The organism is Arthrobacter sp. 05T410 (assembly GCF_056396505.1).
Map to the genome: position 1 here is coordinate 284,945 of NZ_JBFTLP010000004.1, position 82,961 is coordinate 367,905.

Consider the following 82,961-nt stretch of genomic DNA (forward strand, 5'->3'; position numbering starts at 1 on the left):
CTTTCAGAATATTTCGGCCCACGCCTCGCGGACGAGGAATCGTGGGCCGATGCGCGAACTTGAAATGAGTTAAGCGCTCAAAGCTGGAACCGTGTGACCAGTGAAGTAACGCGAATGGGTCTTTTTCACGGTGTCTAGAGAATCGCTGTTGAGTGAGACGATTTCCCAATCTGTACTCGGCCGCGCCTGCTCAAGCTTCAGCCGTTCCAGAAGGGCTTCGCGGTGCCCGTTCGATCCGGGAAACTCCATAACCACGCGATCGCCGGTTATCCGGTTGTACTCGATTACGTATCCAGGCATGTGTTCACCCCTTTCTCTTAACTCGCATCTTATCAAAACGATCCTTGATCTCACCGAGCATCTGTTGAACCACAGCCTCCATGGAGTCCATCTGGGCCTCGATCGTCTCTAGCTCGACCGGCGTCGACAGGTCGCTCTCTCTTAGTCGCTGAGTCATCCGTCGGATCCTGTTGCGGCCTTCCTCCAGATCGCGGATCTCTACTGTAGATACTTCTTGGAGGGATTCAACGAGACGACGTCCTGCACGGTCTCCGGGCAGTTCACCATACCGGATTTCACGGCCGAGAACATCCGCCGCTGCCTCATAGGTGTTGGCCCATTGGCCCTGTAGATGTGTCCTGATTTGGACTTCCACGCGAGCGGGGAGCCGCAGCCACAAATGTACGGCGCGATAGCCGCTGTGAGCGTTGTTACGGAGGTCTCGCTCACAGCCTTCTCTATCATGCTCGAAAGCGCCTGCAATCGCGTGGGCCACTGCGTCCTGTTCATCAAGTGTCATCTCGGCCTCGAAACGCACGCCGGCTATGTCCTGGACACTTGGAAGAGGCGTCGCCCTGTCACGCTGGAGCTTTTGACGGAGCGTGTCTATCGTCTTCGGACGCGATGTCACCTCCGGCACTCGGTCCTCAAGAAGGGAACTCCAGTCCAACGCAGCGATTCTCGCTTGTGTCTCCGCTGCCACATCGTTGAAGTAGAACATGACCTCGTTGTACCCCGGTAAAGAGTCTGGCACCGTCTCTCCGTCCCGGATGCGGATTCCAAGCTTCTTGAGCTGGTTCGTGGACCAGGGTAGCGGTGGCATTCAGCGATCATATCGCCCGACTCCTGGCGAGCCGCAGCCTACGCGATGGAACGCCGGGCGGTGGGTCCAGCAGTCATCCAGCTGATCCTGCGATTCTTTAGGGGAGCCCCAACGTCGGCGGTTCGCAGCAAGTTCGCATCCAGCTCGAACCGTGGAAACGTGCGCGTTGCTTGGTCAGCAGCACGATGCCGGACGCGAGAGTTCCCGCCGCCTGATCCGTGACGGCAACAAAGTCGCCACACAAACTCTAAGCTTCGCCGTGGCCGCCTTCCGCCGCCAGTTTCCTATGGCGACCGTCGACGGCGGCTCGGGGGCAATGAGAAAACCGGGAGTTGCGGTGAGGCCCGGGCGCCCCCTTTGGGGGCCGCCGCAACATGTCGGGCGGCAACGGCTACACGCGCTGCCCGGCGGCCGTCTCAGCCGGTCATCAGTCATCGAGACTAGTGTTCAGGGAGCCACTGGCTATTTCCAGATGGCCGCCGATTTGGATCCTGCCAAACGCTACAAAGCGCTACTACTTGGGCCTTGCCTATGAACGGCAATCGCTGATTGAGGATGCCGGCATTCCGCACCGTACAACGGATGGCAAAGCTGGCGGGGATTGAGGGGCAGATCAGTCCGCACATTCTGCGGCACACGTTAGCCACTATCGCGCTGGACGCTGGCTCCACCCTGCATGACCTCCAGGACAGTATGGGACATGCTGACCCCTGCACTAACGCCGGTATGACAGTACACGGCACAAGCCTGCAAAGGCCGCAGGATACGTCGTGGCACGGGCCTAGGTCTGATGGCCACCGGTCACACTCGGGACACCACACGGTAGGGCGCTGTGGGTCGGGCGGAGACGTCTGAGAAGTCGGTTATGATCTTCCGGGCAACCAACCAAAATCCGCACACAATGGGGGAATTAATGACTACTGGCAACACCAGTCCGCCGCCGCCGTACCCTCCCTACAATCAACCGCCGATGCCACAGGGGCAGCCCCCGAAGAAGGGGATAGGCATGGGCGGCAAGATCGTCCTGGGGGTTACCGGCGCCCTTGTGCTGGTGGTTATCGCAGTCATGATCGTTCCATCGCAGAACGCTGATGCCTGCAAGCTTTACGAGTCGGCGGTACACGAGCTTGAGGATGCTGTAAAGATGCAGAAGGAAGGCGCCATCAGCCAGGCGGACGTACGTGCAACCTTCAGCGAGCTGCCGTCCAACATCGGCTTTGCCGCCGCCAAAGCGCATGGGGACGTGCTCGTTGAGATGAAGGATTCTTTGGAGTACGCCACCGCCTACGAGGCTAGCCAAACTCAGGACAACGGCACGGCGTACTTCATGCAGCAGAACCAGGTTGTTGAAGCATGCAGTGCCGACCGGGCTCCCATCCACTTGGAATAGCACCTGACATATGGAACTAACGGCGCGGCCAGTAGGCGACGCCAGACAGGGGCGGGCTTAGGCCCGTCCTTTGTCGTGTGCACCCTTTTTATGGAAGAGGCCCAAATTAACCGCCGGCTTCGGGATGCCGAGTCAGAGGCTGTCAGCTACGGACGCGGCCTGAAGGAGAGCTTCCCGCACTCGCAGGGTTGGTGGAGGTTCCGGATGTGGTCTTCCTGGTCAGCGAGCTCGTCGCAGGCGGCATGTAGCCGGTCGGTGGCAGTTTCAGTCATGGTGGTTCCTCCGTGGTTTCTGCCCATGAGTTTACCGGCGGGCAGTCGAACGAAGTTGTCCGCACGCATCGGATGGCTCGGCATACGCGCAAACTCTGGTCCTGATGTGACACGCATGACCTCCGTGACGGCAAGAACGGATTTGCCGCCGGCACGCTCGAGTCCTTCTCGATCGCCAACGACGGCACCATCATGGGCTCGTTCAGCAACGGCACCAAGCAGCCCGTCGGGCAGGTCGCGACGGCCAAATTCACCAACCCGGGCGGCCTGGAAAAGGCCGGCAACTCCGAATACCGGGTCTCCGCTAACTCGGGCGCCGCGGTCCTCGGCACCGCAGGCTCCGGCGGCTACCGCTCCATTTCGGCCGGGTCCCTGGAAATGTCCAACGTGGACTTGTCCCAGGAGTTCACCAACCTGATCGTCGCCCAGCGCGGCTTCCAGGCCAACGCCCGCATCATCACCACCTCCGACCAGATGCTGCAAGAGCTGGTGGACTTGAAACGCTAGGCGCCCGCATATTGCCGGAACCTTAGGTGTCTCCTAATTCCGGCGAAGAGGCCCCGATCCGCAGCAGCGGACCGGGGCCTCCTTGGTCTGCGGAGGGAGTCAGTCCCAAACCTCCACGACCGTCTCTCCGTCTGACGCGACATGCCGGCCGTCATGGCCTTCGTCGAGAGCGCAGTAGGCGGTGAAGATCCCGCTGCCGTCGAGCTTCTCACCGCTGCAGTCACCGACGTTGCTAGCGTCCAGAGGAAACGGCTCACCCACAGCAATCGGGTTGCCCGGACCTCGCGGCGCCTCCCGGTCCGGCCAGAAGAGGGCGATGGCCGGGCCGCCCTCTGGCCCGGACAGCCGGTAGGTTCCCCCTTGCACCGCTAGTGGAAGCTCGGTGGAGTCGAGGTCTCTGTGTTGCCCGTGCAGTGGGCCGCCGAGTAGTTGGCTGATCTTCATAGGTGGAGACTACCCTTCCCCGTCGACCGCCTCACTCATATGGTTGGGCTTATCCGCACCCGTGCCACTACCGCGGAAGAGGCCACTGCACTCATAGCTCATGAATTTGAGGGACATGAAACGCTACATCCTTACCGCTCTGGCGGTCACACTCATCGCGGGGCTCTGCGCGTGCGGGAGCGGGGCTCCGGAAGCCGGATCCGCGAGGGAGGTATCGTCCGAGACGATCCCCGCTACCCCGACCGACACTGCCACTGCTAGTCCGACGCCAAGTCCAACACCCACCCGAACGCACGCGTCCCGGCCGGTTCCGGAAGTGACCGGGAAGACGTTCGCCGAGGCATACAAGATTCTTATGGATGCGGAATTCTACGGCTACCCCTACGATATGGACGGCTTGAAATCGATCTCCACGACCCCTGATAAGTCCCTCGTCGTCGTCTCCACCAGCCCGACCGCCGGCACCGTCACGAGCACCATGGACATCCAGATCAACCTCGGCCTCACCGGGGCGGCGGGAACTGCCGTGATGAACGGCGCGGACCCGGCTAAAAACGGCACCCGCTACCAGATCGATTGTGCCCCCAACCTGGGCTTCGACGAGTCAGTCACATTCCACTCACTCAAAGAGGTGTGGGCCAGCAAAAGCTATGCCGGACCAGACCACTGCATAGTCAACTACAACGGCGAACATTCCTTGGAGAAGCCGGCAATACTGCCCAGTGAGCAAAAGATCGTGGACATCGTGGCAGCAAACGGCAGCGGGGTATTCGACCCGCCGATGGAGACGTTCGATCACGTGCTGGGACTGTGCATCAAGCTGGATGCGGATTACACCGACGGGTCCTGGGACCGGGTGGATACGCAGAAGGCGGAGGCCAAGGCCGCCCTCGCGCTCTGCCCTGACACCCCGCACGCGGCCATCCTGCGGGACGTCCAGACCCTCATTACCGTCGGCCCAGGGGCGTACGAGGTCGGGAAATTCATGGAGCCGGGCACCTACCGGACCAAGCCCGGAGCGAAGGACTGCTATTGGGCGCGGACCACCGGTGGCGGGGACATCATCGCCAACAACTTCATCGGCTACGCCCCTGCCGGGGTTACCGTCACCGTCCACGCCGGAGAAGGCTTCGAATCCCAGCGCTGCGGGTACTGGACGAAAATCGGCTGACCGGCACCACCCCGAGGCCCCGGCCCGTCACCCAGTCGGTCCGGGGCTTTTTGATGCCCTCCAAACGGCGTCCTCGACGGAGGCGGACTCGGCGATCTGTTCGCGGATGAGCCGGCCCAGGAATTCGGACCCGAAGGTTCCGGGGTCGGACTCGTTATGCAGGGCGGTGATCTTGGTCCCGTCCCAGGCAGCGTCGGCGACAGCACCTTCGGTGAGGTTCCCGGCCGGCAGCGAGGCGCTGCATTCGACGCGGACCTCCTCCCAGTCCTGGTTGTCCAGGTCCGCCTCGTAGCGGTCCCGGATGAAGTCCTCGATCTGGGCGCCGTGGCGTTCCAGGTAGGTGTCGAGGCTGCCGTCGGAGGCGGAGAGGTCGCTCGCACCCATCATGTCCCGGAGGTTCAGGGTCTTGCCCGCGGTCACGGTGTACCCGGAGCCGTCGTCGATATGGGAGCGGCGAACGTCGATGCTCTCGATGACGTCGCCGTCGGCGAGCTCGTTGAAGTTCTCGTCCTCGCCCGGGGCGATGAGGACAGGGCGGGCGGCCGGTTCGACGAGGGTGACGCCGGTGGCTTCTGGAAAGGTGTGGGCTGCGAATTCTCCGCCGGACGGGACGCCGGGCGACACGCGGTTCTGGTTGCTCATGCCCTCCTGTGTGCGGCTGGTGTCCTTGGGTGTCATCGACGTGCCGTCCCGGCGGGTGCGGGGACCGCGGCTGGGGCGACGAGGCCCTCGGCGCACATTTCCACGGCGATCCGTTCATCCGCGGTGAGCGGGCGGATTGCGCGTTCGAACAGTTCGACCCCGGCGGCCCAGTCAGACCACTGCCCATCACTGGTGAAGGCCTGGCCGTTGCGGACCAGCGCCGAGACCAGAATGGCGGCGATGACGGTGTCGTAAGGGCGGCGGCCGGTCTTGCAGAAGTTGTCCAGGCCGGTGTCGTCGGTGCCGTTCGTGCCGGGGAGGTGGAACGTCTCGTAGTCCTCGTCGAGGGCCTCGGAGCCGTTGAGCCAGATCCCGTCCTCGACCGTGAGCTCCGGGGAACCGGTCCCGTCGGGTCCGTGGATGGCGATCCCGGATGCGTCAATGATGGAGCAGGCGTCGGAGATGACGGCGGGGGTGGCGGTGGAGTTTTCCAGGCGGTGCGTGTAGCCCATGGCAGGTCCTTTTACTCGGCGGTTCCGGGGTGCTCCCCGTACCCCTCATGTGTACGGACGTGGCCCTGAAAGTGCCCGACAGACAGAAAGCGGGCCGGATAACCGACCCGCTTTCCGGAGCGACGCAGGACCCACCATGGCAGGGAGTCGAAAGGAATAAACCCCCCGGCGGCGACCTTCGCTTCAGCACCGGGCCCGAATGGACCTTGCTAACAAAACCCGGTGAGATGACGTTGACGTCATGCTCTCGGACCCCATGTGTGCGGACCCCGGGGGAACTCTCACCGCTAGACTCCGTGCCATGGAAAATTCACAAGACAGCCGCGGCAAGTCTCAGCAGCGACAGGCTGATGCCCAGGCCACCGTGCCCTTCCCTGAGCCCGCCCTTGGCCCGGAATGGCGCAAGTTCATGGAGAAGCGTGGGTTCGTAGCCTGGGCCGTTGGAGAGGGGCATCCCGGGTATTTTCGGGCCCTCCGCGAGAGGGGTCTGTTCACTGACGAGGACGCGCGCAAAGAGCAGAAGATGCTCGCCAAAGAACAGAAGTATCTGACTACCGACGTAGCCCCTGACGGCGAGGGCGGCGTGTCCGTCTCAATTGAGCTGAACGTGCCGAAACATAAGGAAGCCATGATCAATGCCGCGATCAAGTCCCTTGGGGACCGCAGCGGGGACGACGTGGACTCGATCAGCGCGGACCTGGATGCGGCCATCAAAGAGCGGGGCTATCAGGTTGACGCCCCTATCGTCGCCGACATGGCGGCGTTGTTGGCAGCCGGTGAAGATGTGGTCGTCGGAGTTGATTCAGGCCCCGAGCGCTCCGAGCGCGCCTGGTAGCAGGGCAGAAAGAAGCCGGGGCCGGATGATCCGACCCCGGCTTCCCGGTGGCGCAGGCCGCTCCCTGGGGCGAAATGGGAAGCCCCGGGTGCGGCCTTCGCTCCGCAAACCGCCGTAGGCAGCGGCTGCGGTGGCGTTGACGCCGGCTCTTGGGACTGGCCCTAGCTGAACGCCATCTTTTTGAGGTTGAAGCCCATCTCCTCCAGGGCCGGGTAGACGGCGTCGCGCCAGTTCCGCCAGTCGGTGATGCGGGGGATGTCCAGGGCGCCGGTGCCGGGGGCGTTGTACGGCTGGCCGTAGTAGATCTGCTTCCACGCGGGCACGGCAGCGCCGGTCACGGTCGGCTTGTCATCGAGCAGCAAGTGACCGAAGACGAGGGTCTTGTCGTGCGTGAGGATGGTCTTGGCCGCCATCTCGGGCCCGAAGTGCCGGGCGATGGAGGCGAGCTTCTCGGACGTGCAGGTCGGGTGCGTCAGGTACGGCTTGGAGCAGAACCAGTTGTCCAGGCCTTCGGCGGCCATCTCGGCCATGGGCCTCGACGGCGTACGGCAGCGGCTCCAGGTTCAGGTACAGGCCTTCGGCGTTCATGGCCGCGTCCAAGGTCTCCCGGTCGTGCGGGTTGTCAAACATGTAGTCGTAGTGGGTGCGCTCCTCCATGGGCACGATCCGGTAGCCGGGGTCGATTTCGAGGAGCTTGTCGTCCAAGGCGCCGCTCCAGTCGAAGGCGTTACCGTCAGCGTCCCAGAGGATGATCGGGGCGTCGGTGAGCGGGCGCGGCAAAGTCAGGGTTCTCATGGAGCTCATGTGTGCGGCTGCACCGTTCGTCGTCTTCATGTCCGGACATTAACGCCGGGCACCGACACTCCGGCGCGGTCGGCTTGCCGCCCACGGGCCGTTCACGACGCAAAAGACCGGGCCGGCCGAAGCCGACCCGGTCCCGGGCATCGGAGATCAGGCGTTCTGCAAGGCCGGGTAGTTCTGGTCGGCCGTGATCGCGTGCAGCGCGGCGGTGTCAGCAAGGGTCGCCCAGGCCTGGCGGTTCTCGTCGTGGCCGGTCTCCAGGAGCTCGTCCTCGTCGTTGTAGTCGGCGGTGTTGATCAGGACCTCGTAGGGGTGGTCCGGGTTCAGGATGTAGCCGGGGTCCGTGTAGGACTTCATCTCGGTGTGGACGGCGAAGCGGATGAGCTCGACGTACCGGTCCCGGTCCGCCTGCGGCAGGCGCGGGAACGCGGCCTCAAGGTTCCGGATCGCGTCGGTGCGGGTCTGGGGTGCCTCGCCGTCGGCCCAGTAGTCCGGGTAGGAGTCCCGGAGCAGGTCCGTGGTGCGGGACGCGCGGATGATTTCGCGGACCGGCGCCTTGGGCAGGGCGAGGAGTGCGCGGGTCAGGTCATGGCCGCGGGCGGCCTCGAAGGCGGAGTCGAAGTCGGGGACCTGGGCTGCGGGCAGGACGACATCGGCAGGGGCGTGGGCGGTGGCGGCGAACTGGCCTCCGGCGGGATTGCCGGGCTGGACACGGGCGGGGAGAGCGGTGGCGGTCATGGGTGGTGCTCCTTTCCTGTACTCCCCATGTGTGCGGCAGGAACAGGCTCCGGCGACAACGTGAATACGGCCCCGCTGCTAGAGGACTTCGACCCTTCCCGCCAAAGTGCAACGGGCCGACGATGACGGCTGGGGCGGAGCACAAATTCGATGCCTGAAGAGGCGGCGTTCTCGGCACGGACCCTAGGAGCAGTCATGAACACCACTGACCACACCCCTCGAACATCCAGGGTCCGCAGAATCCGTCAGCTGGCCGCATCCGTGACGGTCATCTTGCTGGCGGCGGTCGGGCTCGCGTCACCTGCCCAAGCCATCTATCGGGGAAGCACGTCCAATCCTGGGTCGTACGCCTCCACCGTGCTCCTGATCGTCACCTTCCCCACCCGGCAGCTGCCATGCACAGGAAGCCTGATCGCATCCAACGTCGTGATCACCGCTGCCCATTGCGTCCGGGACAAACAGGGAAAGGCACCGCTCTACATCCACGCAATGTTCAATTACGGAATCAGTGCTGACACGTACACCATCCAGGCATCAAGCTCGAGCTCCGCACCCGGGTACAACGCGGCGACCTACACCGGAGACGACATCGCCGTGGTCAGGCTGAAGACCAACGCCCATTCACCCGTCATGCCGATCTCGAGGACTGATCCTGGCCTGGGAGCACAGATCGTCATCGCCGGATACGGATGCCAGGGGGACCCGTACACCGGAGGGTTTCCCTGCGACGTGACGCAGCTGAGGCATATGACATCCGTCGTGGTCCGTACGGGGATCTGCCCGTCGGCCACACGACCTTGGAGGCTTTGTGACCACTCGTATCCGAGTGCGACCGATAATGGGGACAGCGGGGCGCCAGTCACTGTCGTCCGGAACGGTGTGCGGACTCTCGTTGGGGTGCATAACGGGCTTGAGGCACGGGGGACGACCCCGAGCAGCCTCTACAACATGTACTTCACTTCGGCGGCCCAGAACCTGGCCTGGATCAGGTCGGTCACAGGTATTCGCTGAGCCTCGGTGTGGTCGGCCGGCGGGTGGGGAGCACTACCGGGCGTTCCGCACACATGGGGCGAATGACCGACCCTGTGATGCCTCTTCCCTCCGCCGACGAGCTAGCCGCCGCCACCGGCAAGTTTCCGGAGCGGGCCGCCGCCTGGCTGGCGCGGCTGGCCGAGGTGGAGGCTCATTTCGCAGCTCATGGTCGCCTTCCGGCGGCCCATATTGGCCGAAAGGCTGAGAAGAGTCTTTACGAATGGCTCAAGTACCAGCGACTGTCGCCTGCGCCGGAGCCGATGAAGCACATCCTTGACGTCCGGGTTCCCGACTGGGACAAGCGACGTCGGAATACCTATGGCACGTTCGAGTCCCGGGTCCAGGACCTCAAGATCCATCGCGACGCCTACGGGTCGTGGCCGTCGTCCAGGTCTCGGGACGAACAGGTCGTGAAGCTGTGGCATTGGCTGAGGTCCCAGAGGATCCTGTGGCGCGCCGGCGGCATGGCCCCGCACCGGAAGCCCTGCTCGATGAGCAAGTGCCCGGCTGGGACGAAACCGTCCAAGAGACCTGGGAGAGAACCGTCCAGGAGATCGCGACGTTCCGGTCCCGCCGCGGCCGGTTGCCCGCCTATTCCAGTCCTGAGGACTCGGAGCGCCGGCATTCCCGATGGCTCGCTGACTTTCGTCAGGGCGGCAACCTGACACCGGAGCGTGAGGCGTATCTGGAAAAACATCTTCCCGGCTGGCGCGCTGACGGCCGCTTCCTTGAGGCGCGCACCCGGAGGGCAGCCGCATGAGGCTTCCCGACGCCGACGAGCTGGCCGCCGCCACCGGGAAAACCCCGCAGCGCTCCGCTGCCTGGCTGGCGCGCCTGGACGAGGTGGAAAACCATGTGGCAACCCGCGGCCGCCTTCCGCGGGCCCACCGGGGCGGAAGGGCTGAGGGGAGGCTCTACGGCTGGCTCCAGTATCAGCGCACGAAGCCTTTACCGGGAGCCTGCCGGGCTGTCCTGGACGCGAGGATCCCGCGCTGGGACGGGAACATGCACGGTCCTTTCGAATCGAGGGTTCAGGACCTGAAGGTCTACCGCGATGCCTACGGGGTGTGGCACTCATCCCGTTCACGCGACGGCGCCGTTCTCGCGCTCAGCAAATGGCTGGAACGCCACAGGCACCAGATGCGCAACGGCGAAATGGTCCCCCACCGGAAGGCGCTGCTCGATGAGCAAGTGCCCGGCTGGGATGAAACCGTCCAGCAGACCTGGGAGCGGACCGCCAGAGAGATCGCCACGTTTCGCACGCACCGCGGCAGGATGCCCTCCGGCGCCGCCGCAGAGCACTCGGAGCGCCGTCTCTCCCGCTGGATCGATGACATGCGCCGCGGCCGCGGACTCTCCCCGGAACGGAAAGCGTTCCTGGACGAGGTGCTGCCCGGATGGCACATCACACGCCAGACCTCCGGCCTGAAGCAGTACGCGGAGGCTGCGGCGATACAGTGAGGGGTGCCAAACGGCACCACCGCCTGAAGGAGATTCCCCTGTGACCGTTGCCCGGCCGAACCTGGCCCAGCTGATCCTCGACCGCAAAATGGGGCGCAGCTTCGACAAGCTCGCCGAGGACTGCGGCGGCCAGCCCGCCGGCCGGCGGCTGCAGCAGATGGCCAACGGTGCCCGGCCGATGAAGAACTTCCCGGACCCGGACACGATCCGCGCCATGGCGGTCGGGCTGGGCGTCAGCGAAGCGGAAATCATCCTGGCCAGCGCCCGGTCACTCGGGTTCGGGGTGGACAGCACCGGTTCCGGTGAGCTCACCATCGCCGGGGCAGGGGCCCTGCCGTCGGATGCGAAGAAGGCCATCATGGATGTGGCGCGGGCGCTCATGAACGCCCACGCCACCTCGGAGAACCCTGGGATCTAGCGCCCGAGCGCGGTCGCGACCACCAGCTCGTGCAGGCCGGACTGGCCCATGGCGACCAGGGTGCCGCCGACACCGAACATTGCGTACGCCCCGATCGGGATGAGCAGCAGCCATTCGCGCATGGATCCGGCGTGGCCCAGGACCGGGATGGTCATGTAGCCGTTGGAGTGCCAGCAGGCGTTGAGGAACGGAATGTTCTTGAACGCTTTCGGCGGCTTGATCGCGAACGGCCAGGCCAGGTTGCAGCCCTCGGTGGTCATCATGTCCCCGAGAATGTGGACGATCACGCCCAGGCCCATCGCGACCGGGAACCAGCCCTGTTCCTGGGGTGCGAAGAAGGTGATGAAGACACCCATCGCGAGCCCGACCGCCCAGGGGGATTTCCGCATCGAGTCCGGGATGATCTTTAAGGCTTTCGCGGCGAACGCGACCAGCAGGACGGAGAGGATGCCGGCGCCGGGGTAGATGGTGCCGAAATGGTCGACGTGCATGGTCCAGAGCCCGGCGAGCCAGGCGATGAACACGAACGCGGCGATTCCCACGATGGAGTGGGTGCCGTGCCGGTGGCCGCCGGCGAGCTTGCCGATCCCGGCGCACATCACGTTGGAGAGCGGCGGCAGCGAATGGGCGATGGTTGCGTTGTGGTGGTCGGCGTCCGGGACCATCGCGGCCCCGGCAACGACGAGGGCTCCGGTCACGACGCCGATCGGGCTGACGTCCCACAGGCCCAGGCCGAGATCCATGGCGTGCGGCAGGAACGGTGCCTTCGCGGCGATGGCGGTCAGGTCCACGTGGATGTTGGTGGTCAGGGCAACCCAGGCGGCGGCGCCGCAGGCTGCGTGGTGGGCTCCCATCATGGCGGGCGTCCTTTCGTCGGGGAAGTCTTCTGGACCGAATGTGTGCGGCTGCGTGAAGAAGATTCCCCGGCGCCTCGGCGGTGCCGGTCCGTCCCAGAGCATGCGTAGAGACGCGCCGGACGGGACCACTGCGGTCGAAGGGGTTCGGGCCGTTACTCTGAGCCCATGTTGAACAGAGCAGTAGCGCCGCTGGTCCTTGTCGGAGCTCTCCTTGTAGGGGCGCTGTCCGGCTGTGCGGGTCCCGGCGCAGCTGCCGGCATGTCGGTGGCGGACAAGAAGGCGCTGGATGATCCGCTGTTCGTTGCCGAACTGGTGGTCGCCGCCATCTGTCCTCCGACCACGACGAAGTTCGATGATGAGGCCTCCCAGTGTGCAGCCGTCCTGAACCGGACCACCGTCAACATCGCCAAAGTTCACACCCTGGTCCGGGAGCACGGCATCGAGGACGCTGTACTTGACGACGCCGCGATGAAGGTCGGAGCTTTTGCCGCAGTCTGCGATCCTTACGGCCCCGGGGTGGAACTTCGTGGATGCTTGAACGCGGCCGAGGCGGTCAAGACCAGCGGGCAGACCTACGTTCAGACACTTCGCGCCAAGCTCGACGCCGTCAAATAGCTCCTCCTGGCGGCGGGTGAACCCGGGCCGTTCGCGGCCTTACCGGAGGCGGGTCTGGATGTCCCGGATCTCGGCGGCGAGCTTGAGCGCCTGGTCCCGGATTTCGTGAAGATCGTGGATTCCGGCCGACTCGATCGCGTCCCGGATCGGGGTGAGGTGACGGCGGGTCAGCAGCCGCGGCGCCGGCCTGTCAACGGACGCGAACCGGTCACGCCGGAGCGGCAGCTCGGACGGGTAGCGTGCCGCTGGCAGCGAGACGCTCGGGGCGGCGTGCCCGAAGGTGGAGAAGCGGCCGGTCCGGGTGCGGGGCTGAAGGAGGCTCATACCCTTCTGTGTGCGGCGCAGTGCGCAGTGGCCACGTCGTCCTCGTCGTCCTCGTCGTCTGCGGTCCGCCTGCTCTGAGCCTGTTGGTCGGAAGTTCTCATCGCAGTATTTGTGCTCGTCCCGTGGCCCGGCAGTGGATTGCGGCCACGGTGGCCAGCTGGGGCAGCTCAATGTAGCTATTTTGATGCATTAAACGGGCTAATGAGTTACACTAGCTACATGAATAGTAGTGATGCAATGCAGCGGCTCGGGGCTAACCTGAAAAGCCGCCGGATCATTCTTGGCCTGTCGCAGGACCTCGTGGCTGAACGGGCGGACGTGTCACGTTCGACGCTCATGCGCCTGGAAGCCGGTGAAGGTGGAAAGGTCGAGCACCTGATGACCGTGGCGTCTGTGCTTGGCGTCGCAGAAGACCTGATCAGCTCTGTCGACCCGCTGAATACCGACCTCGGCAGGGCCCGTGCGCATCTGCTCAACCGCCAGCGCGCCCCGAGGCAGGGCTGATGGCCGGCCGTAACATCCGGCGGGTGGAAGTCCTCGTCAACGAGACTGTGGCCGGCGTGATGGATATTGAAACAGACGGACTTTCCCCGCGCGAGCACGTCTCGTTCACCTACGCCGACAGTTGGATGTCTGCCGCGGAAGCCTTCGAGATCTCTCCTGAGCTTCCGCTGCGGCGTGGCCCCCAGAACCCCACCCAAGGCCGGGAGCTGTTCGGGTCCTTCCAGGATGCCGCCCCGGATGACTGGGGCAAGAAGCTCCTGTTCGAAGAATTGCGCCAGCAGGCCCGCGCCCAGGGCGCCGGCCGCATCCCGCCCACTGGAGAAGCCGGCTACCTGCTGATGGTCAACGATGAGACCAGGCAGGGCGCGCTCCGCTTCAGGGAGAACGGCCGGTTCCTGTCCTCATGGGGCCGCGGCGCCGGGATCCGTGACCTCGCGGCATTGGCGGAGGAAGCCAGGATTTTCGCCGAGACCGGCGAAGTCAAGGAAGAGAACTCCCTGCTCATGGGCGCAGGGTCCTCCCCAGGCGGTGCCCAGCCGAAGGCTTGGGTGCGGGACGACGACGGATCGATGCTGCTGGCAAAATTCCCGAAGACCTCAGACATCGGCAATGTGCAGCTGTGGGAAATGGTGGCCATCAGGCTTCAGCAACGGGCAGGCATCAGGGTTGCCGAATCCCGGCTGATGCCCTTGACGGAATTCTCCCAAATCTTCCTCACACGACGGTTCGACCGTGAGGGGGACCGGCGCATCCCGTACATGAGCGTACGGACAGCCCTGCAGCTGGATACATACTCACATCCCGACTACGTGAAGATCGCTGCGGAAGTCGCCCACATCTCTTCAGATCCCGTTCGTGACGCCAACGAGCTGTTCAGCCGGGCCGCCCTCATTGCCATGGTCAACAACACCGATGACCACATGCGTAACCACGGGCTCCTGCGGACCAGCAAGGGCTGGCGCCTGTCACCGTCATTCGACGTAAACCCGGCGCCGGGAGGAACCTCGGAAACGCCGCTGACCCCGAACGGGGGACTCTTCGACAGGGATGTCCGGGAGCTTCTGGATTTCACGGATGCCTTCCGACTGACCAGGGACGCGGCCGTTGACCGGCTGCAGCAGGTCGCCGCTGCGGTATCCCACTGGCAGGATGAAGCCCTCAGCCTCGGAGCGGAACCTGACTCCCTTGACTACATGGCTAAGGCCTTCGAAGGTGAGAACGCCCGGCGGGTCACATCACTTGCTCCTGCCCAGGCAGTGATCGACATGGCAGGAACGTCGGCCGCGCGGCCCAGCCATTCCCACGGCGACGTGTGGGTGGCAGAGCACATGCGCGGCGGGAAGCGCGTCCGGGGCCACTTCCGCCGCCGGCGCTGATCCACCCCTTTGACACTAATCCCTACAGCGGTGGGGAATGGTGTCAACAGACATGGACGGGGCGTGCACTAATGCTTTCTCGTCGAAGCTTTAGCGCACGCCGGGCCTAGTAGCTCCGGCGGGCCGGCAGCTAGAAGTTGACGGTGACCGTGGGCTTCTCCAGCCAGATGTCGGAGCGGGCCTGGTAGTCGAAACGGTCCTTGCCGGTGCGGGTCGGCAGGGACAAGTACGCCTGGGTGCCGTCGGAGCGGCCGGCGTCGGGGATGCCCGAGATTGTCCAGACCTGCACGCCTTCGGGGTAGACCGGGGGCGGTGCCCAGCCGAGGGCTGTCAGGGCTTCAATGATGAAGCGAGCCGGTGATTGCCCGGGGCCCGACCCGTCGGGCAGGGCGAGGATCGCCTTAGTCGGCATCTTGTCGAGGTTCTTGACGGCTGCGGAGTGGTCCCTGATGGCCTGATCGATTGCCGACTTGGCCGCTTCCGCGGGGGTGTCTTTCGGTTCCCCGGGCCAGACCGCTTCGGGGATCGTGGTGGGGTCCATGACGGTGACGCCCTGTTCCCATACCCAGACCTCGGACCAGTATTGGCCGCCGGCGAGCATGCAGTCACCGGCGTTGGCGCGGACGTCGCCGTCGACGCGGAGGATGGACATGGACTTGCCTTCGTCCACCTCGTTGCCGCCCTCATCGTGCTCGAGGTACCTGACACGGGCGAGCGTGCCGACCGGGAGGGCTTCCCACTCGGCTTCGGTAGTGATGGTGCGTGGAATAGTCATGGGACTCATGTGTGCGGAAACGGCTGTCCCCCTGCCCGGAGCGACCGGACAGGGGAACAGGGGGTGACACTGCGGGGGTGGGCCTAGCCGAATGGGTCCTCGTCGGCAGGGAGGTTGAACCGGCGCCGGCGCGGCTTCGGTGCCGGTTCCGTGAACGGGTCGACCAGGGCGGTGCCGGCGGCTGCCGGGACCAGAGCCGGTTCCGGCGCACCCTCATCCCACGCGCCGGCGGCGGGTGCCGGGGTGTCCCAGCTGACCGCTGCCGGGACGGCTGCTGCGACGTCGGACCAGTCCTCGAACTCCTGCGCCGCGGCCGGTTCCGGGGTCCAGTCCGACCAGTCATCGGCCGGTGTCTCTTCCACCGGTGTTTCTTCGGCCGGCTCCTCGGGTCCCGTGGCGGGGGCGGAAGCCCGGCGGCGAGGAAGTCTTCGATCGCGTCCACGTCCGCTTCGGTGATGCCGGTGTCCGAATCGGTCAGCACGAGGAGGGCCTCGATGCCGGCGGCTTCGAACGCCTCCATCGCGATGTCCCGGTGGGTGACGCCGAGCAGGTCATCCTCGGTCAACAGCTCATCATCCATCCAGACGATCCGCTTCAGGTGCGGCCGGTCCGCGAGCCAGGCCAGGGCGGCGTCGATCTTCCACAGCCCGGTGTTCTCGGTGTCGGAGTTGAGCACGTCGATGGCCCGCGGGAACAGGTCACCAAGGTAGTCGGGGGCATCCTCGAACCAGCCAGTCAGCCACGCCTGGTCCAGCGGCAGCGCCGCAAGGCGTTCGATGAGGCGCTTGTTGTACGCCTGCGTGCCGTGGAACGGGACGATGATCTTCTCCAGCGAGTCGTTGTGCTGGAACGGGCAGAGGGTTCCGTCGACGTCGTAGAACAGGGCCGCGTCCTGGATCTCCTCGGTGAACCGGGAGACGGCGGCCGGGGCCTCGTCTTCGTCCAGAGTGAATTCGAGATCGCCCAGGTCCAGGGACAGCTCGCCGAGGTCCACAACCTTCTCGGCCGCCGGCGCGAACTCCGCCATGCCCTGCTGGTTCGGGATCTTCGGCATGAACGGTGCCAGATCCAGCTTCTCGGACTCGGCCAGCATCGCGGGTCCGTGTGCTGCGAGCTGCTGGGCCAGGACGACCTGTTCGGCCGGGTCGTACCAGGCCTGGATGGCCATGGCGGCGCCGGCGGTGGTTTCGAACAGGCCGCGGCCCGGCGGGATGGCATCTCCGAGGTCGGGGGCATCCTGCGGTGTGCGCAACGCGGACTGCTTGTCACCGTAGGTCGCCTTGCCCATGAGCAGGCGGGAGAGGTTGACCTTGAGGTCGCCGGCGCCCGGGATGGTGTCGAGCATCTTCGCGGACAGCTTCTGAGTGGCCAGGAACAGGGTCAGGCCGACGAAGCGGGCCTCGCGGGCGACCTTGCCGGTGTAGACACCGATCTGGGTGCGGGCCGCGTTCGTGGCGATGATCATTTCCCGCTCGGAATCCATCTCCGGATCATCCGAGGCCGGCGGGACCGGGTCCTGTCCCATCAGGGAGGTGAACTCGTCCAGGACCAGCACCATGTGCCTGGGCCGGACGTCCTCGGGCAGGTCGCGGTAGTTGCCGACCCCGGCCGCGGCGACGAGGCCCTTGCGGCGCATGACTTCGGCGTAGATGCCCTTCATCATGGCGGCCGCCTCGAACACGGTGGAGGTGAACGCCTTGGCGTACGGTTCGGCGAACTTGAAGTCGGCGCCGGCCTTGGTCGGGTCCGAGATGTAGAGGTCGTAGCCGCGCATCAGGGCACCGAACATCAGTGACTGCATCAGCACGGACTTGCCGCCGCCGGACGCGCCGGCAATGAGCAGGTGCGGGTCGACGCGGAAGTTGTACTCGACCGGCTCACCCTCCACGCCGGTGGCGAAAGGGATGAACTTGGTGTCCTGGATGAATTTCCAGTCGTAGCCGGCGGTCTCCGGCATCGGGTTGACCTCGCAGGAGAGCAGCTGGATCTTGTTGGACTTGTTCTTGACCCGGCGCGGCTCCACGAACGTGTTCTGGGAGTTGGACTCCAGCTTGGTCCGGACCCCGGTGAACGAGCTGAACTCGAGACCCGGCGGCAGGTCGAAGTCGAGGATGGAGACCTGCTCGTTCCGGGGCATGTGCCCGACGTCGGTCAGGGTCGGCATGAGCCCGCCGATGCCGGAAAGCCCGGAGTCCAGGAAGACCTGGTTCCAGTTCAGCGCCGCCAGGTAGCGTTCGTGGCGGGGTTCGGCGAGCTTCACCCGGGAGGGCTTGGCGCCGACGATGATGGAGCAGCCGTCCGGTGCCTCGGCGACGCGCAGCCATTCGGAACCCCAGTGCTGGCGGATCCGGTTGGCGGCGGTGCGCACGTCGGCGAGGGTGACGCCGCCGTACAGGCGCAGGTCGATCCACCAGATGTGGTGCCGGGACTCGGGCTTGGTCAGGCAGGAGACCGAGACGACCTCGGGACGGTCCGGCATCTTGCAGGCGAGGAACGCCTGGTTGACGAGCCCGGCGAGCACCCATTTGGGAGCCTCGGACGCCGTGTGGATTCCGGCGCGCCGGTCGGCCGGCACCGGGGCGAGGACGTCGGGCTTGGCCGGGACCGGGTCCTTGGACCAATACACGGTGAAGGCCTGCGGGTGGCGGTCCCCGGGGCGGCCGCCGGCGCCCATGTAGCCGGTCATGGCGACGAACGGTGCGGCGTTCAGGACGGTGGGCAGCTTGTTCTCGAACTTGAAGAAGTCGTGGGGGTCATGCCCTGGCGGGTGACGAAGGACAGCGACTCGATGACGGCGCCGCCTTTGAGGCGTGCAGAACCGGCGGTCGGGACCTGGGGGACCGGCGGGTTGGTGGAGTGTGCCGGTGCCGCTTCGGCCCAGCGGCCGTTCCAGGTGTCCTCGGTGATGAGGCGCTCCATCTCAGCGGTGTTGAGCCCGCAGGACGGATCCCATTGCGTGTTCGGGTCGGTGAGCGCCCCGACGTACGCGGCTCCGGCGTCGTTCATGGCGCGGTGGTCGACGAGGACGTGGGAGTTGAACGCGGCAGAGAGTGCGCTGCGGCCGTCGTTGCGGAGGTAGGACGCGGGCGGTCCCTCGGGGGCGTGCCAGGTCATCGCCCAGGCGGCGCGGCCGGCGGCGGGAGCCGGTGCGGGCTCTTCGCCTTCAGCCGGTTCCGGTGCGGGGCCGGCCGGGACGGTCAGCAGGTGGACGTCATCAAGGATGGGGCGGGCGCAGCCGGTCGATTCGGACATCCACGCCAGGGCGCAGCGGGCCAGCTGGAAGACGACCTCTTTCGGGGTCTCCGGGTCCGAGACGTCTGGCATCTGGTCGGAAGGCCAGTTGACGAAGTCGAACCGGAGCGGGTGCTTGGTGCCGGGCATGGGCTGGTTGTTGGAGTCCAGGTTGGGGGTGTCCAGGACGGCGAACTTCGCGCCGGTGCCCAGGGTCGGGCCGATCTTCGGGCCCATCGACCAGTAACCCATGGCGCCCATCGAGCCGGGGGCATCGAAGGTGTCGATGGTGGCGGGACCGACTTCCTGCCGGTCCACCAGCCGCGGTGCCGGATCCTGCTTGAGCATTTCCCACCGGCCGCGCCATTCTTCGCGGGCGGCGACGACGACGCGCCAGTGCTCGAGCGCCTCGGTGATCCACGGCTTCGCGAGCAGCACGAGCGGGCCGCCGGTCAGCATCAGCGCCCAGACGGCCGGTTCGGGGATCGGTTCCAGGTGTGCGGCCTTGGTGGCCAGCGGCAGCGCGACGGTCACGACAGTGCCGACGACGCCGGCGAGGACGATGCCGCCGATGGTCAGGCCGATGACCTTGGCGAGGTTCTTCTGCGCCAGGGAGATGAGCGCATCGAAGGTCGCGCCGGGGTTCTCGTCGTCGGCGACCTCGGTGCGGCGGCGGGACGCGGTGTACTGGGCGACGGCGATGAACGCTGCGGCCGCGTCGATCCACTGCCCGTACCCGGCGGTGTACTTCACGTCCGTGACCGGGATCAGGTAGGCGGCGGCGCCGGCCCACACGGCAGCGAGCCAGGACAGCTGGGGCTTGAGCCCGGGCAGCCAGTCCATGCTCGGGATCAGCAGCTTGTACTTCAGGTCAGCCCAGAGCCGGTACTTGTTCATCTCGGCCTGCTCGCCCGGGTGCGCGGCGGTCGGGTAGCCGCGGGAGTCCTTCTTCCCGGTGAGCATCGCCGGCGGGTACATCCAGGCTGAGACGACGAGGCCGGCCCAGATCGCGGCGATCCCGGGGAAGCCTTGGTAGATCGCGTACCCGGCCGCGGCGAGAGCGCCGAGCATGACCATGCCCGTCACTGGTTTCGCCGGTCCCTGGTTCCTACGTGCTGCAGCCATGGTGGCCTTTCACTTCCGAAGTGGTGTCGTGCTTTCTATGCGCCGGGCGTCCCGACGGCAGGGCGGTTCAGGCGAACGGGTCCGGCCCGGCCGGGGCGAAACGCCGTCCGGTGGAACCGAAGCCCTGGTCGTAGCTGGCCGGCCGTACCGGGGCGGCCTTCTTCACGCACAGCTCCATGAGCTTGCGGGTGATGACCGGGTCCGCCGGGGTCCGGCCGATGAAGCGTTTGACGAAGCCGAGGAGCGCGTCGCCGTGCAGCAGCTTCGCGCCCGGAACCTTCAGCAGCCAGAAGACCGGGGCCGCCGCCTGCTGCGAGGACCAGGTGGCCAGATGCGGGTCGGTCACCAGGGCGTCGGTGCCGCGCAGGTAGGTGACGATCGCCTGGCGGACGTAGGCCTGGTCTTTGGCGGTGTGGTCGACGCGGTCGCCGCCGCGGCGGTTGACCCCGAACAGGGTCCAGTAGAAGCCGGGCTTCCAGACCTTCGTGTCGATGATCAGCACGCGGTTGCCGGAGACGACGATGTGGTCAATGTTGGACTTGAACCCGGGGATCGGGATCCGCAGGTCGTGGAGGACGGCGGCCTTCAAGGCGAACCCGTCCAGGATGGCCGCGGTCTTCAGTTCGCCGGTGGCGCCGATCTTCGCGACCGCCTCGTTGGCGGCGAAGGAGGAGTCGTTTGCCAGGCCGGTGGCGGCCCGTCCGTAGATGCCGTTCATGGTCACTGCCAGACGCTGGAGACGACGCCCCAGAGGACGAGGGCGATGAGGATGACGGCGAGGACTTTGCCGCCATCACCGTTCATCCAGTCCTGGATTTCCCTGTTGTTCCGGGCCCGGTCATCGGCCATCCGGTCGCGCAATCGTTGTTCGCTCATGCCCCTGAACATGCGTAGACCCGGCCCCCACGGGTGCGTGTCTACGCGTTGACCGGCGCCGCCGGACCGCGTACAAAGAGGTGACGACGCGGAGCTCCGGGAGGGCCAGTGGGAATACGTGCTGAGGCAGAGAAGATCATCGCCGACGAGAAGCGGGTCAGGGCCGAGAAGCAAGAGCAGAAGGTCGCCGCCGCCAKGGAGCATCTGCCCGCCGCGATGAAGCAGTGGAGCGTCGGGATGGGGCTCGCTGACGTGCCCGAATGCACCAACGTCCGCGGCAACTACGACAGTTACGACGACACCCCGAAGACCCGGGTCACCTTCGACTTCGTAGAAGACGGGTTGGCCTTCCGGGGTGCGCTTTTGGTATTTGACGCCGGCGAGTCCCGGTTCACCGTGACGATCGACCACAGCCAGGTCTCCATCCGGACGCTTCCTGATCTGGTGCAGGCGCTCAAAGACAAAGAGGCCTACCGGAACAGCTGACCCGTCAGCCTTCGATCCGGAGCCGGGGCGGGAGTTTGGCGCGGCCGCCGTTGCCGACGGCGCCGCCGAGCGGGCGGCCTTTGACCGTCTCGGGCCGGACCGGTGCCGGGTGCGGGACGCCGGTGCGCGCCCGTCCCATCGGGGAGCCGATCAGGTGGGTGTGTTCTCCCTGGCGCATCCAGTGCGGGGACGCGGCGAGCAGCGGGACGTTGTCGACCACGGCCATCGGGTCGAAGTTTTCCCACGGGGTGAAGTCGTAGTCGGAGAGCAGGTCGCGCTGGACCCACCGGTCCGGGCCGGTGCAGGCGCCGAGGGCGAAGTCGGCGGTCAGGTTCAGGAACTCTTTGGAGAGCCGGTGCTCGGCCGGAAAGTATTCCTCCCAGTGCGCAATCCCGATCCGCGCGGCCGGGGAGTCCGGGCCGGTGCCAGGGAAGTCCCGGAGCACCTGGGACATGCGCTTGTAGATTTCCTGCCGCGGGTCCGCGGAGGTGTGCCGGGACCGGTCCGGGTGCGGGGCGGCGATGAACAGCACCGTCAGCCCGGAGGTCTCCAGCGGGCGGTCGTTGTTCAGCTGCGCCCAGCGCCGGATCTTGTTCTCGAACCCGGTGGAGGCGGAGGCGGTCAGTTCGAAGGCGATCCGCAGCCCGTCCTCGCGGACGATGACGCCGTCGGCGCGGCGGTTGTCCGGGTTCTTCACCGTCTTGCCCAGGCCGGTGCCGGCGAGCAGGTCCACGGTCGCGAACTTCTCGCCGAGGACGGCGCCGAGCGGAAGGTACTCGGCGGCGCGCAGCGCGAGCTCGGTGGCCAGGATGTTGTGCCGGTCGTACTGGCCGCCGGAAGACCACGCCATCCCGCCGGTGACCGAGGCCCACTCCGGCCATGTCAGGGTCGGTGCGATCAGCTTGTCGAACGCGTCCGAGTTCGCCGGCCGGTACACGGTGTTGCGGGCGATCCCGAACCGGGACATCGGGTGGGAGTAGGTGCCCAGGTCCAGGAGACCGAGGGAGAACGAGGACGCGAGTGTGGAGTAGGTCGGGTCCAGGAACAGCGAGGACCCGGTGAACGCGGCGACCTGTTCGGCGGACGCGGTCCGCCAGGAGTCCAGCACACCCCACGCCGCGAGCCGTTCGGCCCGGCCGCGCGCGGTGGTGAGCAGGCGCGACGCCTCGGCCTCGTCCGGCAGGAGCTTCTTGTTGACGGCGCCGATCTGTTCGCTGCGCCGCCGGGCCATCGCGTTGGTGAACCAGACCGCCTGGGATCCGGGTTCCCACAGCTGGCCCCAGTACGGGTCCTGCCGGTTCGGGGTGGTGACGTCTTTGTTGGTGCACGCGGACGGGACGGCCGAGGCGTGCGCGGAATCGGTGACGGTGCGCCGGGCGGCTACCATGCGGGTCCTCCTGAGGCGGCCGGGGCGTAGCCCTGGGCAGCCGGGTAGTTGGCCATGTCGGCCTCGAAGTTGGGAAGTTTGACGATGAACGCCGGCTGGCGGCGCTGTTCGACCTCGGACCGGACGACGACCTGGAACGGCTCGATGTGCTGGATGTCTTCGGTGGACCAGTCCCCGCCGACGTTCGCGGCAACCTCGGCGGCGGTGGTCACGTCGTTCTGCGCGAAGCTGACCAGCGTCGAGTAGGTGAGGAAGTTGTTCCGCAGCGACGGGGCGAGCTGCTCGGGCCGCTGGGTGGCCAGGATGGCGCGGATGCCGTAGGACCGGCCCTGGTCGCGGATCCAGCCGACGATCTCCGGGGAGGTGCCGGCGAGCAGGGAGAGCTCGTCGGCGAAGACGGACACGGACCGGCCGGCCTCGAGCCAGCCGGAGCAGTAACGCATCAGCGCGTTCTGCAGCGAGAACATCAGCATCGAGGACAGCTGCTGCTTCTGCGATTCGTCCAGGATGACGCCGGTCGCGGAGGACCCGGTGTTGATCACGATGGAGCGGTGGCCGTTCAGGACCTGTTCCCAGGTGACCTTGCGCCGGCCCGGGGTCCACCAGTCTTCCAGGACCAGGAGCTGTTCGAACTTGTTCCGCGGCGCCTCCAGGAAGGTCCGGCGGACCGACTCCGTCTTGTCTTCGAACAGGGAGGAGATGGCGGAGTAGCCGAGCTCGTAATCACTGTTCGGGGTGCCGCGCTCCCGCAGCTTCACCGCCAGGTTCCGCAGCCCGTGCGCGAGGGTGACGGCGGTCTTGTCCGAATGGCCGGCGAGCAGGTGGAAGGCGTAGAAGATCGGAGACTTCCCGTGCGGGAGGACGAGCTCGTCGCGGTCATCGATCGAGTCCAGGACGGCGGCGTCGATCGCCTGCGCGGCAGTCAGGACGGCGACGATGGTCGGCAGCGACCGGTCACCGATGGCGGATTCGCCGAACGTGTACTTCATCGCGTTGGTGAAGAAGTTCGCCTTCGCGGCGTTGTCGCCCGGGACGGCGAACAGGTCGATCGCCGGGGTGGACGGGTCGGCGGCGTCGATGACGAGGATCTGGTCCCCGAGCGCGTGCGCCCACTCGACGTACTTGGCGGCGCCATCGCCCTTGGACTCGAACGCGATCAGCGTGTTGTGCGCGCCGGGGTAGCCGGCCCGGCCGGAGGGCCGGACGCGCTCCAGGCAGTGCCAGCCGAACAGCGACCGGACCAGCAGCGACTTACCCGAACCCGGCCGGCCGACGATCGCGACGCCGAACAGCATCGCGGCGGCGGAGAGGTGGGCGGAGCCGTCATCGGTCATGCCCAGCAGCGGCCCGATCTGCTGCAGCATCGCCGGCGGGGTGGACCGGGCCCTGGTGGTGGCGACGCCGGAGATCGCACCGGCGTGCGGGGAGACCGTGCCGACGACGACGGAGGGGCCGACCAGGAACGCGCGGCCGTGCAGCGGGTATTCGCCGTCGTGGGCGCGGACCAGGCGCTCGTACGGGACCCGGTTGCCCTGGGAATCCTTGGAGTGGCCGCGCACGATCTGTTCCTTCCGCGGCCGGGCCGGGGCGAGCAGCCGGGACGCCGGCGCCGGGAAGCGGCCGGTGTCGAGCCGGTCCCGCAGCCGGGAGTCGGGGGAGGGCAGGCGGCCGGAGAGCCCGGCGAGGAATGCCAGGCCGAAGACGGCGGCCGCGGCGAAGAACAAGCCGGTGAACGCTCCGGCGTGCGGGAGCAGCGCGGCGACGTCGGCAGGCAGGTGCGGCAGTCCGAGCGCGGCGGCCAGGGACAGGGCGGCCCCGGCGCCACCGGCGTAGAACGCGGCGTTCCGGGGGCGGGCGAAGCGGACGGTGGTGTCCAGGTCGAAGCCGGGCAGGCCGGCGGTCACCTGGGAGAGCAGCGCGCGGACTTCGTCCCTGGTGGCAGCGCCGGCGGTGATGGAGACGACCATCGCGGTCGGGGACATTGAATGGTGCGTCGGCATCGCGGTCCCGAGCCGGTGCGCGAGCCAGGTCGTGTAGCGGCGGCGTTCCTTGTTGGCGGGCCGGCGCATCGTGACGGACACCCAGGTCCCGTCGGCCATCGCGTTCCCGAGCAGCCGCGGCAGCTCGGTCGGGTCGATGCCGGCCTGGGTTTCGCGCAGTGCGACGGAGGGGCGGAACTCGAGCGTGCCGATCTCTTCGGTGTCGCCCAGCCCGGCGGGCAGTTCGGCCGGTTCGGCGCGGGCTCCGACGGTGTGGGCCAGGTGGATTTCGGCCTTCTGTCCGGCGGCGTTGGCCGGCAGGATCAGGTATCCGTTCAGCCCGTGGCGTCCCGGCGGGTGAGCAGCGTCGCGGCTCCGGTGTTGGCGACGGCGGACGCGAACGTTCCGGCGCGCTGGGTGTAGGTTGTGGGGTTTGTTTCGATCCCGCCGGCACGGGCAAGGCGGTAAGTCAGCTGGTCCATACCTCTGAACATGCGCAGATTTCCGGGTGGCGGCCCCACAGACCCCAGATGGGCGATTCGGGGAATCGGCCAGCCCGGAAGAGGCTGGGAAATCGCCCCTTAACACCGGAAACCCGGTTTTGGGCCCCGCGCCCTCTTCTCCCCTCTCCACACGGTGGGATTAGGGCAGTCATTTTGCCGGCCTCAACATCTCTAGCCGGTCCATCCGTACTGTATGCGGCCGGATTCCAAAACGAGCAGCACCGCAGGAAGTTGTTACCAATGTGATTGGTGTGGCTCTGGTGTCGCCTGCGGCGGGCCTTCACTGCCTGCCGGCGGCCTTCCCGTGGGTGGAGACGCCGCTTGTTGGGCGTCGGTGGGGGTGCGCCTGCGGCGGGCCGTTACTGCCGTCGGCGGTCCCTGCGTGTGGCTCACCAGTGCCGGGGCTGCTTTTCCCTGCCGGGGGCGGTCTGCGGGTGGCCGGGTGGTCCTGCTGGTTTCCGGGGGTGCGTGGTTGGGGGAGGCGCTGCGCGCCGGTGAAGCTGCGGCTTCTTCATGAGGGTTGGTGCTGTCCAGGGCAGGCGCTGCGCGCCGGGAAACACCGAGCCAGCTCGACGTCTTGGCACAACGGATGCTGAGCATAATGCTCACCGAAAAGCCACCGGACCGTGCACCTGCACGCCACCTGAACCATGAAGCTCCCTGCGGCGCAGCCGCTAGTTTGCGAACAGCCAGCAGAACGCCCCAGCGACCAGTTAGCTTCCCCAGGGCGAAGCCCTGCCAGCCCACCGAGACGCCAGCGAGCCGACCCACATCACGCCACCGAGACGTTCCCCGCCCGCCGCCGGCGCCACTGCCAGAGACACAAGACACCGCCGGTGAGAACCCCGCATCCCGCGGCGCAGCCGCGAGTCAACGGAACGAGTGAACGACCAGCCAGCGGAAAGAGGGACGGGACGTATCGGGGACGCGCAGCGTCCCAGGGAACACGAGACGCCACCGACACGCACAGCGGACCGGTGACGCAGTGAGCGCAGCGAACCAGGAGAAGGGTCGCGGCCGGGGAAAAGCACCCCGGCCGGCCACGCAGGCGTCCGCGCGCGCAGCGCGCTGCAGCTGCGCAGCGGGTGCCCGCGGCGCAGCCGCGAGGAAACATGAAGCTTGTCGGCACGGAGGAAACATTCAGCCCCTCGTCACGGGAAGCAAACCGGGAAGCGAAGGGGCGAGGGGCGAAGCCCCGAGTCCTCTTAATATGCCCACACCCGGTCCAGCCGCAACCAAACTCGACCGGCACAACGGCTATCGCCGGCACACCGCACCGCCTGCGGCGGCGCGAGGGACGGGCGCTTTTGATCGGCCAGGGGTGGGCGCTATCGCGCGGCCGGGGCGGGACCGGCCGAGGGGATCAGGTGACCTTCACCGGGATGAGGTCGTAGGTGTTGTCGCAGCCGCCGCGCGGCGGCGTGTGCTCGATCCCGTAGAGGTGATCGGTGATGGACTTGTCCGGCCTGGTGGCGACGACGCGGATCCGGGAGATCGGGACCGGAGCGTTGGCGGGCTGGACGAACGGGGGCTTCTGCGGAACCATCCACCGGCCGGAGCTGTCGCGGGTGACCGGCACCGGGTCGCAGCGGTCGTCGGTTCCGAAGCAGGCGGAGACGGCGAGGGCGCCGGAGACACCCGACAGGTCGAGCTGCACGGCGTCCAGGTTGACGAAGCCGACGGCCGGGCAGACTGTCGGGGCCGGGGTGCAGCCGACGAGAATCAGCGGCAGGATCATCAGCAGCGAAGCCAGGGACCGGTTCTTCATGGCGTCAGCGTAACGCCGCCAGGGCCAATCGAGGGCACCATTCAGCGCCAGAAGTTCTGCTTCGGGATGCTCGCCAGGTCGCCGCGCTCGGAGGCATCAACCGCGGTCGGCAGGCTGGCGCCGGCAGGGATGTCAGTGACCGCGTGGTGCAGGCGCAGCGCCTTGATGGCGAGGCGGGAGACGGCGAGGCCGAGGAGGAACCCGGCGATGAGGGCAACGTAGTCCAGCGGCGTCATCAGAGTCCGGCACCGGAGAAGAAGGAGGAGGCCGGAGCCCAGAGCAGCGGGGTCACACCGAGAGCCATCAGGATGCCGCCGGCGGTCACGCCCAGGCCGGCCATGACGGTGTCACCCACGGGGACACGGTCATCTCTGAACGTGCTCAGCGAGGTGAGGGCGATGGACGCGAGGGTGAACATGAAGCCGGCGGCGATCAGCGCGTACGAGAAGCTGGTGGGATGGGTGAGGAAGTACATGCACCTCATGTGTGCGGACCGGGGCGCCGCCGTCACCGTTACGGCGTGACGCCGCCCACTCCGGTCGTCAAGCCGCCGGGGACGGTGCCTCCGGACCTGCCGAGGTAGCCGAGAAGGTCGGTCGCGTCGGACAAGGCGGCGGGGTCATAGGTGTTGGTCTCCGTCTCGGAGTGTTCCATGGCCCCCATGTTTGAGGCAGGAGCGCGAAACCTCTCCGGGACACACAACGCCCCGCACAGCGGGGAAGAATCCGTTATGCGCCGGCGCTGGGTAATATCACTGAGGCCGGTCAATCCTGCGGCCATCACTTGCACCTCAGGGGGAATCCATGACCATGCCCGAAATGCCGAACCACGCGCCGGCGCAGGCGCTGCCAGCCGCGGACCGGAAGCCAGCCAACAGGACACTCCTGATCGCGGGCGCCAGCTTCCTCCTCGGCGCCATCCTCGGAATCGCCGGCACGGCCATCACCACCAGCGTCATCAACGACGCCAACACCAAGACCAAGGCCAGCGCCGAGGCCGCCGCCCAGGCCGCGGCCTCGAAGATCCGCCCGCTCAAGGAAGCAGCCGGCGGGTGCGACATCATCGGTGAGCCCGGCACGAAGCTCGGGGACGGCGACCGCAGTCTGTCCCTCGACGGGCAGGGCGAAAAGGACTATTCGGGCCTGCCCATGCAGAAGATCGACTGCGTCCTCAACAACATCCATGTTCCCGACTTCATCCGCGCCGAGATGGGCAAGACGCGGGCACTGGACGGCACCCAGCGCGAATCGTGGGACAATTTCAGCGTCTCCTGGACCTACCACCCTGACGACGGGCTCAATATCGGCCTCGTCGAAAAATAGGCGCCAGCCTGTGGTGAAGCCGCCCAGTATTCTTTAGCGTTCATTTCGGAGCGTCGAACCCCGGTTGAGTCCCTCTCAAGGTCTACCGCAGGGGAGGAGGGACAGAACTGATCTCGGTTAGTGCCGTCAAGGCCTCGTACAAAGTCGGATCGGTCGAGTCGGCAGCCGGGGAAAGTCATGTCAAGCGATTCGGAGTAGAACTGCAGGTGCTTTTCCGTCATCGGGTCCTGTTCTCAGGTGCTTGACGGCGCAATACGCTGGGCTCACCATTGTGCGCTGGCCGCGTCTTTGAAGGCGGCGATGACCCGGGCAGGCTCGTCAAGGTGATCGACAGGGCGGCCCTCGTCCGAGAACCATGTCGTCGGAGACGCCATCCAAAAGACGATGTCCCTGCCGTTCCAGTCGTACTCATCCGCGATCTTCTTCAAGTCCTTCATAAGCGGGCGAACTCTCATCGACCCGACACCGCTGGATGACGGCTCAAACAGAAATCCAGGGTACAACTCTTGGCCCCGGTACTGCAGAGCGAAATCATGCGCGTCCGACGAGTTCTTAGGACCGGCGACATCCCGGACTTCAGTCTCTGTCAGAAACCCGAACTCACGTCCGACATGCTTGACCGCGTTGATCGTCGCCTGCACCGGACAAGCTGGGGTGAGACGTCGGCCTCGACGCTTTCAAGGGCGCGGAATAGGGCGGCGACGGTTTCCCGTGAATAATCAGGCCCAACTTCATCGTGGTCGGTCTCGTCAGAGGGGCCCGCAGGTGGAACCATCGTCGTTTCCTCCTCGTCCGCCAAACGTTTCATCGATACGCGACTCTGGCTCAAGCCTAGCGGGGCGTGAAACGTGATGCCCTTCGCCCTCGCCGGGTCCCCTGAAGGTGAAGTAGTGCCCGCCGGTCATCGCGACCCCGATGCACCCGATGCCGACGAAGACGAGCTTGAGCAGGTCGTCCCGGTGTGTGGCTACCATGTAGGTCGGCAGGGCAATGAGGCCGACGATGAGGATGATCCGCAGGGCGAGTACGTCGCGGGCGTGCCGTAAGACCGGCGCCGGCGTATTGTCGCCGGCAGGCGCTTGTCCCGTAGAGCCTGCGTCTTCAGCCTCCGTTGCTGCTGGCTGCCCAGGTGCAGTTTGACCAGGGCACGGGCGGCCGCCAGTTTTTCCGGGTGCGCTGCCGGCATAGGCGTGACGAGTTGGTTGGCATTGCCGGCCAAGAACTGGTGAGCCGACGGTCGATGGCGGCCGCCGTTTCGTCTAGGCCATGCCGTGCGGCGCCTTCGGCGGCTTCTTCCACGCCCACCGCAGCCGGGGCAGTTTCCTCGGGCGTGTAGCCTTCGGAGCGGGTTCTGTAGCGTGGCGTTCCGTCGCCGAGTCGGTATTCGTTAGTCGGCAGACTCTGCTGGCCCGGAAACCATTATGCGGTGCGGAAGCCCGCATGTCGGTCACGCATTTGTCTGTTGCGAGCGGATCATGCAATCACCCGCAGTTCATCAGGGGCTGGAAACCGGACATCCGGACTGGTGTATTCGGCGTAGCCCCCGGCACCCAGGGCCGGGCCGGCATAGGCGTTGACCAGCTCGGGGACGCCGGTGACGTCCGCGAACAGGTCGCGGACCCAGGCCGGGGCGGCCAGGATGCTGAAGTTCGGGTTGGCCACATCGTTGCGGTACTGGCGGGACAGGCGCTTCTTCTTCCCGTTGCCGAGCAGGTCCACGCGGAGCACCGTGAAAGGTGCGTCCTCCTCCGTGGCGCTGATCCTGATGATGGCAAGGTCGGCGGTGAACGGGCGGTCCTTGGCCATATCGCGGACCTTGTGGGTCGGCGCCAGGGTGACGGTCCATTCGCGGAACCGGCCGGTCGAAACTTCGGTGGCCAGGGCGGCGGGGCTAGAGGTCTTCGTCAGCAAAGTCGTCATCGAAGTCGTCCTCCTCATCAGGCAGGGTGGGGCCGGCGGTCAGCGACAAGGCTGCCCAGGCCGGGTGGTCGGAGAGGTCCGAGACGTGGACCTCGACGTCTTCGCCGCTGAGCCGGGACAGGGCCCGGGCATCGGCAAGTCGGTCAGCGACAACGTCCTGGTGTTCCCGCAGGATCTTCATGAACGCCGCTTCGGCACCCGCGTCGGCCGGCTTGCCGGCGTTGTTGACGGTGAAGACCACGCGCTCACCGAACTCGTCGAACCCGGCGGTCAAGGACACGTCCAGGCAGTTGCTGAAGGATGACGCCACCCTCTCGAGGATAGACACCACCCCTTCGGCGGTGACGACGGGGGCATTGCTCATGGGTTAAATCTTTCAGTTCGTCGGTCGCTGTGCCGCTCATGTGTGCGGCGGGCGCGTCGTAACTCACCAGATGAAGCAGCGGCCGGTGCTAATGTGGCGTCGTCGCGAGCCGCGACCCAGACCTTCCGTGGGGGAAACATGACCGACCCGAACACTCCGCCTCAGTACGGCCAGCAGGCGCCGCCGCCCTATGCGCAGCATCGGCCGCAGCCGTACGGACCCGGACCGTACCAGCCCGGCCCCGGGCAGGGGCAGCCCCCGCACTATGGGCCACCTCCGGGCCAGTGGCCGCCACAGCCCCCTGCGAAGACGCCGAGGGGCCCCTTCGGACCTTCCTTCTGGATCACGGCCAGCATTCTTGTTCTCATCCTGCTGACGCTGACCGGCCAAGGTCAGGGCGAGGGAATCCTGGTCGTCACCGGGCTCACGGCCCTCCTGACAGCCCTTTATGCGATCGTCTTCCGGCGGCCGTCCTGGGCGGGACTTCCCACGCAGAGGGTTGCCGGCTGGGTGGCGATCGCGGGTCTGTGCTGCGCTTTGCTCGGCACCATGGCATTTGGCGCCAGCGGCTCACGATCAGCCTCGGCCCAGCCGGCTCCGGTTTCAGCTCCGGTTCCGACCACCAGCGCCCAGCTGGAAGCCGAGGCGGCCGCGAAGCTGAAGGCCCGCGAGGACGCTGTCGCCAAACGGGAAGCGGAAGTCGCGGTCAAGGAAACTCCGGTGAAAACCTTCGGGGAAGGGACATGGACCGTCGGGACAGACCTCGAGCCCGGGACGTATCGGACTACCCAGGCCGTTGTCGGCGATTGCTCCTGGAAGATCACCCGGACAGGCAGCAACGGCAAGGATTCCATCGCCTACGACTACTTCGTCAAGGGCGGGTTCCCACAAGTGACTCTCGCCGAGGGGCAGACTTTCAACACAGACGGCTGCGGGGACTGGGCCAAGCGGTAGCGCCGAAAGGGGGCCGGCCGCACACAGACAGGCATGACCAAAACATCTGCCCCGATTCCACCGCGCCAGCCCCGGGGTATTCCTGCCGGCGGCGAGTACGCCGCCTACGCCCATGCCGAAGGTGACCTCACGCTGCGTCCGGCCGGGGCAGTCATCCCGGATCTGATCGAGCTTACACCGGAAACCCGCGAGGTGCTGGATTCCCTCCGGGCCGCCGGCGGCCGCCCGCTCATCGTTGGCGGCGCCGTCCGCGACGGGCTACTGTCCCGTGCCGGGAACGGGACCGTGGACTCCATGGACGTCGACATCGAGGTGTACGGGCTCTCCAAGAAGGAGGTCTGGAAGGCGCTGCCCGGTGACGTGCAGGAGTTCGGCCAGAGCTTCGGGGTCTTCAACACCACCCTGAACGGCCAGGACTTCGATGTCACCCTGCCGCGGGGGGATTCCAAGACCGGCGACGGGCACCGCGGCTTCGTCGTCCAAACCGACCCGGAGATGAGCTTCGAGGACGCCTTCGGCCGGCGCGACTTCACCATGAACGCGATGGGCCGGGACAACGCCACCGGCGAGCTCATCGACCCGTTCGGAGGCCGTGCCGACCTCGAGGCCGGCATCCTGCGCCACCCGAGCGACCACTTCGCAGAGGACCCTTTGCGCGTTCTTCGAGGCGTCCAATTCGCCGGGCGTTTCGGCATGGAATTCGCCCCGGAGACGGCGGAGCTGTGCCGGGAGATGGCGCCGACGTTCCACCAGCTGCACAAGGACGGGGTGTGGAAGCAGTTCCGCAAGCTCACCGTCGAGGGCACCCACATCTCCAAGGCCCTGCAGGCGCTGCACGCCGCCGGCTGGGAAGACCACTTCCCGGGCTTGGCCGCGACCCGTGGCGTCCCGCAAGACCTGATCTGGCACCCGGAAGGCCGGGGACCAGGCGGCCGCCATCGCGCGCCGCGACGGGCTCGATGAGGAAGAGACCTCCATCCTGGTCCCGGCTGCCATCACCCATGACTTCGGCAAGGCCCACTCCACCGTGATCAAGAACGGTCGGATCACCTCCGGCGGTCACGCCGAGACCGGCGTCGAACCGGCACGGGACTTCCTGGAGCGGATCGGCGCGCCCGGGCGGTACGTGGAGAAGATCCTGCCGCTGATCGACCGGCACATGCGCCACACGCCCGGCGGGGACGTGGAGATCAGTGATTCCGCCGTCCGGGGCCTGATGCGCCGCCTGGACCACGCCAACGGCGGCCCGACCCTGCAGACCCGGCGCGGCTGGTCGAAGCCGACAAGGCCGGCAGGGGTGAGGGGGCGCGCCGGGGCCGGGATTACCTGCCGGACTGGCTGGCCGTAGCCGACCGGCTCGGCAGCGAAGGGGCCGTCACCACGACCCTGCTAAAGGCCCGTACCTGGCCGACGCCGGGATCCCGCGCGGTCCGCTGTGGTCGCACATCGTCACGATGAGCGAGGAAGCCCGGGATGACGGGGCGTTCACCGATGAGGCCGGCGTGAAGGTCTGGCTGGCGGAGAACCAGGTGGCCCTTGTGGCCGAAGCAACCCGCCGGCACGCCGAAGCCCAGGCGAAATGGCTCAAAGACCGGGAGGAGAAGGCCGCCGCTCAGAAGGCCCGGCAGAAAGCCGAGAAGGCAGCGGCGCTGGCGCTGCGTGCCGCCACCTGTCCATTAGGGCCTTTACGCAGCGAGAGACTGGCCGGCCGCGTGGGCTGACCAGTCTCTCGGGATTGCTTAGAGCGGCTGGATGTTCTCCGCCTGGGGTCCCTTGGGACCCTGAGTGATGTCGAACTGAACCTTCTGGTTCTCGTCCAGGGACTTGTAACCGCTGGAGGCGATTGCCGAATAGTGTGCGAACACGTCAGCGCTTCCGTCGTCGGGGGCGATGAATCCGAAGCCCTTTTCGGCGTTGAACCACTTGACCGTACCTGTAGCCATGCTCATTTCCTTCACGGGTCGCTGGTCGGTTCCGCTATTCGGATTGCCGTCCCCGCCACTCACAAGGTTGAGCCTATGTGCGGGTTCTAACTGCGGGCAATAGATTGCGCCAGAAGTGGAAGATTGGGACGGAACCAAAGGCACAACGCCGTCGTTAATGAACCAGTGCGCCGGGGACAGCCGGCGCGGTAATGGCGGTCCCGTAGGGCCGCGGTGGCGACACGCTACCGATCCGTGGGGAACATTGGCCAAACCAGCAGAAGGCACTGTGTTCAGCTTTGCCGCGCCCATTGTGGGAAACGAGGACCCGAGAGAGGTCTGGGAGCCGGGCCGGATGATCACCAACGGATTCCACGGGCCATGGCCGCCGGAGATCTACGCGGACCCGGTCATCGAACCGGCCCCGCTGCCCTTCGACCGCGATTCGTGGCCGGACCTGTACTAGCCTGACGCGGGCCCGCCGTCGGGGAAGAACCCGGCGCCGTCACGAGGGTCAGAGTCCCTAGAGATCTTCCTTGGCGAGGGCCTTCGTCTGAGCCGGCGTCGGCCGCCCAAGGCGCTCATCGAGCGTTACGCGCAGCCTGGCCGCGGCAACCTGGACACGGTGCTGGGATGGCGTCGTTGGGCCGGAAACCTTCACGGAGACGTGCCGAGGAGCATGGTCGTTCTTCGGTTCCGATGTGCTGGTGCTCATCGCTTGTCCTCCTCGTGCTCGCCGGGGTCCGTGCCTTCATTGTCGCCCATGTTCTCATCAGAGTCCACGGGACCGAACCAGGGCTGTCCCTCGTGGTGGCGGAGGTATTCGCCCAGTTCCTGCATGTCTTCGCCAGTGATCGATGTTCCCACCTCCAGCTCCATGATCGTGTCGTCAGGTGTATGAAAATAAACCCGGGTCTTCAGAGGCTGCGGAATTCCGGGGTCCACTGCAGCTTCGACCTCCGCAGAGCCGTTGACAGTTTTCCAGGCGATGTCGAAGAGTTCCAACTCCTCTTTTCGGGCCAGCTCGCTGTGGGCCAGGACGTCCAGGGTGGCCAGGCCCAGCGTTTTGGTGTCTTCATCATCGGACAGGGCCTGTTCCAGTGCCCATTGGGCGCGCCGCCACCACTCGGCCCGGCTATCGGCGGCCGTCTTCTGGTCGAGTGCGTTCCGGTCAGCTTCCCGCTTCTGTTCGAGTGCAGCGGCGTCGGACCTAGTGCGCTGCTTGAGGATCCGCCAGTTGATCAGCGCTGCGATCAGGGCGGCCACGAGCACAGCGACAGGGCTGAACAAGGCTACGTTCTGCCACCACTCCAGGGGTACGGGGGCAAGCCGGGCCGGTGTTGGCGGCATGGGTCCAGCCTAGGCCGCGGCCCGTACAGGGGCAGGCACCGAGACAGGCGTGGCGTGCTCCCGGTGTTCGCGTGCGATTGCGGCGGCGACCTGGCGCAGATGGAGCGCGGCGGACACCTCGGCAGCCGTGAAAGGGAACAAGGCCGCGAGCTCCTCAGCCGTGTAGCCGGTGTTCCCTGCCGTGCCGCCCCGGTTCAGCAGGTGGGCGAGGTCCCAGACGCTCGGCGCCCAGCAGACCGTGTCGAAATCGAAGAGGACGGCACCGTCGCCAGTGTTGATGACGTTCCAAGTGTGCGCGTCCTCATGGACGGCCGCCCAGGTCGTCGCACGAGCTGCGGATGGCTGCCGAGAAGGAGCTCGCCGAGGCCCGGCAGCGGATCCACCGCGAATACGCCGCCACCGTCTGGGTGGTCCGGGTCGCGCGCCCCGCGGCGACGCCGCCAACAGCTACGAATCCGGGGTGAAAGCGGCCCTGGACGTGGTGCGCCGCCCCGGAATCCCTTACGCTGACACCGGAGCCGACGATTTGGGGGAATAGGCGCAAATGAGTGAGCCCGTAGAAACGAAGCGGATTCCGCTGTGGAAGCTTGAAGAAACGGCCGACAACCCGGCCCCGCCCTGGCCTGCGGACTGGCACGCCTCCCCGCCGCCTCCCGGCCTGTACGCCAACCAGATCACCTCCTCTGACGTGTGGGACTTCCGTCCGCGCCGACTCCGTGGCCGCTCCGCCTTTTCAAGGCCGTCGCCGTTCTGGCCGCCGGCGTGCTTCTGTGCGGTGTCCTGCTGTACTTTCACGGTGACCTGAAGCCGTCGGCGTTGCTGGGCGGCCCGGCAGAACCCGCCGCCGCCGACGACGCACCCGCCGAGACCGACGGCCTGATTTATCACAGCGTCCCGGACCCCACTATGCCCAAGACACCGGTGCAGGCTCATCCGGCGGCTCCTGCGGTGACCAAACCTCGCGCTGCCACGGATCACCCGACCCCGGGCCGCGAAGAGTCCTCTTCGCCGCTGGGACGTCCCGCGACGGTGACCGCCAAGTCCGACTCCTACGCTTTCCTGCTCACCGGCAAGGACAAGCAGCCGGCCGCCTATGACCCATGCCGGCCCATCCACTACGTCACCCGCGCCGCCAACCAGCCCGCCGCCGGACCGCAGCTGATCAAGGAAGCCATCGCCGCGGTCTCCCGCGCGACCGGGCTGGTCTTCATCGACGACGGTGCCACCACGGAGGCTCCGGCGCCGCAGCACAAGTCCTACCAGCCCGCGCGGTACGGGGACCGGTGGGCGCCGGTGCTCATCGCCTGGGAGACCACCGCCGAGGAGCCCAGCTTCACCAACTACGCCACGAGAACCAACGTCATGGGCATGGCCGGCAGCGAAGCGGTCAGCCGTGAGGGGTCCGAGGTCACCTACGTCAGCGGCCAGCTGGAGCTGAACGGGCCCGCCATGCAGTCTTTGATCGTCCGGGAGGGTCGGGCGCAGGCCCGCGCAACCATCGAACACGAACTCGCCCACATCGTGGGCCTGGACCACGTCCAGAACCCGAGCCAGCTGATGAACCCGACAGGTGTTCCAGGGGTGTCCACCTACCAGGCCGGGGACCTCAACGGCCTGGCCGTCCTCGGCCAGGGAGAATGCCGGCCCGGGCTCTGACCGGGGGTGCCGCCGTACACATAAAGGGCCATGAAGATCCTGATCACCTTCCGCGAAAGCGGCGCACCGCTATTGAGGGCTACCCCGACGGCCTCCCAGTGGACGGCGACGCCCTGCGCGCGGCCCGCTGCGTGAACGCGCGCAAACTAATCGCGGCCTACGCGGCCCTCCAGGACGCCGCCCCGAAATGCTGCAGGTCGGTCAGGTGGGTGCGGACGAGGGCGTCGATGGCATGGAACCGGGTGGTGCCGTGCTGCTTGATGCCGGTGCCGATGCGGTCCGGGGCCCATTCGCGGACGGCGCTGTTGGGCTTGAGCGCGCCCGTGACGGAGCCGATGCGTTCCCCGTCGAGGTAGACGTCGGCGGTCAGCAGCGACGCGGCACCCTCACCGGCCTTCTGGTCCGGTCCGAGTTCGGCGGTGCGGGTGCGGAACCAGGCGGGCCTGTTCAGCTTGTCGGGGGTCACGGGCTTCAGCTTGATGTCAGTCATGGATCTCCAATCGGGGCGGTTCAGCCCCTCATGTGTGCGGAGAACTCGGCAGACCTCACCGCCGGTTACAGCAGCAGCCGGCCCTTGGCCCAGCCCCTCACAGCGAGCAGGTCCAGATCCGTGGCGACCGGCCCGTCGCGGAAGTACCGTGCGTACACCGCGTCCGGGTCGAAGGAGGCGAAGGCCAGCTCGTCGATGACCTGTTCGAACGCGTCATGGATCCTGGCGTCATCCGGTGTGGAGCCGAGCTCGTCGGCCAGCGCCTGGATCAGATCCTCGCGGGTGTGGCGGATAACTTCGTCGGGATGTTGAGGCATCGCTGAACCTCCGGTCATGGGTGCAGCGAAGATGCTGTGGCTACAGAATAGCGATGTGCCCTACCAAGGCAAGGCCCTCGCCGTGGTGCCGGCCTCAATGTGCTCGACGGGGTAGAAATCGATGCGGTTCTTGTCCTCGCGGGCGTAGATGACTATGTTGTCGGCGGCGGTCCCGGTGCCGATCAGTGATTCGATCTCGGCGCGGGCTTCGGCCAGGCTTGCGTGGGTGACCCATTCGGTGTTCCGGTCACCCAGACGGGCCCGGGTGAGGTAGTCGGGGGAGACCTCGTCGCGGGGCGGGCGGTCCGGCTGCGGGGCCGCAGCATCGATGAGGACCCAGACTTCCCGGTCCTCATCCAGGATGATCGTCTCGTAGGCACCAGTGCGCATTTCCCAGAGCGCCGCGGTGGTGTCTTCTTCTTCACAGCCTGGTTCGACCCAGGTGTTGGGGCCGGTCTTCTCGTGGATGGACTTCAGGCAGTACGCGCCGGAGGCGAGGGAGTCGGTGGCGACGGCTTCGAGCTCCGCTTCGGAGCGGACAGTGCGGAACGGTTGCATGGCGTCTCCTACCAGGGCATCTGGGTCTTGGGCGTCCCCTTCGGGACCGCGAACAGGGTTTCAAACTTTCCCGTGGCCGGGTTGAGCTCCTCGAGCACCATGTCCTCGTGGGCGACGCCGTTGTACATCGCGTGGGTGACCGCGGCCTTCGCATAGCCCAGCGAGGTATGGGCCTTCCGGAGCGGCCGGCGGCCCGGAATGGTGGTCCGCCACGAGCTGGGCTTCAGCGGCTCGGGAGCGGCCGCGGCCGGGTCCCACAGAACCGAGACTTCGTCGGCGTCGGCGGGGCAGTGCATGGTCAGAATGCTCCACGCCTGATCGATGCCCCACTTACTGGTGGATTCGAAGCCGACATACACGTCGCTGCGGCCTCCGTTGGGCACAACCCCGGCCCAAACCTTTCGCAGTGCGGACGACGGGATCCGCGGCGGGCAGACGATCGCGTCGATGCGCAGCGCGGCGAGCTCTTCGGGGGTCTTGATGATGCTGAACGGTTCCATGCACCCTATGTGTGGGGCAGGGCCTGTAAAGCTTCCCGGTCAGGCGGTGGCGTCGTACTTCGCGAGCAGCTGCGTCAGGGCGGTCAGGGTGTCACGGGCCATGTCCGGGGTCAGGTCCTCGGGGGAGAAGTTCACGAACGGGCCGAGCTTATCGATGAGCCCGGCGCCTTCTTCGCCTTCCTGCCGGACGTGGTATTCATCGACCCGGGCCGTGGATTCACCGACCGTGACCTCCAGGAGGAAGTGACGCTCGGTGTCATTCTCAGAAGAATCATCGTCGGCGTTGGCGAACCCGGTGCTGGCTTCCTTGTCGGCCCAGCTCGGGCGTGGCGGCCAGCCTTCGTGCGTTGTGCTCATGGCACCGATCGTAACGGCGCCCGCGGCTTCACGGCGATCAGACCCGCCGTGTGCCCTGTTCCCTGACGGCGCGGTAGTCAAGTGCCGCCACGGTGATATTCCGCGTGGCGGCGGCCGTGTCCGTGACAGGTTCGGACGCCACTTCGACGGCCTTCCAGATCCGGCGCAGGCGGCAGGACCGGGCCTGCATGGTCGCGGCGAAGGCCCGCGATTCTTCCAGGAGCTCAGCGGTCTCGTCTGCGGCGTCGTGGTGTCCGCGTTCCCGAAGGCTGTCGACCATTGAGCCCAGGGCGTCGAGTCGCGGGAAGATCTCGGCGGGTGCGGTGATGTCACCGATCAGGTCGTAGGCGCGCGGGCTCATGGGGTTCCGTTCCGGGGCAGGTCGCCGACGGCCAGCCGGGCGGCGAGGTCATCGGTGTGGGAGAAGTCTTCGTTCATTTCGTTCTTGAGCAGCAGTTTCCAATTTCCGGTGGGCCGGCTGGCGATGTTGAGTTCTTCCAGGAATACGGCGCCGGCGAGCCGGATGGACGTCTGTCCGCGGTCGAAGAAGCCGGTGAAGTCGGGCTTCCGGCCGGTCTGCTCGTACAGGTAGGCGACGTCCTCAGGTGTGTCCATGACGGTCGCAATCCAGTGCCGCTGCAGCGGCACGAAGACGCCTTGCATCCGGGTGAGGCCAGAACCCGTCGTCTCTGTGGTCCTGGTATGGGCGAGCTCCTGCACGGCCCGGGCCACTGAGCCTGGTCCCCAGTCGCAGGAGACGGTCCATTCGACGGCTTTCCAGACGGCGCGGAGCCGCTCAACGCGGTCCAGGACGGAGGTCTTGAGCAGCTGCACCTCGGTGCGGACTGCGTCGGTTTCGTCGGCGGCGCCGTCATAGCCCCATTCGCGGAGCTTCGCTGCCATGCTCTCGAGCTGCTCCTGCCGGTCCAGCAGGGCGTCCAGGTCGAAAGACATGCACAGGTAGTCGAATGATCCGCCGCTCACGGCTTGATGACCCGTCCGGTCTTCGGGTCGATGACCGGGATGTGCACGCCCTCGAGCCGGCGCAAGGCCAGGTTCAGGCGGTCTCGGGCGGTGTTGGCGACCGTGGTGTTCGGGTCGTCAATGAGCTGCCAGAGATCCTGCGGTTCGGTGTCCGGGTTCTGAGCCAGGGCAAGGCGGTCGATGACGTGCCCGGCGGCGATCGGGGTATCAGAGGGCTGAGAGGCTTCCATGCCGGTCATGTGTGCGGACGACCGGGCTTCGGTCACCGGACAGTGACCGGGGTGAATCGCTCCTCAGATTCGTCCAGCGCCAGAAGGTCGGAATGCCCGAGTGTTTAGGAGCCAAAGTGCAGGTCTTCGGCGATCTCATCGGTGTTCCACGCTGGACCAAGCGGGGAGCCATCTACATCCTGGAGGAACCTCTCAAGCTCAGCCTCCGCAGTTTCAAGCGCAATGACGAACTGTGAGGGAATGGATCCGTTGAGTCCGCCCATCGGGAAGCCTACCGTCCCGGTTCCTGTCTTATCGGTTCGCTCCAGGATCGCCCACGAGCCGACCACGTCGGCGTCGGGTGTTCGGTGGCACAGCAGACCCGTGGCCGAGCTACCCGAAGCGTCGAAACGAGCCGAGCCGTGTTCGACGGTGAGCCGCCACTTCTTGTTCCCGTCCAGGGAATGCAAGGCGGCAATAGCTACCTTCCGCGCTCCGGTGACAGTGCCATAACCCTTGCCGTCAACGGTCCAGGGGTACTTGCCCTTCTCTTTCGTCGCCAGCGCGCGCCAGACCACTCCAAGATTCGATCCGGCGATGAAGCCACCGAACCATCCTGCGAAGTAGTTGCCCAGGACGAACGTGATGACCAGGAACGCCAAGAGGACCAAGTGCACCATCCAGACGCGGGGCACTCCGAATCGCAGAAATAACGCACCCGCGCTGAGTCCCGCCAGCAACAACAAGACCTCCACAATCGGTTGCGCGGTTGGCTTGAACACCATGATCGCCAGGGTTGGGAGCAACACCACCGCGCTGATGATCAAGTGGTCTCTCACCAAAGTCTTGGAACGCTTTGTCACTGTCTGCCTTATGCTTTTCGTTTTGGTTCTGCTTATCCGACGCTGGGCTGAAGTTGCCGCCCGTTTGGGCCCGTGGCACGTGATGTACGGACGTCCGATCTCATGCTAGCTACGGGGGCTGCGGGTATTGCGGTGCCGACCCGCCCATTCGATCAGCGGCTCGTCCGCCCGGTTCTCGGTTCGACGGGCGGCACCCCGAGGATGTGGAGTCCGGGACGGGCCCGCAGCGGCATTCCGAGTCGCTGGCGGGCAGCGTTGGCGATGAAATCCAGGCGGTCGTCGGCGAGCAGCTGCAGGGTGCCGTCGTCCAGGGACGGGTTCCGGGCCGCGTTGAACCGGGCCATCGAGTCCTCCTGGTCGGCGGCGAGCTCCTGCAGGGTCTCCAGGGACGCGAACGGGTTCGCGGCGACATCTTCCCGGCACCAGCCGGCATCCGAGTCGCCATCGGCCCGGTTGCCGGGCAGGTGGATCAGCTCGTGCAGGCGCGCTGCAGGGGTCTCGGGGTTCTGGGCTTCATCACGAAGGGATGTCATGGGCTTCATGTGTGCGGATGTCCTCGCGCGGCTCACCGTTGGCGGACCGCAATGAGCCGGCTTCGCTAAGCGAGTAGGTACTACGCTTGTCGGCTTCGCGATGCGGGCCTATGATGCGCGGACGTTCGTCAGGGATTTTCCCGTTCCCGTGGGGGGACTTTTTCGCAAGCTACCAAGGAGCACCCCCATGAAGCGCGCCCTTATACCAATCACCCTCCTGCTCGCCCTTCTCGCAGGCTCGGGCTCGGCCGCCGCCGAGCCACCTATCCCATTGGGCACGTCAACGGACATAGTCGACTGCCCCGGATTCAAGGTCGAGGCCGTGTCCTCGGGCTCTTACAAATTCATACTCCAGCTTCATCACCTTCACGATTCGAAGCCCTACATGCTCTGGACCGAAACCGGTGTCGATTCCACCATGACCCTGACGGCCCTAACGTCGACACCGAAGACTGTCAGTTACTCACTCAACGGGAGCAGGAAGACGGCGCTTCAATTCGAGCCCTTTGACCTGGTCTTTACGGCGACCGGAAGAAACCTGATGGTGGTTCAGGCCAGTTACGGTACTCCGGGCATTTTCCTCTCCGTGGGCAAGGTGACTTGGACTCAGCTCGGGCCGGTGTACCCGAACGGGGGAATGACCGGCCCGGGCAAAGTAACGGACGTCTGTGCGCTGCTGGCGCCATAGGCGCGACATTCCCGATCCCGGCCCGGGCTGCAGGTAGTAGCCTGTGACCCAGCGGCCGCCCGGCCCGATTCACCGATGCAAAGGAGCGTCCCATGGCAGGCAAATACGAGGTCTACAAAGACAAGTCCGGCGGATTCCGGTTCCGGCTGAAGGCGGCGAACGGTGAGGTGATCGCGTCCTCGGAAAGCTACAAGACGAAAGCCAGCGCGATGCACGGGGTCGAGTCCGTGAAAAAGAACGCCGGCTCCGACGTCGTGGACCTCACCGAGGAGTCCTGACCGGGCCGTCACGGCATGAGGAAGCCCGGCCGCCCAATGCAGGGTGGCCGGGCTTCGTTGTTGGTCGGAGAACTATTTGCCGAAGGCGGCGGTGTACTGGGCGTTCACGCTCGGGCTGAGCTTGCCGCTAACTCGAAGCAGGGTCGCGCCGTCCAGGTGATGCCATTCGGTCCCGAAAGCCGGTCCCATTTTCTTCAGCACCCCCAGGATGTACTCGGACCGGGCCTTGGCGTCTTCCGGGGTGGCGAACACCTCGACGGCGGCACCGCCGTCAACGCCAGTCTCACCGGCCGTCGCCCCGGAATCGGTGATCCAAGCCACCGAGGTGTACTGGTTGGGCCGGCCCAGGAGCTTGTTCGTGTCCAGTGCCTCGGTAACGGTCGTGACCTTGGTGATGGACTTGACCTTGGACTTCACCGCGGTGGCAACCGAGGTGGCGTCCGCAGCGGCAGTCGGGGTGGGTGTTGGGCTGGGCGTCGCAACGGCCGGGGCCGCGCTGGCCGGGGCCGGAGCTGAAGAGGTGCTGGCCTGGGCTGAACAGCCGGTCAGGAGGACCGCCGCTACCCCAATGGCGGCAAGATATTTACGCATGCCTGCGATCCTATCCGCCAGGCAGCCCTGATGGGCGCCGCAGCTGTGATCACCAGCAGCGGCCGACGCAGAGAAAACGTCGGATTTATGGTGTGATTCTCCCGAATATGCGCCTGCGGGTTTCTGGTTGACCAGACCAGGGCCGGCCAAGGTGCCGGGGAGGCGACCGCAAGACCGCTGCCAGCCTGCGTGGGCAGAGGCCTTGGGCCATGGACCCCCAAGTGTACGGCCAGGGGTCCAACCCCTCTCCGAGGGACGTTTTTCGCTTCTCTTGCGCACTGGGACGGCTCGTGCACGATGGCCGCTTCACCCGTTTTTCGTCGTTTGGGCTTTGTGGCGGCCAAATGACCCACACGTGCCGACCGGGAACCGACCATGGTGTGCCACATTTTATGGCCATGCATTCCTTTATTGGCGCGGAAGTTGGGGTCCGAAAACGGATGTGGCGACCAAACCGACCGGGGGGATGTACCCCTAGAGGGAGAAGGAGAGGACTTCAGGGGAGAAAGAGAGGGGCCTCCTATGTAGTAGTAGTTAACTGATCGGTTTGATCGGTTCTATATATATAAGGGCCTTCCTTCCCAGTGCTGGCGCGGAAAAATGTGGCGACCAGGTGGTCGCCACCTGGTCGCCACTGGTCGGTCAACAGTTGTTTGGCGCATTTGCACCCCGGGCGCCCTTTTCTGCGTTCGTCCTCGAGGACATGGCCTTGTTTGACCTCAGGGACGGGGACGCGGCACGGCCGAAAACTACGAATCCTCCGTCCGTGGTGGACTCCGGATTTGCCGTGTTTTGCTTTTGTCATCTTGCATGTAATGTCTCACGTTGAGAGGCTTCAGGCCCGGCCAAAGAGTTCGGGATGAAGCGGGGACCGCCAGCGTGATCGGTAAGGACTCCACCCAACGGCTCGTCCGGCGGGAAACACAAAACCGAATACACGCCACGCCACTGTCACCGCACGCCGATTTCGTCTTGATCAGTCGGGAAGTGCCCGTCGTACGTTCATAGGAGCCGCGGATTTCATCCGGACCCCTCGACGTTCAAAGGACGCCCCGATCTCTGGACAAGACCGAAATCCATGCCGCCTATTGTGTTCATCCTTGGGAAGAGTCTGTCGTACGTTCATAGGAGCCGCGGATTTCATCCGGACCCCTCGACGTTCAAAGGACGCCCCGCAAATGAAGGACCTAGGGCGTCGACAAGTGGTAGGTAGGTGACGCTGGAGTCGGTCCAGCACACGTGCGCGGGCGTGGAAACCTCTTCGCCGAGCCCGGAAGGCTAACCGTAAGGGCTCACTTGGCATCGGAGGAAAATCCCGGAGGGCTCGCTCCCGTCGATCATCCTGTGCGCGGCGCGCCGCCACGGCGGGAACCGGCAGTCGGGGGTGTCCTCACGGCTTCCGACTTCATTTGGTGGAGCTAGTCGTCAAGGCCACCGCGTTCACTGTCGTCGCCATTAACCCGGCGGGGGTGGCTGGCTCGCGGTCAGCTTCACGTCTGATGAGCATCGGGACCGGACGCTGACAGTCTGGGCAAACTGGCGTCTTTAAGGCGACTGTGCTGGAGCCCGAACCGTCCTGCACGGCCAGGAAGGACGTCATCTTCACGTCGGCCCCGGTGCGTCTTCTGTTCTGGGAGTTCGCTGGCTGCAATCTGGCTTCGAATCGCTCACTACCTTATTGATGGGGGAACATTGACCGAGAACGTCCCGCCGGTACCGCCTGCACCCGAGCACCCGTACGCCAACTGGCCCCAACCCGGGCAAGGCAACTACCCGTCGCACGGTCCTTACGGTCCCACGCCGGGTAACGAGCCGCCGTACGGACCGCCGCAGCCATACACGCCGCCCGGCTACGGGCAGCAGCAGTACGGACAGCCGCAGTACGCGCCCTATCCGCCTCAGCAGTCCGCCCCGCAGTGGGGCCAGACGCCGCCAAAACCGAAGTCCTCCGGCTACCGGCTAGCTGCGGGCATCGTCGGCATCGTGCTCGGCTTCTTCCTGCTAATGGGGTCGTCCGTTGGGTTCGCCGCCAATTCAATTTGCGGGCTCCTTCTGCTCCTGGCAGGCCTGGGCAACATCACGGCTGGCATCGTGCTGCTCGCCATGCAGCGCGGGACAACGCGCGGCGCACCGATTACGACCATAACCTTCGCTGGCTTCGCCCTGCTTACAGCTCTCCTGGCGATTCCCTTTACCGGCGGGGCAATCCTCTTCGTCACCGTCCTCCTGGCGACCCCCGTTCTCGTCGTCATGGGCATCGGGTTCTCCCGGGAGAATCGGCACGTCTGAACAGCAAAAAGCCCCCGATCCGCTTGAACGGACCGGGGCCTTTTGCTGCCCTAGATGGTTTGGGCAGTCACGGCGTACTCGCTCTGCTCCTCGGCGCCGTGGACAGGCGCCGACGCTGTCGGCTCCGCTGCGGGTGCCGGATGCCATCCGTGTGGAGGCGGATCAGTTCCACGCCGTCGATGGCGCCCAGCACGGTCACCGGGTGCCCGGAGTAGGCCCCGGCTTTCTAGGAGGCCTTCAGGTCATCAGGCGCAGCCGGGCCGGCCACAGGGCGGGGCTGGCGCGAGGCGACCACGGAGCCCGCCGCGTGCACTGCATTGCTCAAAGGCCCCCCACGTACCCGTCGTTCCGCCTCCCACCGAAGCCGGATAGCGAATGGATAGGGCTTTACCACACGACAGACATCTTCTCCTCGAAAGCTCTGAACAGGGATTCCGTGTCATAGCCGTCGAGCAGGTGTGCGGCGAAGCAGCGGCCGTCACCGAGATAGGTCGTCGGACTGGTGAGCGAGAAAACCACGTCCTCGTCGCTCCAGCTCCTCTCGCGAGCGAGATCCTTTATCCGACCGATGATAGGCCTGACTCTTTGGTGGCCGGTTCCGTCCGCCGGCTCGAGTTGGAAACCCGGGTAAAGCTTCTGCTTTCGATAGGGGACGGAGAATAAATTTGGAAGCTCATTCTCGGCGTTCAGGTCCAGCGCCCGGCGGACTTCCACTTCAGAGAGGAGCCCATAATCACGGGCGATCTCCTTCTTAAAGCGGACGGTTGCAGCGACCGCTCGTGCGAGTTGCGGAGAGACGTCCGTATTCATGGCCTCGATAGCGTCGGTGAGCGCTGCCACGACTTCTCGTTGCGCCAGTTCGGCGGCCCCTTCATCCATCAAGATTGCCTCCATCAGATCAATATCCTTCAATGTAGCTCTGAGCGAGGTAGCAGGCGAGCGGGGTTCAGGGCGGAGGGCGCAGGGCAGATGCCGCCATGCGTCGTCCGGCGCCAAACATCGGTCCATGAAGCACAGGACGCCTGCCCGCGACGTTTCCAGATCGCGGGGCCTGGCCCTCGGGCAGGGGTGCCCTGTTCGGTTCGACGTCCAGGCCAACATCCCGAGCTCCTCAAGATTGCGGCCCGGGAGAACGACCACACCACTGGGACCGGTGACTGCGCACCTCGGATGATCAGTGGTTCAATACGGAGGGGATCGTCCGGCCACACCAAGACGGCGTTCCCTGCGCGGGAGTTCTCGTCCGCGAGTACGTCGACTCGGGTCGTCCTCCCTGAAGGATGATCGATTGCGTGGATCGTGCGCTGATGCCAGTGACCGCAGAAGACGTTGGCAGGCTCAAGTGCGTCGATGACTTCGCGGAGCAGGAGGCGGGTGCGCCCAGCGCGCTCCTCGATCTCGCGGGATAGGTGGAAGTCGCCTCGCATCGGTACGCCGTTCGGTGCGTCGTGGGTGATCAGGATGTCCACCGGGCCGCCGGCGACCAGTTGCTGAGCCTCTTCAGTTGTGGGCTCCTCGTCCGCCCACCAGGATTTGCCCTCGGTGCGATGCGCGAAGTCCACACTGAACGCTCCTCCCAGTCCGCCGACGGTGAGTCCTGCAATCCGGGTGCGGCCGCCGCGGGGGAGGATCCGGATATTGGGCCGCCAGGTCGCGAGGCCATCTGCTTCCACAGGTAATTGAAGTATCGTTCGCCAGTTATCGTGGTTGCCCGGGGACGCCAGCAGGGTGATTCCCCGGGCCGTGAGGTGCTTCGTGAGACGGGCCTCAAAGCGCCCACGGAACGCCCCGGGCCAGTCAAGACCCAGATCCCCGACATGCACCATCGTTCGAACGTTCGCCAGGGCGGCGGAGCGAATCGCATCGATAGCGAAGCCCACGTCGCCATGCCAGTCACCGAAGATGGCCAGCGGCCGCGAATCTGTCATCCCACCACCCTAGCGATCCGGTGAGACGTGACACGGCCCAATCTCCGTCAGGCCGAAGGGCTCTAGGGATCTGGCGCCAATTCCAAGCATCTGATGAAGCGAGAGCCGCGTAGCCGCGCACAGCCAAGGCCTCCAGAGATCTTGGCGGGAGAGTTAGCCAGCCCAGGAAAACAGACTGACCGACGACGTTCGAATGACCGACGGCGTCCTCACCGTCCCGGCCGACCGCCGCTTCCTCACCGGCGAACGCTAAGACCCGGCGGCGCCTACGCATGATCCGGGGTCACCGGGCCATAAACTGACTCCGGCCACACCGGCCGTTGAGATTCTTTTGGGGAAACAACATGGACAACTACGCAGAATTCCTGCAGCGGCTCGATACGGCCGCCAACAGCTTGAAAGACCGCCGCGACGCACTGGGCCTTGCCCAAGGAGTCGTCACTGAGGCGCTGGAAGACAATGACTACGGCCATCAGCAGTGGACTGAGCGGTTGGCGCAGATTGAGAAGCTGAAGGGTGAGAAGGCCGCCACGGCCCAGGCCGGACTTCAGGAACTGCATGGCGTAGCCGCGAACATGCAGACGGTGTTCAGGAGGCGCTGCGAGCGTATCCGCGTGCGCCTGGGCGCGGTAGGCGCCCGCATAGATGAACTCGACGCGCCAATCCGCCAGCTCGAGCTCAGCAAGGCGCGGATGAAGGCATCCCGCACCGTCGCGGCGGAACGCGAGAAACTTGGCAGGGCCATCCAGGACCTGGCCGGGACGACAGAGGGTGCAGATGCCGTCGTTCCCGACGCCGGGCTGCGCGATGACCTGAAAGTAGCCCGCGAGGCCGTTGCCCACGCCGAGGCGCTCCTTGAACTGAAGGAAGCCCAGTGATGGCGACCACGAGCACCGAACACTACATTGCCGGGATCGGCCGCTGGACCGGAAAACCGTTCAAGGACGCCGGGTATATCTTCTTTGGCACCGGTTTCCTGACCTGGCTCCTGTGCCTGCCACTTATGATCTTCATCGAGCCGCTCCGGAACTTCGGCATCCTAGTCATCGTCTGCACCCTCGCGGCGACCGCAATGACGTGGAACACGGTCGCAGTGAACATGAGAACTGACAGACAGTGCCTGCAATCCATGGCAGAGAAGGTCAACGCATTCATCCTGGAGACGACCGGAGATCCGACGTCCCGTGTCCACCCCGACCGCGTCCGGGCACTAATCGAAGACGGGCAGCGACGCGTCGACCTGAAGATCAATGGGGTGCCCGGCCTCCAGATCCAGGTCGGGGCCAAGGAAGCATCCAACCGCATCGTCGCCGTGCTAACCCGGCCGGACTACGGCCTTGAGAGCTTCGATGTGCTTCTGGCCGCCGAAAGCACGACCACGTCCTACTAGCGACTTGGTCCTCCCCTCCCGCAGGAAAGGTCAGGCCGAGTGATCTATAAGCCGTTCAGCGAACCGGTACGCCGGCACGCCGCTGGTGGCGAACTCCGAAGGTGCCGATGAGTTCTGGGGCTCCCTGGGGTGGGAGCGGCACGAACACGCGACGGAGCCCGCGGACTATCGCCGCATGTTCGTCAGCGATCCGCGATAGCCGCCAGTCCGGGGCAATGACCGGGCACATGTAATCTGTCTCCGATACCACTACACACCATGGGGGAACCTTTGACCGAGAACGTCCCGCCGGTACCGCCGGCACCCGAGCACCCGCACGCCAACTGGCCCCAGCAAGGGCAGGGCACCTACCCGTCGTACGGCCCTCCGCAGCCGCAGAACCCGCCGGGTTACGGACAGCACCTGCCCCAGTACGCCCCCTACCCGCCGCAGCAGTATGCACCGGCCGGGCAGTGGCCGCAGGCCGGTCCGCCGAGGCCCAAGTCTTCCGGGTACCGGGTCGCGGCCGGCATCGTTGAAATCGTCCTCGGCGTCTGGCTGATCCTCCCGTCCATCGCCGGTTTCGGCCTCGGAGGAGGCGCAGCCTTCATGGGGTTCCTCGCCCTGGTGGCAGCACTGGGCAACATCGCGGCCGGCATCGTCCTCCTGGCCCACCAGCGAAACCGGACCCAAGGCGCTCCCGTGACGTCCCTGAGCTTCGCTGGCTTAGCCCTGCTACTGGGGCTCATCGGGCTTTCGGTGCCGTACATCGGCGGGGCCCTGTTCGTATTCGCCCTCGTGCTGGCCACGCCGGTGCTGATCGTCATGGGCCTTGGGCTGGCCAAAGAAAAGCGCACTGCCTGACCACAACTCCGGCACTGGCAACGAAAAGTCCCCGCACCGGCCTCGGTACGGGGACTTTTCGATCCGGTCCTGGCTCAGTAGAGCCGGATGGTCGGCTCGGAGTGGCCGTAAGCGGCGAAGCTTCCCCGGTTGGACGCCGCCGTGATCTTGCCCCGGCCGGCGGCCGCGGTGGCCTTGGCCATCCGCTGCTGCAACTTGCGCTGGGCGTTCCAGAGTTCCTGCTGGAGCCTGGAGAGATCGCTGCGAGCTGCTGAGGCTGCGCTACAGGTGCACCACCGTTGCCTTGATCGTCCTTGGCATGACGTTCATCCTGAGCGTATCGGGGGTGCCGCAGTCGTGGTTCACCAATTCCCTCGTGGCAGCCATGGGGCCCGCCGGGATTCCGGTGATCGTGCTGATCAACTGGTCTACGGTTAAGGCACGGGCGGGGCAAAGGGCCGGTTACACCACGCTGCGGAACCAACTTAGGGAGATGGAGCAGCGCGACCCGTACCTGGGCCGGGTCATCCGGAGGCCCGGTGAGGAGTACCTTCAGCGGGCGGACTTCCTCGCGATCATTCAGGCCGCCAAAGAGGAAGCAGACAGACTGCCGCGGCCAGCCGATGCCAGTACATCTTCGGCTGGCGGTGCCGACTGATGGCGGAAAGCACCCGGCCGGGGTGGTGGCGCACCGGAAACATATCAGCCCGCCTGGTCTACCTCGGCGCCGCCCTGGGCGCGGCCGGAGCCGTAGTTCACCTTCTCAGCCACGCGTGGGGCCACGAAATCAGCGCCTATGCTCTCGCCTGGGGCCTGTTCTTCCTGGTCCTCGAAGCGATTGTTATGGCAATCCTGGGACTGATGGTTGCCGGCGCCGTCCTCCTGGCCAGATTCCACGTCACCGACACAGCGACCCGCGAGGCCCGCGCCCTCGTCACCGGCATCGTGGCGTTCATCAGCTCGGGCGCGCTGGCCTATTTGTTCTTCAGCACTCTTCCGATGTCAGCCATCCCTTCGATCGTCGGGGCGGTCACCGGGCTCCTGGTGGGCAGCATGTTTGCGATGGTTTCCTACCGCCACACGTCCCAGGTCTAATACAGGCCAGGCAGGCTCATTGACGCTTGGGTTCCCCCGGGATACCTGTCACCTGTTGCTGGCGAAGATCGTGATCACTAAAATGCCGCCGATGATGTCCAGGACGCCCAGGACTTTTCCAGCGGTGGCTTTGGTCCCGGCCACTTCGGCTTTCCGGGCCATCATGATCGCCACGACCCCCATGGCGACACCGAACAGGAACAAGCCGATGACACCGATGATGATGGAATTGCGGCGGTACTTCCGTCCCTCGTGGAAGGCGACTGCTTCCGACTCCGTCGGGCCGTTCAGCGTTCCGGTGTGCAGGTCGTTCGACTCGCTCATGTGTTCCCCCAATTTTGGGCCGTTGTCGGCGCAATTGAGAGGCTACTACCTAATGGGTTGACCGGATAGAGGGAAACCTGACCGGGACTGTGGCCTCTACTCGGGGGCCGCCGATCCTTGACTCAGCTGTCACGGAGCACTCCCAGAATTGTCAAGCAATTTTCCCTAGTCAGTGGACAAAACCTGTGCATAAAGTGAGCGTCATCACTCACTTCCAAGCTGGAGGCACAATGTTCCGATATGCGGTCCGGGTCTCCTCTGGGAGTAGTTAGGAGGTGACGTCATGGGGCGAGCTGTCACAGCCATTGCCCGGGCGTCTTGGTGGCAAGTCGGCTTTCTCGTCGCACTCGCCATAGTGAGTTTGCTGGATCTGACCCCGCCACGCGTGCTGGGCGGCATCGTATTGCTGGCCCTGGCGCTGGTGATCGCCGTGTGCAAGCTCCTGGCACGGGGCGAGGGAGAAGAGCCTCGTTATTGAGGCTGATGCCACAAATCGAAGACCAAGGAGAGCACCATACTTCTTTGCCGCACCGTCCACGGCTCGTGCTAGCGGTGCGGCAACGAACGATCAACACAGAGGAGTCGTCATGGTTGAGGCAGCCTTGCCAAATCCGGGCGGAGGGGACCCCATCTGGGGGCTTGTCGTGTCAGGAATTCTCTTCGTGACTATTGCCGGTGCCTGGATCGTCATCTGGCTGCGGCGCCGGAAAGGGTAATGGCCACCGATCGTGGATGTTGAGATGCTCAAGCCATCGCCCCGGGGGAGGTGGGAAAAGGCCGCTGTCACTTCACAGGTCTGGCTGCTCTTCGTCGCCCTGTTTGTTTCAGACGTACTTCGCGATGCCCTGGGCTGGTGGGGATCCACCGCATTAACTGGTGTCATTATGGGCCTCGGGTCGTTCCTGCTCGTCCGCAAGTCGGCCCCGGAACGGAAAGAGCGGCTGGCTCGCGACGCTGAGCGCGGAGTCATCGAATGCGCACTCCGGTATGCGGACTCGCATCCCGACTCCCTCCGCGGCCGGTGGTTGCCGGGTTTCGCCGAAATCGGCACCGGCACGTTCAAGTTCCAGCCCGACTACATCGACAAGGGTGAGCCCGAAGGCAAGATCACTGTGTTCTCGGACGTCGTGAGCCAGGGCCAGATCGAGCCGCCCCCGAAGCGGCCTCGCGAGCTGAAGAAGAACTGGGGGATCGTGGCCCTCGCAACTGATAGAGGTCAGCTCCACTTCGCCACCGGGGAGCCTGGCTTGACGCTCATCGAAGAGCGGCTGGAGTAATCATGGGAAAGAGATAGCCGGCGGGCGGCCTCTAATCGTGCCATTTCGTATCCGTCAGTTCCGCGACCAACAGATCGGACCTTCAATGACAGGAGCCTCGCTAGCCATAGCTCGTCTGCGGAAAGCGACCCTGATCGCTCTCATCGTGACCGTTGTTGCTTTCGCCTCTGCACTGATCCTCCGGGGCTTAGACAACGGCTCGTCCCCGCTGTTGACGATCACTTATGAATTTCTTGGAGCTGTCGCCGGGATGGGAACAGCTTTCTTGCTGGTCTTCGTTCCCTTGTACGCGTGGCAGGAAAATCGGAAGGCACGACGTGCCGCCAAACGCTATGAATAACGAAAACGAAGAATCGGTGGGGTGAGCCATGAGCACTCCGCAACGACGGCGAACCCCGCTCCCGCCACTGGTTCTGGTCGCCGTGGGCGTAGGGGCTGCCGTCTCCCTTATACGGGGGCTGATCCCGGCGCTGCGCACTGAACAGTGGCAGTGGCTCGCATGGGTCCTCATAGCCTTTCAGGTCGTCGTGTTGGTGACCGCGATGGTGTACTTCGTGAGGTTTCTGCGGGAGCAGAAAGACGACTATTGGCGAGAACGGGGCAAAGGCCCGGAGCATCCGGAGATCTGACTCATGCCGACCAGTGAGGGGCGCAAGCGAATGGAGCCGCGGATGACTCGAGGCTCCTGGAAGTTTGGAGCCTGGTCCGCAGGTGGACAGATCGTGGTCAGTGCATTGCTCGCCCTCAACAAGCTCTGGCCGGAAAAGGGATTCGACGCCATGTCTTTCTGGATCTACCTGGCCCGGCTCGCAGTTAGCGTGATCCAATTCGCGCGTCTGCTCCGGGTCCGGAGAAACGACGCACCATTCTGGGACGAGGAAGAGGCCCGCCGAGCGGACTGGGATCAGCGGGGCCGGCAGCTGTAGTCACCCGTCACAGCTCAACGGGCTGGCGTCGAGCCTATTGCGCGCAACTCAAAGCCGAAAGTACCCGTTCCGGGGACCTGAGCGTTCAAACGCAAACGTAGGGCACACCTCTTTGTCAGAGATGCGCCCTACGTTTGTGTTCGAGTCAGTCCTTCTTGAAGGCGTCCTTGACCTTCTCGCCGGCCTGCTTCAAATCACCCTTGGTCTGGTCGGCCCGGCCTTCGGCCTTCAGGCTGTCGTCGCCCGTGGCGTTCCCGGCAGCTTCCTTGGCCTTGCCGCCGGCTTTCTCGGCAGCGTTCTCAATCTTGTCGCCTACTCCCATGGTGTTTCCTCCTCTGGTATTGGCAGCCGTTCGATTCGGCCCATGACCCTATCCTAAGCATGCTTACCATCCCGGATTTCAAGTGCGGCTGAACAAGGGGCGAATCCAGTCCGGTGCGCCTGCTTGCTTCCCGCCGCCCGTCTGCTTGCATGGAGCCATGACTGAGCAGCCGCCGGCAGCCGTAACCGAAGACCTGGACCGGCTGCAGTCCGCACTGGCCGCCGCCATCCCGGCCAGGACGGCGTCGAACCTCCTGGTCGGGACCTGGAACATCCGGGCTTTAGGGGACCTGACCGCCAAGTGGGCCGCCGGGCCAAAGGACTCGCCCAAGCGGGACTGGCACGCCATCGCCTGCCTGGCCGAGGTGATCGCCCGGTTCGACGTCGTCGCCGTCCAGGAGTCCCGCCGCAACCCGGCGGCCCTCAAGCGGCTCCTCGCCAGCCTCGGCCCGCACTGGCAGGTCATCATCTCTGACGCTACCGAAGGGGCCGCCGGCAACGGCGAACGTATCGCCTTTCTCTACGACAGCACCCGGGTCCAGCCCTCGGGCCTGGTCGGGGAGATCGTGCTGCCCCCGATCGGGGATAACCCGCAGCGCCAGTTCGCCCGCACCCCGTACACCGCCAGCTTCGCCAGGGCCGGGGTGGAGTTCACCCTCGCCTCCGTCCATATTCTCTGGGGCAAGAACCCTGGGGAGCGCCTTCCGGAGATCACGGCGTTCGCCGGGTGGATGCATGATTGGGCGGTCCGGCCCAATGACTGGAACTCGAACCTCATTGTGCTCGGTGACTTCAATCTGGACCGGATCGGCGACCCGCTCTACGAAGCGTTCATCTCCACGGGCCTCTGGCCGCCGACCGAGCTGAACGCGGTGCCGCGGACGATCTTCGACGATGACAAGACCAGACACTTCTACGACCAGCTCGCCTGGTTCTCCAAACACGACGGCACCTCCCTGCTGCAGGGTCTCAGTTACGGGCAGCGGGCCGGGACCTTTGACTTCATCCCGCACGTCTTCCGGGACCTGACCCGCAACGAGGTGTCCTGGCGGATCTCTGACCACTACCCGCTGTGGTGCGAGTTCCGGCTTACCTGAAACGCCCCGTCGGGTCTACCGGGTTCCGGCCGTTCCGCGGAACCAACCGCCCTGCAGGAGGGCAGCGACCGGATATGTACGGCGCGTCTACGAAGCCGGGTTCAGCGTGTCGGCATGGCGATGGGCTGCCTTCCATTGGCCGTTTTCACGGCGGTACACCTGTGTGGCCCGGAGAGTGAAGGTGCGAGGCTCGCCGTTCATCGAGGTGGAGATGTGCTCGAGGCCGGCCGTGTAGGCCATATCGCCAGCCACGTCATAGGCCTGCAGTTCAAAGCTGTAGGACGTACAGTCGGAGAACATCTGTTCAAGCCAGGTGAAGGCTTCATCCACCTCTTGCCGGCCGTATGCGTTCCGCCCCGCGCCCAGGATGCTCACCGGTTCCTGGTGCGACCACAGCACCCGACGCGGGGCTGCATCACCGTTATGCAGTGCCAGCTCCGCTTCGTACAGTTCGGACTTGACCCAGGCCAGGAAGTCGTCGCGGTCGCTCATGCCCCCAGTATGCTCCTGAACCAGCAGCCTAAGCATCCATACTTGCCTGCCCCAGCTCATCGCGACATCCGAACCCCGCGCGCGGGAGTCTCAGGAACTATACCTTTCAACACACTTCCAACAACCCCGTGTTTCCGGGGTTTTAGCGGCCCCAGGTGTCTCACTAAGTTAGTCTCACCGCAATGTCTCATAGAACCCTCAAGGGTCTATGTGACATCATGGGGACATGAAACTGGGGTACGCGCGGGTGAGCACCACCGACCAGGACGCACGCATGCAGATTGCCGCCCTCATCGAGGCGGGTGTTGCCGAGGACAAGATTTTCATCGACCACATGTCTGGGGCGAAGACCGCCAAGGAACGTCCCGGCCTGACCGAACTGCTCAAGTACGCCCGCGACGGGGACCAGGTCTATTGCTGGCGGATCGACCGACTTGGGAGGTCCCTGATCGACGTGCTGAACACCGTCGATGAGATGACCAAGAAGGGCATTGCCCTGCATTCCCTGGTCGACGGCGTAGATCCATCCACACCTTCCGGCCGCCTTCAGCTCGGCCTGTTCGCGACCCTGGCGGAATACGAGCGTGAACTCATCAACGAGCGGGTGCGTTTCGGGGTCCTCGCAGCCCAAGCCCGCGGGGTGAAGTTCGGCAAGCGGCCGGCCGACCCGGTCAAGGTCGAAAACAAAGTCGCCGCGGCGAAGAACCTGCTCGCCACCGGCAAGACCGCCCAGCAGGCAGCCGACGCCGTCGGCTGGTCCCGTGCCACCCTGTACCGGCACCTGAAAGAACATGGCGCGGAAGCACCGGCGCCCGGCGCTGCCGTGACCACCCCGCCGAAGGGTCGCTCCCGCTATATCGACAAGGGCACACTGCCAGCCCGGGACTGAGCCCGGAGATAGTCCAGAGAACTCTGGACTATTGGATGCAGCTCCCGCTGGCTGGGTTCGGCATAGGCCACACCCGCGGCCCCTGCTCCGGCACCGACCCAGCCGGAGGAGCCCGGTGACTCGGGCGACGACGAGACGGGCGAGCACGCCGAAACCCCGAAGCCCTCTACGGCACCGGGCAACAGTGCCTGGGCGCACGCGAATGCCGCCGAGCACCGCGCCGCCAGCCAGGCCAACGCCGCCCTGCACCGCAATGCCGGACACAAGGACGACAACGCTGGCCAGCGCGAGGATGCGGCACCTGCCGCTCCGGCGCCGGCAGCAGCCGCCGCCTCTGGGCACGGGAACAGGGACCACGGTAAAGGTCACGGCAAGTAACTGAACAACTAAAGGGCCCCGTACCGATTCCCCGGTACGGGGCCCTTTGCGGTCGTGTCGCGGACGAGACTTCTCCCAGGACACATAAGGTCGGGGCATGGAAACGGACCAGGCCGGTCAGCTGAAGGGGCAGACCTCGATCAACGACCTGCTCGACGAACCCGTCGGCACCGAACCTATCCAGATGCCATTGCCATCCACGTCCAGCTGCCGTCCGGTACGATCCGGCGATTGGCCTGACCGTCGTCGTCGCCAGAAGTGCACGTCCTGGGCTGAATCCGGCGGCCTGGGTTCGGGCTGCCCTATGGCTCGGTTCCAGCGGCCGCGTCGATGCTGACCCGACCGCTGGAACGGTGAAAGCCCTTACAGGCCTGTTTTGCTCACACCGTATTCGGCCTGGGCCGGGGTGAAGCCCTCGTAGGCCAACTGGTCTTTGAGTCCGGCACGCGAGAAGGACGAGTATTCGAGGTAATCCTTGGCTTTCTTGGCTGCCTGTTCGTTCCAGTCGACGGTCATGTGGTCCACGGCCCAGGTCGCATCCGCTGTTGAATACTTCTCGAACGCCAGCTGGTTGATCAGGCCGGTGCGCGAGAAGGCAGAGTATTCGAGGTAGTCAGCGGCCTTGTCCCTGGCGTTCTGCTGACTCATCGTCCCAGCGTTAGCAGCCGCCTTGGCAGCAGCGTCGGCATCGGCTTTTGCCTTGGCGGCGGCGTCAGCTTCGGCCTTGGCTTTGGCGTCAGCTTCGGCCTTGGCGGCCTTTGCGGCCGCGTCGGCATCAGCTTTAGCCTTGGCGTCAGCCTCGGCCTTGGCGACGGCGGGGTCCTGCGTTGCGGTCACTGCCGGAGCGGCAGTCGCGGCAGCAGCCGTGGAGTCAGTCACCGGGGAAACCGAGGCGGCGGACGTTGAGCCAGAGCCGGCGCGGGCGGAGTTGACGACGATGCTCAGGAGAATGAAAACACCCGTGACAATCAGGGCGATCTTCTTGTGCTTGTCGTAGCCTTCCAGCGGAAGCCCCTGCTTGTCCCTGGTGTTGTTGGTGAGCACCAGAATGAGGTCGACGAGGGCCCAGATGCCGAGGCCTCCGAGGGTGACCAGCTTGAGGATGCCGGTTCCGACTTTGCCCAGGTAGAACCGGTCTGCACCGAAGATGCCGAGGAGGAGGGAGAGCAGCCATGTCACGAGGAAGGATTTGCTGCTCTGCTGGGCCTGGCCGTAGCCATAGGCCGGGGGATAGGAGGGGGCGAGGTTAGGGGGTTGGCTCATGAGAGTCCTTTCAGAGGACACCTGACCGACGTGCGATGCGATGCGAGCGAAGCGTGCGGAGTGGGTGCGGTAATGGACGCGCATGGAGGGAGCCCGGCGTGGAGCGCGGGCCGCAGAGGCGCTAGATCGCCCCAGCCAGCAGCTGCAAACATGTTCGCTTCCCCCAATAGCGTCACGGGCGTATACCCGTATGACGGATGTTACATTGCCTCAGCATAATTGAATGCAATCACATGGAAAATGACATACCGGTTGCACACGACCAGTTCAGCGCCCACCGGGCAACTTTGATCTGAGTTCTGCTGCACGGGAAGCGAGGGCCCGACGCTGGTCCCGGGTGAGTCTTCTGACCTGCAGGTCGAGGACTGCCCGGGCGCCCACCTCCCCAACACCCAACAGTTGACCCACCCGACGCCTTGCTTCGTCCACGTCCTCTGAATCCTCAATCATCTGGAAGACCTCGTCACGCCGATCCATCGCCCGCACCAGGGCATCGAGGATCATCAGTTCATCCCTCATGTGCCGCTCATCCTCATCCATGCCGCGATTCTTGCACGACCGGCAGTTTTTGGGGCATCGCCGTCCAGTTAGGGGATCCCTCACCTATGCTCCTCCTGTGGGCGGACGGCGCCAGTGCAAATCCTGCGATGAGCCGCTGACCAGCTGACGCCAGGGACCAGCGCGTCCGTACACATGGGGTGCATGAGCACCGAGACTTCCGCCCGCGCCTCCGCCCCGTTCGTCTTGAAGCGTCCTTGCGATAACTGCCCGTTCCGCACCGACCGGGCACTGTTCCTGTCGCGGGACCGGGCGCAGGACATCGCCGACGCGCTGCACTCCGATGCCTCCTTCCATTGCCACAAGACGCTCGAGCTGGACGCGGAAGAGGGAGACGTTGAGGTCACCGCGGCGTCCAAGCACTGTGCCGGGGCGATGATCGTCCTGGAGCACGAGGACCGGCCCAACCAGATGATGCGGATCGCCGAGCGCTTCGGGTTCTACGACCGTGCGGCGCTCGTGATGGATTCGCCCGTCCCGGAGGCCCTGGACGAATGGGTGGACCTGCACGATGAGGGACGGACAGCACCTCTCGGGGCCGGCATGAGGTGTGAGAGCTGGCCAACGCCGAACTGGCCGGCGGCCGGGTCCTCATTTCATAAATGTGCCGGTTGCGGAACAAATATGAAATCGCGGCGGCGTCTTCACCGTTGGCGGGTCACCGTGACTTGCCGGCAGTCCCCATGAACTTCCGCCGCGCCTCGGCAATCCCCTCCTCGGAATGCAGCTCAGCCCAGGTCTGCTTCGGGGCGAGGACCCTCGGCGAGGGGTCTGCGACTGGGGCAATAGAAACCGGCGTCTTTGGCGGCTCCAGCTTGCGGCGTGGGGGAGCCGGTTGCCTGGGCTTTGCTTCCTTCTCGACGATGACCGGACCGCCGATGAGCGACCAGTGTTCGTCCCGGATCCGGGACACGAAGAACTGCCCAATGAGCGAATCACAGGCGGGGCAGACAAAGGCGCTGTACCGGCTGCCCTTGGTCTTGCTGGCCCGCAACTCGATGCGTGCCTTGGGGACGTCCGCCTGCGTTGCCTTCGTCCACCGGTCGACGATCTGATGGACGTCGGGGTGGTTCTCGTACCGCGTCGGCCCCACTGGATTCTTGACCTGGAGCGCCGGCACACGCGCCCACCTTTTCCCTGGGCTGGGACTGTGGGCATCCCACACCAGCATGGGCTCTTCGCAGTTCCAGCAGCCGGTCAGGGCGCCCCAGACAAAGGCCTGGGAGTCTGCCTCCACACAGTGCTTGCCGAAGGCGATCTCGGGAGAGGCACATCTCATGTTCATCTCCATGACCGCCTCTTCGAGGTCGGCGAGCCGTTTAGCCGCAACGTCCCGTTCGGCCTGTTGCATGGCCTCCGCCTGCCGGTGCATTTCGACCTGGTTCTCCGGCGACCCGCCCTTCCACTGGTGGCCGTGATGCAGGAGTGCTGTCACAGTCTCGCCCAGTGTCTCGGTGTCGCCAGTGGACCTCACGAAGTCCTGGCTAATCTCTAAGGCCAGCAGGGCGGAGACATCGGCGGGGATCGCTGAGCTCTTCCCGAAGCCTGTGACCATGACCGGGACCCCGATCAGGTGGTACTCGAGGCGCCGGGGCACCAGCCAGACGGGGAAGATGCCGCTCCGGAAGTAACGGTCGGTGCGGCGGAAGTACTTCTCCGGGGACTGGGAGGACAGCTGGACCTCGAAGGCAATCCGCTGACGGAGGTCATCCGACTCGGCGAGGACGTCCACGATCCACTCCCGGGAAGGGTGGGCGAATTCGACGACGGCGTGCCAGCCCGGGACGGCATCGATGCACCCCGCCAAGGCCTCCTTCATCGCCAGGTGCTGGTTTGTCTCGCCGCCATGCTCGACGTTGCATTCGGCCACGCTGTAATGGGCAAAGAACCTGGTGTCGGCGCCCCGGCTCTTCGCGACGGCCGGATCCCGCACAGCGGCATGACGAGCCGTTCCCGTTCCTTGGAGTCCTTGAGCGCGGCCCAGGACTCGATACTGTGCTTTGTGGCGTTGACACGTTCACCGTCAAATAGTGCTACCAGCAGCATTTATCCCCCTCCAGATGCCACGAGTCACTCTGCCGTCACCCTAACCTGCGCAAGGCGGCCGAACCACACCCAGACACGTGAAAATGTAGACCCGGACAGCAGAAAGCGCCGGCTGGTGGGCCGGGGCTTTCGTGCGGTGGGCCCCTAGGCGTCGGTGAGGCCGTCGCGGGACTTGTTGTTGTTCCGGTCCGGCACCTCAACGCTCTTGATGGTCCAGAGCAGGCTCTCGTCGATCCAGAGCGAAACCGGGTTCCGGTCCATGATGGCTTTGACGCGGGCGCGGGTGTGGTGGCCGTACAGAATGATGTCGGACTCCTGCACGGTAGTCATCCTGCGGGAGGAAGAAGTTGAACTTTGCCCGTACGTGCTGTGGGCACCGGTCAACCGCCTCGAACACTCATCTAACGAGTCAACCCTCCGCGCTGCATCAGAAGTTTACGAGTAACCGCCCCGGTCGGCCGTGCCGAATAAGCTGGAGCGATGAAGGACCATCGACCCCTCGCTATCTTCGGAGACTGGCACGGGGACGTCGGCTTCGGCCTCGATGCCATTCGCTCAGCCGCGGCCGCGGGCGTGGGCACCATGCTACATGTGGGAGACTTCGGCCTGGACTGGCCAGGTGCCCTCCGTGGCCGCTACGAAGCCAGACTCTCAAAAGAACTCGTCACCCACGACGTTCAGCTTGCGGTGTCGCCGGGAAACCACGACAACTGGGACACCGTCTTGGCGCTTCCAGTTGGAAGCGACGGGCTAGCCGAGTGGCGTCCCAATATCTTCATCTTGCCTAGAGGCGGCCGAACCGTCGTAGAGAGGCTCACCGTCGGAGCCCTCGGGGGCGCGTTCAGTGTCGACTCCGAAATTAGGAGTCCGGGCAAGACCTGGTGGCCTAACGAGGAGCCCACAGCACAGGAGGCACGGAAACTGGTTGCCTGCGGCCCTGTTGACATCCTGATCACGCACGACGTCCCCGCTGGCGTGCCTCAACAACGATCTGGTAGCCGTGGTCATCGGCGTACCTCCGGCAGTCGGCAAGCTGACGGGCAACGCCGAGGCCTTCGTGCTGGAGGTCTTTGGAGATGCGGGTGTAGATGGCTGCGCGGGTGCTCACAGGTTAAGCGTAGGGTGCGTGCGGCAGCGACCCTTGCAATACGTGCGGTTGCTGCGTTAGACAGTGCACGTCATTCGAAACGTGCCACTGACGGGGATGCAAAGACGTGCACGGCGTAGCCTAGCGGACCGGACCTTCGTCGTAGCTTGTTGAGGAACGGTGATATGTATGAATGGTCTCAACGTCCTAGCGTTGGAGCTTTTCGTAGTCTGATCGGGCAGCCGCTGGCGCGAAGCCATGGTAATTTCGAGCGCTCAGGTGGTAGATCGGTGGCCATGGGCTGCCGACAAGGATCTGCGCCGGATCAGGCGAGATCAGTAAGGCTGCGCCTTCCCAAATTTCATCGGGCAGAGCTTCCATCCACGCCCGCTGAACGTGGTCGAATTGGTTCCACCGCAGTGTGACCCACGTGCCCGTAGGTTCCACCGCCTCGATGGCCAGAATTGTGACTTCGGTCGTTGTTCCCAACTGTCGCCTGATCGACTCGAGCCTTTCCCACTGTTCGATTGCGAGTGCGGTCCACCGTTTCGCCCGCCGCTCCCGAACGATCCAAGTCGCGGCCACTGCCCCTGCAAAGACGAGGGATAGAACAACCTGCAGCCATAGGTAGGGAGACGCTGGCGACGTCAAGATCGCGGAGGTGCTAAACGCAAGGCAGAGGACCGCGGCGAGACTGGCAAACAACAGCCAGCCCGTCAGTACTTTTGGCTTCACGAATGGATTTGCGTTCATTTGCACCGCCCTAGGACCGTCCAATATTAGCTCCCAAGATCTACTGGTTGAACAGTGGCGGCAGCACGGGAAGTTCGATTTGAGATCCCGGCAGTTGTGGAGTCGTGCGTCTCAGGCGACCCAGCAGCCACTGTTGAGACCAAGGTGTGGACCCTCGAGTGTTCCGTGGACTGCCCTGTGTCGGCCGCGGCTGGCTTGGGTCCGAGCGGAAGCGTCTCGCTGTCGACATCCCAGCGGTCTCGGTAGCCGGCAACCTCTCGGATGAGGCCATGCCACGTCTGCGGAGCGATCCTTCTGGGAAGCAAAGCCCGGAGAGTATCCTTCCACCTGGTGTCGTCGGTTAGTGCGGCACGAACGATGTTGCCGTTTCGCTGGCTAATACGATGCTCGACTTCCTCCAGCAAGAGGCTGATGTCTTCCCGGTGAGATATCGAAGGGGCTGGTGCGGCGGAGTCCGATGGCCGTCCTCGGTGCGCGACGGCGAGGAGCCGAGACCGGACGGCAGACACCGGGTCCGTGCCGTCCGCCGGGGACTGAAGTGCGTCGATGAGGGCTTGCTCCGCAGCTGAGTGGTCCACCGCTGAAGCCTGCCTCCACGCCGAAATAACGACGCCCCACGCCGGCGATTCCCGAAACGGTTGTACGGCGGCAGGGAAGTGGGCGGTGATGAGCCTAGTGACGTCGTCGTGCGCGGCGATTTGGAGGAGGTAATCCCGCTCCGCCAAGAGCTGGCTCAGCGAGTTGGCCTTGGCAGCCTCAGCGGCTCGGATTTCGTGGGCCGTGTGTTCGGCGCCTTCGGCCGCGAGGACTTGACTGAGGATCTGCTGCCAGTCCGGCAGAGTTGAGGGATCGATGGCGTGGTGGTCGCGAGGGTCTGGTTCGCAGACGTAAGCGGTGTTGGATTGGCGTCCGCGGGTCATCGAGACGTAGAAGAGTTCGCGGGTCAGTCGTCCTTCGGAGACGAGGGTGTGCCCGGTATCGACAGTGATTCCCTGGGAGCGGTGGGCTGTCGTGGCATAGCCGAGCTCGGCGGACTCGGCGAGGTAGCGGCTGGTGAGGGTGATGGTGGCGCCGGTGTCCAGCCGTGTGCCTGTGACGGATCCGTCGGTGCTTGGCGGGTCGGTGATGGTGAGGAGTGTGCCGTTGCGGATGAAATCGCCGGTGTGGTCCGTGAGGCGGCGGTCGTTGCGCCTGGTCAGGATTCTGTCGCCGCGGCCGGCGTGGAGTCCATCGCTCAGCAGGATGGCCGATTCCGGGTCGACCCGGCCGGTGGCGACTTGGTCAGCCTGGGCACGTTCGTTGAGCAGTGCCACGGTGTCATTATCGGGTGCGATCAGGATGGACGTCCGGCCGGCTTGGACATCGCTGTTCCACCGGTCGTAGGCTGCATCGACCATGGCGTCGTATGTGCCGGAGCGGATCCGTCCCCGGCTGTTGTAGTCCTGAATGGCCTGGCGGTCACCCGATCTGAGTTTCAGGGAGCTCTGACGTTCCCAAGGCTGCGTGAAGCGCCAGATGGTTTTCAGCTTCACGGCCTTGCCAGTGCGATCGAGCCACCCGAGCATGCCGCCGGCATCGATCGCGTCGAGCTGGGCGGGGTCGCCGACAAGAACGAGCTTGGCGCCGGCCGCTTCCGCTTGGTCGACGAGGGCCGCGAGATGGTGGGTCGGGACCATGGATGCTTCGTCGATGATGACGAGCTGGCCGGGCCGGAACTGCCATCTGGATTGGGTCGCGGCGAGGGCGCAGAGCTGCTGGGCCAGCCTTCGAAGGTAGCGCGTGGACGCCCTGTCAGTCCCGGCCCTGGGAAGGGCATCCAGGTATCGTTGCTCGGACTCGAAGTATCTTTCGGCGCGCAGCGCGGCTCCGGGCCCGGTGGATTCGTAAAGCCATTTGGTGACGTTGTCGGTTGCCAGATCGAGTTCGTGACCGAGGACGTCGGCTGAGGCCGCGGCAGGGGCCAGGCCGATGACGCTTCCAGGCCCATAGTGTTGTTCCCAGAGACTCTTCACTGCGGCCATGGTGGTGGTCTTGCCGGTTCCGGCCGGCCCTACGACGGCGTCCAGCCTCCGACCGCTTGCCAGGATGATGGCTGCGGCGTCGAGCTGGTCCGGCCACAGTCCGACCCCGCTCGAGTTTGTGTACCGGGTGAGTCCATCGCCTGCGGACGGGTCCGGTTTGGGCGCATCAGTAGAGTGATGAGCTGCCATAACGCGGGCCTCGTTGGCCAGCGTGGATAGGTCGGTATAGAGGTGGCCAGCGGGCCAGTCAAAGACACTGTGCCCGTTGAAGGCGATGTCGGGTGCGGTGGTGGCTGCGGGGCCGTAGCGGAATTCGCTCAGGGGGACGGATTGCGCTTCGGCGGACGTTGCGACAGCGTCCATGATGCGTCGACGGTCCTCTGGGCTGACGCAGCGGAGTTCGAGGCAGATTCGTTCCGCTTCGGCGAGCAGGTTCCACCGGTTCCAGGTCGCCCGCCTGCCGGCCACAGCCTGCTCCACGAGCCTGCCGGTGGTCTGGATCCAGGCGAGGCCCAGGTCGGATTCGTGCACTGGGGCTGTACGCGAGCGGTCGATAGTTTCGGCGAGGACCCGCTCGGCGTCGAAGCCTTTGGCCGCCGAGCGCTTCCGCCATTCCTCGGTCCTGATGGAGAGCGGAACGATGCGGTCGGGTTTTGCCGTGCGAGTCGAGAGCGTGGCCTGCTGACGAAGCCGGATCTTGTTGGACGCCGTCGGTTCGTGGCCGTGGGTCTGGGCCCATTCATGAACAAGGCGGTCAGTTTCGACGTCGATCAGCCGGGATCGGCTTGAGAACTCGCGGATCAATTCGTCCTCGACGCCGGTGAGCTCGAGTTTGGGGTTGTGTTCGGCTTTCCCAGGCCGGCGGACGTCGGCGTCAATGCCGAGGTCGCGCTTGAGCTGGTCAAACAGGAGACCGTTGTAGTGTTCGCTCGCCGCGACCGTGGCTTTGTAGAGCGTGCGTGAGTCCAAGGTGGCCCAAGTTCCGTCGGAGATGCGTTGGACGCGGTTGGCGATGACGACGTGAGTGTGGAGTTGAGGATCGCCGTTTCGGGACTCCCAATGGTCGAAGGATGCCGCGATCGCGCCGCGGACGCTGAGATGGGCGACGCCGTTGTGACCGGCGCGGGTGTGGATCGCAGTTTGCTCCAGCCAAGCCATGGTTGCGTCGAGAGCCGCGTGGTGGGCCCGCAGGATCCTGTCCTTCTCGCCGCTGCCAGCCAGGGCCCACAGCACTGAAATCGACTTCGGGACACTGAATGTGAGGTCAAAACCTGCGACCGTGGGGCGTCGACTGGGCGGCGTCGCGCGCAAAGCATGTGGATCTCGCTGCGTGTGCCTGCTCAGCGCCTCTCCGGTCGTTGGATTTTCTGCCCGTTCAAAAAGCGCTTGCGCGGCCGACGGCGTGACGGTGGCGCCGGGTTCGACGCCGATGCCGGCCAGTCCGGTTCCCAGCCATCTGCCCTGCGGATTGCTGGAGTGGGTGTAGTAGTCGGTCAGACTTCGTGTGGCAACGTCAGCCCGCAGGGTCGTCTTAAGTAGGTACTTCACCCCGGATTCACCGGACAGCCTGGCAATCGAAACAGTCATGAGTCTGCCCTCCTAATGCTCCATCCCCGGCGAGCAAAGACGTCGGTGACCTGTTCTCCAAGGTGGGCGGCCGCCGTCGTCGTCGCTATCGACACCAACCGAGCGGCCAGTACTCGGAGATCACTCACGTCCTGGCGTTGGCGTTGGCGCAGCGACGAGTTCTCGCTCTGGAGAGTGCGGACACGCTCCGCGAATGCATTCGAGATGAAGACGGCTCGATCGGCCGTCACAGCCACTTCGCTCAGTCGGTCGTAGGCGGTTGCAAGTTCATGGTCGTGATTGGCAGCAGCTCGTTGCAGTCTTCGCTCGTAGCTAGCGCGGAGGCGTGAGATTTCGGCACGATGCTTGGACAGCGAATCGCAGTCCTGGACGGCGTGCCGGAGAGGAAGTGATTCGCGGGCGAGCGGGAGATTTTGCCTCTGCCCCCGGCGCGCGGCTCGATACCGTCGCTGCCGCTGCCGACTCGCGCAGACGGGCGTACAGAAAGTCTGTCCTCGGCGGACGGGCGAGAAGCTGGCAAGACATTCCGGGCACACTTGGTCGTTCACACTCGTCCATGGGCTTCAGGGTGCGAGTCCGCATGACTTGGCGTTAGGTGATTCGTTACGGGCGCATCAAAGATGCCAGAGGTGTGAGGCGCTTTGTGGTCGAGCGAGGAGGGCTGGGTGAGGGCGTCGTAAGTCTGTCTGCAGCGAGCGGCGCTGTCTGGCGGTTCGACCGTAGGGGAAGGCCGTGCGGGGCCGGATGCATGGGGAAGTTGCGAGTTGGCTGGATACAAGAAAGACCGTCGACGGCGGGTCGACGGTCTTGGGTTCGGACGGCAGCTATTGAAACTACGGATCGCTGCGCCGGGTTGGCTGGTTGCCGGTGTCATTCTGGAGCGCCTGGGCCAGCCGCTCGATTTCGAACGGATTGAATCCGGACCAGTGGTGATGATCGTCCACCACCACGACGGGCGCTTGCGAGTATCCCAGGTCTTGCACGTACTCCAGCGCTGTGTCGTTGCTCGTGAGGTCCACGGTAGAGTATCCGACTCCTGCCTTGTCGAGACTGAGGTAGGTCATTCTGCATTGCTGGCAGTTCGGTTTGCTGTAGATGACGATGTGCACTGCACTCACCTTCCTGGGAAATCAAGTGATTGGACGTAGCTCCGGTCACAGGTGCCGGTAGGCCTGGGTTTTGCTCCGAGCCCACCCCGACACGAGCCCGCAGCCGAGCATCTCTTTCATCAGCTGAGCGAGGCGGTACTCGGGATCGAAGGACAAGACGAGATCCATGAAGTCAGCCGCTGTGGATCCTCTGCCTTTCCACCACGCAATGCAGCCCAGTAATGTCAGCGGTGCTGCCGCATGCTGCGGGGAAGCGACGGAATACAGTCGCAGCAGGAGTCGTTCCGCCGCGTCGATGCGGTCCCAGCGGGGCGAGCTTTCGGACTCGCCGAACAGCAGAAGTCCCATGGGGAGATCGAGCCCGGGCATGTCGGCGATAAGCCTGTCCCGGAGCCCAGGGAATTGCAGGATCGCCAGCAGCTCTGCTAGCTGAGCCGCCGTCGGATCATTCCCGCCCTCAAGCAGGAGGTCCCATAGCGCGCGAGCCTGTGCCGTCTGCACGGTGGCATTTCGCGAGGAGACTCTATTCTTGTTGGCCTCCACGTCGATTTCAAATGCAGGCGTCGCCATACGGTGGGGAAGTGCCAGCGACAGACTCCTTCGTACCTGGCTGCCACGGAAGATCAGTTCCGAGTTGATGCAGCTCGACTGGACAGCCTCGAGTGGGACCTCTGGGCCGTAGGACGCTGTGTGTGGCTGGTACTCGGCGAATGATGAAGGCCCTACGATCCAGCCAACACGGATTGGCATACCGGACTCTGCCAGCCATTGCGCGACTTCGTGGATGATTGGGCGGAAGAATTGCCGTCGTTGTGCTGTCCAGGGTGCGTCCGCGAAGATGGCGAACACTGATGCTGTCGCGTCGGTGTCGCTACCGAGGTGGCCGGCGACGCTCCGGGCGTAGAACTCTGCATGTTCCGAGCTGGAGGGCAGGTCCAGCCGCAGTGTGGCACCCATGCGGTTGTTTTGCAGCGTCACGCAGACCAGACTCTCGTGGGGCCAGTAGCCCAGGCTGTGCCCGATCAGGCTGATCAAGTCGGCCGCGGTGGTGATGTGAAGCGTTTCCATGGTGGTCTCCTCCTGTTTTGCGTTGCTGGTGTGATTGGGCGTCTGCTCTTGTGGAGCCTTCTGGTAGAGGAGATCACCGCTGGGTATGAGGGCCCGGAGTGCAACCCGGGGGACCGGGCAGGAGGAGAGAATTCTTGCGAGGAAATAAGCGACGAAGGAGCGCCGAGGAAGAATTCTTGGGGGAATGCCTGGCGCGGAGCGCCCGGGTTGCGTGCAGGGACCGCCCAGCGATGATTGGGTACCAGAAGGCACCGCTGAAGATTGGGATGACTCCGCCGGGCACTCGCGGAGACATCTGAATGGGTCCGCACGGAGTCCTTTGTCCATCTTGCTCGCGCCTGTCCGGATGCTGTTCAGCTGCGTTTCGTGGTCAGTAGCCGTGTATGTGCGAGATGTCCGGCTCGCTGCCGTCATTCTTCTCGAGTCGCAGTATCCGATTGTCATTCGTGCCAATGCCCGCCACTACCGGGTTCCTATCATGGCTCCCGTGGTGGGGAGACGCTCCGGCGCCATGCTCTGTACGAGGTCTCGGCGATGGCCTATGGGCGTACTGCGCGCCGATGGCGCCGCTTGAGGCAATGCTGTAGGCGCAGTAGCCCTACCTCGCGCGGTCTGCTCGCTTGGCTGATGGGTTCTTTGTCTGCCATTGTTGTCTGCTCATGTCACCGCCCGTTCTATCCAGCTTGCTCGTTCGGTTTCCCCCGCTCCTCCATGCGGTCTTTCGGTGCCGCGGACATGACTGAGGAGCTGCCCAAAGCGGTCAGGTCGTGAGAGAAGCCAGCCTTGGTCGCGGCACGTAGGGGCCTCCGGCAAATGATGCGGTTAACCAGCACGCTGGGAATTGGCTGGCGTCGTGGGTTGGAAAGCCCTGGGCGTTGCCTATTGTGCGGATGAGTGGGGGCGGCCCTGGTCTTGCCCACGGACGAGCTCGAATGGAACTTCTTGTGAAAGAGCCACGGTGAAATGACGAAAATTTATCAGGGATCTTGGCTGACAGTATTTACAGCAGTGACGTATTAGGCGAAGCCGGCGACCGAATCTACTGCGTGGTGTTCGATGGCCACGGGGGAGCCGACCGCTCCGACGATGATGGCGAAAGGCGCGAGTTTGGGGAGTCCGTCGGGGTTTCGCGTCGCGCTGCCGGGGTGCTGGACAGGCTGCTGAGGCGCTTTGCATCGGGGTCATCGAAGAGGTGGTGGCCTTCGCAACGTCGGCGGCGCGCTGGGCTGGGTTGCCGGACTTGAAGATGCCCGAGCCGACGAACACACCGTCAGCGCCACCCTGCGTCATTGTCGTGGTGTCGGCCGAGTGGCGGCGCCGCCGGCGGTGAACAGGACCACGGGGAGCCTGCCGGTGGAGGCCCTTTCTCAGCGTTTGATTGTCCGCCCCTTCCCCGGCCGCCTACACCGCTGCCTACGTCGGGTAGATGGCGATGGCAGCGGCCTTGATGCGAAGTAGACGGTCATTCCGGGCGTGAGGCCGAGGTCGGCTGACGCCGCGGGAGTGATGTCGGCGGAGAGGCCACCAGCATGGACCCGGATCTGATCGCCGTGCGGCTCAAGATCCGTGATTCTCACTGCGAATGAGTTCCGCGGGCTGCCGTGTTCTTCGGTGAGGAACACGGATACTGCCGAGGGGGGAAAGACCGCCACACCGTCCTGCCCGGGACCGACGGTGCCCGAAGGTTTCCCCGGCCCGGACATCGAAGGAGAGGTCTTTGATGACCGTCGTGTCCCCGAAGTCCATCCGGAAGTCCTTGATGTGTACCAGCGGCTCCGCGGCCGCGCCCCCCGACGTCATGCCCACTACTCGAACCGGACACTGGTCTTGGTTCTGCCCCGGCCGCGCCACGCATCCCGCGGCCCGTCAGAGTCGAGGCGCCGTCAGATCAACGCTGGCCTACCACTCACATGCGCAGGCAACATGAGGTCTGGCGTTCTTCATTTTCCTAACCAGAGGGCGGCAACTGCGCCGAGCAACCACGCGGCAAGGACCAGAGTGTAGACGATCGACAGTGCGAAATCATGCTCGAAGGGCCAGATGGTTTTTCCTCTACGCATGTAGGGACCCCGTTCGACTCCCAGGGAAGCTTCGAGTGCCCGGGCTCTGCTGATCAGATCGTCGTAGAGCTGGGAGTTGCGGATATCGTAAATCCGGATTCCGACTGTAATACCGAATCCCACGATTGAGGCAAGGAAGACCAAGAGGGGTGGTCTATCCCCGCGGGGGGCAGTGAGGAGAAGGGTGAGAGCTAGACCGCTGACTGTGGGGACGATGGTCAGAAGTTTAAAACGGACATCCGTGAGTGCCCGGATCTGACTGCCGAGCTCGGCATAGACAGCCTTAGGCATATCCGCAAAGGCTGAGTCCAAGTTTCCAACGGCTTGGGCGGTGAACACGTTCTTTCCGCTGGGGCTTGCCTGACGCTCATCCCCGAGGTGGAGAGTGATATATCGCGACCACTCCGCGGAGATAGGCGACTGGTGGACTTCAATCGACATAACTGCGCGTGAGTGGCCTTTAGCGAGCAGAAACCATTTGGGCTGGCTAGCGCGGGAGGACCCCTGATGGGCCGACATCCACGAATCAAGGGGATGATCCTGATGCGGCAGGATTTCTACATCGAGAGAGTCACGGCTTCCCAGCTTAGGTAGGTCAAACGCGGTGCGTTGGTTCCTGGGGTCGGCGAGTCCTTGGACGCGCCACGAGCGGGTCACGGTATGGTTTTCATCACCCAGCAGCGCTATTTGCGCCCCATCGCGGGGAACTCCAAGCAATCGCCGCATGTGATAAGTGAATGAGCCCAACACGCGCCTTGCGTGAGGAACTGAAGAGACCGAAAGCGGGTCCTCCAATGTCGGGCCATGAAGTCAACCTACTCCCTCAACTTAATTGTGGATGCAGTCCTCCGGCTTCAACGCCTCTTCGCTCATGTCGCCCCCTCGTGTTCTGAATTGGATAACTAAAGCAAAGCGAATGCCCTCAAGAATCCGAAGGCATACCTGTTGATTACGGAAACCTAGCCCGGTGGCGTTACTACAGCGTTATTTCGCAGTCAGTTCCCGTTCTTTGACCCTCCCCTGGGCCGCGCGACGAGCACGCTCCCATAGGCGGCTACCTTTGTCGGAAAGCCTAGGACGATCGTCGGCGGATCGATGACCGGATCCGCACCATCGGGCAGAACTCGCCGCCGGGCAGCCCCTACTGGCGCGGCTGTCTGCCGTGGAATTTGATCCTGGCTGGTGCTGAACCCAGGCTGGACCGGTCCTCGACGGCCCCGTACGGATGGTGAAGTATTCCGTCCGGGCCCGGTTCGTCGGCAGAAAAGGTCGGGTTCATCGAGGGCGTCCGAGCTCGGGTGTTCGACGGCCGTGCCGTGGCCGCCAGCATCAGCGAATAATTGCCAATAGTGGGCAGTCTGTCCCGTTGGATCACTACCTGGAGGTCCGTAAGACCAATCCCGGTGCGTTGGGCTGCCTCCCGCCGGGTTAACGACGACGCGGACGGGACCTGTGAACTTCACACTTTAGGTCAAACACAATCCGGCGCCGAACACCCACCGCCGACACACGCAAACACGCGGGTCAGCACAGAAAATTATGGATTCGGCCTGATTTTCTCCGGGTGTAGAAGACCGTAAGTGACGAAACTCCCGCTAGGTCTGGCGAAGCCAGTTGCCCGGCGTGGATTCCGGCCAGCGCAGTATTCCCGGGGATTCGCCCATGGTCACTGTCAAAGCCGCCCAACGCTCGGCAAAGGCCACCGCGCCCCGGTCTTCACCCCGGGAGCCGGTGCCGTCCGGCTCGGCAGCCAGCCAGGTGAAGGACGCCAAGGCCGTCCCGCGGGGGTCGGCCGCTTGCCATTGCAGAGCCGCCGTAGAGGCCTCACATTTTGAGGCCAGCCGGCCCACCAACGTCTGGTCGAGCATCCCCGAGCTGCGCAGCAGGACATACGGAATCTGTGCGACGGGTGTCCGGGCCCCCAGCCACTGCCATCCGTCGCGCTCGGCTGCCGGCAGGGATGCCGCCGCAACTTGGAAGATTTGCTCCTCGACTCCGGCAATGGCAATCCGGGAAACAGTTTCATCAGCCGGACTCCGGGTGCCCGGCCCGCCGGCAGGCCTGATGAGCCAGGACTCCGTCTCGGTTTCCGGACCGGCGCGCAGTTCATGCGGCAGCCCGCCGGTCACCTCACCGTAGAGCCTCTCAAAGGCGGCATAAATCGATTCGTCGTCGCACGGACCGCCGCGCAGCAGGGTCCCGGCGGGCAGGGTCCCGGCGTCAAAGGAGCAGTCGATCGCTTCGATCAGCCCTCCGGCGTAGTAAACATTCAGTCGATACTGATCACTGAACCGGCGGGAATCCACAGCAGCCGCAAAGCCGCCGCCGATCGCCGAGAGGGCCCGCGGCAGGCCCATGTCCATTGATCCGGAGCCGCTCTGCCGATGCGCCAGTACCGACACTGCGTCCTGTCCGTTCGCCGCGTCGGGGTGGAACCAGGTCACTGAACTCGCCCCCGGAGCCTGCGCGAGCGCCGTATCGAGTTCGCCCCAGCTGCCGCCGGGAACATGGCGCAGCCGCTGGATGACGCGGTAACCATGGCCGGCCAGCCCGCGCTCGACGACGGATGCGACGTCGTCGCGGCTGATTCCGCAGGCGAAACTGACTTGGACCGTCAATGCTCCGTCCTCTCTTCCGGGCCGCGGGCCGGTGCAACGCCGGTGAGCACCGGTTTGGGGACCACCCAGACTCCGTCGGCGCATTGGATGGTGATCTTGGAGACCGTCGTGCCTTGGTAGTAGGGGCCGAGCGGGTGGTCCCCAGGCCTCGTGGGACCGATGTTCCAGCCGGCTTTTACTTCCTCGACTGACTTTCCCGGGATCGAGATCTCGACTTCCACCTGAGTGTATCCATGGTTATTGGCCTTGGTCAGCGCCTCCTGTGCCGCGAATCGCGCTGAGCCGGTGTTGGCCTCGGCGCTGTGTGCCTTGATGGACAGCGGCCGCGCGGGCACGCCGATGGTGCCGTCGATACCGGGATAAGTGACGTTGCTGGCCGAATCACCGAAGACGTGGACTTCCTCGCCCGTTCGGGCGGCGATCCGTTGGGCCGCAGCGATTTCGGCCGGGTCCGGCGGCACTGATTCATAGTGTATGGTGATGTTTCCTTCCCGTCGGACGTTTTTCAGGGTGGGGCGCAGCGGGTTGTCGCCTGCGCGGGCCCGCAGCCGCTCGGCCTCCTCCCCGCGTGCCGTCTCGGTCGCCTGTTTCTTGGTAAAGTGTTCGGCTACTTTCTGTGCCCGTTCCGCAGTCATGGACTTCAATACGGTTTCCGGGTTGCCGCTGTCGGCACGGATTTCCCCCATCCAGCGGTCGAAGCCGATCCGGACATTTTCAGGCAGTCCGCTGCGCACCGATGCCTCCAACGGTCCGGGATTGACGATGGGCCGCGGCACGGGAGGCACCGTTTCCCTGGGCAGCCGGACGCCAGCGTAGGCGTTGGGGCCCGACGGCGTTTTGCCCGGCAGCCGCACTTTGGTTCCGGCGATTTCCCCCGCACGGTAGGCGCGGCTGCCGAGCAGCAGGGTTGTCACGTTTCCGGCCCCCTCGCCGAGCTGCGATGAGCGCGCCTCGCTGCCCAGTTTGGCATCGGTGCCAAGGCGCCGGCCGTTGATGCCTTCGACCAATTGGCTGACGCCTACGATGTCCCCAGCGGAATGCACAATCGTGACGGGGATGGGCACGTCATAGCCGGATTTTTCGATCTCCTCGCGGCGGCCTAGATACGAGCCCACGCCGCCGACGGCGGCGACGCCGGCCAGCAGCCAGGTCGCCTGGCCCAACGTGATCACTTCCGCGCCGACAAACAGCCCTACGAGGCCGATTACTAGCAGCCCCTTGCCCACAGTCGCGCCGAACGAGGCGAGCACGCTGCCCGGCAGGAGCTCATTGCGGTCGATGTGTTCATGTTCGAGCGGCTGCCGCTGGGCGGCGGCGATGGCCTTCGAATAGCCCGAATGCAGCAGATCCACTAGGACGGACTTAGGTGAAGTCGTCAGGAAAGCGGCATCGAACATGTGCCCCGCAGCCCAGCTGACGAGTTCCCCCGCCAGGGAATTCAGGACCAGTTGCAGCTGCGGATCACCGGTGACCAGGATGTCCTCGCCCTTGGAATCGACAGGTATAACGTAGGGGAAGGTCCTTGAGGAGTAGCCCCAAAGCCCGCGTGCCAGGGCATAGAAGGAGTCGAAGTGCTCTGCCCGCTTCTGCTGCAATTGGGGGGAATTCTGTGTTGCTTCTTTTTGCGCAGCGAGCTGCTTCCGGGACGACTCCTCGATATCCTTCCTGAGCTTGCCCACCCACAGATCCGCATAGATCTTCGCCAGATCGGCCGTCAGGAACGCCGGCGTGTCCTTGGTCCGGTTATACCAGTCCAGGAACTGCCGCAGGGTCTCGGCGGTGCGTGACTTCTCCTTGGGGTCGGTCAGGCCTGCAGCCTCGGCGTGCCTGCCCTTGATGAACCGCAGGAACTCGTCCGTCTTTTCCGACCGCGGGTCGCTGGGCTGCTGGGGCCGGTTGAGCGACTGCGCCCACAGCTCGGGCGGGGTGATGGCCCTCAGCTCGGTCGTGCCCTGATGCTCATCGAGCCATTTGTGGTACCGGAGTACGGCATCCGCCGGTTCGGTGATTCCGTGCAGGTAGTTCAGGAAGTTCCCGTAAGTCCGGTCCAGTTCGCTGGGCTGGATCTGGGCGAAGACCTCCGGTGCGCCTCCCGGCGGAGTCAGTCCGATCCGCGGATGGGCCAGCAATTGTTCGCTGACAAACCGCGCGGCGATCCTCTCGGCTGCTGCTGGTGGGGAGAGCCCGGCCAGCGGAATGCTGAATTTGTTCTGCCCATCATCGATGTCGATGGCGCCCAGGGAGTCAATGACGTAGCTGCGTGAATACATCGGTTCCGCCCGTGCATCCGCGGACGCCTGCACGGTGAGCGAAATCCGGTCTCCCGCGGCGAGGACGGCGGCAGCTACAGGCGGCGCCGGTGCCCGCTGGATTCGGCCGGCCGCAGGCGCGCGTTCCTGCTGCATAACATGGGTGAGTTCATGGGCCAGCAGGGCCCGGCCCGATGCGCTCCCGGGTGCATACGCGCCGCGTGCGAACACAATATCGGTCCCGAGCGTGAAGGCCCTGGCCCCCAGGGCTGCGGCGGAGTCCGCAGCATTCTGATTGCTGTGGATGCGGATCCGGTCGAAACCGCGGTGGAACCGGCCCTCCATCAGCGCCTGCGTACGCTCATCCAGCGGCTGCCCGCCGGTCCGCAGGCCCTTCCGCGCCGCGGTCGGCGCTTCTGCAGGCGTCACCCTGGCACCAACGTCCTCGCTGCCGCGGACCGGCGTCGCCCCAAAACCGTGTTCGACCGCCGCGGCTTCCCGCTCGGCAGTGCTGTCATCGGCGGGGCTGTCACGGCCGGGGCGCTCAGCCGTCCCGCCGGGAGCCATGATGCTCAGCCTGCTGAATCGGTGGCCGATGCCGGCATTGAGGGGTACGGCGCTGTCGGGGCCTTTGACGGCCGCTCGCCGTCCGGGAAACCAGGCGTTCTCCCGGCCATTGCGATCCGTGCCGGAAGTCACGGATCCTGGCGTGTCCTTCCTCACCGGGTCCCGACTCGGCGACGGTTGCAGTTGCGCGCTTCTCTGTCCCATCCTGGCTCCTAGCGCCATGACGGCCTTGGTATCCTCGGTATCCGGTCCGGGATATGCGTCAGGTCCAAAACCCATTGCACAACGCTGTGCGCCCGACCGTCAAGGACCACAAATCCGGCTTCGCATTTAGGCGTGGTTGGGCGGTTTTCCCGGTACGGCCGGCGGCCGCCGGCTGAGAGCAGCATGCGCAGCCGGTAGTTCGAGAAGCTCTTGCAATCCTCCGGGTCAGCTCGGCCACCAGTTTCCGGCCAGTGTCGGGCTTTCCGGCTTGCCGGCCTGTTGGACCAGGGACTGCATGCGGTCTTTCGCAGCGGCCGCGTCCGCTAAGGATCCGGTGGAAAGCAGAGCCCGGAGCTGTTCCTTGACCAGCCAGGCGGCATGGAGTCTGCCGGTCGGATTTTCGGTACTGAAGACTGTGCTGAGTCGGGCGCGTCCACGATCCGAGTGCGTGTCCCCTGCACGCAAGAGCAGGCGCCGGTTGGCCCAGACCGGGTCGATGGAGCGTCGCCGCCTTCCATGGACCTGCTGCGTCACACGCTGCCGGACCTCGGTGAGTATATCGTTGCCGAGCTTGACCAGATGAAACGCATCAACCGAGACGGCGGTGCGCGGAAGCCACATCCGTAAGGTTTTGCGGAATGCCGCGGACGGATCGATGGCGACGACCTGTACGCCCAGACGCCACTCCAGCGGCCGGGCGAAGAGCCAGTTTCCGACGCCTTCGCTGTCGCGGCCGTCCACGATCCCCAGGACCTAGCCGCTGTCCAGATCGACGATCGTGGTCATCCGCGGCTCGTACCATTTCCAGGCCTTCGTTTCGGGGTCGCGGAAGAACCGCACGGACCGGTAGCGGTGTTCATCAATGCCCAGCATCCGCGGCGCGAGCATGTCCACGTCCGGCAGCGTCATTGCCGCGGAATCCAGGGCTCTCTGCACCAACCACCACGAGACCCCAAACGATGCCGCCGCCTCGGAAGCCGCCCTTCCGGAACCGATCACGGCCCTCACGAGCGGAACCATGAGCCGCCGCGTGATCGTGCGCCATAACCACCTGGCGGCGGAGTTCAACGGCGCGGCGTTCAACGTCGGCGTCACCTTCGCCCCCCTCAACTCGCCGTTGCCCGCCCAGCCCTTGTGGCTCATCACGGAGAACGTGATGGAGCCGGCGGCGATCAAAGTCGACGTTCCCGCGCGCGGGTCGGACCAGGTCGGCCCAGCCGCAGTCAAAGCGAGAATTCGCGGGCTAACCGATAATTTCGCTTGACATGATAGGGGAAAAATTGCTATGAAGGTTGCGCGTGAGTAGCTATTGGTTAGGCTGCCGAGTGGTTCGTCAGAGCGACGGTCTACAGCTTGGGTTACACCGAGATGCCCGTTTAACTGATTTCGCTAGAAGGTAGAAGGGTTCGAATCCTATGTTCACGTCGAAGACGAGGCTTCCGGGTCTCGTCTTCGCTTATAATTTCCCGTTGTGCGTGACGCGCACGAACCACGACCCTCACTCACAGGTATCGGTCGACACACCATGAGCGCCCCTCTCTTGTCGGTACGGCACAAGCTTCACGACGCCTATTAGGAAGCGGCATGCGCGGCCGCTCTCGTTGCGATCCCGGAAGCTAAGCAAGTCTTGGTGCCAACAAAATTCCTGCCCTTCGATCGACGGTTCGCGGCGCGCGAAGGATGACGTAGCGGCTTCGGGCTGTACGGCAAGTTCGTTTTTCGCTGAGGCTGGGTCGAGCGTGTCGGTGCCTGGCAATGCGCGAACCTGTTCCTTCACGCGCCAAGGGGCCCTGAGCCGGGCGGTGGGGTCATCGATGGCGAGATCCACTCTCGCTGGCCCGGCCCCGGTATCAGAGCCTCTCTCGCTGGCACGTGTCAGCAGACGGGCTCCGTCCCTGCCGGGCTGCTTTGGACTTCCTGGCTGAGGCGCTGGCGCAGGTCGATAAGCATGTTGTTGGACAGCAGCGTGAGGTCGAGGGAGTCGACCGCGACTGCGATGGGAGGCCACCGCATTCGCAACCCGCAGGCGGTTCGATCCCGGTCAGCCCGACAATGCGCTTAATTAGTCAGGGGTCAATTCCTTGGCGGCAGTGTCCGAGTGGGAACATGGGTCGAAATCAAGTCGTGACAGGTCTGTGTTGGCCCAGGAAAGCTCCACGCCGTGTAGTGTACGGCAGTCTACTGTACGTCCAGCAGCCATAGCGCTACCCAAGTGTTCTTATGGGTCCCTCGAATACCGCTGGGTGCGCAGCTTCGAGAGTCAGTGCGTAGACTCCCGCCCCGCATGGGTCTACGATACATCCACTGCATTTGGTCGGCCTGTCCAAAAAACGACCTCTATCGGCGTGATACTGAAGGTGGTGAGACCTTGCGGGTAGACGTTGTCACCGTTGCATACAATTCCGGCTCAGGTGTCGAGGCACTCGTTGGGTCCCTTCAGAGTCGACGTCACCAAGTCACCATACGACTCTTCTTGCATTCTAACCACGGACCGACAGTCGCTGCGTGCGAATGCCATCACTGGCATCGTGGACCGCCCTGACACGGAAGTGCTCGGAGTTGTCTGCACAAACGGTCGATTTGTTCGAAGTCGCGTGCACCAATCGTCATTTTGTGTGAAGTGGCGTGCACAAACCGGCGCTGACGCTAGGGACTTTCAGGCGTTCTGCTGGTTCTCGGCGGTCAGCGTCTCCGGTGGACGGGGCGCCAGGTAACGGTAGGGGCTGGAGCGGGTGATGCCCGTGGCTTTGACGATCTCGGAGATGGACCGGTCCTTCTGGTCGCGAAGGTGTTCTGCGTAAGCGAGCTTCGCTGAATCGACCACGCTGGGCCGAGCGAGGCGATGAACTTGTCTTCGGACACCGATCAGCACTGCGCAGAGTCGCCTAGATCAACGAATCTATCTACGACTCCGATTCAACAGTCACCCACGCGATGCTCGCCATTGATTCTGTCGCGAGGTGGAAATCGTAGTCATTAATGCCAGGAGCATAAATACTCAGCCGGAAACCAACTACGAATGCGACGAAGTCACCCTCCGCCGTAGATTGGGACGGATAGCTGAAGGAGAGCGCCGGCGGAAAGGCGACGATAGTCTTGTCCCAACTGTTCTGACTGAGCTTGAACTCTTCGAATGGCCTCGAGACCCGGACGCGGGCCTCGTTCTGTGGTCCAAGATCGACATTCCAGAACGAAATTAGCGATGCATCTGCACTACCAACTACTGGTAGTTCACCAGCATCCGCGTTGAGCGAACGCGCAACGGCAGACAGCGATGCGTATACTTCGTGCGACGACCAGCCCCACTCGTTGTTTCTTCTGCCCGACACACGAAGGCTGATCGCACCGAATTGGACGCCCAGCCGGAGCGGCCCTGAACTCGGAGACTTCGTGAGAAAGTACCAAGTCGACTCCACACCACCAAAGGCGTGGTCGTTGTCTCCCGGGTTATCGACGCGGATGGCGCAGGCTAGATGTGCTGAGCCACCGAACGTTCCAGCCGCCGATTGCTCGGTCGTTGAGTTGGAAGAGTTCGATGGGACAGTGAACGGTCCGCTGTTCAGTGGAAGCAGATCGATGCTCGACACTATCAGTGGATTAGTCACGATGGCCTCTCTCCAACACGATGGCCTCTCTCCAAGGTCTTCACAACCTCCCAGGCAAGCTTTGCGTTCTGTGTAACGATTTCGATTAGCTCGCGTTCGGCGATCGCTTGACCTTCAAAGAAATCTGTAATCGAGGAGCCACGTCGGATGAATGCTACGGTCTCGCTGACTTCGCTACCTCGGTTGAAGGACGGCCTTCGTAGCCGAATTCGGGCGAATTCTTCCTCTGCCATCTCAACGCGTGAACGATCCAAAGCGCGAAGTGCGTCTAACCGAGAGGTTAGCGTCGCCGCCAACTCTGGATCATGGTCCAAGTTGCGCAAGAACGGGTTGTCCATCACTCTTCCTCCGTCACAGGTCGGCTGCCCTGATAGTCGCGCATTCCCTCCGAGAGCGCAACCAAATTGGCGTTCGAGCGACCATCGCCTCCTGCTGTGATGGATGTTCTTCATGCTAAGAATGGCGAGATGTCGCAAACCTTCCCGGGTTTAGGGGGTAGCGCAGACGTTTAGGGGGTAGCGCAAACGACGACTTGTGAACACCGGCCGGTCGCTACTCCGCTGCACTAATGTCGCTTCTATTCGGTACTCCTGTTCCCAAAGGAGGCAGGCATGGACGCCGATCCAGTTCGCATTGTTGCACAGGGACAGCTGACGATGCCGGATGCCGCATGGGAACAGGCTCGGAGCCGGGCCGCAGTGATCGGGTCGTTGGCGGCACGGGGCACCACAGGGATTGCGGACGCTGACAGGGCCGCCGCGGAGCTGGGTGCTTCCCGCCGGCAGGTTTACGTGCTCTTGGGCAGGTACCGCCAGGGTTCTGGTTATGTTTTCGATCTTGCGGTGCGCCGTTCAACTGGTGGCAAGGGTGGGAACCGTCTGGCCGGCAAGCTCAACTTCTACGTCGCGCTCGTCGACGACGTGCTCCGGCGCGGCCACCATAACGAAACCATAGGAATCCTCATCTGCGGCACCACGAACGACCGCAGCGTACGGTACAGCCTCGGACGCTCCACATCACCCATGGCCGTCGCCGCCTACACCTACGACAAATTGCCACCGCACAACAAGCACTCCCCAACGAAGGGGATCTCGTCGCAGCGTTGGGATGGGCCGAACCTGGGACGTCCGGCGAGGCACGCACGCAGAGGCCTGAAGTAACGTCTGCCCCAAAGGTGATAACACACGCGCGGCCTCGGGCCAGACTTCCAGTCCGACCTCTCCCATATTGTCCTCATCATGACCACCTACAATTCGGCGGAGCTAGCCACCCTGGCTGAACAGATTCCTGTAGCAGCGGCCGACCGGGGTTTGTTGTTCGTTGCCGATGCCGAATTCAACAAGGAAGCCGACGTGGAGCTGAGCGCAGCCACTGTTGCACTCGATGCAGCCCTGGCCATAGCTGCAGCCGCCCAGGCACCCTTTGTCTCGCTTAGCGAAACTAGGTTCTACGCAGAACTGCTTCGAAGCGTGATGACTGACGAGGAGACTGATGAACTTCCCCGCAAGGTCGCGCGCGTCCTAACCAAAGCCAGTTCTCACGTTGGTGAGATTGAGGTGCTGACCTTACGGTGGCCGGCGCATGGGCTCATTTTCGAATGGACCGCGTGTGCGGACTGGCACGACGAGCTCTGGGACAAGCTCTCCGAAGCCAAGGCGGAAGTGTCCAGGAATCCACCGAAGAGCTGGAAGAGCGACAGAAGGTTAACAACAAGCAGTTGCGGAAGTTCGAAGCCAAGCTTGCCGCGTCAAGCGAGTTCAGGGGTGCATCCGTTCGAAAGCGCCGCGCAATCGCCGAGTCGATAGCGGGGACTGTCTCTGACGATCTGGTGGATAGTTGGGGCTTTCGCACTGCCATAAATGAAGCCGGCAGGGTGGCGAAGAGGACTGCTTACGAGTACGAACGCATATTCTCATCGCAGTTTTCTGAGTTGGCTGCCGAGCTTGTTGGGCGGCAGGACTGGCGAAGCGCACGAACGGCAAGCGGTATGCGAGAGGCAACGCTGAAGTTTCTTAAAGAAAAGGCTGATGGATATCGGCTCGGAACGGCATTCGTTGAGGAACTGATGCAAGCCGCTCTGCGGTCTTAGAGGCCTTCCAGGAACGGTTCCACCGGACCGACTGTCCAGCCGTCATCTGGACAATCGAGTGGCGATTGATCGAACGCGCTAATGCTGTGGGGCACGTCGTTTGAGGGTGCTGATTGGTTCAGCGGGCCCACCAAAATGGACTGCCGAGACAGCGCTGATGTGCGATTCCGCCGCGGTCACAGGATAGGCTTCGGGACCAATTGGCGGGTCCCCCAAAGTGGCCTACATGTCCCCGTGACGGGGGGAACGCCGCAGCCGTGGTGTAAGTTGCAGTCTCGTCAGACAAGAACACTCGAAAAGAGAAGACTCAAGTGGCAACCGATTACGACGAAGTGCGTTCCGACGTCAAGGAATCACGGGACCGGTCCCTGGAGGCGCTGCAGTCCGCTAACGCACCGGATGCCCGCAGCGTCGTCCGTGAGCTGGACGATTCCGACGCAATGGATGAGGCCATGACCCCCAGCGGAGAGTTCGTCGCCGACGAACTTGTTCGGGAGATTCCCCAGGCCGAGGGCGAATTCACCTGTTACTCTTGGCGGCGCTCGGAGCACAACATCTGGACCGACCATGCCTCGCTCGACCTATCGGACGCGGAGTGGCTCTCGGTGTTCGTCGTCTGACGCTGTGGGTGATAAGAATCCCTGAGGAGCTTGTTGTCGTCGCTGCCGCAACTGCAGTGGTTGGACATCCGGTGGGGCCCGGAAATCAATCGACGTGGTCAATGCTTGCTCGAACTTTGACCTACCTCGCCGTCAACCAGTCCGCGGCCTGCATGATCTGTCTGCAGCCTGCGGCTGCTTAGCTTCTATCGATTGCCGCAGGTTCGGTCGCTGCCTTCACTCGCGGACCTTGTGCATCTCAAGCGTTTGGAAATCGGATCGGTGAGGTCTCTCCGGGTTGGACCCCCTCCCCGAAGCGCCGTGCTTGGAGGAACTGTTGCTTATCAGGGCAGTTCCGTTGTCGAGTACGGACTCGGAGGTGATCGCGGCCCGCCCAAGGATTTAGGCCTTTGAAAGGTTCTGAGAAGATGTGCCGAACAAGGATGAGTTGAGTACACCGCAGGTCATTTTCGGCCGGCACCGACAACCAGATCCTAAGTTTTGTAGAGCGTCGTCGCTCAAGTCAGAATTCCAKAGTCTCGACGTGTCGGAGGGACGGTGCCGACTCTTGGGTAGGGTCATATGCGAGCGGCAGGGGAAATGCTGCCAGGAAGGCGCCCGCGTCGTACTCGAAAGGAATCCAACAGCTGTCCACTGCCTCAATAACGGCACCCCAATCTGTGCACTGATTGCGCTGCTGTGAGTACGCCCAGAAAAATGGTCTTCGCCCTCCGGCATAGAATTCCCACACCCGCGGATCGGTGGTGCACGGCTCCGACAGCACGACCTTAATGACCCCATTCTGCGCACCAGACTGATAGCCAAAGTTGAGCGCTGGAATACCGTATGCTTCCGCGATTACTACGCCATGGAAGCTCTGTGACGCAATCCTCTTGCATGAGCGAATGAGCCGCAGCTTGGCGAGCAGTCCGCGCCATGTCGGCTCATGCCACGTATTGATGACTAGCACGCTGCTCGCGTCGGCAGAATTGACGAGATAACACAGGCTATCCGCGTGCGCCGGAGCGTCGGGGTGGTGGCCGGACACATCTCCGATGTGCGGGATGACGCCGAGCTCGTAGCGCTTCCTGACAGGTTCATCAATGATCGATGGTAGTAGCCACACAGGGTCGCCATAAACTTCGGGCACCTCGATTCCGGCATCCCGGTAGTGCTGGGCGCTGATCGGCCCACGCATCGCGCGGACGTCATAGGCCGTCCTCTCTGCGTTTTCGGCGAATACGCCGCCCCGAGCGTAGGTCC

The 82,961-nt window shown here is 64.6% G+C and carries 104 protein-coding genes and 5 pseudogenes; 42 read left to right on the top strand and 67 right to left on the bottom strand.

Annotation, left to right across the window (positions count from 1 at the left end):
- Nucleotides 1–69: 69 nt before the first annotated feature.
- Both AC1DFR_RS08235 and AC1DFR_RS08240 read right to left on the bottom strand, forming a co-directional pair.
- Entirely contained in the window at nucleotides 70–300 is a 231-nt protein-coding gene (locus AC1DFR_RS08235; protein WP_476870667.1) for a hypothetical protein, read from the bottom strand.
- 4 nt (nucleotides 301–304) lie between these two features.
- Entirely contained in the window at nucleotides 305–1,102 is a 798-nt protein-coding gene (locus AC1DFR_RS08240) for a hypothetical protein (protein ID WP_476870668.1), read from the bottom strand.
- A gap of 555 nt (nucleotides 1,103–1,657) precedes the next feature.
- Between AC1DFR_RS08240 and AC1DFR_RS08245 the strand changes: the two genes are divergently transcribed.
- Both AC1DFR_RS08245 and AC1DFR_RS08250 read left to right on the top strand, forming a co-directional pair.
- Nucleotides 1,658–1,957 carry a tyrosine-type recombinase/integrase gene (locus AC1DFR_RS08245; protein ID WP_476870769.1) on the top strand — a complete coding sequence of 100 codons (300 nt, stop codon included), beginning with the start codon at nucleotides 1,658–1,660 and terminating at the stop codon, nucleotides 1,955–1,957.
- 151 nt (nucleotides 1,958–2,108) lie between these two features.
- Nucleotides 2,109–2,492 carry a hypothetical protein gene (locus tag AC1DFR_RS08250; RefSeq protein WP_476870669.1) on the top strand — a complete coding sequence of 128 codons (384 nt, stop codon included), beginning with the start codon at nucleotides 2,109–2,111 and terminating at the stop codon, nucleotides 2,490–2,492.
- Between the two features lie 146 nt (nucleotides 2,493–2,638).
- Here AC1DFR_RS08250 and AC1DFR_RS08255 read toward each other — a convergent pair whose 3' ends face one another.
- The gene (locus tag AC1DFR_RS08255; protein ID WP_476870670.1) at nucleotides 2,639–2,764 is read right to left on the bottom strand and encodes a hypothetical protein; all 126 of its coding nucleotides are present in this window, start codon (nucleotides 2,762–2,764) and stop codon (nucleotides 2,639–2,641) included.
- A 132-nt stretch (nucleotides 2,765–2,896) separates the two neighbouring features.
- On the opposite strand from AC1DFR_RS08255, the pseudogene AC1DFR_RS08260 reads away from it, so the two are divergent.
- Nucleotides 2,897–3,271 (top strand): annotated as a pseudogene (locus tag AC1DFR_RS08260) (flagellar hook-basal body complex protein); the annotation flags it as partial.
- A 99-nt stretch (nucleotides 3,272–3,370) separates the two neighbouring features.
- On the opposite strand, the gene AC1DFR_RS08265 reads toward AC1DFR_RS08260, so the two are convergent.
- Nucleotides 3,371–3,715, bottom strand: a complete 345-nt coding sequence (locus tag AC1DFR_RS08265) for a hypothetical protein (protein ID WP_476870671.1) — start codon at nucleotides 3,713–3,715, stop codon at nucleotides 3,371–3,373.
- A 355-nt stretch (nucleotides 3,716–4,070) separates the two neighbouring features.
- Here AC1DFR_RS08265 and AC1DFR_RS08270 point away from each other — a divergent pair, with 355 nt between their 5' ends.
- On the top strand, nucleotides 4,071–4,886 hold the full coding sequence (locus tag AC1DFR_RS08270; protein ID WP_476873118.1) for a hypothetical protein: 816 nt from the start codon (nucleotides 4,071–4,073) through the stop codon (nucleotides 4,884–4,886).
- A 27-nt stretch (nucleotides 4,887–4,913) separates the two neighbouring features.
- On the opposite strand, the gene AC1DFR_RS08275 is transcribed toward AC1DFR_RS08270, so the two are convergent.
- Entirely contained in the window at nucleotides 4,914–5,528 is a 615-nt protein-coding gene (locus AC1DFR_RS08275) for a hypothetical protein (RefSeq protein WP_476870673.1), read from the bottom strand.
- A gap of 32 nt (nucleotides 5,529–5,560) precedes the next feature.
- The gene (locus AC1DFR_RS08280) at nucleotides 5,561–6,040 is read right to left on the bottom strand and encodes a hypothetical protein (protein WP_476870674.1); all 480 of its coding nucleotides are present in this window, start codon (nucleotides 6,038–6,040) and stop codon (nucleotides 5,561–5,563) included.
- 301 nt (nucleotides 6,041–6,341) lie between these two features.
- On the opposite strand from AC1DFR_RS08280, the gene AC1DFR_RS08285 reads away from it, so the two are divergent.
- Nucleotides 6,342–6,875, top strand: coding sequence for a hypothetical protein (locus tag AC1DFR_RS08285; RefSeq protein WP_476873119.1), 534 nt, complete (start codon nucleotides 6,342–6,344; stop codon nucleotides 6,873–6,875).
- 161 nt (nucleotides 6,876–7,036) lie between these two features.
- Here the strand turns inward: AC1DFR_RS08285 and AC1DFR_RS08290 are convergent, their stop codons facing one another.
- Together AC1DFR_RS08290 and AC1DFR_RS08295 are read right to left on the bottom strand one after the other, a co-directional pair.
- Nucleotides 7,037–7,405, bottom strand: a complete 369-nt coding sequence (locus AC1DFR_RS08290) for a hypothetical protein (RefSeq protein WP_476870676.1) — start codon at nucleotides 7,403–7,405, stop codon at nucleotides 7,037–7,039.
- Between the two features lie 421 nt (nucleotides 7,406–7,826).
- Nucleotides 7,827–8,414 (bottom strand): hypothetical protein, encoded by a 588-nt coding sequence (locus AC1DFR_RS08295; RefSeq protein WP_476870677.1) that lies wholly within the window; start codon nucleotides 8,412–8,414, stop codon nucleotides 7,827–7,829.
- A gap of 195 nt (nucleotides 8,415–8,609) precedes the next feature.
- Between AC1DFR_RS08295 and AC1DFR_RS08300 the strand changes: the two genes are divergently transcribed.
- The 4 genes from AC1DFR_RS08300 to AC1DFR_RS08315 all read left to right on the top strand — a co-directional run bounded on the left by AC1DFR_RS08300 (nucleotide 8,610) and on the right by AC1DFR_RS08315 (nucleotide 11,325).
- Nucleotides 8,610–9,425 carry a S1 family peptidase gene (locus AC1DFR_RS08300; protein ID WP_476870678.1) on the top strand — a complete coding sequence of 272 codons (816 nt, stop codon included), beginning with the start codon at nucleotides 8,610–8,612 and terminating at the stop codon, nucleotides 9,423–9,425.
- A gap of 445 nt (nucleotides 9,426–9,870) precedes the next feature.
- Complete coding sequence (locus AC1DFR_RS08305) at nucleotides 9,871–10,206, top strand: hypothetical protein (protein WP_476873120.1); 336 nt, start codon at nucleotides 9,871–9,873, stop codon at nucleotides 10,204–10,206.
- Nucleotides 10,203–10,907, top strand: a complete 705-nt coding sequence (locus tag AC1DFR_RS08310) for a helicase associated domain-containing protein (RefSeq protein WP_476870680.1) — start codon at nucleotides 10,203–10,205, stop codon at nucleotides 10,905–10,907. The genes AC1DFR_RS08305 and AC1DFR_RS08310 overlap by 4 nt, the downstream gene beginning before the upstream one ends.
- Before the next feature lie 40 nt (nucleotides 10,908–10,947).
- Nucleotides 10,948–11,325, top strand: a complete 378-nt coding sequence (locus AC1DFR_RS08315) for a hypothetical protein (RefSeq protein WP_476870681.1) — start codon at nucleotides 10,948–10,950, stop codon at nucleotides 11,323–11,325.
- Here AC1DFR_RS08315 and AC1DFR_RS08320 read toward each other — a convergent pair.
- Nucleotides 11,322–12,182: a metal-dependent hydrolase gene (locus tag AC1DFR_RS08320; protein ID WP_476870682.1), complete on the bottom strand. Its 861-nt coding sequence runs from the start codon at nucleotides 12,180–12,182 to the stop codon at nucleotides 11,322–11,324. The genes AC1DFR_RS08315 and AC1DFR_RS08320 overlap by 4 nt on opposite strands.
- Before the next feature lie 165 nt (nucleotides 12,183–12,347).
- On the opposite strand from AC1DFR_RS08320, the gene AC1DFR_RS08325 reads away from it, so the two are divergent.
- Nucleotides 12,348–12,797 (top strand): hypothetical protein, encoded by a 450-nt coding sequence (locus AC1DFR_RS08325; RefSeq protein WP_476870683.1) that lies wholly within the window; start codon nucleotides 12,348–12,350, stop codon nucleotides 12,795–12,797.
- 39 nt (nucleotides 12,798–12,836) lie between these two features.
- Here the strand turns inward: AC1DFR_RS08325 and AC1DFR_RS08330 are convergent, their stop codons facing one another.
- Complete coding sequence (locus AC1DFR_RS08330) at nucleotides 12,837–13,121, bottom strand: hypothetical protein (RefSeq protein ID WP_476870684.1); 285 nt, start codon at nucleotides 13,119–13,121, stop codon at nucleotides 12,837–12,839.
- 219 nt (nucleotides 13,122–13,340) lie between these two features.
- Here AC1DFR_RS08330 and AC1DFR_RS08335 point away from each other — a divergent pair, with 219 nt between their 5' ends.
- Both AC1DFR_RS08335 and AC1DFR_RS08340 read left to right on the top strand, forming a co-directional pair.
- Entirely contained in the window at nucleotides 13,341–13,625 is a 285-nt protein-coding gene (locus AC1DFR_RS08335) for a helix-turn-helix domain-containing protein (RefSeq protein ID WP_476870685.1), read from the top strand.
- The gene (locus AC1DFR_RS08340) at nucleotides 13,625–15,001 is read left to right on the top strand and encodes a type II toxin-antitoxin system HipA family toxin (protein WP_476870686.1); all 1,377 of its coding nucleotides are present in this window, start codon (nucleotides 13,625–13,627) and stop codon (nucleotides 14,999–15,001) included. The genes AC1DFR_RS08335 and AC1DFR_RS08340 overlap by 1 nt, the downstream gene beginning before the upstream one ends.
- A gap of 130 nt (nucleotides 15,002–15,131) precedes the next feature.
- Here the strand turns inward: AC1DFR_RS08340 and AC1DFR_RS08345 are convergent, their stop codons facing one another.
- The 5 genes from AC1DFR_RS08345 to AC1DFR_RS08365 all read right to left on the bottom strand — a co-directional run bounded on the left by AC1DFR_RS08345 (nucleotide 15,132) and on the right by AC1DFR_RS08365 (nucleotide 21,008).
- On the bottom strand, nucleotides 15,132–15,776 hold the full coding sequence (locus AC1DFR_RS08345; protein ID WP_476870687.1) for a hypothetical protein: 645 nt from the start codon (nucleotides 15,774–15,776) through the stop codon (nucleotides 15,132–15,134).
- Nucleotides 15,685–18,462, bottom strand: coding sequence for an FtsK/SpoIIIE domain-containing protein (locus tag AC1DFR_RS08350; protein WP_476873121.1), 2,778 nt, complete (start codon nucleotides 18,460–18,462; stop codon nucleotides 15,685–15,687). The genes AC1DFR_RS08345 and AC1DFR_RS08350 overlap by 92 nt, the downstream gene beginning before the upstream one ends.
- Nucleotides 18,463–18,482: 20 nt before the next feature.
- Nucleotides 18,483–20,132 carry a hypothetical protein gene (locus AC1DFR_RS08355; RefSeq protein WP_476870689.1) on the bottom strand — a complete coding sequence of 550 codons (1,650 nt, stop codon included), beginning with the start codon at nucleotides 20,130–20,132 and terminating at the stop codon, nucleotides 18,483–18,485.
- A gap of 67 nt (nucleotides 20,133–20,199) precedes the next feature.
- Nucleotides 20,200–20,850, bottom strand: a complete 651-nt coding sequence (locus AC1DFR_RS08360) for a nuclease-related domain-containing protein (protein ID WP_476870770.1) — start codon at nucleotides 20,848–20,850, stop codon at nucleotides 20,200–20,202.
- 2 nt (nucleotides 20,851–20,852) lie between these two features.
- On the bottom strand, nucleotides 20,853–21,008 hold the full coding sequence (locus AC1DFR_RS08365) for a hypothetical protein (RefSeq protein WP_476870690.1): 156 nt from the start codon (nucleotides 21,006–21,008) through the stop codon (nucleotides 20,853–20,855).
- Nucleotides 21,009–21,116: 108 nt separating this feature from the next.
- On the opposite strand from AC1DFR_RS08365, the gene AC1DFR_RS08370 reads away from it, so the two are divergent.
- A complete protein-coding gene (locus tag AC1DFR_RS08370; protein ID WP_476873122.1) occupies nucleotides 21,117–21,494 on the top strand; it encodes a hypothetical protein in 378 nt (125 codons plus the stop codon).
- 4 nt (nucleotides 21,495–21,498) lie between these two features.
- Here AC1DFR_RS08370 and AC1DFR_RS08375 read toward each other — a convergent pair whose 3' ends face one another.
- The 7 genes from AC1DFR_RS08375 to AC1DFR_RS08405 all read right to left on the bottom strand — a co-directional run bounded on the left by AC1DFR_RS08375 (nucleotide 21,499) and on the right by AC1DFR_RS08405 (nucleotide 27,785).
- Nucleotides 21,499–22,881 (bottom strand): hypothetical protein, encoded by a 1,383-nt coding sequence (locus AC1DFR_RS08375; protein WP_476870692.1) that lies wholly within the window; start codon nucleotides 22,879–22,881, stop codon nucleotides 21,499–21,501.
- Nucleotides 22,875–24,980, bottom strand: a complete 2,106-nt coding sequence (locus AC1DFR_RS08380) for a type IV secretory system conjugative DNA transfer family protein (RefSeq protein WP_476873123.1) — start codon at nucleotides 24,978–24,980, stop codon at nucleotides 22,875–22,877. The genes AC1DFR_RS08375 and AC1DFR_RS08380 overlap by 7 nt, the downstream gene beginning before the upstream one ends.
- A gap of 215 nt (nucleotides 24,981–25,195) precedes the next feature.
- Nucleotides 25,196–25,342 (bottom strand): hypothetical protein, encoded by a 147-nt coding sequence (locus AC1DFR_RS08385; protein ID WP_476870694.1) that lies wholly within the window; start codon nucleotides 25,340–25,342, stop codon nucleotides 25,196–25,198.
- 1,384 nt (nucleotides 25,343–26,726) lie between these two features.
- Complete coding sequence (locus AC1DFR_RS08390) at nucleotides 26,727–27,131, bottom strand: hypothetical protein (RefSeq protein ID WP_476870695.1); 405 nt, start codon at nucleotides 27,129–27,131, stop codon at nucleotides 26,727–26,729.
- A gap of 41 nt (nucleotides 27,132–27,172) precedes the next feature.
- Nucleotides 27,173–27,367 (bottom strand): hypothetical protein, encoded by a 195-nt coding sequence (locus tag AC1DFR_RS08395; RefSeq protein ID WP_476870696.1) that lies wholly within the window; start codon nucleotides 27,365–27,367, stop codon nucleotides 27,173–27,175.
- Nucleotides 27,367–27,606, bottom strand: coding sequence for a hypothetical protein (locus AC1DFR_RS08400; protein ID WP_476870697.1), 240 nt, complete (start codon nucleotides 27,604–27,606; stop codon nucleotides 27,367–27,369). The genes AC1DFR_RS08395 and AC1DFR_RS08400 overlap by 1 nt, the downstream gene beginning before the upstream one ends.
- A 38-nt stretch (nucleotides 27,607–27,644) precedes the next feature.
- Nucleotides 27,645–27,785 carry a hypothetical protein gene (locus AC1DFR_RS08405; protein WP_476870698.1) on the bottom strand — a complete coding sequence of 47 codons (141 nt, stop codon included), beginning with the start codon at nucleotides 27,783–27,785 and terminating at the stop codon, nucleotides 27,645–27,647.
- A gap of 149 nt (nucleotides 27,786–27,934) precedes the next feature.
- On the opposite strand from AC1DFR_RS08405, the gene AC1DFR_RS08410 reads away from it, so the two are divergent.
- Nucleotides 27,935–28,453: a hypothetical protein gene (locus AC1DFR_RS08410; RefSeq protein WP_476870699.1), complete on the top strand. Its 519-nt coding sequence runs from the start codon at nucleotides 27,935–27,937 to the stop codon at nucleotides 28,451–28,453.
- A 263-nt stretch (nucleotides 28,454–28,716) separates the two neighbouring features.
- On the opposite strand, the gene AC1DFR_RS08415 is transcribed toward AC1DFR_RS08410, so the two are convergent.
- The gene (locus AC1DFR_RS08415; RefSeq protein ID WP_476870700.1) at nucleotides 28,717–28,890 is read right to left on the bottom strand and encodes a hypothetical protein; all 174 of its coding nucleotides are present in this window, start codon (nucleotides 28,888–28,890) and stop codon (nucleotides 28,717–28,719) included.
- A gap of 411 nt (nucleotides 28,891–29,301) precedes the next feature.
- Between AC1DFR_RS08415 and AC1DFR_RS08420 the strand changes: the two genes are divergently transcribed.
- Complete coding sequence (locus AC1DFR_RS08420) at nucleotides 29,302–29,499, top strand: hypothetical protein (protein WP_476873124.1); 198 nt, start codon at nucleotides 29,302–29,304, stop codon at nucleotides 29,497–29,499.
- 427 nt (nucleotides 29,500–29,926) lie between these two features.
- On the opposite strand, the gene AC1DFR_RS08425 is transcribed toward AC1DFR_RS08420, so the two are convergent.
- Nucleotides 29,927–30,373, bottom strand: a complete 447-nt coding sequence (locus AC1DFR_RS08425) for a hypothetical protein (RefSeq protein ID WP_476870702.1) — start codon at nucleotides 30,371–30,373, stop codon at nucleotides 29,927–29,929.
- Nucleotides 30,345–30,737 (bottom strand): hypothetical protein, encoded by a 393-nt coding sequence (locus tag AC1DFR_RS08430; RefSeq protein WP_476870703.1) that lies wholly within the window; start codon nucleotides 30,735–30,737, stop codon nucleotides 30,345–30,347. Before AC1DFR_RS08430 ends, AC1DFR_RS08425 begins: the two co-directional genes overlap by 29 nt.
- A 138-nt stretch (nucleotides 30,738–30,875) precedes the next feature.
- Between AC1DFR_RS08430 and AC1DFR_RS08435 the strand changes: the two genes are divergently transcribed.
- The 4 genes from AC1DFR_RS08435 (at nucleotide 30,876) to AC1DFR_RS08450 (ending at nucleotide 33,412) form a co-directional block, all read left to right on the top strand.
- On the top strand, nucleotides 30,876–31,691 hold the full coding sequence (locus AC1DFR_RS08435; protein WP_476870704.1) for a hypothetical protein: 816 nt from the start codon (nucleotides 30,876–30,878) through the stop codon (nucleotides 31,689–31,691).
- Between the two features lie 33 nt (nucleotides 31,692–31,724).
- On the top strand, nucleotides 31,725–32,654 hold the full coding sequence (locus tag AC1DFR_RS08440; RefSeq protein ID WP_476870705.1) for a tRNA nucleotidyltransferase/poly(A) polymerase family protein: 930 nt from the start codon (nucleotides 31,725–31,727) through the stop codon (nucleotides 32,652–32,654).
- Between the two features lie 16 nt (nucleotides 32,655–32,670).
- On the top strand, nucleotides 32,671–33,039 hold the full coding sequence (locus tag AC1DFR_RS08445; RefSeq protein ID WP_476870771.1) for a hypothetical protein: 369 nt from the start codon (nucleotides 32,671–32,673) through the stop codon (nucleotides 33,037–33,039).
- A 106-nt stretch (nucleotides 33,040–33,145) separates the two neighbouring features.
- A complete protein-coding gene (locus AC1DFR_RS08450) occupies nucleotides 33,146–33,412 on the top strand; it encodes a hypothetical protein (RefSeq protein ID WP_476870706.1) in 267 nt (88 codons plus the stop codon).
- Between the two features lie 18 nt (nucleotides 33,413–33,430).
- Here AC1DFR_RS08450 and AC1DFR_RS08455 read toward each other — a convergent pair whose 3' ends face one another.
- Nucleotides 33,431–33,634: a cold-shock protein gene (locus tag AC1DFR_RS08455; RefSeq protein WP_091256599.1), complete on the bottom strand. Its 204-nt coding sequence runs from the start codon at nucleotides 33,632–33,634 to the stop codon at nucleotides 33,431–33,433.
- A 244-nt stretch (nucleotides 33,635–33,878) separates the two neighbouring features.
- Here AC1DFR_RS08455 and AC1DFR_RS08460 point away from each other — a divergent pair, with 244 nt between their 5' ends.
- Nucleotides 33,879–34,079: a hypothetical protein gene (locus AC1DFR_RS08460; RefSeq protein WP_476870707.1), complete on the top strand. Its 201-nt coding sequence runs from the start codon at nucleotides 33,879–33,881 to the stop codon at nucleotides 34,077–34,079.
- A gap of 57 nt (nucleotides 34,080–34,136) precedes the next feature.
- Here the strand turns inward: AC1DFR_RS08460 and AC1DFR_RS08465 are convergent, their stop codons facing one another.
- From AC1DFR_RS08465 to AC1DFR_RS08480, 4 genes and pseudogenes are all read right to left on the bottom strand, one after another.
- The gene (locus AC1DFR_RS08465; RefSeq protein WP_476870708.1) at nucleotides 34,137–34,328 is read right to left on the bottom strand and encodes a hypothetical protein; all 192 of its coding nucleotides are present in this window, start codon (nucleotides 34,326–34,328) and stop codon (nucleotides 34,137–34,139) included.
- Complete coding sequence (locus tag AC1DFR_RS08470; RefSeq protein WP_476870709.1) at nucleotides 34,325–34,963, bottom strand: hypothetical protein; 639 nt, start codon at nucleotides 34,961–34,963, stop codon at nucleotides 34,325–34,327. Before AC1DFR_RS08470 ends, AC1DFR_RS08465 begins: the two co-directional genes overlap by 4 nt.
- A 9-nt stretch (nucleotides 34,964–34,972) precedes the next feature.
- Nucleotides 34,973–35,104, bottom strand: a complete 132-nt coding sequence (locus tag AC1DFR_RS08475) for a hypothetical protein (RefSeq protein ID WP_476870772.1) — start codon at nucleotides 35,102–35,104, stop codon at nucleotides 34,973–34,975.
- Between the two features lie 48 nt (nucleotides 35,105–35,152).
- A pseudogene (locus AC1DFR_RS08480) lies at nucleotides 35,153–35,353 on the bottom strand (phosphotransferase); the annotation flags it as partial.
- Here AC1DFR_RS08480 and AC1DFR_RS08485 point away from each other — a divergent pair.
- Together AC1DFR_RS08485 and AC1DFR_RS08490 are read left to right on the top strand one after the other, a co-directional pair.
- Nucleotides 35,302–35,427: a hypothetical protein gene (locus tag AC1DFR_RS08485; protein WP_476870773.1), complete on the top strand. Its 126-nt coding sequence runs from the start codon at nucleotides 35,302–35,304 to the stop codon at nucleotides 35,425–35,427. The pseudogene AC1DFR_RS08480 and the gene AC1DFR_RS08485 sit on opposite strands and share 52 nt — an antisense overlap.
- Before the next feature lie 226 nt (nucleotides 35,428–35,653).
- Complete coding sequence (locus AC1DFR_RS08490; RefSeq protein ID WP_476870710.1) at nucleotides 35,654–36,619, top strand: hypothetical protein; 966 nt, start codon at nucleotides 35,654–35,656, stop codon at nucleotides 36,617–36,619.
- Nucleotides 36,620–36,776: 157 nt separating this feature from the next.
- Here the strand turns inward: AC1DFR_RS08490 and AC1DFR_RS08495 are convergent, their stop codons facing one another.
- The 10 genes from AC1DFR_RS08495 to AC1DFR_RS08540 all read right to left on the bottom strand — a co-directional run bounded on the left by AC1DFR_RS08495 (nucleotide 36,777) and on the right by AC1DFR_RS08540 (nucleotide 41,439).
- On the bottom strand, nucleotides 36,777–37,109 hold the full coding sequence (locus tag AC1DFR_RS08495; RefSeq protein ID WP_476870711.1) for a hypothetical protein: 333 nt from the start codon (nucleotides 37,107–37,109) through the stop codon (nucleotides 36,777–36,779).
- Between the two features lie 65 nt (nucleotides 37,110–37,174).
- Nucleotides 37,175–37,426 (bottom strand): hypothetical protein, encoded by a 252-nt coding sequence (locus tag AC1DFR_RS08500; protein ID WP_476870712.1) that lies wholly within the window; start codon nucleotides 37,424–37,426, stop codon nucleotides 37,175–37,177.
- 60 nt (nucleotides 37,427–37,486) lie between these two features.
- The gene (locus AC1DFR_RS08505) at nucleotides 37,487–37,984 is read right to left on the bottom strand and encodes a hypothetical protein (protein WP_476870713.1); all 498 of its coding nucleotides are present in this window, start codon (nucleotides 37,982–37,984) and stop codon (nucleotides 37,487–37,489) included.
- A gap of 8 nt (nucleotides 37,985–37,992) precedes the next feature.
- Nucleotides 37,993–38,484 carry a hypothetical protein gene (locus tag AC1DFR_RS08510; protein WP_476870714.1) on the bottom strand — a complete coding sequence of 164 codons (492 nt, stop codon included), beginning with the start codon at nucleotides 38,482–38,484 and terminating at the stop codon, nucleotides 37,993–37,995.
- Nucleotides 38,485–38,523: 39 nt separating this feature from the next.
- Nucleotides 38,524–38,841, bottom strand: a complete 318-nt coding sequence (locus AC1DFR_RS08515; protein WP_476870715.1) for a hypothetical protein — start codon at nucleotides 38,839–38,841, stop codon at nucleotides 38,524–38,526.
- A gap of 37 nt (nucleotides 38,842–38,878) precedes the next feature.
- On the bottom strand, nucleotides 38,879–39,202 hold the full coding sequence (locus tag AC1DFR_RS08520) for a hypothetical protein (RefSeq protein WP_476870716.1): 324 nt from the start codon (nucleotides 39,200–39,202) through the stop codon (nucleotides 38,879–38,881).
- On the bottom strand, nucleotides 39,199–39,825 hold the full coding sequence (locus AC1DFR_RS08525; RefSeq protein ID WP_476870717.1) for a hypothetical protein: 627 nt from the start codon (nucleotides 39,823–39,825) through the stop codon (nucleotides 39,199–39,201). Before AC1DFR_RS08525 ends, AC1DFR_RS08520 begins: the two co-directional genes overlap by 4 nt.
- Entirely contained in the window at nucleotides 39,822–40,055 is a 234-nt protein-coding gene (locus AC1DFR_RS08530; protein ID WP_476870718.1) for a hypothetical protein, read from the bottom strand. Before AC1DFR_RS08530 ends, AC1DFR_RS08525 begins: the two co-directional genes overlap by 4 nt.
- A gap of 104 nt (nucleotides 40,056–40,159) precedes the next feature.
- A complete protein-coding gene (locus AC1DFR_RS08535; protein WP_476870719.1) occupies nucleotides 40,160–40,897 on the bottom strand; it encodes a hypothetical protein in 738 nt (245 codons plus the stop codon).
- 152 nt (nucleotides 40,898–41,049) lie between these two features.
- Complete coding sequence (locus AC1DFR_RS08540) at nucleotides 41,050–41,439, bottom strand: hypothetical protein (protein WP_476870720.1); 390 nt, start codon at nucleotides 41,437–41,439, stop codon at nucleotides 41,050–41,052.
- A 178-nt stretch (nucleotides 41,440–41,617) separates the two neighbouring features.
- Between AC1DFR_RS08540 and AC1DFR_RS08545 the strand changes: the two genes are divergently transcribed.
- Together AC1DFR_RS08545 and AC1DFR_RS08550 are read left to right on the top strand one after the other, a co-directional pair.
- Complete coding sequence (locus tag AC1DFR_RS08545) at nucleotides 41,618–42,118, top strand: hypothetical protein (protein WP_476870721.1); 501 nt, start codon at nucleotides 41,618–41,620, stop codon at nucleotides 42,116–42,118.
- Between the two features lie 92 nt (nucleotides 42,119–42,210).
- Nucleotides 42,211–42,396 (top strand): YegP family protein, encoded by a 186-nt coding sequence (locus tag AC1DFR_RS08550; protein WP_476870722.1) that lies wholly within the window; start codon nucleotides 42,211–42,213, stop codon nucleotides 42,394–42,396.
- A gap of 72 nt (nucleotides 42,397–42,468) precedes the next feature.
- Here the strand turns inward: AC1DFR_RS08550 and AC1DFR_RS08555 are convergent, their stop codons facing one another.
- Complete coding sequence (locus AC1DFR_RS08555; RefSeq protein ID WP_476870723.1) at nucleotides 42,469–42,987, bottom strand: hypothetical protein; 519 nt, start codon at nucleotides 42,985–42,987, stop codon at nucleotides 42,469–42,471.
- A gap of 1,692 nt (nucleotides 42,988–44,679) precedes the next feature.
- Here AC1DFR_RS08555 and AC1DFR_RS08560 point away from each other — a divergent pair.
- A complete protein-coding gene (locus tag AC1DFR_RS08560) occupies nucleotides 44,680–45,276 on the top strand; it encodes a hypothetical protein (RefSeq protein ID WP_476870724.1) in 597 nt (198 codons plus the stop codon).
- A gap of 387 nt (nucleotides 45,277–45,663) precedes the next feature.
- Here AC1DFR_RS08560 and AC1DFR_RS08565 read toward each other — a convergent pair whose 3' ends face one another.
- Nucleotides 45,664–46,170, bottom strand: coding sequence for a hypothetical protein (locus tag AC1DFR_RS08565; protein WP_476870725.1), 507 nt, complete (start codon nucleotides 46,168–46,170; stop codon nucleotides 45,664–45,666).
- Between the two features lie 14 nt (nucleotides 46,171–46,184).
- Complete coding sequence (locus tag AC1DFR_RS08570) at nucleotides 46,185–47,204, bottom strand: metallophosphoesterase family protein (RefSeq protein ID WP_476870726.1); 1,020 nt, start codon at nucleotides 47,202–47,204, stop codon at nucleotides 46,185–46,187.
- A gap of 344 nt (nucleotides 47,205–47,548) precedes the next feature.
- Between AC1DFR_RS08570 and AC1DFR_RS08575 the strand changes: the two genes are divergently transcribed.
- From AC1DFR_RS08575 to AC1DFR_RS08595, 5 genes are all read left to right on the top strand, one after another.
- Entirely contained in the window at nucleotides 47,549–48,082 is a 534-nt protein-coding gene (locus AC1DFR_RS08575) for a hypothetical protein (protein ID WP_476873125.1), read from the top strand.
- Nucleotides 48,082–48,594: a hypothetical protein gene (locus AC1DFR_RS08580; protein ID WP_476870728.1), complete on the top strand. Its 513-nt coding sequence runs from the start codon at nucleotides 48,082–48,084 to the stop codon at nucleotides 48,592–48,594. The genes AC1DFR_RS08575 and AC1DFR_RS08580 overlap by 1 nt, the downstream gene beginning before the upstream one ends.
- 270 nt (nucleotides 48,595–48,864) lie before the next feature.
- Entirely contained in the window at nucleotides 48,865–49,437 is a 573-nt protein-coding gene (locus AC1DFR_RS08585; protein ID WP_476870729.1) for a hypothetical protein, read from the top strand.
- 298 nt (nucleotides 49,438–49,735) lie between these two features.
- The gene (locus AC1DFR_RS08590) at nucleotides 49,736–50,074 is read left to right on the top strand and encodes a hypothetical protein (RefSeq protein ID WP_476870730.1); all 339 of its coding nucleotides are present in this window, start codon (nucleotides 49,736–49,738) and stop codon (nucleotides 50,072–50,074) included.
- A complete protein-coding gene (locus AC1DFR_RS08595) occupies nucleotides 50,074–50,511 on the top strand; it encodes a hypothetical protein (RefSeq protein ID WP_476870731.1) in 438 nt (145 codons plus the stop codon). The genes AC1DFR_RS08590 and AC1DFR_RS08595 overlap by 1 nt, the downstream gene beginning before the upstream one ends.
- Nucleotides 50,512–50,559: 48 nt before the next feature.
- Here the strand turns inward: AC1DFR_RS08595 and AC1DFR_RS08600 are convergent, their stop codons facing one another.
- The gene (locus AC1DFR_RS08600; protein ID WP_476870732.1) at nucleotides 50,560–50,835 is read right to left on the bottom strand and encodes a hypothetical protein; all 276 of its coding nucleotides are present in this window, start codon (nucleotides 50,833–50,835) and stop codon (nucleotides 50,560–50,562) included.
- A gap of 283 nt (nucleotides 50,836–51,118) precedes the next feature.
- On the opposite strand from AC1DFR_RS08600, the gene AC1DFR_RS08605 reads away from it, so the two are divergent.
- The 5 genes from AC1DFR_RS08605 to AC1DFR_RS08625 all read left to right on the top strand — a co-directional run bounded on the left by AC1DFR_RS08605 (nucleotide 51,119) and on the right by AC1DFR_RS08625 (nucleotide 53,038).
- The gene (locus AC1DFR_RS08605) at nucleotides 51,119–51,313 is read left to right on the top strand and encodes a hypothetical protein (RefSeq protein WP_476873126.1); all 195 of its coding nucleotides are present in this window, start codon (nucleotides 51,119–51,121) and stop codon (nucleotides 51,311–51,313) included.
- A gap of 262 nt (nucleotides 51,314–51,575) precedes the next feature.
- Nucleotides 51,576–52,112, top strand: coding sequence for a hypothetical protein (locus tag AC1DFR_RS08610; protein ID WP_476870734.1), 537 nt, complete (start codon nucleotides 51,576–51,578; stop codon nucleotides 52,110–52,112).
- Nucleotides 52,113–52,149: 37 nt separating this feature from the next.
- Entirely contained in the window at nucleotides 52,150–52,452 is a 303-nt protein-coding gene (locus AC1DFR_RS08615; protein WP_476870735.1) for a hypothetical protein, read from the top strand.
- A 28-nt stretch (nucleotides 52,453–52,480) separates the two neighbouring features.
- Nucleotides 52,481–52,741: a hypothetical protein gene (locus AC1DFR_RS08620; protein WP_476870736.1), complete on the top strand. Its 261-nt coding sequence runs from the start codon at nucleotides 52,481–52,483 to the stop codon at nucleotides 52,739–52,741.
- 42 nt (nucleotides 52,742–52,783) lie between these two features.
- Nucleotides 52,784–53,038 carry a hypothetical protein gene (locus AC1DFR_RS08625; protein ID WP_476870737.1) on the top strand — a complete coding sequence of 85 codons (255 nt, stop codon included), beginning with the start codon at nucleotides 52,784–52,786 and terminating at the stop codon, nucleotides 53,036–53,038.
- Between the two features lie 145 nt (nucleotides 53,039–53,183).
- On the opposite strand, the gene AC1DFR_RS08630 is transcribed toward AC1DFR_RS08625, so the two are convergent.
- Nucleotides 53,184–53,360: a CsbD family protein gene (locus AC1DFR_RS08630; protein WP_476870738.1), complete on the bottom strand. Its 177-nt coding sequence runs from the start codon at nucleotides 53,358–53,360 to the stop codon at nucleotides 53,184–53,186.
- Nucleotides 53,361–53,517: 157 nt separating this feature from the next.
- Between AC1DFR_RS08630 and AC1DFR_RS08635 the strand changes: the two genes are divergently transcribed.
- Nucleotides 53,518–54,456, top strand: a complete 939-nt coding sequence (locus AC1DFR_RS08635) for an endonuclease/exonuclease/phosphatase family protein (protein ID WP_476870739.1) — start codon at nucleotides 53,518–53,520, stop codon at nucleotides 54,454–54,456.
- Nucleotides 54,457–54,543: 87 nt separating this feature from the next.
- Here AC1DFR_RS08635 and AC1DFR_RS08640 read toward each other — a convergent pair whose 3' ends face one another.
- Entirely contained in the window at nucleotides 54,544–54,948 is a 405-nt protein-coding gene (locus AC1DFR_RS08640) for a nuclear transport factor 2 family protein (protein WP_476870740.1), read from the bottom strand.
- A gap of 226 nt (nucleotides 54,949–55,174) precedes the next feature.
- Between AC1DFR_RS08640 and AC1DFR_RS08645 the strand changes: the two genes are divergently transcribed.
- Complete coding sequence (locus tag AC1DFR_RS08645; protein ID WP_476870741.1) at nucleotides 55,175–55,837, top strand: recombinase family protein; 663 nt, start codon at nucleotides 55,175–55,177, stop codon at nucleotides 55,835–55,837.
- A 741-nt stretch (nucleotides 55,838–56,578) separates the two neighbouring features.
- Here AC1DFR_RS08645 and AC1DFR_RS08650 read toward each other — a convergent pair.
- The gene (locus AC1DFR_RS08650) at nucleotides 56,579–57,478 is read right to left on the bottom strand and encodes an Ltp family lipoprotein (RefSeq protein WP_476870742.1); all 900 of its coding nucleotides are present in this window, start codon (nucleotides 57,476–57,478) and stop codon (nucleotides 56,579–56,581) included.
- Nucleotides 57,479–57,745: 267 nt separating this feature from the next.
- Nucleotides 57,746–58,018 (bottom strand): DNA gyrase subunit A, encoded by a 273-nt coding sequence (locus AC1DFR_RS08655; RefSeq protein ID WP_476870743.1) that lies wholly within the window; start codon nucleotides 58,016–58,018, stop codon nucleotides 57,746–57,748.
- 162 nt (nucleotides 58,019–58,180) lie between these two features.
- On the opposite strand from AC1DFR_RS08655, the gene AC1DFR_RS08660 reads away from it, so the two are divergent.
- Nucleotides 58,181–58,723 (top strand): hypothetical protein, encoded by a 543-nt coding sequence (locus tag AC1DFR_RS08660; protein ID WP_476870744.1) that lies wholly within the window; start codon nucleotides 58,181–58,183, stop codon nucleotides 58,721–58,723.
- Here the strand turns inward: AC1DFR_RS08660 and AC1DFR_RS08665 are convergent.
- The 15 genes and pseudogenes from AC1DFR_RS08665 to AC1DFR_RS08735 form a co-directional block, all read right to left on the bottom strand.
- Complete coding sequence (locus tag AC1DFR_RS08665; RefSeq protein ID WP_476870745.1) at nucleotides 58,695–59,969, bottom strand: competence protein CoiA family protein; 1,275 nt, start codon at nucleotides 59,967–59,969, stop codon at nucleotides 58,695–58,697. The two genes, AC1DFR_RS08660 and AC1DFR_RS08665, sit on opposite strands and share 29 nt — an antisense overlap.
- Before the next feature lie 257 nt (nucleotides 59,970–60,226).
- Complete coding sequence (locus AC1DFR_RS08670) at nucleotides 60,227–60,403, bottom strand: hypothetical protein (protein WP_476870746.1); 177 nt, start codon at nucleotides 60,401–60,403, stop codon at nucleotides 60,227–60,229.
- Between the two features lie 631 nt (nucleotides 60,404–61,034).
- Nucleotides 61,035–61,190, bottom strand: a complete 156-nt coding sequence (locus tag AC1DFR_RS08675; RefSeq protein ID WP_476870747.1) for a hypothetical protein — start codon at nucleotides 61,188–61,190, stop codon at nucleotides 61,035–61,037.
- Nucleotides 61,191–61,376: 186 nt separating this feature from the next.
- A complete protein-coding gene (locus AC1DFR_RS08680) occupies nucleotides 61,377–61,922 on the bottom strand; it encodes a hypothetical protein (RefSeq protein WP_476870748.1) in 546 nt (181 codons plus the stop codon).
- Between the two features lie 26 nt (nucleotides 61,923–61,948).
- Nucleotides 61,949–65,530, bottom strand: a complete 3,582-nt coding sequence (mobF, locus tag AC1DFR_RS08685) for a MobF family relaxase (RefSeq protein ID WP_476870749.1) — start codon at nucleotides 65,528–65,530, stop codon at nucleotides 61,949–61,951.
- 833 nt (nucleotides 65,531–66,363) lie between these two features.
- Nucleotides 66,364–66,648: a glutaredoxin-like protein NrdH gene (nrdH, locus tag AC1DFR_RS08690; RefSeq protein WP_476870750.1), complete on the bottom strand. Its 285-nt coding sequence runs from the start codon at nucleotides 66,646–66,648 to the stop codon at nucleotides 66,364–66,366.
- A 36-nt stretch (nucleotides 66,649–66,684) separates the two neighbouring features.
- Nucleotides 66,685–67,707 carry a DUF4192 domain-containing protein gene (locus AC1DFR_RS08695; RefSeq protein ID WP_476870751.1) on the bottom strand — a complete coding sequence of 341 codons (1,023 nt, stop codon included), beginning with the start codon at nucleotides 67,705–67,707 and terminating at the stop codon, nucleotides 66,685–66,687.
- Between the two features lie 1,174 nt (nucleotides 67,708–68,881).
- Nucleotides 68,882–69,074: pseudogene (locus AC1DFR_RS08700) on the bottom strand (pyridoxal 5'-phosphate synthase lyase subunit PdxS); the annotation flags it as partial.
- A gap of 46 nt (nucleotides 69,075–69,120) precedes the next feature.
- A pseudogene (locus tag AC1DFR_RS08705) lies at nucleotides 69,121–69,377 on the bottom strand (TOBE domain-containing protein); the annotation flags it as partial.
- A gap of 7 nt (nucleotides 69,378–69,384) precedes the next feature.
- Nucleotides 69,385–69,507: pseudogene (locus AC1DFR_RS08710) on the bottom strand (ABC transporter ATP-binding protein); the annotation flags it as partial.
- A 140-nt stretch (nucleotides 69,508–69,647) separates the two neighbouring features.
- Complete coding sequence (locus tag AC1DFR_RS08715) at nucleotides 69,648–70,208, bottom strand: hypothetical protein (RefSeq protein WP_476870752.1); 561 nt, start codon at nucleotides 70,206–70,208, stop codon at nucleotides 69,648–69,650.
- 1,154 nt (nucleotides 70,209–71,362) lie between these two features.
- Nucleotides 71,363–72,385, bottom strand: a complete 1,023-nt coding sequence (locus tag AC1DFR_RS08720; protein ID WP_476870753.1) for a hypothetical protein — start codon at nucleotides 72,383–72,385, stop codon at nucleotides 71,363–71,365.
- Nucleotides 72,382–75,333 carry an eCIS core domain-containing protein gene (locus tag AC1DFR_RS08725; protein ID WP_476870754.1) on the bottom strand — a complete coding sequence of 984 codons (2,952 nt, stop codon included), beginning with the start codon at nucleotides 75,331–75,333 and terminating at the stop codon, nucleotides 72,382–72,384. Before AC1DFR_RS08725 ends, AC1DFR_RS08720 begins: the two co-directional genes overlap by 4 nt.
- 297 nt (nucleotides 75,334–75,630) lie before the next feature.
- Nucleotides 75,631–76,146, bottom strand: coding sequence for an ISL3 family transposase (locus AC1DFR_RS08730; protein ID WP_476870755.1), 516 nt, complete (start codon nucleotides 76,144–76,146; stop codon nucleotides 75,631–75,633).
- A gap of 12 nt (nucleotides 76,147–76,158) precedes the next feature.
- A complete protein-coding gene (locus AC1DFR_RS08735) occupies nucleotides 76,159–76,314 on the bottom strand; it encodes a hypothetical protein (protein WP_476870756.1) in 156 nt (51 codons plus the stop codon).
- Between AC1DFR_RS08735 and AC1DFR_RS08740 the strand changes: the two genes are divergently transcribed.
- A complete protein-coding gene (locus AC1DFR_RS08740; protein ID WP_476870757.1) occupies nucleotides 76,292–76,669 on the top strand; it encodes a hypothetical protein in 378 nt (125 codons plus the stop codon). The two genes, AC1DFR_RS08735 and AC1DFR_RS08740, sit on opposite strands and share 23 nt — an antisense overlap.
- A gap of 611 nt (nucleotides 76,670–77,280) precedes the next feature.
- Here AC1DFR_RS08740 and AC1DFR_RS08745 read toward each other — a convergent pair.
- The 3 genes from AC1DFR_RS08745 to AC1DFR_RS08755 form a co-directional block, all read right to left on the bottom strand.
- A complete protein-coding gene (locus AC1DFR_RS08745) occupies nucleotides 77,281–77,418 on the bottom strand; it encodes a hypothetical protein (protein ID WP_476870758.1) in 138 nt (45 codons plus the stop codon).
- A gap of 643 nt (nucleotides 77,419–78,061) precedes the next feature.
- Complete coding sequence (locus AC1DFR_RS08750) at nucleotides 78,062–78,229, bottom strand: helix-turn-helix domain-containing protein (RefSeq protein ID WP_476870759.1); 168 nt, start codon at nucleotides 78,227–78,229, stop codon at nucleotides 78,062–78,064.
- Nucleotides 78,230–78,308: 79 nt separating this feature from the next.
- Nucleotides 78,309–79,010: a hypothetical protein gene (locus tag AC1DFR_RS08755; protein WP_476873127.1), complete on the bottom strand. Its 702-nt coding sequence runs from the start codon at nucleotides 79,008–79,010 to the stop codon at nucleotides 78,309–78,311.
- A 611-nt stretch (nucleotides 79,011–79,621) separates the two neighbouring features.
- On the opposite strand from AC1DFR_RS08755, the gene AC1DFR_RS08760 reads away from it, so the two are divergent.
- The 3 genes from AC1DFR_RS08760 to AC1DFR_RS08770 all read left to right on the top strand — a co-directional run bounded on the left by AC1DFR_RS08760 (nucleotide 79,622) and on the right by AC1DFR_RS08770 (nucleotide 81,719).
- Nucleotides 79,622–80,170 (top strand): PDDEXK nuclease domain-containing protein, encoded by a 549-nt coding sequence (locus AC1DFR_RS08760; RefSeq protein WP_476870761.1) that lies wholly within the window; start codon nucleotides 79,622–79,624, stop codon nucleotides 80,168–80,170.
- A 78-nt stretch (nucleotides 80,171–80,248) separates the two neighbouring features.
- The gene (locus tag AC1DFR_RS08765) at nucleotides 80,249–80,815 is read left to right on the top strand and encodes a hypothetical protein (protein ID WP_476870762.1); all 567 of its coding nucleotides are present in this window, start codon (nucleotides 80,249–80,251) and stop codon (nucleotides 80,813–80,815) included.
- A gap of 595 nt (nucleotides 80,816–81,410) precedes the next feature.
- Nucleotides 81,411–81,719: a DUF4193 family protein gene (locus AC1DFR_RS08770; protein WP_476870763.1), complete on the top strand. Its 309-nt coding sequence runs from the start codon at nucleotides 81,411–81,413 to the stop codon at nucleotides 81,717–81,719.
- Nucleotides 81,720–82,221: 502 nt separating this feature from the next.
- On the opposite strand, the gene AC1DFR_RS08775 is transcribed toward AC1DFR_RS08770, so the two are convergent.
- Nucleotides 82,222–82,961, bottom strand: a 740-nt coding sequence (locus AC1DFR_RS08775) for a polysaccharide pyruvyl transferase family protein (RefSeq protein WP_476873128.1), incomplete at its 5' end; no start/stop codon positions are given.

Coding starts and splice junctions, on each gene's coding strand:
- AC1DFR_RS08235 (WP_476870667.1), bottom strand. CDS start 300: ATGCCTGGATACGTAATCGAGTACAACCGGATAACCGGCGATCGCGTG.
- AC1DFR_RS08240 (WP_476870668.1), bottom strand. CDS start 1,102: ATGCCACCGCTACCCTGGTCCACGAACCAGCTCAAGAAGCTTGGAATC.
- AC1DFR_RS08245 (WP_476870769.1), top strand. CDS start 1,658: ATGCCGGCATTCCGCACCGTACAACGGATGGCAAAGCTGGCGGGGATT.
- AC1DFR_RS08250 (WP_476870669.1), top strand. CDS start 2,109: ATGGGCGGCAAGATCGTCCTGGGGGTTACCGGCGCCCTTGTGCTGGTG.
- AC1DFR_RS08255 (WP_476870670.1), bottom strand. CDS start 2,764: ATGACTGAAACTGCCACCGACCGGCTACATGCCGCCTGCGACGAGCTC.
- AC1DFR_RS08265 (WP_476870671.1), bottom strand. CDS start 3,715: ATGAAGATCAGCCAACTACTCGGCGGCCCACTGCACGGGCAACACAGA.
- AC1DFR_RS08270 (WP_476873118.1), top strand. CDS start 4,071: ATGGATGCGGAATTCTACGGCTACCCCTACGATATGGACGGCTTGAAA.
- AC1DFR_RS08275 (WP_476870673.1), bottom strand. CDS start 5,528: ATGAGCAACCAGAACCGCGTGTCGCCCGGCGTCCCGTCCGGCGGAGAA.
- AC1DFR_RS08280 (WP_476870674.1), bottom strand. CDS start 6,040: ATGGGCTACACGCACCGCCTGGAAAACTCCACCGCCACCCCCGCCGTC.
- AC1DFR_RS08285 (WP_476873119.1), top strand. CDS start 6,342: ATGGAAAATTCACAAGACAGCCGCGGCAAGTCTCAGCAGCGACAGGCT.
- AC1DFR_RS08290 (WP_476870676.1), bottom strand. CDS start 7,405: ATGGCCGAGATGGCCGCCGAAGGCCTGGACAACTGGTTCTGCTCCAAG.
- AC1DFR_RS08295 (WP_476870677.1), bottom strand. CDS start 8,414: ATGACCGCCACCGCTCTCCCCGCCCGTGTCCAGCCCGGCAATCCCGCC.
- AC1DFR_RS08300 (WP_476870678.1), top strand. CDS start 8,610: ATGAACACCACTGACCACACCCCTCGAACATCCAGGGTCCGCAGAATC.
- AC1DFR_RS08310 (WP_476870680.1), top strand. CDS start 10,203: ATGAGGCTTCCCGACGCCGACGAGCTGGCCGCCGCCACCGGGAAAACC.
- AC1DFR_RS08320 (WP_476870682.1), bottom strand. CDS start 12,182: ATGATGGGAGCCCACCACGCAGCCTGCGGCGCCGCCGCCTGGGTTGCC.
- AC1DFR_RS08325 (WP_476870683.1), top strand. CDS start 12,348: ATGTTGAACAGAGCAGTAGCGCCGCTGGTCCTTGTCGGAGCTCTCCTT.
- AC1DFR_RS08330 (WP_476870684.1), bottom strand. CDS start 13,121: ATGAGCCTCCTTCAGCCCCGCACCCGGACCGGCCGCTTCTCCACCTTC.
- AC1DFR_RS08335 (WP_476870685.1), top strand. CDS start 13,341: ATGAATAGTAGTGATGCAATGCAGCGGCTCGGGGCTAACCTGAAAAGC.
- AC1DFR_RS08340 (WP_476870686.1), top strand. CDS start 13,625: ATGGCCGGCCGTAACATCCGGCGGGTGGAAGTCCTCGTCAACGAGACT.
- AC1DFR_RS08345 (WP_476870687.1), bottom strand. CDS start 15,776: ATGACTATTCCACGCACCATCACTACCGAAGCCGAGTGGGAAGCCCTC.
- AC1DFR_RS08350 (WP_476873121.1), bottom strand. CDS start 18,462: ATGACCGGCTACATGGGCGCCGGCGGCCGCCCCGGGGACCGCCACCCG.
- AC1DFR_RS08355 (WP_476870689.1), bottom strand. CDS start 20,132: ATGGCTGCAGCACGTAGGAACCAGGGACCGGCGAAACCAGTGACGGGC.
- AC1DFR_RS08360 (WP_476870770.1), bottom strand. CDS start 20,850: ATGAACGGCATCTACGGACGGGCCGCCACCGGCCTGGCAAACGACTCC.
- AC1DFR_RS08365 (WP_476870690.1), bottom strand. CDS start 21,008: ATGAGCGAACAACGATTGCGCGACCGGATGGCCGATGACCGGGCCCGG.
- AC1DFR_RS08375 (WP_476870692.1), bottom strand. CDS start 22,881: ATGGTAGCCGCCCGGCGCACCGTCACCGATTCCGCGCACGCCTCGGCC.
- AC1DFR_RS08380 (WP_476873123.1), bottom strand. CDS start 24,980: ATGGCCGACGGGACCTGGGTGTCCGTCACGATGCGCCGGCCCGCCAAC.
- AC1DFR_RS08385 (WP_476870694.1), bottom strand. CDS start 25,342: ATGGACCAGCTGACTTACCGCCTTGCCCGTGCCGGCGGGATCGAAACA.
- AC1DFR_RS08390 (WP_476870695.1), bottom strand. CDS start 27,131: ATGAAGAACCGGTCCCTGGCTTCGCTGCTGATGATCCTGCCGCTGATT.
- AC1DFR_RS08395 (WP_476870696.1), bottom strand. CDS start 27,367: ATGACGCCGCTGGACTACGTTGCCCTCATCGCCGGGTTCCTCCTCGGC.
- AC1DFR_RS08400 (WP_476870697.1), bottom strand. CDS start 27,606: ATGTACTTCCTCACCCATCCCACCAGCTTCTCGTACGCGCTGATCGCC.
- AC1DFR_RS08405 (WP_476870698.1), bottom strand. CDS start 27,785: ATGGAACACTCCGAGACGGAGACCAACACCTATGACCCCGCCGCCTTG.
- AC1DFR_RS08410 (WP_476870699.1), top strand. CDS start 27,935: ATGACCATGCCCGAAATGCCGAACCACGCGCCGGCGCAGGCGCTGCCA.
- AC1DFR_RS08415 (WP_476870700.1), bottom strand. CDS start 28,890: ATGAAGGACTTGAAGAAGATCGCGGATGAGTACGACTGGAACGGCAGG.
- AC1DFR_RS08425 (WP_476870702.1), bottom strand. CDS start 30,373: ATGACGACTTTGCTGACGAAGACCTCTAGCCCCGCCGCCCTGGCCACC.
- AC1DFR_RS08430 (WP_476870703.1), bottom strand. CDS start 30,737: ATGAGCAATGCCCCCGTCGTCACCGCCGAAGGGGTGGTGTCTATCCTC.
- AC1DFR_RS08435 (WP_476870704.1), top strand. CDS start 30,876: ATGACCGACCCGAACACTCCGCCTCAGTACGGCCAGCAGGCGCCGCCG.
- AC1DFR_RS08440 (WP_476870705.1), top strand. CDS start 31,725: ATGACCAAAACATCTGCCCCGATTCCACCGCGCCAGCCCCGGGGTATT.
- AC1DFR_RS08450 (WP_476870706.1), top strand. CDS start 33,146: ATGAGCGAGGAAGCCCGGGATGACGGGGCGTTCACCGATGAGGCCGGC.
- AC1DFR_RS08455 (WP_091256599.1), bottom strand. CDS start 33,634: ATGGCTACAGGTACGGTCAAGTGGTTCAACGCCGAAAAGGGCTTCGGA.
- AC1DFR_RS08465 (WP_476870708.1), bottom strand. CDS start 34,328: ATGAGCACCAGCACATCGGAACCGAAGAACGACCATGCTCCTCGGCAC.
- AC1DFR_RS08470 (WP_476870709.1), bottom strand. CDS start 34,963: ATGCCGCCAACACCGGCCCGGCTTGCCCCCGTACCCCTGGAGTGGTGG.
- AC1DFR_RS08485 (WP_476870773.1), top strand. CDS start 35,302: ATGGCTGCCGAGAAGGAGCTCGCCGAGGCCCGGCAGCGGATCCACCGC.
- AC1DFR_RS08495 (WP_476870711.1), bottom strand. CDS start 37,109: ATGACTGACATCAAGCTGAAGCCCGTGACCCCCGACAAGCTGAACAGG.
- AC1DFR_RS08500 (WP_476870712.1), bottom strand. CDS start 37,426: ATGCCTCAACATCCCGACGAAGTTATCCGCCACACCCGCGAGGATCTG.
- AC1DFR_RS08505 (WP_476870713.1), bottom strand. CDS start 37,984: ATGCAACCGTTCCGCACTGTCCGCTCCGAAGCGGAGCTCGAAGCCGTC.
- AC1DFR_RS08510 (WP_476870714.1), bottom strand. CDS start 38,484: ATGGAACCGTTCAGCATCATCAAGACCCCCGAAGAGCTCGCCGCGCTG.
- AC1DFR_RS08515 (WP_476870715.1), bottom strand. CDS start 38,841: ATGAGCACAACGCACGAAGGCTGGCCGCCACGCCCGAGCTGGGCCGAC.
- AC1DFR_RS08520 (WP_476870716.1), bottom strand. CDS start 39,202: ATGAGCCCGCGCGCCTACGACCTGATCGGTGACATCACCGCACCCGCC.
- AC1DFR_RS08530 (WP_476870718.1), bottom strand. CDS start 40,055: ATGGAAGCCTCTCAGCCCTCTGATACCCCGATCGCCGCCGGGCACGTC.
- AC1DFR_RS08540 (WP_476870720.1), bottom strand. CDS start 41,439: ATGAAGCCCATGACATCCCTTCGTGATGAAGCCCAGAACCCCGAGACC.
- AC1DFR_RS08545 (WP_476870721.1), top strand. CDS start 41,618: ATGAAGCGCGCCCTTATACCAATCACCCTCCTGCTCGCCCTTCTCGCA.
- AC1DFR_RS08550 (WP_476870722.1), top strand. CDS start 42,211: ATGGCAGGCAAATACGAGGTCTACAAAGACAAGTCCGGCGGATTCCGG.
- AC1DFR_RS08555 (WP_476870723.1), bottom strand. CDS start 42,987: ATGCGTAAATATCTTGCCGCCATTGGGGTAGCGGCGGTCCTCCTGACC.
- AC1DFR_RS08565 (WP_476870725.1), bottom strand. CDS start 46,170: ATGGAGGCAATCTTGATGGATGAAGGGGCCGCCGAACTGGCGCAACGA.
- AC1DFR_RS08570 (WP_476870726.1), bottom strand. CDS start 47,204: ATGACAGATTCGCGGCCGCTGGCCATCTTCGGTGACTGGCATGGCGAC.
- AC1DFR_RS08575 (WP_476873125.1), top strand. CDS start 47,549: ATGGACAACTACGCAGAATTCCTGCAGCGGCTCGATACGGCCGCCAAC.
- AC1DFR_RS08580 (WP_476870728.1), top strand. CDS start 48,082: ATGGCGACCACGAGCACCGAACACTACATTGCCGGGATCGGCCGCTGG.
- AC1DFR_RS08590 (WP_476870730.1), top strand. CDS start 49,736: ATGACGTTCATCCTGAGCGTATCGGGGGTGCCGCAGTCGTGGTTCACC.
- AC1DFR_RS08595 (WP_476870731.1), top strand. CDS start 50,074: ATGGCGGAAAGCACCCGGCCGGGGTGGTGGCGCACCGGAAACATATCA.
- AC1DFR_RS08600 (WP_476870732.1), bottom strand. CDS start 50,835: ATGAGCGAGTCGAACGACCTGCACACCGGAACGCTGAACGGCCCGACG.
- AC1DFR_RS08605 (WP_476873126.1), top strand. CDS start 51,119: ATGGGGCGAGCTGTCACAGCCATTGCCCGGGCGTCTTGGTGGCAAGTC.
- AC1DFR_RS08610 (WP_476870734.1), top strand. CDS start 51,576: ATGCTCAAGCCATCGCCCCGGGGGAGGTGGGAAAAGGCCGCTGTCACT.
- AC1DFR_RS08620 (WP_476870736.1), top strand. CDS start 52,481: ATGAGCACTCCGCAACGACGGCGAACCCCGCTCCCGCCACTGGTTCTG.
- AC1DFR_RS08625 (WP_476870737.1), top strand. CDS start 52,784: ATGACTCGAGGCTCCTGGAAGTTTGGAGCCTGGTCCGCAGGTGGACAG.
- AC1DFR_RS08630 (WP_476870738.1), bottom strand. CDS start 53,360: ATGGGAGTAGGCGACAAGATTGAGAACGCTGCCGAGAAAGCCGGCGGC.
- AC1DFR_RS08635 (WP_476870739.1), top strand. CDS start 53,518: ATGACTGAGCAGCCGCCGGCAGCCGTAACCGAAGACCTGGACCGGCTG.
- AC1DFR_RS08640 (WP_476870740.1), bottom strand. CDS start 54,948: ATGAGCGACCGCGACGACTTCCTGGCCTGGGTCAAGTCCGAACTGTAC.
- AC1DFR_RS08645 (WP_476870741.1), top strand. CDS start 55,175: ATGAAACTGGGGTACGCGCGGGTGAGCACCACCGACCAGGACGCACGC.
- AC1DFR_RS08650 (WP_476870742.1), bottom strand. CDS start 57,478: ATGAGCCAACCCCCTAACCTCGCCCCCTCCTATCCCCCGGCCTATGGC.
- AC1DFR_RS08655 (WP_476870743.1), bottom strand. CDS start 58,018: ATGGATGAGGATGAGCGGCACATGAGGGATGAACTGATGATCCTCGAT.
- AC1DFR_RS08660 (WP_476870744.1), top strand. CDS start 58,181: ATGAGCACCGAGACTTCCGCCCGCGCCTCCGCCCCGTTCGTCTTGAAG.
- AC1DFR_RS08680 (WP_476870748.1), bottom strand. CDS start 61,922: ATGAACGCAAATCCATTCGTGAAGCCAAAAGTACTGACGGGCTGGCTG.
- mobF (WP_476870749.1), bottom strand. CDS start 65,530: ATGACTGTTTCGATTGCCAGGCTGTCCGGTGAATCCGGGGTGAAGTAC.
- AC1DFR_RS08695 (WP_476870751.1), bottom strand. CDS start 67,707: ATGGAAACGCTTCACATCACCACCGCGGCCGACTTGATCAGCCTGATC.
- AC1DFR_RS08715 (WP_476870752.1), bottom strand. CDS start 70,208: ATGTCGATTGAAGTCCACCAGTCGCCTATCTCCGCGGAGTGGTCGCGA.
- AC1DFR_RS08740 (WP_476870757.1), top strand. CDS start 76,292: ATGTCCACGTCCGGCAGCGTCATTGCCGCGGAATCCAGGGCTCTCTGC.
- AC1DFR_RS08735 (WP_476870756.1), bottom strand. CDS start 76,314: ATGACGCTGCCGGACGTGGACATGCTCGCGCCGCGGATGCTGGGCATT.
- AC1DFR_RS08745 (WP_476870758.1), bottom strand. CDS start 77,418: ATGCGGTGGCCTCCCATCGCAGTCGCGGTCGACTCCCTCGACCTCACG.
- AC1DFR_RS08760 (WP_476870761.1), top strand. CDS start 79,622: ATGGACGCCGATCCAGTTCGCATTGTTGCACAGGGACAGCTGACGATG.
- AC1DFR_RS08765 (WP_476870762.1), top strand. CDS start 80,249: ATGACCACCTACAATTCGGCGGAGCTAGCCACCCTGGCTGAACAGATT.